107 protein-coding genes and 1 pseudogene (2 of these 108 running past the window's edge) are annotated in these 113602 nt (G+C 70.9%); 62 read left to right on the top strand and 46 right to left on the bottom strand.

Annotated elements, in window-relative coordinates; translation table 11 throughout:
* From CGQ25_RS08215 to nusB, 7 genes are all read left to right on the top strand, one after another.
* Positions 1 to 861, top strand: partial view of a shikimate dehydrogenase gene (locus tag CGQ25_RS08215; RefSeq protein WP_255405678.1) — the 3' portion only. Its footprint begins 21 nt before the window's first position; 861 of the gene's 882 nt are visible here — the last part of the coding sequence; its start codon lies off the left edge, out of view; the stop codon is at positions 859 to 861.
* A gap of 26 nt (positions 862 to 887) precedes the next feature.
* A complete protein-coding gene (gene aroC, locus CGQ25_RS08210; RefSeq protein ID WP_208712634.1) occupies positions 888 to 2087 on the top strand; it encodes a chorismate synthase in 1200 nt (399 codons plus the stop codon).
* Between the two features lie 50 nt (positions 2088 to 2137).
* Positions 2138 to 2680, top strand: coding sequence for a shikimate kinase (locus CGQ25_RS08205; RefSeq protein WP_208712633.1), 543 nt, complete (start codon positions 2138 to 2140; stop codon positions 2678 to 2680).
* Positions 2677 to 3780, top strand: coding sequence for a 3-dehydroquinate synthase (gene aroB, locus CGQ25_RS08200; protein WP_208712632.1), 1104 nt, complete (start codon positions 2677 to 2679; stop codon positions 3778 to 3780). Before CGQ25_RS08205 ends, aroB begins: the two co-directional genes overlap by 4 nt.
* Complete coding sequence (locus CGQ25_RS08195) at positions 3777 to 4286, top strand: lipopolysaccharide assembly protein LapB (protein ID WP_208712631.1); 510 nt, start codon at positions 3777 to 3779, stop codon at positions 4284 to 4286. Before aroB ends, CGQ25_RS08195 begins: the two co-directional genes overlap by 4 nt.
* An 88-nt stretch (positions 4287 to 4374) precedes the next feature.
* Positions 4375 to 4938: an elongation factor P gene (gene efp, locus CGQ25_RS08190; protein WP_208712630.1), complete on the top strand. Its 564-nt coding sequence runs from the start codon at positions 4375 to 4377 to the stop codon at positions 4936 to 4938.
* Positions 4938 to 5348, top strand: coding sequence for a transcription antitermination factor NusB (nusB, locus tag CGQ25_RS08185; RefSeq protein ID WP_208712629.1), 411 nt, complete (start codon positions 4938 to 4940; stop codon positions 5346 to 5348). The genes efp and nusB overlap by 1 nt, the downstream gene beginning before the upstream one ends.
* An 83-nt stretch (positions 5349 to 5431) precedes the next feature.
* Here nusB and CGQ25_RS08180 read toward each other — a convergent pair whose 3' ends face one another.
* Positions 5432 to 6601, bottom strand: coding sequence for a PrsW family intramembrane metalloprotease (locus CGQ25_RS08180; protein ID WP_208712628.1), 1170 nt, complete (start codon positions 6599 to 6601; stop codon positions 5432 to 5434).
* A gap of 179 nt (positions 6602 to 6780) precedes the next feature.
* Between CGQ25_RS08180 and pyrR the strand changes: the two genes are divergently transcribed.
* From pyrR to CGQ25_RS08115, 13 genes are all read left to right on the top strand, one after another.
* The gene (gene pyrR / locus CGQ25_RS08175) at positions 6781 to 7407 is read left to right on the top strand and encodes a bifunctional pyr operon transcriptional regulator/uracil phosphoribosyltransferase PyrR (protein WP_208712627.1); all 627 of its coding nucleotides are present in this window, start codon (positions 6781 to 6783) and stop codon (positions 7405 to 7407) included.
* The gene (locus tag CGQ25_RS08170; RefSeq protein ID WP_208712626.1) at positions 7404 to 8429 is read left to right on the top strand and encodes an aspartate carbamoyltransferase catalytic subunit; all 1026 of its coding nucleotides are present in this window, start codon (positions 7404 to 7406) and stop codon (positions 8427 to 8429) included. Before pyrR ends, CGQ25_RS08170 begins: the two co-directional genes overlap by 4 nt.
* Positions 8426 to 9766, top strand: a complete 1341-nt coding sequence (locus CGQ25_RS08165) for a dihydroorotase (RefSeq protein ID WP_208712625.1) — start codon at positions 8426 to 8428, stop codon at positions 9764 to 9766. The genes CGQ25_RS08170 and CGQ25_RS08165 overlap by 4 nt, the downstream gene beginning before the upstream one ends.
* A complete protein-coding gene (locus CGQ25_RS08160; protein WP_208712624.1) occupies positions 9766 to 10293 on the top strand; it encodes a hypothetical protein in 528 nt (175 codons plus the stop codon). Before CGQ25_RS08165 ends, CGQ25_RS08160 begins: the two co-directional genes overlap by 1 nt.
* Complete coding sequence (gene carA / locus CGQ25_RS08155; protein WP_255405677.1) at positions 10290 to 11486, top strand: glutamine-hydrolyzing carbamoyl-phosphate synthase small subunit; 1197 nt, start codon at positions 10290 to 10292, stop codon at positions 11484 to 11486. Before CGQ25_RS08160 ends, carA begins: the two co-directional genes overlap by 4 nt.
* Positions 11486 to 14821, top strand: a complete 3336-nt coding sequence (gene carB / locus CGQ25_RS08150) for a carbamoyl-phosphate synthase large subunit (RefSeq protein WP_208712623.1) — start codon at positions 11486 to 11488, stop codon at positions 14819 to 14821. The genes carA and carB overlap by 1 nt, the downstream gene beginning before the upstream one ends.
* Positions 14814 to 15689 (top strand): orotidine-5'-phosphate decarboxylase, encoded by an 876-nt coding sequence (pyrF, locus tag CGQ25_RS08145; protein WP_208712622.1) that lies wholly within the window; start codon positions 14814 to 14816, stop codon positions 15687 to 15689. Before carB ends, pyrF begins: the two co-directional genes overlap by 8 nt.
* 15 nt (positions 15690 to 15704) lie before the next feature.
* Positions 15705 to 16022 (top strand): integration host factor, actinobacterial type, encoded by a 318-nt coding sequence (mihF, locus tag CGQ25_RS08140; protein WP_208712621.1) that lies wholly within the window; start codon positions 15705 to 15707, stop codon positions 16020 to 16022.
* 73 nt (positions 16023 to 16095) lie between these two features.
* On the top strand, positions 16096 to 16686 hold the full coding sequence (gene gmk, locus CGQ25_RS08135) for a guanylate kinase (RefSeq protein ID WP_208712977.1): 591 nt from the start codon (positions 16096 to 16098) through the stop codon (positions 16684 to 16686).
* Positions 16687 to 16724: 38 nt separating this feature from the next.
* Positions 16725 to 17000: a DNA-directed RNA polymerase subunit omega gene (gene rpoZ / locus CGQ25_RS08130; RefSeq protein ID WP_208712620.1), complete on the top strand. Its 276-nt coding sequence runs from the start codon at positions 16725 to 16727 to the stop codon at positions 16998 to 17000.
* Between the two features lie 17 nt (positions 17001 to 17017).
* A complete protein-coding gene (coaBC, locus tag CGQ25_RS08125; protein WP_208712619.1) occupies positions 17018 to 18283 on the top strand; it encodes a bifunctional phosphopantothenoylcysteine decarboxylase/phosphopantothenate--cysteine ligase CoaBC in 1266 nt (421 codons plus the stop codon).
* Positions 18280 to 19515 carry a methionine adenosyltransferase gene (gene metK / locus CGQ25_RS08120; protein WP_255405676.1) on the top strand — a complete coding sequence of 412 codons (1236 nt, stop codon included), beginning with the start codon at positions 18280 to 18282 and terminating at the stop codon, positions 19513 to 19515. Before coaBC ends, metK begins: the two co-directional genes overlap by 4 nt.
* A gap of 17 nt (positions 19516 to 19532) precedes the next feature.
* Entirely contained in the window at positions 19533 to 21677 is a 2145-nt protein-coding gene (locus CGQ25_RS08115) for a primosomal protein N' (RefSeq protein WP_208712618.1), read from the top strand.
* A gap of 66 nt (positions 21678 to 21743) precedes the next feature.
* Here CGQ25_RS08115 and CGQ25_RS08110 read toward each other — a convergent pair whose 3' ends face one another.
* The 3 genes from CGQ25_RS08110 to CGQ25_RS08100 are packed head-to-tail and all read right to left on the bottom strand — an operon-like array spanning position 21744 to position 24785.
* The gene (locus CGQ25_RS08110; protein WP_208712617.1) at positions 21744 to 22832 is read right to left on the bottom strand and encodes a glycosyltransferase family 1 protein; all 1089 of its coding nucleotides are present in this window, start codon (positions 22830 to 22832) and stop codon (positions 21744 to 21746) included.
* A complete protein-coding gene (locus CGQ25_RS08105) occupies positions 22829 to 23746 on the bottom strand; it encodes an alpha/beta fold hydrolase (protein ID WP_208712616.1) in 918 nt (305 codons plus the stop codon). The genes CGQ25_RS08110 and CGQ25_RS08105 overlap by 4 nt, the downstream gene beginning before the upstream one ends.
* Positions 23747 to 23771: 25 nt before the next feature.
* Positions 23772 to 24785, bottom strand: a complete 1014-nt coding sequence (locus CGQ25_RS08100) for a sugar-binding transcriptional regulator (RefSeq protein WP_369802308.1) — start codon at positions 24783 to 24785, stop codon at positions 23772 to 23774.
* A 105-nt stretch (positions 24786 to 24890) separates the two neighbouring features.
* Here CGQ25_RS08100 and CGQ25_RS08095 point away from each other — a divergent pair, with 105 nt between their 5' ends.
* From CGQ25_RS08095 to holA, 8 genes are all read left to right on the top strand, one after another.
* A complete protein-coding gene (locus CGQ25_RS08095; protein WP_208712614.1) occupies positions 24891 to 26615 on the top strand; it encodes a glycerol-3-phosphate dehydrogenase/oxidase in 1725 nt (574 codons plus the stop codon).
* A gap of 63 nt (positions 26616 to 26678) precedes the next feature.
* Positions 26679 to 27431 carry an MIP/aquaporin family protein gene (locus CGQ25_RS08090; protein WP_208712613.1) on the top strand — a complete coding sequence of 251 codons (753 nt, stop codon included), beginning with the start codon at positions 26679 to 26681 and terminating at the stop codon, positions 27429 to 27431.
* A gap of 55 nt (positions 27432 to 27486) precedes the next feature.
* Entirely contained in the window at positions 27487 to 29019 is a 1533-nt protein-coding gene (glpK, locus tag CGQ25_RS08085) for a glycerol kinase GlpK (RefSeq protein WP_208712612.1), read from the top strand.
* Between the two features lie 214 nt (positions 29020 to 29233).
* Positions 29234 to 31744, top strand: a complete 2511-nt coding sequence (gene leuS, locus CGQ25_RS08080) for a leucine--tRNA ligase (protein ID WP_369802307.1) — start codon at positions 29234 to 29236, stop codon at positions 31742 to 31744.
* Positions 31745 to 31757: 13 nt separating this feature from the next.
* On the top strand, positions 31758 to 32756 hold the full coding sequence (locus CGQ25_RS08075) for a DegV family protein (protein ID WP_208712611.1): 999 nt from the start codon (positions 31758 to 31760) through the stop codon (positions 32754 to 32756).
* 86 nt (positions 32757 to 32842) lie between these two features.
* Entirely contained in the window at positions 32843 to 33715 is an 873-nt protein-coding gene (locus CGQ25_RS08070; protein WP_255405671.1) for a ComEA family DNA-binding protein, read from the top strand.
* A gap of 281 nt (positions 33716 to 33996) precedes the next feature.
* Positions 33997 to 35514: a ComEC/Rec2 family competence protein gene (locus CGQ25_RS08065; RefSeq protein WP_208712610.1), complete on the top strand. Its 1518-nt coding sequence runs from the start codon at positions 33997 to 33999 to the stop codon at positions 35512 to 35514.
* A gap of 52 nt (positions 35515 to 35566) precedes the next feature.
* Complete coding sequence (holA, locus tag CGQ25_RS08060) at positions 35567 to 36604, top strand: DNA polymerase III subunit delta (RefSeq protein WP_208712609.1); 1038 nt, start codon at positions 35567 to 35569, stop codon at positions 36602 to 36604.
* A gap of 119 nt (positions 36605 to 36723) precedes the next feature.
* Here holA and rpsT read toward each other — a convergent pair whose 3' ends face one another.
* Both rpsT and CGQ25_RS08050 read right to left on the bottom strand, forming a co-directional pair.
* On the bottom strand, positions 36724 to 36984 hold the full coding sequence (gene rpsT / locus CGQ25_RS08055; RefSeq protein ID WP_208712608.1) for a 30S ribosomal protein S20: 261 nt from the start codon (positions 36982 to 36984) through the stop codon (positions 36724 to 36726).
* A 165-nt stretch (positions 36985 to 37149) separates the two neighbouring features.
* Entirely contained in the window at positions 37150 to 37617 is a 468-nt protein-coding gene (locus CGQ25_RS08050) for a type II toxin-antitoxin system PemK/MazF family toxin (protein ID WP_369802325.1), read from the bottom strand.
* A gap of 66 nt (positions 37618 to 37683) precedes the next feature.
* On the opposite strand from CGQ25_RS08050, the gene lepA reads away from it, so the two are divergent.
* Positions 37684 to 39546, top strand: a complete 1863-nt coding sequence (gene lepA, locus CGQ25_RS08045; RefSeq protein ID WP_208712606.1) for a translation elongation factor 4 — start codon at positions 37684 to 37686, stop codon at positions 39544 to 39546.
* Positions 39547 to 40785, top strand: a complete 1239-nt coding sequence (gene hemW, locus CGQ25_RS08040; protein ID WP_208712605.1) for a radical SAM family heme chaperone HemW — start codon at positions 39547 to 39549, stop codon at positions 40783 to 40785.
* 37 nt (positions 40786 to 40822) lie between these two features.
* Here hemW and CGQ25_RS08035 read toward each other — a convergent pair whose 3' ends face one another.
* Together CGQ25_RS08035 and CGQ25_RS08030 are read right to left on the bottom strand one after the other, a co-directional pair.
* Positions 40823 to 41227, bottom strand: a complete 405-nt coding sequence (locus tag CGQ25_RS08035) for a DUF4870 domain-containing protein (RefSeq protein WP_208712604.1) — start codon at positions 41225 to 41227, stop codon at positions 40823 to 40825.
* Positions 41228 to 41316: 89 nt separating this feature from the next.
* A complete protein-coding gene (locus tag CGQ25_RS08030) occupies positions 41317 to 42168 on the bottom strand; it encodes a DUF3097 domain-containing protein (protein ID WP_255405669.1) in 852 nt (283 codons plus the stop codon).
* A gap of 154 nt (positions 42169 to 42322) precedes the next feature.
* Here CGQ25_RS08030 and hrcA point away from each other — a divergent pair, with 154 nt between their 5' ends.
* Genes hrcA through CGQ25_RS08015 form a run of 3 tightly spaced genes read left to right on the top strand, consistent with a single transcriptional unit; the run spans position 42323 to position 45270 of the window.
* On the top strand, positions 42323 to 43339 hold the full coding sequence (hrcA, locus tag CGQ25_RS08025; protein ID WP_208712602.1) for a heat-inducible transcriptional repressor HrcA: 1017 nt from the start codon (positions 42323 to 42325) through the stop codon (positions 43337 to 43339).
* 12 nt (positions 43340 to 43351) lie between these two features.
* Positions 43352 to 44479 carry a molecular chaperone DnaJ gene (gene dnaJ, locus CGQ25_RS08020; RefSeq protein ID WP_208712601.1) on the top strand — a complete coding sequence of 376 codons (1128 nt, stop codon included), beginning with the start codon at positions 43352 to 43354 and terminating at the stop codon, positions 44477 to 44479.
* A gap of 2 nt (positions 44480 to 44481) precedes the next feature.
* Complete coding sequence (locus CGQ25_RS08015) at positions 44482 to 45270, top strand: 16S rRNA (uracil(1498)-N(3))-methyltransferase (RefSeq protein ID WP_208712600.1); 789 nt, start codon at positions 44482 to 44484, stop codon at positions 45268 to 45270.
* A gap of 55 nt (positions 45271 to 45325) precedes the next feature.
* On the opposite strand, the gene CGQ25_RS08010 is transcribed toward CGQ25_RS08015, so the two are convergent.
* Positions 45326 to 46270 (bottom strand): GerMN domain-containing protein, encoded by a 945-nt coding sequence (locus tag CGQ25_RS08010; RefSeq protein WP_208712599.1) that lies wholly within the window; start codon positions 46268 to 46270, stop codon positions 45326 to 45328.
* Positions 46271 to 46481: 211 nt separating this feature from the next.
* Between CGQ25_RS08010 and CGQ25_RS08005 the strand changes: the two genes are divergently transcribed.
* The 5 genes from CGQ25_RS08005 (at position 46482) to CGQ25_RS07985 (ending at position 51990) form a co-directional block, all read left to right on the top strand.
* The gene (locus tag CGQ25_RS08005) at positions 46482 to 47630 is read left to right on the top strand and encodes a PhoH family protein (protein WP_208712598.1); all 1149 of its coding nucleotides are present in this window, start codon (positions 46482 to 46484) and stop codon (positions 47628 to 47630) included.
* Positions 47627 to 48100, top strand: a complete 474-nt coding sequence (ybeY, locus tag CGQ25_RS08000) for an rRNA maturation RNase YbeY (RefSeq protein ID WP_208712597.1) — start codon at positions 47627 to 47629, stop codon at positions 48098 to 48100. Before CGQ25_RS08005 ends, ybeY begins: the two co-directional genes overlap by 4 nt.
* Complete coding sequence (locus CGQ25_RS07995) at positions 48097 to 49395, top strand: hemolysin family protein (RefSeq protein WP_208712596.1); 1299 nt, start codon at positions 48097 to 48099, stop codon at positions 49393 to 49395. Before ybeY ends, CGQ25_RS07995 begins: the two co-directional genes overlap by 4 nt.
* Positions 49388 to 50341, top strand: a complete 954-nt coding sequence (gene era / locus CGQ25_RS07990) for a GTPase Era (RefSeq protein WP_208712595.1) — start codon at positions 49388 to 49390, stop codon at positions 50339 to 50341. The genes CGQ25_RS07995 and era overlap by 8 nt, the downstream gene beginning before the upstream one ends.
* 236 nt (positions 50342 to 50577) lie before the next feature.
* Positions 50578 to 51990 carry an LCP family protein gene (locus CGQ25_RS07985; protein ID WP_255405668.1) on the top strand — a complete coding sequence of 471 codons (1413 nt, stop codon included), beginning with the start codon at positions 50578 to 50580 and terminating at the stop codon, positions 51988 to 51990.
* Between the two features lie 30 nt (positions 51991 to 52020).
* Here the strand turns inward: CGQ25_RS07985 and CGQ25_RS07980 are convergent, their stop codons facing one another.
* Positions 52021 to 53985 (bottom strand): M13 family metallopeptidase, encoded by a 1965-nt coding sequence (locus CGQ25_RS07980; RefSeq protein ID WP_208712594.1) that lies wholly within the window; start codon positions 53983 to 53985, stop codon positions 52021 to 52023.
* Positions 53986 to 54202: 217 nt separating this feature from the next.
* On the opposite strand from CGQ25_RS07980, the gene leuA reads away from it, so the two are divergent.
* From leuA to CGQ25_RS07965, 3 genes are all read left to right on the top strand, one after another.
* Positions 54203 to 55951, top strand: a complete 1749-nt coding sequence (gene leuA / locus CGQ25_RS07975) for a 2-isopropylmalate synthase (RefSeq protein ID WP_208712593.1) — start codon at positions 54203 to 54205, stop codon at positions 55949 to 55951.
* An 88-nt stretch (positions 55952 to 56039) separates the two neighbouring features.
* Positions 56040 to 56804: a DNA repair protein RecO gene (gene recO, locus CGQ25_RS07970; protein ID WP_208712592.1), complete on the top strand. Its 765-nt coding sequence runs from the start codon at positions 56040 to 56042 to the stop codon at positions 56802 to 56804.
* 71 nt (positions 56805 to 56875) lie between these two features.
* On the top strand, positions 56876 to 57694 hold the full coding sequence (locus CGQ25_RS07965; RefSeq protein ID WP_208712591.1) for an isoprenyl transferase: 819 nt from the start codon (positions 56876 to 56878) through the stop codon (positions 57692 to 57694).
* Here CGQ25_RS07965 and CGQ25_RS07960 read toward each other — a convergent pair.
* The gene (locus CGQ25_RS07960; RefSeq protein ID WP_208712590.1) at positions 57691 to 58695 is read right to left on the bottom strand and encodes an alpha/beta hydrolase; all 1005 of its coding nucleotides are present in this window, start codon (positions 58693 to 58695) and stop codon (positions 57691 to 57693) included. The two genes, CGQ25_RS07965 and CGQ25_RS07960, sit on opposite strands and share 4 nt — an antisense overlap.
* Before the next feature lie 64 nt (positions 58696 to 58759).
* Here CGQ25_RS07960 and CGQ25_RS07955 point away from each other — a divergent pair, with 64 nt between their 5' ends.
* Positions 58760 to 59842 (top strand): quinone-dependent dihydroorotate dehydrogenase, encoded by a 1083-nt coding sequence (locus CGQ25_RS07955; RefSeq protein ID WP_208712589.1) that lies wholly within the window; start codon positions 58760 to 58762, stop codon positions 59840 to 59842.
* Between the two features lie 74 nt (positions 59843 to 59916).
* Here CGQ25_RS07955 and CGQ25_RS07950 read toward each other — a convergent pair whose 3' ends face one another.
* Positions 59917 to 60504 (bottom strand): DUF3043 domain-containing protein, encoded by a 588-nt coding sequence (locus CGQ25_RS07950; RefSeq protein WP_208712588.1) that lies wholly within the window; start codon positions 60502 to 60504, stop codon positions 59917 to 59919.
* 63 nt (positions 60505 to 60567) lie between these two features.
* On the opposite strand from CGQ25_RS07950, the gene CGQ25_RS07945 reads away from it, so the two are divergent.
* From CGQ25_RS07945 to CGQ25_RS07920, 6 genes are all read left to right on the top strand, one after another.
* Positions 60568 to 61974, top strand: coding sequence for a dipeptidase (locus CGQ25_RS07945; protein ID WP_208712587.1), 1407 nt, complete (start codon positions 60568 to 60570; stop codon positions 61972 to 61974).
* A gap of 109 nt (positions 61975 to 62083) precedes the next feature.
* Positions 62084 to 62449: an iron-sulfur cluster assembly accessory protein gene (locus CGQ25_RS07940; protein WP_208712586.1), complete on the top strand. Its 366-nt coding sequence runs from the start codon at positions 62084 to 62086 to the stop codon at positions 62447 to 62449.
* A 213-nt stretch (positions 62450 to 62662) separates the two neighbouring features.
* The gene (coxB, locus tag CGQ25_RS07935) at positions 62663 to 63520 is read left to right on the top strand and encodes a cytochrome c oxidase subunit II (protein ID WP_208712585.1); all 858 of its coding nucleotides are present in this window, start codon (positions 62663 to 62665) and stop codon (positions 63518 to 63520) included.
* 6 nt (positions 63521 to 63526) lie between these two features.
* A complete protein-coding gene (ctaD, locus tag CGQ25_RS07930; protein ID WP_208712584.1) occupies positions 63527 to 65254 on the top strand; it encodes a cytochrome c oxidase subunit I in 1728 nt (575 codons plus the stop codon).
* Positions 65251 to 65652 carry a cytochrome c oxidase subunit 4 gene (locus CGQ25_RS07925; protein ID WP_208712583.1) on the top strand — a complete coding sequence of 134 codons (402 nt, stop codon included), beginning with the start codon at positions 65251 to 65253 and terminating at the stop codon, positions 65650 to 65652. Before ctaD ends, CGQ25_RS07925 begins: the two co-directional genes overlap by 4 nt.
* A gap of 227 nt (positions 65653 to 65879) precedes the next feature.
* Positions 65880 to 66617 (top strand): GntR family transcriptional regulator, encoded by a 738-nt coding sequence (locus CGQ25_RS07920; RefSeq protein ID WP_369802324.1) that lies wholly within the window; start codon positions 65880 to 65882, stop codon positions 66615 to 66617.
* A gap of 122 nt (positions 66618 to 66739) precedes the next feature.
* Here the strand turns inward: CGQ25_RS07920 and CGQ25_RS07915 are convergent, their stop codons facing one another.
* The 4 genes from CGQ25_RS07915 to CGQ25_RS07900 form a co-directional block, all read right to left on the bottom strand.
* On the bottom strand, positions 66740 to 68425 hold the full coding sequence (locus CGQ25_RS07915) for a cytochrome bc complex cytochrome b subunit (RefSeq protein ID WP_208712581.1): 1686 nt from the start codon (positions 68423 to 68425) through the stop codon (positions 66740 to 66742).
* Positions 68422 to 69471, bottom strand: a complete 1050-nt coding sequence (locus tag CGQ25_RS07910) for a ubiquinol-cytochrome c reductase iron-sulfur subunit (protein ID WP_208712580.1) — start codon at positions 69469 to 69471, stop codon at positions 68422 to 68424. The genes CGQ25_RS07915 and CGQ25_RS07910 overlap by 4 nt, the downstream gene beginning before the upstream one ends.
* A 99-nt stretch (positions 69472 to 69570) precedes the next feature.
* Positions 69571 to 70356, bottom strand: coding sequence for a c-type cytochrome (locus tag CGQ25_RS07905; protein WP_208712579.1), 786 nt, complete (start codon positions 70354 to 70356; stop codon positions 69571 to 69573).
* Between the two features lie 73 nt (positions 70357 to 70429).
* Positions 70430 to 71068, bottom strand: coding sequence for a heme-copper oxidase subunit III (locus tag CGQ25_RS07900; protein WP_208712578.1), 639 nt, complete (start codon positions 71066 to 71068; stop codon positions 70430 to 70432).
* A 171-nt stretch (positions 71069 to 71239) separates the two neighbouring features.
* Between CGQ25_RS07900 and trpD the strand changes: the two genes are divergently transcribed.
* The gene (gene trpD / locus CGQ25_RS07895; RefSeq protein WP_255405665.1) at positions 71240 to 72310 is read left to right on the top strand and encodes an anthranilate phosphoribosyltransferase; all 1071 of its coding nucleotides are present in this window, start codon (positions 71240 to 71242) and stop codon (positions 72308 to 72310) included.
* A 59-nt stretch (positions 72311 to 72369) separates the two neighbouring features.
* On the opposite strand, the gene CGQ25_RS07890 is transcribed toward trpD, so the two are convergent.
* Both CGQ25_RS07890 and CGQ25_RS07885 read right to left on the bottom strand, forming a co-directional pair.
* On the bottom strand, positions 72370 to 72648 hold the full coding sequence (locus CGQ25_RS07890; protein WP_208712576.1) for an Lrp/AsnC family transcriptional regulator: 279 nt from the start codon (positions 72646 to 72648) through the stop codon (positions 72370 to 72372).
* 38 nt (positions 72649 to 72686) lie between these two features.
* Complete coding sequence (locus CGQ25_RS07885; protein WP_208712575.1) at positions 72687 to 73145, bottom strand: DUF3054 domain-containing protein; 459 nt, start codon at positions 73143 to 73145, stop codon at positions 72687 to 72689.
* 106 nt (positions 73146 to 73251) lie between these two features.
* Here CGQ25_RS07885 and CGQ25_RS07880 point away from each other — a divergent pair, with 106 nt between their 5' ends.
* Together CGQ25_RS07880 and CGQ25_RS07875 are read left to right on the top strand one after the other, a co-directional pair.
* Positions 73252 to 73728 carry a VOC family protein gene (locus CGQ25_RS07880; protein ID WP_208712574.1) on the top strand — a complete coding sequence of 159 codons (477 nt, stop codon included), beginning with the start codon at positions 73252 to 73254 and terminating at the stop codon, positions 73726 to 73728.
* 7 nt (positions 73729 to 73735) lie between these two features.
* Positions 73736 to 74089, top strand: coding sequence for a YciI family protein (locus CGQ25_RS07875; protein WP_208712573.1), 354 nt, complete (start codon positions 73736 to 73738; stop codon positions 74087 to 74089).
* A gap of 44 nt (positions 74090 to 74133) precedes the next feature.
* Here the strand turns inward: CGQ25_RS07875 and CGQ25_RS07870 are convergent, their stop codons facing one another.
* Together CGQ25_RS07870 and CGQ25_RS07865 are read right to left on the bottom strand one after the other, a co-directional pair.
* The gene (locus CGQ25_RS07870) at positions 74134 to 74709 is read right to left on the bottom strand and encodes a hypothetical protein (protein WP_208712572.1); all 576 of its coding nucleotides are present in this window, start codon (positions 74707 to 74709) and stop codon (positions 74134 to 74136) included.
* Positions 74706 to 75365, bottom strand: coding sequence for a hypothetical protein (locus CGQ25_RS07865; protein ID WP_255405663.1), 660 nt, complete (start codon positions 75363 to 75365; stop codon positions 74706 to 74708). Before CGQ25_RS07865 ends, CGQ25_RS07870 begins: the two co-directional genes overlap by 4 nt.
* Before the next feature lie 559 nt (positions 75366 to 75924).
* Between CGQ25_RS07865 and CGQ25_RS07860 the strand changes: the two genes are divergently transcribed.
* The 3 genes from CGQ25_RS07860 to CGQ25_RS07850 are packed head-to-tail and all read left to right on the top strand — an operon-like array spanning position 75925 to position 78876.
* Complete coding sequence (locus tag CGQ25_RS07860) at positions 75925 to 77049, top strand: site-specific integrase (RefSeq protein WP_208712571.1); 1125 nt, start codon at positions 75925 to 75927, stop codon at positions 77047 to 77049.
* Between the two features lie 2 nt (positions 77050 to 77051).
* Positions 77052 to 77405, top strand: coding sequence for a helix-turn-helix transcriptional regulator (locus CGQ25_RS07855; protein ID WP_208712570.1), 354 nt, complete (start codon positions 77052 to 77054; stop codon positions 77403 to 77405).
* Positions 77398 to 78876 carry a Fis family transcriptional regulator gene (locus tag CGQ25_RS07850; RefSeq protein WP_208712569.1) on the top strand — a complete coding sequence of 493 codons (1479 nt, stop codon included), beginning with the start codon at positions 77398 to 77400 and terminating at the stop codon, positions 78874 to 78876. Before CGQ25_RS07855 ends, CGQ25_RS07850 begins: the two co-directional genes overlap by 8 nt.
* Here CGQ25_RS07850 and CGQ25_RS07845 read toward each other — a convergent pair.
* The 10 genes from CGQ25_RS07845 to CGQ25_RS07800 form a co-directional block, all read right to left on the bottom strand.
* On the bottom strand, positions 78864 to 79466 hold the full coding sequence (locus CGQ25_RS07845) for a hypothetical protein (protein ID WP_208712568.1): 603 nt from the start codon (positions 79464 to 79466) through the stop codon (positions 78864 to 78866). The two genes, CGQ25_RS07850 and CGQ25_RS07845, sit on opposite strands and share 13 nt — an antisense overlap.
* A 140-nt stretch (positions 79467 to 79606) precedes the next feature.
* On the bottom strand, positions 79607 to 80341 hold the full coding sequence (locus CGQ25_RS07840) for an alpha/beta hydrolase (RefSeq protein WP_208712567.1): 735 nt from the start codon (positions 80339 to 80341) through the stop codon (positions 79607 to 79609).
* Positions 80342 to 80371: 30 nt separating this feature from the next.
* Entirely contained in the window at positions 80372 to 82720 is a 2349-nt protein-coding gene (locus CGQ25_RS07835; RefSeq protein ID WP_208712566.1) for an excinuclease ABC subunit UvrA, read from the bottom strand.
* 34 nt (positions 82721 to 82754) lie between these two features.
* Complete coding sequence (locus CGQ25_RS07830) at positions 82755 to 83801, bottom strand: LCP family protein (protein WP_208712565.1); 1047 nt, start codon at positions 83799 to 83801, stop codon at positions 82755 to 82757.
* Positions 83802 to 83933: 132 nt separating this feature from the next.
* Complete coding sequence (locus CGQ25_RS07825; protein ID WP_208712564.1) at positions 83934 to 84113, bottom strand: hypothetical protein; 180 nt, start codon at positions 84111 to 84113, stop codon at positions 83934 to 83936.
* Between the two features lie 134 nt (positions 84114 to 84247).
* Complete coding sequence (locus CGQ25_RS07820; protein WP_208712563.1) at positions 84248 to 85045, bottom strand: SDR family oxidoreductase; 798 nt, start codon at positions 85043 to 85045, stop codon at positions 84248 to 84250.
* 73 nt (positions 85046 to 85118) lie between these two features.
* A complete protein-coding gene (locus CGQ25_RS07815) occupies positions 85119 to 86141 on the bottom strand; it encodes a PHP domain-containing protein (RefSeq protein ID WP_208712562.1) in 1023 nt (340 codons plus the stop codon).
* Between the two features lie 2 nt (positions 86142 to 86143).
* On the bottom strand, positions 86144 to 87103 hold the full coding sequence (locus CGQ25_RS07810; protein ID WP_208712561.1) for a DMT family transporter: 960 nt from the start codon (positions 87101 to 87103) through the stop codon (positions 86144 to 86146).
* A 42-nt stretch (positions 87104 to 87145) separates the two neighbouring features.
* Positions 87146 to 88438, bottom strand: a complete 1293-nt coding sequence (locus CGQ25_RS07805) for an arylsulfotransferase family protein (RefSeq protein WP_208712560.1) — start codon at positions 88436 to 88438, stop codon at positions 87146 to 87148.
* 313 nt (positions 88439 to 88751) lie between these two features.
* On the bottom strand, positions 88752 to 89789 hold the full coding sequence (locus CGQ25_RS07800; protein ID WP_208712559.1) for a YeiH family protein: 1038 nt from the start codon (positions 89787 to 89789) through the stop codon (positions 88752 to 88754).
* Positions 89790 to 89859: 70 nt separating this feature from the next.
* On the opposite strand from CGQ25_RS07800, the gene CGQ25_RS07795 reads away from it, so the two are divergent.
* The 4 genes from CGQ25_RS07795 to CGQ25_RS07780 are packed head-to-tail and all read left to right on the top strand — an operon-like array spanning position 89860 to position 93171.
* Positions 89860 to 90747 carry a LysR family transcriptional regulator gene (locus CGQ25_RS07795; protein WP_208712558.1) on the top strand — a complete coding sequence of 296 codons (888 nt, stop codon included), beginning with the start codon at positions 89860 to 89862 and terminating at the stop codon, positions 90745 to 90747.
* An 18-nt stretch (positions 90748 to 90765) separates the two neighbouring features.
* Positions 90766 to 91641 carry a hypothetical protein gene (locus CGQ25_RS07790; protein WP_208712557.1) on the top strand — a complete coding sequence of 292 codons (876 nt, stop codon included), beginning with the start codon at positions 90766 to 90768 and terminating at the stop codon, positions 91639 to 91641.
* Positions 91638 to 92300, top strand: coding sequence for a peptide deformylase (locus CGQ25_RS07785; protein WP_208712556.1), 663 nt, complete (start codon positions 91638 to 91640; stop codon positions 92298 to 92300). The genes CGQ25_RS07790 and CGQ25_RS07785 overlap by 4 nt, the downstream gene beginning before the upstream one ends.
* Before the next feature lie 22 nt (positions 92301 to 92322).
* Positions 92323 to 93171, top strand: coding sequence for a methyltransferase domain-containing protein (locus tag CGQ25_RS07780; RefSeq protein WP_208712555.1), 849 nt, complete (start codon positions 92323 to 92325; stop codon positions 93169 to 93171).
* On the opposite strand, the gene CGQ25_RS07775 is transcribed toward CGQ25_RS07780, so the two are convergent.
* Entirely contained in the window at positions 93149 to 93832 is a 684-nt protein-coding gene (locus tag CGQ25_RS07775) for a YitT family protein (protein WP_208712554.1), read from the bottom strand. The two genes, CGQ25_RS07780 and CGQ25_RS07775, sit on opposite strands and share 23 nt — an antisense overlap.
* A gap of 62 nt (positions 93833 to 93894) precedes the next feature.
* Here CGQ25_RS07775 and CGQ25_RS07770 point away from each other — a divergent pair, with 62 nt between their 5' ends.
* From CGQ25_RS07770 to CGQ25_RS07755, 4 genes and pseudogenes are all read left to right on the top strand, one after another.
* On the top strand, positions 93895 to 95292 hold the full coding sequence (locus CGQ25_RS07770) for a PLP-dependent aminotransferase family protein (RefSeq protein ID WP_208712553.1): 1398 nt from the start codon (positions 93895 to 93897) through the stop codon (positions 95290 to 95292).
* Positions 95293 to 95382: 90 nt separating this feature from the next.
* Positions 95383 to 95847, top strand: coding sequence for an NfeD family protein (locus tag CGQ25_RS07765; RefSeq protein WP_208712552.1), 465 nt, complete (start codon positions 95383 to 95385; stop codon positions 95845 to 95847).
* Between the two features lie 27 nt (positions 95848 to 95874).
* Positions 95875 to 96798, top strand: a pseudogene (locus CGQ25_RS07760) (SPFH domain-containing protein); the annotation flags it as partial.
* A gap of 356 nt (positions 96799 to 97154) precedes the next feature.
* Positions 97155 to 97499 (top strand): RNA polymerase-binding protein RbpA, encoded by a 345-nt coding sequence (locus tag CGQ25_RS07755; RefSeq protein WP_208712551.1) that lies wholly within the window; start codon positions 97155 to 97157, stop codon positions 97497 to 97499.
* A 108-nt stretch (positions 97500 to 97607) separates the two neighbouring features.
* Here CGQ25_RS07755 and CGQ25_RS07750 read toward each other — a convergent pair whose 3' ends face one another.
* The 15 genes from CGQ25_RS07750 to arc form a co-directional block, all read right to left on the bottom strand.
* On the bottom strand, positions 97608 to 98342 hold the full coding sequence (locus CGQ25_RS07750; protein ID WP_208712550.1) for a polyprenol monophosphomannose synthase: 735 nt from the start codon (positions 98340 to 98342) through the stop codon (positions 97608 to 97610).
* A gap of 279 nt (positions 98343 to 98621) precedes the next feature.
* Positions 98622 to 100283 carry an amidohydrolase gene (locus tag CGQ25_RS07745; protein WP_208712549.1) on the bottom strand — a complete coding sequence of 554 codons (1662 nt, stop codon included), beginning with the start codon at positions 100281 to 100283 and terminating at the stop codon, positions 98622 to 98624.
* Between the two features lie 40 nt (positions 100284 to 100323).
* Positions 100324 to 103302, bottom strand: coding sequence for an RNA helicase (locus CGQ25_RS07740; RefSeq protein WP_208712548.1), 2979 nt, complete (start codon positions 103300 to 103302; stop codon positions 100324 to 100326).
* A gap of 27 nt (positions 103303 to 103329) precedes the next feature.
* Complete coding sequence (gene tatC, locus CGQ25_RS07735) at positions 103330 to 104124, bottom strand: twin-arginine translocase subunit TatC (protein ID WP_208712547.1); 795 nt, start codon at positions 104122 to 104124, stop codon at positions 103330 to 103332.
* Between the two features lie 43 nt (positions 104125 to 104167).
* Positions 104168 to 104431, bottom strand: coding sequence for a Sec-independent protein translocase subunit TatA (gene tatA / locus CGQ25_RS07730; protein WP_208712546.1), 264 nt, complete (start codon positions 104429 to 104431; stop codon positions 104168 to 104170).
* Positions 104432 to 104455: 24 nt separating this feature from the next.
* On the bottom strand, positions 104456 to 104812 hold the full coding sequence (locus tag CGQ25_RS07725) for a hypothetical protein (RefSeq protein WP_208712545.1): 357 nt from the start codon (positions 104810 to 104812) through the stop codon (positions 104456 to 104458).
* Positions 104813 to 104822: 10 nt separating this feature from the next.
* Positions 104823 to 106817 (bottom strand): YafY family protein, encoded by a 1995-nt coding sequence (locus tag CGQ25_RS07720; protein ID WP_208712544.1) that lies wholly within the window; start codon positions 106815 to 106817, stop codon positions 104823 to 104825.
* A 74-nt stretch (positions 106818 to 106891) separates the two neighbouring features.
* Entirely contained in the window at positions 106892 to 107287 is a 396-nt protein-coding gene (locus tag CGQ25_RS07715) for an FKBP-type peptidyl-prolyl cis-trans isomerase (protein WP_208712543.1), read from the bottom strand.
* Between the two features lie 45 nt (positions 107288 to 107332).
* Positions 107333 to 108283, bottom strand: coding sequence for an FKBP-type peptidyl-prolyl cis-trans isomerase (locus CGQ25_RS07710; protein ID WP_208712542.1), 951 nt, complete (start codon positions 108281 to 108283; stop codon positions 107333 to 107335).
* Between the two features lie 79 nt (positions 108284 to 108362).
* The gene (pafA, locus tag CGQ25_RS07705; RefSeq protein WP_208712541.1) at positions 108363 to 109739 is read right to left on the bottom strand and encodes a Pup--protein ligase; all 1377 of its coding nucleotides are present in this window, start codon (positions 109737 to 109739) and stop codon (positions 108363 to 108365) included.
* A 3-nt stretch (positions 109740 to 109742) separates the two neighbouring features.
* Positions 109743 to 110462, bottom strand: coding sequence for a proteasome subunit alpha (gene prcA, locus CGQ25_RS07700; protein ID WP_208712540.1), 720 nt, complete (start codon positions 110460 to 110462; stop codon positions 109743 to 109745).
* 1 nt (position 110463) lies between these two features.
* Complete coding sequence (gene prcB / locus CGQ25_RS07695) at positions 110464 to 111273, bottom strand: proteasome subunit beta (protein ID WP_208712539.1); 810 nt, start codon at positions 111271 to 111273, stop codon at positions 110464 to 110466.
* Between the two features lie 8 nt (positions 111274 to 111281).
* Positions 111282 to 111488: a ubiquitin-like protein Pup gene (locus tag CGQ25_RS07690; protein ID WP_208712538.1), complete on the bottom strand. Its 207-nt coding sequence runs from the start codon at positions 111486 to 111488 to the stop codon at positions 111282 to 111284.
* A gap of 125 nt (positions 111489 to 111613) precedes the next feature.
* Positions 111614 to 113260: a depupylase/deamidase Dop gene (dop, locus tag CGQ25_RS07685; protein ID WP_208712537.1), complete on the bottom strand. Its 1647-nt coding sequence runs from the start codon at positions 113258 to 113260 to the stop codon at positions 111614 to 111616.
* 8 nt (positions 113261 to 113268) lie between these two features.
* Positions 113269 to 113602 carry the end of a proteasome ATPase gene (gene arc, locus CGQ25_RS07680; RefSeq protein ID WP_208712536.1) on the bottom strand. 1418 nt of this gene lie beyond the right edge of the window, so 334 of the gene's 1752 nt are visible here — the last part of the coding sequence; its start codon lies off the right edge, out of view; it ends in the stop codon at positions 113269 to 113271.

Genomic DNA, 113602 nt, shown 5'->3' with positions numbered 1-113602 from the left:
CGCGCCGCGGTGCTCGGGCATCCGATCGGCCACTCGAAGTCCCCGGCGCTGCACGGTGCCGCCTACGCGGCCCTCGGCATCGACATGGAGTACGGATCCTTCGACCTCACGGAGGCCCAGCTGCCTGCGTTCGCCTCGCGCGTGCGGAGCGAGCCCGGCTGGCGGGGGCTCTCGGTGACCATGCCCCTGAAGGCTGCCTTCGTCCCACTCGTCGACCGGCTGGACGGCCTCGCTGCTGAGCTCGGCGTCCTGAACACGGTTGTCGTCGAGGACGGCCAGGCCAATCCAGTGCTCGTCGGGCACAACACGGATGTCGCCGGGATCGTCGAGTCGTTCCGCCATGCGGGCCTGGGGCGCGTTAGCCGTCCTGTCGTCGTCGGGGCCGGCAACACCGCCCTCGCGGCCGTCGCGGCGCTCTCGCAGCTCGGCGCCGAGCGCGTCGGGTTCCTCGTCCGGGATGCGGCGCGCGCGGGCGAGGCCGCAGCCCTCGCCGAGCGGCTCGGCCTCGCGGTCTCCCTCGCGCCGATCGACGGGGGAGCGGCCCGCCTCGCAGCGGCAGACGCCGTCGTGAGCACGCTGCCCCCGCGCGCCGGCAACTCGCTGGCCGCAGAGCTGGCAGGGCTGCCTGCCACGCACGACGGCGCCCCCCGGGTCCTCCTCGACGTCGCCTACGATCCGTGGCCCAGCAGGCTCGGTCAGGCATGGGCCGAACGCGGCGGGGTCGTGCTCCACGGCCTCGAGATGCTCGTCTACCAGGCCGTCGAGCAGATCGTGCTGTTCACCAGCCGCGAGGACGCGAGGGAACCGCGCGTCATAGATGTGATGTGCGACTCAGTGGGAGTACCGCGGCGCACGGCCTAGTGCGCGCGCGTGGCAGGATGGAATACATGTTGCGTTGGTTGACCGCCGGTGAGTCCCATGGCCCGGCACTCGTTGGAATCGTCGAGGGCCTCCCGGCCGGCGTCGGCCTGACAAGCGAGGACATCAAGGCGGCGCTCGCCCGCCGCCGTCTCGGCTACGGCCGCGGCGCCCGCATGAAGTTCGAGGCCGACGAGGTGACGATCGTCGGCGGTGTGCGCCACGGGCTGACCCAGGGCGGTCCCGTCGCGATCCAGGTGGCCAACACCGAGTGGCCCAAGTGGGAGCAGATCATGGCGGCCGACCCCGTCGATGCCGCCGAGCTCGAGGGACAGGCGCGCAACGCACCGCTCACCCGGCCCCGCCCGGGCCACGCCGACTTCACCGGGATGCAGAAGTACGGCTTCGACGAGGCCAGGCCGGTCCTCGAGCGCGCGTCAGCCCGTGAGACCGCTGCCCGGGTCGCACTCGGCACCGCGGCCGCCGCGTTCCTGCGCGAGCTCGGCATCGAGCTCGTGAGCCACACCACCCAGATCGCCTCAGTGGCCGCCCCCGAGGACGCTCCGCTGCCGCTGCCGGCGGATGTCGAGGCGCTCGACGCCGACCCCCTGCGCTGCTTCCACGCCGCCACCTCGGAGGCGATGGTCGCGGAGGTGGACGCCGCGCACAAGGAGGGCGAGACCCTCGGCGGTGTCGTGGAGGTCCTCGCCTATGGGCTCCCGCCGGGCCTCGGAAGCTACGTCCACTGGGACCGCCGGCTCGACGCGCGCCTCGCCGGGGCGCTCATGGGCATCCAGGCCATCAAGGGCGTCGAGGTGGGTGACGGCTTCCGCACGGCCGCCCGCCGCGGCTCCGCCGCCCACGACGAGATCGTCCGGGACGCCGCGGGCAAGATCGTCCGCTCGACCAACCGTGCCGGTGGCATCGAGGGCGGCATGAGCATCGGCGACGTCCTGCGCGTCCGCGCGGCCATGAAGCCCATCGCCACGGTGCCGCGCGCCCTGCGCACGATCGACGTCTCCACCGGGGAGGCGGCCAAGGCCCACCACCAGCGTTCGGACGTCTGCGCCGTCCCCGCCGCCGGCGTCGTCGCCGAGGCGATGGTCGCGCTCGTCCTGGCCCAGGCCGTGCTCGAGAAGTTCGGCGGCGACTCGGTCGCCGAGACCCGGCGCAACCTCGAAGCGTACGTCGCCGCCATCCCCGCGAACCTCGACTCGGTGGTTGGATGACCGCGTCGGCTCCATGCCGGCTGGACCGACCGGTAGTCCTTTTCGGTCCCATGGCCGCGGGGAAGAGCTCCGTCGGCGTCGCCCTCGCCGAGCTCGTGGGGGCCGAGTTCCTCGACTCCGATGCGCTCGTCGTAGCCGAGCACGGCCCGATCCCCGAGATCTTCGCCGCCCACGGGGAGGAGGCGTTCCGCGCCGCCGAGGCCGAGGCCATCGCGCGTGCCCTCACCGGAGTCCACTCCCAAGGCCTTGTCCTCGCACTCGGCGGCGGATCCGTCCTGCGTGAGGAGACTCGCACACGGCTTACGGACGCCCATCGCGTCTACCTGCGCGCCTCTTGGGACGACGTCGCCCCCCGGCTCGCCGGCAGCGCGGACCGGCCCCTCCTCCACGGGGATGCCGAAGGCAGCTGGAAGGCGCTCATGGACCGGCGCAGGCCAGTCTTCGAGCAGCTCGCGTCGCTGACGGTGGACACGGGGACGAGCACGGCCCTGGAAGTGGCGGAACTCATCGCGCGACGGATCTGCTCGGGGAGCGACACGGGCGCGCACACGCAGGCGGCGGCACACCGGATCGACGAGGGAGTCCAGGCATGAGCAGCGACGCTGCAGTCATCAAGGTCACGGGAGCCACCCCCGCGGAGAACTACGACGTGGTGGTGGGCCACGGCCTGCTCGACCGGCTCGCGCCCATCCTCGGGGAGCGCGTGCGCCGCGTGCTCGTCATCCACCCCCGCGCCCTGCGGGCAACCGGCGATGCCGTGCGCGACTCCCTCGCAGCCGATGGATTCACGGCGGTCACCGCCGAGATCCCGGACGCGGAGGAGGGCAAGCACATCCAGGTCGCGGCGTTCTGCTGGCAGGTCCTGGGACAGAACGACTTCACCCGGTCGGACGCGATCGTCGCGGTGGGCGGCGGAGCCGTGACCGACCTCGCGGGCTTCGTGGCCGCGACCTGGCTCCGCGGCGTCCGGGTCGTCCACCTGCCCACGAGCCTGCTCGCGATGGTGGACGCGTCGGTCGGCGGCAAGACCGGGATCAACACGGCGGAGGGCAAGAACCTCGTCGGCGCCTTCCATCCGCCGGCCGCCGTGCTCGCCGACCTCGACGCGCTCGCGACGCTTCCCCGCAACGAGCTCATCTCGGGCATGGCCGAGGTCGTGAAGTGCGGCTTCATCGCCGACCCCGCCATCCTCGAGCTCATCGAACGCGACCCGGCCGCCGTGGCCGACCCGTCGTCGTCGACCGTGCGGGAGCTGATCGAGCGCGCCATCGCCGTCAAGGCGAAGGTCGTCTCCGCGGACCTCAAGGAGTCCGGCCTGCGCGAGATCCTCAACTACGGCCATACCCTCGGCCACGCCATCGAGCTCGCGGAGCGCTACTCGTGGCGGCACGGCGCCGCCGTGAGCGTCGGGATGATGTTCGCCGCGGAGCTCTCCCGCAGCGTGGGACGGCTCTCGGACGAGGTCGCCGACCGCCACCGCAGCATCCTCACGTCCCTCGGGCTGCCCACCTCCTACAGGCCGGACCGGTGGCAGGCGCTCCTCGACGGGATGCGCCGGGACAAGAAGGCGCGCGGCGACCTGCTGCGCTTCGTCGTCCTGGACGACGTCGCGAAGCCCGGGATCCTCGAGGTCCCGGACACATCGCTCCTCTTCGCCGCGTACCAGGAGATCGCGGAGGGAATCCCGGCATGATGCTCGATCGCCGCGAATGGCCGGACGCCGGCTTCCCCGGGATCGCCCTCAACCCTGACACCCTGACCCCTGAGATCGTCGACGAGGAGCGCTGCGAGTCCGCGTTGGCAGCCACGGCAGAGCCGGCCGACCACGCGATGGTTGAACTGGCGCGCGGACACGTGAACGAGGCGGCCGAGATCCTCATGGAGGCCCGCTACCAGGATCCCGAATCGTTCAAACTCAAGGTCCTCGAGCTCGACGTCATGCGTGCCGGCCACCGCAACGACCGCGCGGTCGAGCGCGCCCAGAAGCTGCTGGCCGAGGTCAAGGGCACGCCGCGGGAAGCGGTGGTCTACCACTATCTGGGGAAGATCCAGTTCTCCCGCGGGAAGTATTCCGCCGCCGAGAGCGCCTTCTCCAAAGCCCTCGACCTGCGGGTCGCCGCCTCGGCGGACGCGAGCCTCATCTACACCTCGACAGTGGCCCTGGGGCGGGTCCGCGAAGTCCTCAGCGCCCAGTCCTGACGCTCCGGAGCCTCCGCGTCGGGGCGGAGGCGTCCCGTACGGGTAGAATGGTCTGCGGATTTCTCACAGCAGACCAGAGAGGCTTTTCGTGGCAACCACCAACGACATCAAGAACGGCACCGTACTGAACCTGGACGGCCAGCTGTGGAACGTCATCGAGTTCCAGCACGTCAAGCCGGGCAAGGGCGGGGCGTTCGTGCGCACCAAGCTGCGCAATGTCCTCTCGGGCAAGGTCGTCGACAAGACGTTCAACGCCGGAACCAAGATCGACACGGCCACGGTGGACCGCCGCGACTACCAGTACCTCTACAAGGACGGCGCCGACTTCGTGTTCATGGACACGGACACCTACGACCAGATCACCGTTCCGGGCGAGACCGTGGGCGACGCGGCGAACTTCATGCTGGAGAGCCAGACGATCCTCATCGCCCTCCACGACGGCTCCCCGCTCTACGTCGAGCTCCCGCCGAGCGTGGTCCTCGAGATCACCTACACCGAGCCGGGCCTCCAGGGGGACCGCTCCTCCGCCGGCACGAAGCCCGCGACCGTCGAGACGGGCTACGAGATCCAGGTGCCGCTCTTCCTCGAGACCGGGACCAAGGTCAAGGTCGACACCCGTGACGGCAGCTACCTGGGACGTGTCAACGACTAGTGAGCGCCCGTGGAAAGGCCCGTTCGCGGGCCCTCGACATCCTCTTCGAAGCCGAGCAGCGCTCGGTGACGCCGTCCGAGGTCATCCAGCGGCGCCGCGACTCGACCGAGCAGACCATCAACCCCTACACGGTCGAGATCGTCGACGGCGTGACGGCCAAGCAGGCGCAGATCGACGAGATCCTGCGCACGTACGCGCAGGGCTGGACCCTCGAACGGATGCCTGCCGTCGACCGGATCGTCCTGCGGATCGGCGCGTGGGAGCTGCTCTTCAACGACGACGTCCCGGACGGTGTTGCCGTGAGCGAGGCCGTCGCCCTCGCCCGGACGATGTCCACCGACGAGTCGCCGCAGTTCGTCAACGGCCTTCTGGGGCGCCTGCAGCAGCTCAAGCCGACCCTGCTGGCCTGAGCTCCGGTGTCCGCGTGAAGTGAGGGGTCCCGCCGCTGGCGGGGCCCCTCCTTGCGTGGTCCCGGCACGCGGCGTCCTGAGCTTCACAGCTGCGGGCGGTCGTGGGGGATGCCCGTGATCTCGGCCCTCAGGCGGACCACGCGGTCGAGGAGGTCGCGCTCGGCGCCCTCGTAGCCGTCCAAGTCCCGCCCGCTGAGGACGCGCTGCCTCCTCGAGGCCAGCTGCGTCGCCGTGCGGATGAGCGCCTGCATCGGCGCACGCCGTCCTGCGGACGTGGCCCACCGGAGGCCGGCGGAGCGGCCGCGGGGGGTCGCGAGCATCTCGACTTCGAGCGGGGTGAACCAGCCGGCCTGGGCATACTCGACCAGGCGGGCGTACGTGATCCGCGCCTCGGCGCGCCTCAGGACGTAGACGCCGGCCACCGACGCGGCGAAGAGCGGGACCTGCACGAGGGCATAGAGCATGAAGAAGTCCTCGCCCGCGCCGTTCCACACGTTGTGCAGGAGCATGGCGGGGACGAGGCCCACGACGAACGCCACCGCAATCCCTCCAGGGCCGGAACGCCGCGCGGCGAATCCCATCGCGAGGCCGATGGCACCGGTGAACATCGCGTGGGCGAAGGGCGACAGGATCCCGCGAAGGGTGAAGATGACCGCGAGCGACGCCGGGGAGCCCGAGCTGTCGTCATAGAGGCGCCCGAAGTACAGGACGTTCTCGGTGAAGGCGAATCCCGCGCCCACGGTCATGCCGTAGACGATCCCGTCCACCGGTCCGCCCACGTGCCTGCGCGCCACGAGCATGAGGATGAGAAGTCCGACGCCCTTGGCCGTCTCCTCGACGATGGGGGCCTGGACGGTGGCGAGGAACTCCATGGTGCGGGCTTCGGTGGCCCCCCGCGGGGCGAACGCTGCCATGAACAGGGGCTGGACGAGGGTCGTCGCTGCCACGGCGACCGCCCCGCCCCACGCCAGGGCGAAGGCGAGCAGGCGCTTCGGCTCCGGTTCCCACCGGTCCACGGCATACACCGCCAGGAGCACGACGGCGAGCGGGAACAGCGAGAGGACGAATCCGATCGCGAACCCGGCGCTGCCGGTCGAGCGCAGGAGGAAGGGGACGACGAGCAGGAGGCTCGCGACCACGAGCACTCCGCCCGCGACGAAGAGGGCGAGGAGCCCGGCGCCCCTGCGGGCGGGCGGCGGCTGGGGAGCCTGACTGGGAAAGGCAGGCGGCCAGCCGGCGTCGTACCTGGTCATGGCTCAAGGCTAGCGCCGGCGCGCTCTCCCGCGGGGAGCGTGAGGACCCTGCAGCCTGCCTGCGCCGGGTGCCGGTGACGGGAGCCACAGGGGCCCCGAGGGCCCCCCGGCGCTGTGGTAGCGTGGATCGACCGTTGTCCTTTTAATTCCGTCCTGCGAGGCGGGGAAAGGGGTCTGCCGTGGCATCATCCCAGGCAGAGAAATCCGGCGGCGAGGACCTCTCTTCAGGGGCGGAGCGCATCGTCCTGAGCGCGGGCGACATCGACCGCGCCCTCACGCGCATCGCGCACGAGATCCTCGAAGCCAACAAGGGCCCTGAAGGGCTCGTCCTCCTCGGCATCCCGCGGCGGGGCTACCCCCTCGCCGTCCGGCTTGCGGCCAAGCTCGCAACCGCCGACCCGAGCGTCGACGCGGCCGCGATCGTCGGCCAGCTCGACATCACGATGTTCCGGGACGACCTCGCACGCCAGCCCACGCGTTCGCCCGCCCGGACCATCCTCCCCGCGAGCGGCATCGACGACCGCGTCGTCGTGCTCGTCGACGATGTCCTTTACTCGGGCCGCACCATCAGGGCCGCACTCGACGCCCTCACCGACCTCGGGCGCCCCCGCTCGGTGCGCCTTGCCGTCCTCGTGGACCGCGGCCACCGCGAACTCCCGATCAGGGCCGACCACGTGGGCAAGAACCTCCCGACGTCGCGCGCCGAGAAGGTCCGCGTGCGCCTCACCGAAGTGGACGCCGCGGGCGGCTACGACGAGGACCTGGTCTCGATCGAGGCCCCGGCCGGCGAGGGAGCGGCCCGGTGAGGCACCTCCTGAGCACCAAGGACCTCTCCGCCCACGACGCCATCCGCATCCTCGACACCGCCGAGGAGATGAGCGCCGTCAACGACCGCGAGGTCAAGAAGCTCCCCGCGCTGCGCGGCCGCACCGTGGTCAACCTCTTCTTCGAGGACTCGACCCGCACGCGGATCTCCTTCGAAGCCGCGGCCAAGCGGCTCTCGGCGGACGTGATCAACTTCGCCGCACGCGGCTCGTCCGTCTCCAAGGGGGAGTCGCTCAAGGACACCGCCCAGACGCTCGAGGCGATCGGCGCGGACGCCGTGGTGATCCGTCACAGCGCCTCCGGCGCCGCGCACCGTCTGGCGACGACGGACTGGATCAGCGCCGCCGTCGTCAACGCGGGCGACGGAACGCACGAGCACCCGACCCAGGCACTCCTGGACGCGTTCACGCTCCGCCGCCACTGGGCCCGGCTCGCGGGAACCGCGTCGACCGGCACCGCGCTCTCGGGAGCAAAGGTCATCATCGTCGGCGACATCCTCCACTCGCGCGTCGCGCGCTCCAACGTGTGGCTCCTGACCGCCCTGGGCGCCTCCGTGACGCTCGTGGCGCCCCCCACGCTCCTGCCGGTGGGCATCGAGCAGTGGCCGTGCGCGGTCTCCTACGACCTCGACACTGCCCTCGCCTCGCGCCCCGACGCGGTCATGATGCTGCGCGTCCAGGCAGAGCGCATGAACGCCTCGTACTTCCCGTCCACCGGCGAGTACTCGCGGCGCTGGGGGCTCGGGGACGAGCGCTTCGCCCGCCTGGACGAGCTCGGGCTCAAGGACACGATCATCCTCCACCCCGGCCCGATGGTGCGCGGCCTGGAGATCTCCTCGACCGCCGCCGACTCGGAGCGGTCACAGGTCCTGGCCCAGGTGGCCAACGGCGTGTCGGTGCGCATGGCCGTGCTCTACCTGCTCATGTCCGGGGGCCTGGACGGTCCGCCCACGCCTGAACGACAGGCCCTGCCCGCACACCTCGCCAAGGAGACTGCCTCATGACCGCTTCAGAGACGTACCTCGTCCGGGGCGCCTCGCTCTACGGCGGGCAGCGGGCCGACCTGCTCATCGCCGACGGGCGGATCGCCCGCATCGGCTCGGGCCTCGACGCCGAGGGCGCCACCGTGGTCGACGCCGACGGCCTCGTCGCGCTCCCGGGCCTCGTCGACGTCCACACCCACCTCCGCGAGCCCGGCCGCGAGGATGCGGAGACCGTCGAGACCGGGTCCCGCGCAGCGGCTCTCGGCGGCTACACCGCCGTGCACGCGATGGCCAACTCCAATCCGGTCGCGGACACCGCCGGCGTCGTCGAACAAGTCGCGACGCTCGGCCGGCGCGCCGGGTGGGTCGACGTCCGTCCGGTCGGCGCCGTGACCGTGGGACTCGCCGGGGAGCAGCTCGCCGAGCTCGGCGCGATGGCCGAGTCGGCAGCGCACGTGCGGATGTTCTCGGACGACGGCATGTGCGTGCACGACCCCGTCCTGATGCGCCGCGCGCTCGAGTATGTCAAGGCGTTCGACGGCGTCGTGGCCCAGCACGCGCAGGAGCCGCGCCTCACCGCGGGCGCGCAGATGAACGAGGGCGCCGTGTCCGCGGTCCTCGGCCTGCCCGGCTGGCCCGCGGTGGCGGAGGAGAGCATCATCGCCCGCGACGTCCTGCTCGCGCAGCACGTCGGGTCGCGCCTGCACGTCTGCCACGTCTCCACCGCCGGGTCGGTCGAGATCATCCGGTGGGCCAAGGCCCGCGGCATCGGCGTCACGGCGGAGGTGACCCCTCACCACCTCTGGCTCACGGACGAGCTCGTCCGCACGTACGACCCGGTGTACAAGGTCAACCCGCCGCTGCGCACGCCCAGCGACGTCGAGGCCCTCCGGCAGGCCCTCGCCGACGGCACGATCGACGTCGTCGGCACCGACCACGCGCCGCATCCGAGCGAGCACAAGGAGTGCGAGTGGGCCCAGGCTGCGATGGGCATGACGGGGCTCGAGACGGCCCTCTCCGTCGTCCAGCACTCCATGGTGGAGACGGGCCTCCTGGACTGGCGCGGCGTCGCCCGCGCGATGTCCGAGGTGCCGGCGCGGATCGGCGGGCTCGCGGACCAGGGCCGGCCGCTTGCCGAGGGCGAGCCCGCGAACGTGACGCTCGTGGACCCGGCCGCGCGCTGGACCGTGGACCCTGCCGTGCAGGCGACCAAGGGCCGCAACTCGCCCTTCGCCGGACGCGAGCTCCCCGGCCGCGTGGTGGCCACGTTCTTCCGCGGCCACGCGACGGTGCTCGACGGCGCCCTCAACACGCCGCACCCCGCGCTCGTGGGGGACCACGCGGCCGAGGCCCGTTGATGGAGCGACTCGGCCCGGGCCTGCTCATGCTGGGCATCGCCGTCGTGCTCGTCGCGCTCGTGTGGATCGGCTGGCGCGGACGTCTCCGACGCCAGAGCGGCGTGCCTGCCCCCGCGCCGGTCCCTGAGGACACGGGCGCCGAGAGGCTCCGCTGCCCCGGCCAGTACGTCGTGACGACGAGCGCCGGGGACTGGCTCGACCGGATCGCGGTGCACGGCCTCGGCGTGCGGACCACCGCCGACGCCGTGGTGGCGGACGCCGGCCTGGTCTTCGACCGGTCGGGGGCGGCGCCCCTGTTCGTCCCGGCCGAGGATCTGCGGGATGTCCGGCTCGAGTCCGGGATGGCGGGGAAGTTCGTCGAGAAGGACGGGCTCGTCGTCGTGGGCTGGCAGCTCGGCGGGCAGCCGGTGGACACGGGCTTCCGGCCCCGGTACGCCGAAGAGAAGAATGCCCTTGTGGCAGCAATCGAGGATTTGATGGGTTCCGCGCCGGGCGACGGCGCGGGTCAGGGAAAGAGTGAATCGTGACTGAAAAGGCGAAGCAGCGGCAGCCGGCCGTCCTGGTGCTCGAGGACGGGAAGATGTTCCGCGGGCACAGCTACGGGGCGGTGGGCACCTCGCTCGGCGAGGCGGTCTTCGCAACCGGAATGACCGGCTACCAGGAGACCATCACCGACCCGTCCTACGCGCGGCAGATCGTCGTGCAGACGGCCCCGCACATCGGGAACACCGGAGTGAACGGCGAGGACGCGGAGTCCCGCCGCATCTGGGTTGCCGGGTACGTCGTGCGGGACCCCGCGCGCCGACCCTCGAACTGGCGCAGCGAGCGCAGCCTCGACGAGGAGCTCGAGGACCAGGGCATCGTCGGCATCCAGGGCGTCGACACGCGCGCCATCACGCGCCACCTGCGCGAGCACAAGACGATGCGCGCCGGCATCTTCTCCGGCGAGGCCGCTCAGCGCTCCGACCGGGAGCTCCTCGACGACGTCCTCGGAAGCGCGCCCATGGAGGGCTCGCGCCTCGCCGAGGAGGTGAGCATCGACGAAGCCTACGTCGTCGAGCCCGCCGACCGCGGCTGGGACGGAGACCCGCGCTTCACGATCGCCGCGATCGACCTCGGCATCAAGTCCATGACGCCGCACCGCTTCGCCGAGCGTGGCGTCCGGGTCCACGTCCTCCCCGCCACCGCCACCATCGAGGACCTGCGCGCCATCAACCCCGACGGCGTCTTCATGTCCAACGGCCCCGGAGACCCAGCCACGGCAGATGCCCAGGTGGGACTGCTCCGGTCGGTCCTGGACGAGAGGATGCCCTACTTCGGCATCTGCTTCGGCAACCAGATCCTAGGCCGCGCGCTCGGCTTCGGAACGTACAAGCTGCGCTACGGCCACCGTGGAATCAACCAGCCCGTCATGGATCGCCGGACCGGCAAGGTCGAGATCACGAGCCAGAACCACGGCTTCGCGGTGGACGCGCCGCTCGACGGCGCGACCGTCGCCCCGGAGGAGCGCTTCGGCCGCGTCGAGGTCTCCCACATCAGCCTCAATGACCAGGTCGTCGAGGGCCTCGCGTGCCTCGACATCCCCGCGTTCTCGGTCCAGTACCACCCCGAGGCCGCCGCCGGCCCGCACGACGCCGCATACCTGTTCGACCGCTTCATCGAGCTGATGGAGTCCTCCAAGAAGTCCACCGCCACCCCCGAGACCGAGGAAGCCAAGTAATGCCGAAGCGTACGGATCTCAAGAGCGTCCTGGTCATCGGCTCGGGCCCGATCGTCATCGGCCAGGCCGCGGAGTTCGACTACTCCGGCACCCAGGCCCTGCGCGTGCTCAAGGAGGAGGGCCTCCGCGTCATCCTCGTGAACTCCAACCCGGCGACGATCATGACGGACCCCGAGTTCGCCGACGCGACCTACGTCGAGCCGATCACCCCCGAGGTCGTCGAGAAGATCATCGCCAAGGAGCGCCCCGACGCCGTCCTGCCGACCCTGGGTGGTCAGACCGCGCTCAACACCGCGATCGCGCTCGACAAGAACGGCGTGCTCGCGAAGTACGACGTCGAGCTCATCGGCGCGAACATCGCCGCGATCGAGCTGGGCGAGGACCGCGAGAAGTTCAAGGGCGTCGTCGAGCGGTGCGGCGCCGAGAGCGCCAAGAGCCACATCGTGCACACGATGGACGAGGCCTTCGCCGCTGCCGAGGACCTTGGCTACCCCATGGTCGTCCGCCCGTCCTTCACGATGGGCGGGCTGGGATCCGGCCTCGCCTACAACGAGGAGGACCTGCGCCGGATCGTCGGCCAGGGCCTGCAGTACAGCCCGACCACCGAGGTGCTCCTCGAGGAGAGCATCCTCGGCTGGAAGGAGTACGAGCTCGAGATGATGCGGGACAAGAACGACAACGTCGTGGTCGTGTGCTCGATCGAGAACTTCGACCCGGTCGGCGTGCACACCGGCGACTCCATCACCGTCGCCCCGGCGCTGACGCTCACCGACCGCGAGTACCAGAAGCTGCGCGACGTGGCGATCGCCGTCATCCGCGAGGTGGGCGTCGACACCGGCGGGTGCAACATCCAGTTCGCCGTCGACCCCAAGACGGGGCGCGTCGTGGTGATCGAGATGAACCCGCGCGTCTCCCGTTCGTCGGCGCTCGCGTCGAAGGCCACGGGCTTCGCGATCGCGAAGATCGCCACGAAGCTCTCCCTCGGCTACACGCTCGACGAGATCCCGAACGACATCACGCAGAAGACGCCGGCGAGCTTCGAGCCGACGCTCGACTACGTCGTCGTGAAGGTCCCGCGCTTCGCGTTCGAGAAGTTCCCTGCCGCGGACCCGACGCTCACGACGACGATGAAGAGCGTCGGCGAGGCGATGGCCCTCGGGCGCAACTTCACCGAGGCGCTCCAGAAGGCGCTGCGCTCCCTCGAGCAGAGGGGCGCGCAGCTCGACTTCTCCTCCGTGCCCGAGTACGAGGTCGCGGAGCTCGTCGAGAAGGCCAAGCGCCCCACCACCCAGCGCCTCGCCCAGGTCCAGCGCGCCCTGCTCGGCGGTGGGAGCGTCGAGGAGCTGCACGAGGCGACGGCCATCGACCCGTGGTTCCTCGACCAGCTGCAGCTGCTCAACGAGGTCGCTGCCGAGATCAAGGCCGCCCCGGCCCTGACCGAGGACGTGCTGCGGCTCGCCAAGCGCCACGGCTTCTCGGACGAGCAGATCGCGGCCCTCACGCACTCGGCCGAGGCCGTTGTCCGCGGCGTCCGCCAGGCGCTCGGCGTCCGCCCGGTCTACAAGACGGTGGACACCTGCGCCGCCGAGTTCGCGGCCTACACGCCCTACCACTACTCGTCCTACGACGAGGAGGACGAGGTCGAGCTGCACAAGAAGCCCTCGATCGTCATCCTCGGCTCCGGCCCCAACCGGATCGGGCAGGGCATCGAGTTCGACTACTCGTGCGTCCATGCCACCATGGCACTGCGCAAGGCCGGCTACGAGACTGTCATGGTCAACTGCAACCCGGAGACCGTCTCGACGGACTACGACATCTCCACGCGCCTGTACTTCGAGCCGCTCACGCTCGAGGACGTGCTCGAGGTCATCGCGGCCGAGGAGCGCACGGGCGGGGTGCTGGGCGTGTTCGTCCAGCTCGGCGGCCAGACCCCGCTCAAGCTCGCCCAGCAGCTGGCCGACGCCGGCGTGCCGATCCTCGGCACGTCGCCGGAGGCGATCGACCTCGCCGAGCACCGCGGCGCCTTCGCGAAGGTGCTCGACGACGCCGGCCTGATCGCCCCCAAGAACGGCACCGCCGTCTCCTTCGAGGAGGCCAAGCGCATCGCCGACGAGATCGGCTACCCGGTGCTCGTCCGCCCGTCCTACGTCCTGGGCGGCCGCGGCATGGAGATCGTGTACGACGAGCCGAACCTGGCCCGCTACATCGCCAACGCCACCGAGATCACTCCGGACCACCCGGTGCTGATCGACCGCTTCCTCGAGGACGCGGTCGAGATCGACGTCGATGCCCTCTACGACGGCACCGACCTCTACGTCGGCGGCATCATGGAGCACATCGAGGAGGCCGGCATCCACTCGGGCGACTCGGCCTGCGTGCTGCCGCCGGTCACGCTCGGAACGGACGTGGCCGAGCGGGTGCGCGCCGCGACCGAGGCGATCGCGCGGGGCGTCGGGGTCCGCGGGCTGATCAACATCCAGTTCGCGATCGCCTCCGACGTCCTGTACGTGCTCGAGGCGAACCCCCGCGCATCCCGCACGGTGCCGTTCGTCTCCAAGGCCACGGGGGTGCAGCTCGCCAAGGCCGCCGCACTCATCGGCACGGGAGTCACAATCAAGCAGCTGCGGAGCGCGTACCACATGCTGCCCGAGACCGGCGACGGCGCGGTGCTGCCCGCCGACGCCCCGGTGGCGGTCAAGGAGGCGGTCCTGCCGTTCAGCCGCTTCCGCACTCCGGAGGGCACCGTGGTGGACAGCCTCCTCGGCCCGGAGATGCGCTCGACCGGCGAGGTCATGGGCATCGACAAGCACTTCGACACGGCCTTTGCCAAGAGCCAGGCCGGGGCGAACAGCTCCCTGCCGACCTCGGGGCGGGTCTTCGTGTCCGTGGCCAACCGGGACAAGCGCTCGGTGATCCTGGGCGTCAAGAAGCTCGCCGACCTCGGCTTCGAGATCGTCTCCACCTCCGGGACCGCGGCGGTCCTCAACCGCAACGGCATCCAGGCGTCCGTGGTCCGCAAGGTCACCGACGGCTCGGCTCCGGCCAGCGCGCAGGACAGCGGCGAGGGCACGATCGTGGACCTCATCAACGACGGCAAGATCGACATGGTGATCAACACGCCGTCCGGCGGGGCCGCGCGCGGCGACGGCTACGAGATCCGCGCCGCCGCCACCTCGAACGGCAAGCCGTGCATCACCACCGTCGCGGAGTTCAACTTCGCGGTCCTTGCGATCGAGGCGATGCGAAGCTTCGAGTGGAGCGTCACGAGCCTCCAGGAGCACGCGGCCGCCCTCCGCGGGGAGCCGCAGGACGTGCCGGAGACCGCCGGTGTCTGAGGCTCCGGCAGGAGCGACTGCCGCGGGGCGTGCGCCGTTCGGCGAGCGCCTCGCGGCGGCCACGGCCGCGCGCGGCCCCCTGTGCGTCGGCGTCGACCCGCACCCGTCGCTCCTGGCAGCGTGGGGGCTCGCGGACGACGCCGACGGGCTGCGGCGCTTCTCCCTCACCGTGCTCGAGGCGGTGGCCGACGTGGCCGCCGCGCTCAAGCCGCAGGTCGCGCTCTACGAGCGCCAAGGCTCGGCCGGCCTGGCGGTGCTCGAGGAGCTCCTGGCCGCGGCCCGCGACGCGGGCGTGCTCACGATCGCCGACGCGAAGCGCGGGGACATCGGCTCGACGATGGCTGCCTACGCGGACGCGTGGCTGCGGGACGGCTCCCCACTGGCGGCAGACTCCGTGACGCTGAGCCCGTACCTCGGCTTCGAGTCCCTGCGCCCGGCCCTCGACCTTGCGGCCGAGACCGGCCGCGGCGTCTTCGTGCTGGCCCTGACCTCCAATCCCGAGGGCGCCTCCGTGCAGCACGTCGGCGGGGACGCCTCCGTGGCGCGCCGCATCGTCGACGCCGCCGCCGCCGAGAACCGGCGCTATGCCGGCTCCGCGGAGGGCCACGGCTCGGTCGGACTCGTCGTCGGGGCGACTGTGGGAGGTGCCGTCGAGGCGCTGGGGCTCGACCTCGCGGCGATGGCCGGCCCCATCCTCGCCCCCGGCCTCGGCGCCCAGGGCGCCACCGCGGCCGACCTGCGCACGACCTTCGGGAAGGCCTACAGGCAGGTCCTCGGCACCTCGAGCAGGGACATCCTCACCGGTGGTCCCACCGCCGCCGGGGTGCGCGGGCGGGCCCAGCGCACCCTCGCCGAGCTCGCCGGCTGAGCGTAGGGTGAGCCCGTGGCCCTGATTCCGCTCAGCCCCGCCCAGCGGCGCGACGCCCTCGAGAAGGCGGTGGCGGCTCGGGTCGCGCGGGCGGAGGCCAAGGCGCTGCTGCGGTCGGGCGAGGCGACGGTGGGAGAGGTGCTCGAGCGCGCCCAGACCGACGAAGCCCTCGCACGGCTCAAGGTGACGGACATGCTCGAGTCGCTCCACGGCGTCGGCCCCGTGCGCGCGCTCGCCATCCTCGAGGGGCTGGGCATCGCGCCGAGCCGCCGGCTCCGGGGCCTCGGGGCGCACCAGCGCCGGGCGCTGGTAGATTTTCTGGGAGCGAACTGACGTGCGGAGCCCGCAGGCGCCGCAGCACGATCGAGAGGACAGAGTGGACCAGGCACACGCCCCAGCCGCCGGCATGCCGGGCGGCACTGACATCGGGCTCACAGTACTGGCCGGTCCGACGGCGGTCGGCAAGGGCACCGTGTCGACGTACATCCGCGACACGTATCCCGAGGTGTGGCTGTCCGTCTCAGCCACCACGCGCCCTGCGCGCGAGGGGGAGCAGGACGGCGTCCACTACTTCTTCGTCGCGCCCGAGGAGTTCGACAGGCTCGTGGAGGAGGGCGCATTCCTCGAGTGGGCGGTGGTCCACGGCAGGAACCGCTACGGCACCCTGCGCCGGACCGTCGAGGAGGCCATTGCCGCCGGGAAGCACGTCCTCCTCGAGATCGACCTCCAGGGCGCCCGCCAGGTGAAGGCCGCGATGCCGGACGCCCGATTCGTGTTCCTCGCCCCTCCGAGCTGGGACGAAATGGTGCGCCGGCTGGTCGGCCGCGGCACCGAGAGCCCGGAGGAGCAGCAGCGCCGCCTCGAAACGGCTAAAATAGAGCTCGCTGCCGAGTCGGAATTCGACGTCACGGTCGTCAACGACGACGTGAAGCGCGCGGCCGACGAGCTTGTGTCCCTCATGGGACTGACCCCGCACGCGCGCCAGACGACGCGCTAGCGCCAGCACACCCTCCCGCAACGAGCATTGGAGCCATCATGTCCTCGAACCCCGAAGGCATCATCAACCCCCCGATCGACGACCTCCTGACGAAGTCCGACTCGAAGTACGGCCTCGTGATCTTCGGCGCGAAGCGGGCACGCCAGATCAACGCCTACTACGCCCAGCTGCACGAGGGCCTCTTCGAGTACGTCGGCCCGCTCGTGGACACCAAGCTCAACGAGAAGCCGCTCTCGATCGCCCTCCGCGAGATCAACGACGGCCTCCTCGTTGCGAACCCGATCGAGCAGCCCGTGGAGTCCGAGGACCAGTAGGGGAGAGGGGGCGCTGAGTGCGCATCGTCCTGGGCATCGGGGGCGGGATCGCGGCCTACAAGGCGGCCCTGCTCCTGCGCCTCTTCACCGAGGCGGGGCATGACGTCACCGCGGTGCCGACCGAGGCCGCCCTGGCGTTCGTCGGGAAGGCTACCTGGGAGGCGCTCTCCGGGAAGCCGGTGCGCACCGACGTCTTCGAGGCCGTCGAGACCGTCAACCACGTCCGCCTCGGCCACGAGGCCGAGCTCGTCGTCGTCGCACCCGCCACGGCAGACCTGCTGGCCCGCGCCGCGGGCGGCCACGCAGACGACCTCCTGACGAACACCCTCCTCATGGCCCGGTGCCCCGTCCTGCTCGCTCCCGCGATGCACACCGAGATGTGGCGCCACCCTGCCACCCAGGCCAACGTGGCACTCCTGCGCGAGCGCGGCGTCACCGTCCTCGACCCCGCCGTCGGCAGGCTCACCGGACCCGACACCGGCCCCGGCCGGCTCCCCGAGCCGGAGGACATCTTCGCCGCCGCGATGGGCCTCGTCCTCCCCGCGGCTCAGGCGCACGACGCCGCCGCCACCCGGAGCGGGCCGCTCGCCGGCCGCCGCGTCCTGGTCTCGGCCGGCGGAACCCGCGAGCCGATCGACCCGGTGCGGTTCCTCGGCAACCGATCGTCCGGGAAGCAGGGCGTCGCCCTCGCCAGGGCGGCCCTCGCCGCGGGAGCAGAGGTGACGTTCGTCGCAGCCCATCTGGACGTCGCGCCCCCGGAGGGAGCCGACGTCGTCCGCGCGGACTCCGCGCTCGAGCTGCGGGACGCCATGGTGGAGCGCGCCCCGGACGCGGACGTGATCGTGATGGCTGCCGCCGTGGCCGACTTCCGCCCCGCCGAGCAGCACGTGAGCAAGATCAAGAAGCGCGACGACACCGCAGACCCCGTCATCACCCTCGTCCGGAATCCCGACATCCTCGCCGAGCTCGTCCAGCGCCGCAACGCGGCCGGGCGCCCGCAGCTCATCGTCGGCTTCGCCGCCGAGACCGGCGACGCCGGCGCGAGCGTCCTCGACTATGCCCGCGACAAGCTCGAGCGCAAGGGCTGCGAGCTGCTCGTCCTGAACGAGGTCGGAACGGACCGGGTGTTCGGGCGCGACGAGAACTCCGTGACCATCCTCGCGCGCGACGGAAGCGAGCCAGAGCACGCCGAAGGGTCGAAGGACGAGGTCGCCGCCGCCGTCATACGGCGCGTGACGCGCGAACTCGAGGCCCAGCAGACACCCAGTAGAGTGGACCAGTGACTCACGCACCCGAAGCCGCTGTCGGACACTCGTCTGACAGCACCGCCCTGCGCCTCTTCACCTCCGAATCCGTGACGGAGGGACACCCCGACAAGATCTGCGACCAGATCAGCGACGCGATCCTCGACGCCCTCCTGGCTGCGGATCCGGAGTCGAAGGTCGCGGTCGAGACGATGGCGACCACGGGCCTCGTGCACGTCGCGGGCGAGGTCACGACGGATGCGTACGTGGAGATCCCGCAGATCGTGCGGAACACGATCCTCGGCATCGGCTACGACTCCTCGGCCAACGGGTTCGACGGCGCGCGCTGCGGCGTCTCGGTCTCGATCGGCCAGCAGTCCTCCGACATCTTCGAGGGCGTCTTCACCTCGCTGGAGGCCCGCGAGGGCACGGACGAGGACGAGTACGACCTCCAGGGCGCCGGCGACCAGGGCATCATGTTCGGCTACGCCTCGGACGAGACCGAGACCTACATGCCGACCCCCATCTGGCTCGCCCACCGGCTCTCGGAGCGTCTCACCGAGGTCCGCAAGAGCGGCGAGCTCGCCTACCTCCGCCCCGACGGCAAGACCCAGGTCACGGTCGGGTACGACGGCGACCGGCCGGTGAGCGTCGAGACGGTCGTCATCTCCAGCCAGCACGCCGAGGGCACCGAGCTGTCCACCCTGCGCGCGGACCTCGCCGACCACGTCATCAAGCCGGTGCTTGCCATGAGCGACCTCGAGTCGGCCCACACGCGGAGCATCCTCAACCCGGCCGGTGCGTTCATCATCGGCGGTCCCGTCGGGGACGCGGGCCTCACTGGACGCAAGATCATCGTGGACACGTACGGCGGATTCGCCCGTCATGGCGGCGGCGCCTTCTCAGGCAAGGACCCCTCGAAGGTGGACCGGTCGGCCGCGTACGCCATGCGGTGGGTCGCCAAGAACGTCGTTGCGGCCGGACTGGCTCGCCGCGCCGAGGTCCAGGTCGCCTACGCGATCGGGCAGGCACGCCCCGTCGGAATCTACGTCGAGACCTTCGGCACCGAGAGCGTCGACCCGCTGCGCATCAGCGCCGCCATCAACGAGGTGTTCGACCTCCGCCCGAGGGCCATCATCGAGGCGCTCGACCTCAAGCGCCCGATCTACGCCAAGACCGCCGCGCACGGCCACTTCGGCCGCGAGGAGCCGGACTTCACGTGGGAGCGCCTCGACCGCGTGCAGGACCTCAGGGACTTCTTCGGCGAGTGAGCACCGGGCAACGAGCGGTGCCCGAGCGCGAACCGGTCCAGCCCTCGCTCCTGAGCGGCTTCCCCGCTGTCCCGCCGCCTCCTTCCGCTCCACGACCGGCCCCTGAGCTTCCCGTCGCGCGGGTGAGCGTCGAGTCGCCGCTGCCGCAGCTGGACCGCCCGTTCGACTACCTCGTCACCGAAGAGCTCCACGACGCGGCGCGCCCCGGCGTGCGCGTGAAGGTCCGCGTCGCGGGGCAGGAGCATGTCGGCTTCATCCTCGAGCGCCGTGAGACCTCCGACGCCGGCGTCCGCCTCACGCCGATCGCCGCGGTCCTCTCGCCCCTCCCCGTGCTCACCCCCGAGGTGGCCGAGCTTGCGTCCGCCGTGGCGGAGCGCTGGGCCGGCGCCCTCGGGGATGTCCTGCGCTTCGCCGTGCCCCCACGGGCGGCGAAGGTCGAGGCCCAGTTCGCCCGCGACCTCGCCGCGGGAGAGGGGCAGGATGAGGCGGACGACGCCGCTGGGGAGCCTCGTGCGGGCACGCGACCGTCGGACCCGGACCCGTCCCGTCACGTGACCGACGCGTCGGTGGCCGCTGGCTGGACCGAGCTCCGCCACGGCGCGGCCTTCCTGCGGCACCTCGCCGCCGGGGGGAGCCCTCGTGCGGTGCTGTCCGCGGTGCATGGCTTCGGCCCCGCGGCGTGGCCCCAGCTCGTGGCCGGAGCGGTCGCCGCGGCGAGGTCGTCCGGGCGGGGAGCCCTCGTCGTCGTGCCCGACCGCAGGGACCTCGCGCGCGCCCACGCCGCCCTGGAAGCTGCGCTGCCTGGCGAGCGCGTCGTCCGCCTCGCTGCCGAGGACGGCCCGAGCACACGGTCGCGGGGCTTCCTCGAGCTGCTCACCGGACGCGCCCACGTCGCCGTCGGAACGCGCGGCGCGGCGTTCGCACCCGTTCCCAGCCTGGGGCTGGTGGTGTGCTGGGACGACGGGGACGACCTCCACGCCGAGCCCCGCGCGCCGTACTTCCACACCCGCGAGGTCCTGCTCCTGCGCGCTGAGCAGACCGGCTGCGCGGTGCTCATCGCGGGCCACACGGTCAGCGCCGAGTCGGAGCGGCTCGCGGCCACCGGATGGCTCCAGCGCATCGCCGCGGAGCGGTCGGTCCTGCGCCGCTCGCTGCCGCGCGTGACGAGCACTGCCGACAGCGTCGAATCGGCGCGGGACCCGCTCGCCCGGATAGCCCGGCTCCCGCACGCTGCGTGGCAGCTCGCCCGCGATGCCCTCGCAGACGGCCCCGTGCTCGTCCAGGTCGCTCGGGCCGGCTACGCGCCGTCGCTCGCCTGCACGCGCTGCCGGGAACCCGCGCGCTGCCGGCACTGCGCCGGCCCTCTGGCCGAGCGAGCGGCCGGGCGCGAGCGGACCGTCGAGTGCCGCTGGTGCGCGACGCCCGAGCGGGACTTCACGTGCCGGGTGTGCGGCGGACACGGGCTGCGGCGCACCGCTGTGGGCGCCCTCCGGACCGCCGAGGAGCTCGGGCGGGCCTTCCCCGGGGCCGTCGTGGTCACCTCGTCCGGGGACGCCGTCAAGGCCGAGGTGCCGGATGCGCCCGCCCTCGTCGTCGCCACCGTAGGCGCCGAGCCTGTCGCGCCGTCCGGATACGCGGCAGCGGTCCTCCTCGACGGCGAGACGCTGTTGAGGCGCGAGAGCCTGCGCGCGCCCGAGGAGGCCCTGCGCCGGTGGCTCAATGCCGCGGCCCTGGTCCGGGCAGCCGGCGACGGCGGGCGCGTGGTCATCACCGCGGGCGAGAGCGAGGCGGTCGCGGCGCTGGTCCGGTGGGACCCTGCGGGCTTCGCCGCGCGCGAGCTCGACCTCCGGCGCGAGCTCGGGCTGCCGCCGGCGGTCCGCGTCGCGGCGCTCACCGGGGCGGCCCCCGACGTGGAGGCATTCCTCGCCGCGGCACGGCCTCTTCTCGACGTCCCGGGGGTCCGGGTGGCCGGACCGGTCGAGAGGGAACCCGAGGGGCCCGGACCCCACGAGCAGGCCGCCGCCGTCAGGGCACTGGTCTTCTTCCCCATCGCGTCCGGGGCGGCCCTCACCCGCGGACTGCGGCACGTGCGGACGTCGCTCGCCGCCCGCCGCGAGACCGGCCCTGTGCAGGTGCGGGTCGACTCGCCCGACGTGCTCTGACGCGGATCCGGTGAGGTGCAGACGTCCGGCGGGGCTGCGCCGTCGTCCGTCAGCGCCGGTGCCGCCTCAGCCCCGCCTGCGCGCGGCGAACGCCGCGACGGCCTCCTCGGCGGCTGCGAGCAGGGCGTCCGCGGAGGCATCCCAGCTGAACGTTCCCGCCTGGGCGAGCGCTGCGGCCGATGCCGCCTCCCACGCTCCCGGCGCCTCGAGGGCCCGGACCGCCCGGGCAAACTCCGCGGGGGAGTCCGGATCGACGAAGGACGCTCCAGCGCCGCCCACCTCGCGGAAGATCGGGATGTCGCTCGCGATGACCGGGGTGCCGAGGCTCATGGCCTCCACGAGGGGCAGGCCGTAGCCCTCGGAGCGCGAGAGGCTCACGAGCGCAGTGGTGCGGCGCAGCAGCGCCTCGTACTCCGACTCGCTCACGCCGCCGTGGAAGACGACCCTGGCCCCGGGCGGGACGGCCGCTTCGAGCTCTGCCCGGCGGGCGGGGGAGATGCGCGAGAGGAGATGAAGCTCGTAGTCGCCCAGCTCCGCCATCCCCGCCACCACCGTCTCGACGTTCTTGTACGGCATGAAGGAGCCCATGTAGAGCAGCGTCCTGTCCGCGCCGTCCTCGGGGCGCCGGGGAGTGCGCCCTCCCTGGGGCGCGTTGCCGACGATGCGCACCGGCCGCCGCGTGAGCCGTTTCTCCGACATGAGCCAGCGCGTCGTGTGGCTCCCGGTGGCGACGACGTCGGCGCGGTTGAGCAGGAGCCGCTGCGGCCAGTACGCCTTGTGGTAGAGCCGCCAGAGGAGGCGGACCGGCGCAGGCAGGAAGCCCGGGGGTTCGGGGTGCTCGTAGTAGATGAGGTCGTGCAGCGTCAGGATCAGTGGGTACCGCCGCCCCCAGGTCCCCATCGTCTGCATCGGGCAGAAGACGACATCCGGCGCGAGCGCGTTGACACGCGCGGCGATGAACAGCTCCGCGGGGGAGAGCGGGCTCGTGACCTTGACGTGGGGAACGTCAGGGAGGAGGGCGAGCTGCCGGTCGTCGTTGATGAGGACGGCCACCTCCGCCTTGCGCGCGACCGCCTCGATCAGGCTCGAGCCGAAGCGGCTGATGCCGTCGTGCTGGTCCGTCCGTGTGAAGCGGGCATCGATGAGGACCCTCATTCGCCTCCCTCCGCCAGGAACTCCTCGATGGCCGCGGCCGCTGGCTCGGGCGTCTCGTAGTGGATGAGATGCCCGACGCCGGGGATCACCGTCAGGCGCGAGTCCGCGCAGCGCTCGTGGAACCTGCGCACGTCCGCGAGGTCGGCCACCTCGTCCTTCTCGCCGGCGATGAGCAGGACGGGGAGGTCCAGCCTGTCCGCCGTCTCCGCGGCATGGTGCGAGATCGATGCCTTGAACGACTCGAGCAGCGAGGCCCGGTTGGCGAACTCGCTGAAGTGCGCGTGATGCTGGGCATGGATGAATGCGCGCAGGTCGGGGTCCTTCGTCTTGGCCATGATCCCGCTCATCACGCGCACGACCGCGGGGCTCCGCAGCAGCGCCGCTCCGGCGCTCTCGGGCAGCTTGGCCGCGCTCCAGTAGTAGAGCTCGGCAAGCCGGCTCGCGATGCCGGCAGGGCCCTCGAGCGCCGGTGCCGAGATGGGGTTCACCAGGATGAGCCGGCGGAAGCGGCCGGGATGCGCGGCCGCGAAGTGCGCCGCCACGATCGACCCGAACGAGTGGCCGAGGAGTACGGTTTCGGGGCCGAGCCCGAGCTCGTCGGCGAGCGACCCGAGCCACCGTCCGTAGCCCGCGACGGAGTGTTCACCCGTCGGCAGGACGCCGGACTCCCCGAACCCGGGAAGGTCCGGCATGACGAACCGCACGCCCGGAAGCTGGTCGACGACCCGGAGCAGGCCGTGGTGGGTGCCGCGGAACCCGTGGACGGCGAGGATGGCGGGCGCGGCGTCGTCGGCAGGGGAGGGCTCGTAGGTGAACACGGCCGTGTCCGCGCCGTCGGCAGGCACCAGCACGCGGCGTTCCCGCAGGGCGAGCTGGTCGGAGAGGAAGTCGGGCGCCGTGGGGGAGGCGGTCATGCGACCACCCTACCGGCCGGCGGCATCAGACCTGCTCGGCAAGCAGGTCCCGCGCGGTGGGCTCGTCGACGATGAGGTCCGTTGCGAGGCGGGCGTTGAGGGCGCCGCGGAGCGCCGCGGACTTCGAGATGCCCGAGACGATGCACAGCCTGCGCGGCACGCGACGCAGTCCCGCAAGGTCTGGCCCTGTGCCGCGGAGGTTGAGGTCGATCCCTTCCGAGGAGCCGTCGGCCCGGTAGAACACCGTCGCGACGTCGCCCACCACTCCTTCGGCCTCGAGCGACTCGAGGTCGGCCCTGTCGAGGTACCCGCCGGAGTACACGTGGCTGGGCACGTCGGCCTTCGCCGACCCGATGCCGAAGACGGCCAGCGTCATGCGGTCCTGGACGTCGAGCACGCGCCGCACGCTGCGCTCGCGCCACATCCACTCCTTGGTCTCGGGCCGGTCGAAGAACGCCGGCACCGGGAACTCCTCGACGTCCGCGTCGAAGGCGTCGGCGAAACGGCGCATGATCTCGCTCGCGTAGCCCAGACCCATCGTCTGGGTGTTGGCAGCGCCGTTGAGCTGGACGACCGTCGTCCCGTGGGTGGGCCGCCGCGTGAGGTGGCGGCTCATGGCGCTGAGCGTCGACCCCCAGGCAATGCCGATCACAGCGCCGGACTGGACCAGGGGCGTCAGCGTCCTGGCGGCGTACATGGCCACACGGTCCAGTGTCTCCGCCTCCGTGAGGTGGTCGACCTGGGGGACCACGTGGGACTGCACCCCGAACCGCCGCGACACGGCCGTCTCGAGCTCGGCTGCAGAGTCGATGGGACTGTGGATCTGGATCTGCACCAGCCCCTCGTCCCGGGCGAAGGCCAGCAGGCGCGAGACGGTGGACCGCGAGGTGCGCAGCTGGCGCGCGATTCCCTCCATGGTCAGGTCCTGGAGGTAGTAGAGCCGGGCGGCCAGCAGCGCGTCCCGGTGCTTGCGGGTGACGGGATTCTGTGCGCGCGGGCCTGCCTCGGGGGCGGCGGAGCCGCTTTCGTTCGGGTCCATCTGAGCCTCTTCTGCACGTATGTGCATAGTTGTTGATCTTTTCGTGCACCTCCTCAAACCATAGATGGCATACCCCACAGCACGCCACAGCCAAGGAAGGCAACCATGGACGAGCAGACCACCAACCCCCGCCCCCCGACGTCGGCGAGGGCTTCTCTCAAGGCCGCGCCGCGGGCGAGCGTCCTCATCATCGGGGGCGGGATCAACGGCGTCGGGACCTTCCGGGACCTCGCGCTGCAGGGCGTGGACGTCGCCCTCGTCGAGCGCGCGGACTACTGCCACGGCGCCTCCGGAGCGTCGTCCCACATGATCCACGGAGGCATCCGCTACCTCGAGAACGGCGAGTTCCGCCTGGTCCGGGAATCAGTGGTCGAACGAAACCGGCTGCTCCGCATCGCCCCCCACTACGTGAAGCCGCTGGAGACCACCATCCCGGTCTTCTCCGTGTTCTCGGGCGTCCTCAATGCACCCCTGCGGTTCCTCACGCATCGCTCTGGCAAGCCACGTGCCCGGGGCGCCGTCCTGATCAAGCTCGGGCTGAGCCTCTACGACGCTTTCTCCCGGGGCGGACGGGCAGTCCCGCGGCACCGTTTCCTGGGGCGCAAGAGGGCCCTTGCCGAGCTTCCCGGCCTGCGTGGCGACGTGAAGTACACCGCGACCTACTTCGACGCCTCGGTGCACAACCCCGAGCGGCTCACCCTGGACGTCCTCGGCGACGGCCTCGCCGCCGGCCCGCACGCGAGGGCCGCGAACTACACCTCGGCGGTGGGCGTGTCCGACGGCGCGGTCCTGCTCCGCGACGAGCTGACCGGTGAGGAGTTCCCGTTCTCCGCCGACGTGGTGGTCAACACCACCGGCGCCTGGGTCGACCGCACCAACAGCGCCTTCGGCGCCTCGACGCGCTTCATGGGCGGGACGAAGGGCTCGCACATCGTCCTGGACCACCCCGGACTGATCGCCGCCTGCGCCGGCCGGGAGATCTTCTTCGAGCACAGCGACGGGCGGATCGTGCTCATCTACCCCATGGGCGATCGGGTGCTCGTCGGCACCACCGACATCGACGCCGGCGAAGACCTCGACCCGACCTGCACGGACGCCGAGATCGACTACTTCTTCGACCTCATCCGCCACGTGTTCCCGGCGGTCACCGTGGGCCGGTCAGACATCGTCTACACCTTCTCCGGCGTTCGCCCCCTGCCCCGCCACGACGACACGGCACCGGGATTCGTCTCGCGGGACTACCGCATCGAACGGTCGAAGCTGCCCGGCGGAACCCAGCCTGTGCTGAGCCTCGTGGGCGGGAAGTGGACCACCTTCCGGGCCCTCTCCGCGCACCTCGCCGACGAGGTGATGGGCCTGCTCGGCACCGCCCGCAGGACCACCACCGAGGACCTCCCGATCGGTGGCGGCCGGGACTACCCGTCCACGCCGGAGGGGGTCGAGCGCTGGCTCGCTGCCCAGATGGCACGGGGGCTGGACCGTGCGCGGGCTGACGTCCTGCTGACCCGCTACGGAACCCGGGCCGCTGAGGTCATCGACTTCCTCCGGGCCGGTGCCGACCAGGCCCTGCACAGCACGCGCGAGCTCAGCGCGCGCGAGCTGCTGTGGATGGCGGAGCGCGAGCAGGTCGCCCACGTCGAGGACGTCCTCATCCGCCGGACGTCCCTGGCCTTCCGCGGTCTTGTCACCGCCGAGCTGGTCGAGGAGGTCGCCACCCACCTCGCAGGGCCGCTGGGCTGGGACGCACAGCAGAGCCGCCGCGAAGCCCAGCGCGCCCTCGCCACGCTCGCGGAGCGGCACCGGGTCGATGTCGCCCACCTTCTTGTCTGACTTGTCTGACTTGTCTGGCTTGTCTGGACACCCCATCCGAACCACCACCTCAAGGAGTCAATGATGTCTCTAGGACTGGTCTTCCTGTCCGAAGTCCTGGGCACCGGCATGCTCACGCTGCTCGGCTGCGGCGTGGTCGCCAACGTGGCGCTCAAGGGCACCAAAGGCAACGCCGGCGGCTTCCTCATGGTCACGTGGGGCTGGGGCATCGCCGTGTTCGCCGGTGTCTACGTCGCCGCACGCTCGGGTGCCCACCTCAACCCAGCCGTCACCCTCGGCCTCCTGCTCACCGGCAAGTCCGAATACGCGCCCGGCGTCCCCGTCGACGTCGCCTCGACGCTCACCTACATCGCCGGGGAGCTGGTCGGCGCATTCCTCGGGGCTGTTGTGTGCTGGCTCGCCTACAAGCCACACTTCGACCATGAGGACGACCCCGCCAACAAGCTCGGAACCTTCTCCACCGTCCCGGCTGTCCGCAGCAGCGGCTGGAACCTCGTCAGCGAGGTGATCGGAACCTTTGTGCTGGTCGAGGTGATCCTCGCCTTCGGGGGCACCCCCTCGGGCCTGGGGCCGCTCGCCGTCGCCCTCCTGGTCGTCGGCATCGGAGCCTCCCTCGGCGGCCCGACCGGCTACGCGATCAACCCTGCCCGCGACCTCGGCCCGCGCATCGCCCATGCCGTGCTGCCCATCCGCGGCAAGGGGAGCAGCGACTGGGCGTACGCGTGGATCCCCGTCGTCGGCCCCCTCCTCGGCGGCGCGCTCGCTGGCCTCTTCGCACGCGCCGTGCCCGACCTCTTCACCTCGATTGCCTCCTGAGGCAGCCGGAACACCCTCACCCTCCACGTCAGACCCTCATCCAAAGGAGCAATGAATGTCTGAGCAGACCGACACCCCGCAGTACGTCATCTCGATCGACCAGGGGACCACGAGCACGCGGGCCATCGTGTTCGACCACTCCGGGTCGATCGTCTCCACCGGCCAGCTCGAGCACGAGCAGATCTTCCCCCAGGCCGGCTGGGTCGAACACGATCCCACCGAGATCTGGGACAACACCCGCGAGGTCATCGGGCAGGCCCTCTCCAAGGCCAACCTCACCCGGCACGATATCGCTGCGGTGGGCATCACCAACCAGCGCGAGACCGCGGTCGTCTGGGACAGGCACACGGGCAAGCCCGTCTACAACGCCATCGTCTGGCAGGACACCCGCACGCAGGCCATCGTCGACGAGCTCGCGGCCGAGGGCGGCGTCGACCGCTTCAAGGCGACCGTGGGACTCCCGCTCGCCACGTACTTCTCCGGCACGAAGATCAAGTGGATCCTCGACAACGTCGCCGGCGCCCGCGAGCGTGCCGAGAGGGGAGACCTCCTCTTCGGCAACACCGACGCCTGGGTGCTGTGGAACCTCACGGGCGGCGTGCACGGCGGGGTGCACGCGACAGATGTCACGAACGCCTCCCGCACCCTCTTCATGGACCTCGAGAAGCTCTCCTGGGACAAGGAGATCCTCGACATCTTCGGGGTGCCCGCGTCCATGATGCCGGAGATCAAGTCCTCCTCCGAGGTCTACGGGACGGTCCACAGCTCCCAGCTGCTGCGCGAAGTCCCCATCGCCGGCATCCTGGGCGACCAGCAGGCCGCGACGTTCGGGCAGGCAGCGTTCGCCGCCGGCGAGGCCAAGAGCACCTACGGCACGGGCAGCTTCCTCATCTTCAACACGGGTGAGGAGATCGTCCATTCGAAGAACGGCCTCCTCACCACCGTCGGCTACAGGCTCGGCGACGCGGCCCCCCACTACGCGCTCGAGGGGTCGATCGCCGTGACAGGCTCCCTCGTGCAGTGGCTGCGCGACAACCTGGGCATGATCCGCACTGCACCGGAGGTCGAGAGCCTCGCCAGGAGCGTCCAGGACAACGGCGGGGTGTACATCGTGCCTGCGTTCTCGGGGCTCTTCGCGCCCTACTGGCGCCCGGACGCCCGCGGCACCATCGTCGGCCTCACACGGTTCGCCAACAAGGGCCACATCGCGCGCGCCGCGCTGGAGGCGACCGCGTTCCAGACCCGCGGGGTGCTCGACGCCGTCAACGCGGACGCCGGCGTGCCGCTGTCGGAGCTCAAGGTCGACGGCGGCATGGTCGCCAACGACGCGCTCATGCAGTTCCAGGCGGACATCCTCGGCGTGGACGTGGTGCGGCCCAAGGTCATCGAGACGACGGCGCTCGGGGCGGCCTACGCTGCCGGGCTCGCCGTGGGCTTCTGGAAGGACCTCGACGAGTGCGCCGCGAACTGGGGCGAGGACAAGCGCTGGAGCCCGCAGATGGATCCGGCGGAGCGAGACCGCCAGCTGCGGCTCTGGAAGAAGGCCGTCACCAAGTCGATGGACTGGGTCGACGAGGACGTGAAGTAGTCCAGCAGGCCCGCACCCGCGCACGACGGCGAGCGCTCGCCGTCGTGCGCGCCCGGCCCGGGGGAGGTGCTGGGGTAGCATATTCGCATGCGTGGCATCCTCCTCCTTCGCTAGCCGCTTGCGCCCCGGGGCCTCCGGGACAGCGAGCGGCCGCCCCTCCGTGCGAGGGGCTTTTGTGTGTGTGGAGCCGAGCGGTGCAGGAAGTGGACGACAAGTGGAGAGAAGCACGGTGAGCGAAGAGCGGGTCGCGGAGCAGTCGGAGAGTACGTACAGCTTCGCCGCGATGGAGGCCAAGTGGCCGGCGGTGTGGGACAGGCTGGGCGTGTTCACGCCCAAGGACGACGGCAGCCGCGAGCGCCGCTACGTGCTCGACATGTTCCCCTACCCCTCGGGCGACCTCCACATGGGCCACGCCGAGGCCTTCGCCATGGGCGACGTCGTGGCGCGCTACTGGCGGCTCAAGGGCTACGACGTCCTGCACCCGATCGGCTGGGACTCCTTCGGCCTGCCGGCTGAGAATGCGGCCATCAAGCGCAACGCGCACCCGTCCGAGTGGACGTATGCGAACATCGACACCCAGGCGGCCTCGTTCAAGCGGTACGGCCTGAGCCTGGACTGGTCCCGCCGCCTCCACACCTCGGACCCCGAGTACTACCGCTGGACCCAGTGGCTGTTCCTGCGGTTCTACGAGCGCGGCCTCGCGTACCGCAAGAACCATCCCGTGAACTGGTGCCCGAAGGACCAGACCGTGCTCGCCAACGAGCAGGTGGTCAACGGGGCCTGCGAGCGCTGCGGCACCCCCGTGACCAAGAAGGCCCTGAACCAGTGGTACTTCAAGATCACCGACTATGCCGACCGCCTGCTCGACGACATGGCCGAGCTCGAGGGCCACTGGCCCGAGCGCGTCCTGGCGATGCAGCGCAACTGGATCGGCCGCTCTGAAGGGGCTCACGTCGACTTCACCGTCGAGGCTACGGACAGCCGTCCCGAGCGCACGGTCACGGTCTTCACGACCCGGCCCGACACGCTCTACGGGGCGACCTTCTTCGTGGTCGCCGCCGACGCCGAGCTCGCCGGGGACCTCGTCGCGCCCGAACAGGCCCAGGCTCTGGGCGAGTACCAGGACCGCGTGAAGAACCTGTCCGAGATCGAGCGGCAGAACACCGACCGGGAGAAGACCGGCGTGTTCCTGGGCCGCTACGCCGTGAATCCGCTCAGCGGCGAGAAGCTTCCCGTGTGGGCAGCGGACTACGTCCTGGCCGAGTACGGCACGGGCGCCATCATGGCGGTGCCGGCCCACGACCAGCGCGACCTCGACTTCGCCAAGGCCTTCGACCTGCCCGTCCGGCCCGTCCTCGACACCGGCGAGGACGACCCTGCGGTCACCGGAGTGGCCACCGTCGGCGAAGGCACGATCATCAACTCGGGACCCCTCGATGGCCTCAGCAAGGCCGAGGGCATCGCCAAGGCGATCGAGATCGTGAAGGACGCCGGCACGGGCGAGGGCACCGTCAACTACCGCCTCCGGGACTGGCTGCTGTCCCGGCAGCGCTTCTGGGGCGCGCCGATCCCGATCATCCACTGTGCCGAATGCGGTGAAGTGCCTGTCCCGGACGACCAGCTGCCGGTCCGGCTGCCGGACGACCTCCGCGGCGAGCAGCTCGCGCCCAAGGGCACGTCCCCTCTCGCGGCCGCCGAGGGCTGGGTGAACGTGACGTGCCCGTCCTGCGGCGGGGCCGCCAAGCGGGACACGGACACGATGGACACGTTCGTCGACTCGTCCTGGTACTACCTCCGGTACCTCTCGCCCCAGTACACCGAGGGCCCGTTCGACCCCGAGGCCGCGAAGAACTGGATGCCGGTCGCCCAGTACGTGGGCGGCGTCGAGCACGCGATCCTGCACCTGCTGTACAGCCGGTTCTTCACCAAGGTCATCAAGGACATGGGACTCATCGAGTTCGACGAGCCCTTCGCCGCGCTCATGAACCAGGGCCAGGTCCTCAACGGCGGCAAGGCCATGAGCAAGTCCCTCGGTAACGGCGTCGACCTCGGAGAGCAGCTCGACCAGTTCGGGGTGGACGCCGTCCGCCTCACCATGGTCTTCGCCTCGCCGCCGGAGGACGACGTCGACTGGGCGGACGTCTCGCCGTCGGGCTCCGCCAAGTTCCTCGCCCGTGCGTGGCGGCTCGGCCAGGACGTCACGAGCGCTCCCGGAACCGATCCGGCCGCGGGTGACCGCGCGCTCCGCGCGGTGACACACCGGACCCTCGCCGAGGCGACAGACCTGCTCGAGTCGCGGAAGTTCAACGTTGTAGTCGCCAAGGCCATGGAGCTGGTCAACGCGACCCGCAAGGCCATCGACTCGGGCCCCGGCGGTGCGGATCCGGCCGTGCGCGAGGCTGTCGAGGCGATCGCGATCATGCTCAGCCTCTTCGCCCCGTACACCGCGGAGGACCTGTGGGCCGCGCTCGGCCGCGAGCCCTCCGTCGCGAACGCCGCGTGGCCCCAGCACGACCCGGCGCTGACCGTCGAGGAGACCGTCACCGCCGTCGTGCAGGTCCAGGGCAAGGTGCGCGACCGGCTCGAGGTGGCACCGGGGATCTCCGAGGACGAGCTGCGGGAGCTCGCGCTCGCGTCGCCGAACGTCGAGCGCATCCTGGACGGCCGCGGCATCCGCACGGTGATCGTGCGCGCGCCGAAGCTGGTCAACATCGTCCCGGCCTGATCTGCGGCGCCGAGTGGCTGACGGACAGGGGCCCGACGCCCTCGGCTGGCTGAGGCGGCGCTGGGAACGGCTGCGGCCCGGGCCCGCACCGGCGCCGACCCCGGCACCGCGGGTCGCAGTCGTCACCGACTCCGCGGCCGCGCTGCCGCCGGAGTGGACCGACGCGTTCCTCCAGCTCGGGTGCTTCGCCGTCGTGGACCTGCCCGTGATGGCGGGGGACGAGATCTTCACGGAGGGGGCCGACGTAGACACCGCGCTCAGCCTCGCCCTCGCGGCCGGGCGGCCCGTGCGCACCTCGAGGCCCGCTCCGGGCCAGTTCGAGCGGGTGTACCGCGGGTTCGAGGACGCCGGATTCGAGGCCGTCGTGTCGCTGCACCTGTCAGGGAAGCTCTCCGGCACCGCCGACGCCGCGCGGCTCGCCGCCCAGCGGGTCGGCATCCCGGTGGAGGTCGTCGATTCCCGTTCCGCAGCCATGGCACTCGGATTCGCCGTCCGGGATGCAGTCCGTGCCGCTGAGGCGGGAGCCGACGCCGACGGGGTGAAGTCGGCCGCCATGGCCCGCCTCAGCGGATCGGAGGTGCTCTTCTACGTCCCAAGCCTCGAGCAGCTGCGCAGGGGCGGACGCATCGGCGCAGCTGCGTCGCTCGTGGGAACGATGCTGTCGATCAAGCCCCTCCTGACCCTCCGCGAGGGCCTCATCGTCCCCCTCGAGAGGGTGCGCACCGCGACCCGTGCCGTCCAGCGGCTGCAGGAGCTCGCGGCGTCCGCCTTCTCGGCCCTGGATCCCGCCGAGGTCGCGGTGCACTACTTCGGCAACCGCCCCGAGGCCGAGGAGTTCGCGCGGACCCTCGCCCGCTCGGTCGGGAAGGAGGCGGACGACGTCGTGCTGTCGCCGCTGCCGGCCGTCCTCGCCGCCCACACGGGGCTGGGGGTCCTGGCCGTGGTCATCGCCCGGGCGGCGGTGGGCGGGCAGGACCTGCCGGCGGAGGCGCCCGCGGCCGGGGGCAACTAGTCCTCCACAGCCCCTGTTCGCGGGGGCCTGTCCACATAGGCGGCCGCAGGGACGCCGCCGGGGGCCGACCGTGCAACCGTAGCGCCATGGCTCGGGCGGGGAGGGATCGTCGGGCGGCGCGGGGCGGAGCCCGGCACCGCTGGGACGAGCTGTTCCCGGTCCCCCTGCCTGCCACGCCCGGGCTCCTCGAGCCGATGGACCCCGATCCTCCCACGGGCGGCGCGGAGGACGCCCCGCCGCAGCGCGACATCCCGCCCGCGGACAGCGAAGGCGCTCTTCCCCGGCGCCGCCTCCTCCTCTCGGCGCGCCTCGTCGTGCTGCTGTGCGCGATCGGGGCGGCGGCCGGGGGCGCCTGGTGGTGGAGCTCCCGGACGGCGGAACCCTTCGTCCACGCTGTCGGCTCGGGCACGGCGGAGGCAGCGGAGGCCGGCGGCGCGGTCCCCGCGGACAGCACGGCTCCGGGACTGCCGACCGCCGGGGCCGCGGCGACGGGCTCCGATCTTGTCGTGCACGTGGCCGGCGCGGTGGCATCACCGGGCGTGATCAGGCTGCCCGGTGGCTCGCGGATCCACGAGGCCATTGCGGCGGCCGGCGGTGCGCTCCCGGAGGCCGACGTGCACCGGCTCAATCTCGCAGCGCCCGTCGAGGACGGATCGCGGCTCCACGTGCCGCGCCTGGGCGAGGAACCCGACCCGGCGGCCGCCTCGGAAACCGGCACGGCAGCGGGCACGCATACAGGCTCCGGGGCCGCGAGCGCCCCTGCCGCGAAGGTGAACATCAACCAGGCCACCGCACAGGAGCTCGGCACGCTCCCGCGAGTCGGCCCCGTCCTCGCCCAGCGCATCATCGACTACCGGACCGCCCACGGCCGCTTCCGCTCGCCGGAGGACCTCGACGCGGTGGACGGAGTGGGCCCCAAGATGCTCGAGTCCCTCCTGCCCCTGGTGACCGTCGGATGAGCGGGGCAGAGAGAAGCGCGGCGTGGGATCGCTACCGGACTGCGGCGGCCCGAGGCGTCGCAGCGCAGAACCTGCCCGCCGAGCGCGCCGCCGGCGTCGGCCGCCTCCGGGAGTGGACGGCCCGGTTATGGGCGTCCTCGGACGAACCGGCGCCTGTGCAGTCCAGGAGCCGGTTCCGCGACCTGAGGCTCGTGCCGGTGGGGGGTTCGGCCTGGGCGGGCGCGGCGGCGGCACCCTTCCTCGGACATCATCTGGACGGCGCCCCTGGGTGGGGAGGAGGGATGGCGTGCGTCGTCATCGTCCTGCTCGTCTTCGGCGCCGGCGTCGCCGGGACTGGGCTGTTCGGTGCGCGGCGGGCGGCCCGCGCCCTCGTCCTGCCCGGCTGCGCAGCACTCGCCCTGGCCGCGGGACTTGCGGCGGCGGCCTCCCACGCGGCGGCCGAGCGTGCGGGCCCCGCAGGCGAGCTCCTGGCTGTGGGAGGGCAGACCAGGGCGGTGGTCCTGGTCTCGGCGGAACCGCGCCAGCAGGCGCAGGGCGCGCGGTTCGGTTCAGCAGACCGCTTCCTCGCCGGCGCGCGCCTTGAGCGGGCCACCGGGCAGGGTGTCGAATTCGCCTCCTCGGCTCGCATCCTGCTGGCAGGCGGCAAGGACCTCTCAGGCCTCCGTCCCGGGCAGCGGGTGAGTGTGGCGGGAACCGTCACACCTGCCCGCGAGCCGTCGGGGACTGCGCTCCTGAGCATCAGCAACCGCCCCCGAGTCCTGGGCACGGATCCAGCGCTCGGTGCCGCTGCGGAGGCGCGGGCGGCCCTGCGCGCTTCCTCGGACTGGCTGTCGCCCGAGGCGGCAGGGCTCCTGAGCGGGATCACCGTCGGGGACACGAGCGTGCTTCCGCCCGAGCTCGAGGCAGCGATGCGCGAGGTCGGCCTCGGGCACCTCACGGCGGTGAGCGGTGCCAACTTCACGATCCTGCTCGGCGCCGCCCTCCTGACCCTCCGGGCGCTGAGGGCGCCGCGCTGGGGCGCGCTGACCGGGTGCGCCGCAGTCCTCCTCGCCTTCGCCCTCGTGGTCGGGCCGGAGCCGAGCGTCCTCCGGGCGGCCGTGATGGGCGCCGTGGGGCTCGTCGCGCTCGCCACAGGGCGCGCGGGGCGCAGTTGCTCGGCGCTCTCGGCGGCGGTCCTCGTCCTCGTCCTCGCGGACCCGCCGCTCGGGGCGAGCCTCGGATTCCTGCTCTCGGTCATGGCCACGCTCGGCATCGTCCTGCTCGGGCCACCGCTCTCCGCTGTGCTGGCCGCGCGCCTGCCGCTGTGGATGGCGCTGTCGATCTCGGTTCCGCTCTCGGCCCAGCTCCTGTGCGGGCCGATCATGGTCCTGATCCAGCCCGCGTTCCTGAGCCTGTCCCTGATCGCGAACATCGTGGTCGCCCCGCTCGTGCCGGTGATCACGGTGGCTGGCACGGTGGCACTGGCGCTGGGCGCTGCCCAGCCACTGGCGGTCGCAGCGGCCGCCGTCGGCGGGGCCGCCGCCCAGCTGCTCGCCCTCATTGCCTCGGGGCTCGCCGCTGTCCCGGGCGCAGCCCTGCCGTGGCCGGAGGGCGTCGCCGGTGCGGCCGCGATGGCAGCGTTCTCGGGGCTGAACATCCTGCTGCTGTGGGCTTTCATGGTGCCCGCGGGACGCGCGCGGGCAGCTGGACTGGTGCGGTGGGCGGTGGAGCTGCTCCTGGTGCAGTGGGCCCATGCCCGCCGCGTGGCCGGAATCCTCGGATTGGGTCTACGGCCGGGTCGTGGCAGAGTTGACGGGTGACGAGGACGGGTGCAGTGATCATGGCGACAGCGAGCTCGCGGAGGCGGCGGTGATGGCCGCCTCCCGAACGCAACGGCCAACTGGACGAGGGCCCGCCGCAGGCCCGGGCCGCGGGGGGACCGTCGGCTGGCGTGAAGCCGCCCCCGCCCCGATCGTCCTGCTGACAGGTCCGGAGGACTACCTCGCCGCGCGGGCCATGGACGCCATCCGGTCCACCGCCCGGGCCGCCGCTCCCGATCTGGAGGTGACCAGACTGGATGCCGGTTCCTACGCGGGGGGCGAGCTGCTGCTTGCTGCCTCGCCCTCGCTCTTCGGCGAGAGGAAGCTCGTGGAGGTGCACGGGCTCGAGTCGATGTCGGAGGAGTTCCTCAAAGACGGCCTCGCGTATGCCGCCTCACCGGACCAGGACGTCGTCCTCGTCCTGCGCCACGCGGGCGGAACCCGCGGGAAGAAGCTCCTCGACGCCGTCCGCGCCTCGGGAGCGCCTGTCATCGACTGCCAGCCCCTGAAGAAGGACAGCGACAAGGCATCCTTTGTCGCGGCCGAGTTCAAGGGCTCCGGGCGCAGGATCGAGCGCGATGCGATCGAGGCGCTCGTTGCCGCAGTGGGCAGCAGCCTCGCCGAGCTTGCCGCGGCCTGCGCCCAGCTGACGCTGGATGCCTCGGCTGCCATCGACGTCGCGACCGTCGAGAAGTACTACGGGGGCCGCGTCGAGGCGACAGCCTTCAAGGTCGCAGACGCCGCCCTCGCGGGCGACCGGGCGAGGGCCCTGTCGGCGTTCCGGCACGCGCTCGAGACCGGCGTCGACCCCGTTCCCATGGTCGCGGCCATCGCCTCCAAGCTCCGCACCCTCGCCCGCGTTGCGGGTGCGCGCGGCTCGGCCCAGGCCGTCGCGCGCGACCTCGGCATGCAGCCGTGGCTCGTCGAGCAGGCCCAGCGCGACATCCGCGGCTGGACGCCGCAGAGCCTCGCGACAGCCATCAGGGCGATCGCCGAGGCCGACGCCGAGGTCAAGGGGCTCGCCCGGGACCCGGCCTATGCCGTCGAACGGGCGCTCGGGATCGTTGCCTCGGCCGCTCGGGCCCGCTGAGCGCGGGCGGTGCTGGCCGGGCCACGCCCGCTTCCGCCTCCGTCTTTCGGATACGGAAAAAGCCGGGGGCCGGCATCCTTCGTCAGGATGCCGGCCCCCGGCCGGAAGCGAACCTCAGCTCAGAGCGAGCCGACCTTCTTGGCGATGCCCGACTTGCGGTTGGCCGCCTGGTTCTTGTGGATGACGCCCTTGCTCACGGCCTTGTCGAGCTTCTTGCTCGCGTGGGCCAGAGCAGCAACGGCGGTGTCCTTGTCGGCAGCCGAGACGGCGGTGTTGACGGCGCGGATGGCCGTCTTCAGCTCGGACTTGACCGCCACGTTGCGCTGACGCGCCTTCTCGTTGGTGAGAATGCGCTTCTTCTGGGACTTGATGTTTGCCACTTATGAAAACTCTCTTGTTGATGCCAACACGGGTCTAGAGGGCTTCAGACCGGCCATCGACTGAGCGGCGTGGGGATGCCTATGGCAGCCGGTCTTCAGTGCCCGCCGACCTGCACGGACACACAGCAGACAATGCTACCAGACGGGCAGGCGGCCGAGCACCGGTCAACGCCAGCCGCGGCGGCGCAGCCCCTCCGCGACGCGGTCGAACCGGGCGCGGTCCAGGATCGCTCCTTCGCGCCGCACCGTCCGGGGATCGATCTGCAGGACGCGGTCGAGCCGGACCTCGCTGGGACGCCGCAGTGGATCCCAGCGGCCTGCCCCGATGTCGACATAGTCTGGATCGCCACCCCGGCCGTCGCCGGGCACGCGGTCCCTGCTCGTGAGCATGAGCGAAAGCAGCAGTCCTCGCCGCTTGGCAACGATGAGCACCGGCCGGTCCTTGCCCTGTCCGTGGTCCTCCTCATAGGGCACCCACGTCCAGACGATCTCGCCGGGATCCGGCGCGCCATCGGCGCTGGGGCGGTAGTCGACCGTCGCCGTCCCGGTGAAGTCGCCGGCATAGCCGGTCGGGCTGCCGCCACGGGCGACGGCGCGGACCGCGGACAGGGCACGGTGGAGAAGGCTGCGCAGCACAGGCACAGCCTATGGGACACTGGGAAGTGAGCAACTCCCCGCCCGAAGTGAGGACCGTTCACAGTGTCTCCCATGGCCCGCACCGCCCCGGTGCCTGCCGCGACGGATCCGTCGATCATCCGCAACTTCTGCATCATTGCGCACATCGACCACGGCAAGTCGACCCTTGCCGACCGCATGCTGCAGTTCACGGGCGTCGTCCAGCCCCGGGACATGAAGGCCCAGTATCTGGACCGTATGGACATCGAGCGCGAGCGCGGCATCACCATCAAGTCCCAGGCCGTGCGCATGCCCTGGGAGGTCGACGGCACCGCCTACGCGCTGAACATGATCGACACGCCCGGGCACGTCGACTTCACGTATGAGGTTTCCCGCTCGCTCGCTGCCTGCGAGGGAGCGGTCCTCCTGGTCGACGCGGCGCAGGGGATCGAGGCGCAGACGCTGGCAAACCTCTACCTCGCGATGGAGAACGACCTCACGATCATCCCGGTCCTTAACAAGATCGACCTCCCCGCAGCCCAGCCCGAGAAGTACGCGGAGGAACTCGCGAACCTCATCGGCGGGGATCCGGCAGACGTGCTGAAGGTGTCGGGGAAGACCGGCGTCGGAGTCGAGGGGCTCCTGGACCGCATCGTGGCGTCCATCCCTGCACCGGTCGGCGATGCGACGGCGCCCGCCCGGGCCATGATCTTCGACTCGGTGTACGACACGTACCGCGGCGTCGTGACCTACGTCCGCGTCGTGGACGGCTCGCTCAATCCGCGCGAGCGCATCCAGATGATGTCCACCAAGGCCAGCCACGAGCTGCTCGAGATCGGCGTGATCTCCCCGGAGCCCATCCCGTCGAAGGGTCTGGGCGTGGGCGAGGTCGGCTATCTCATCACGGGCGTGAAGGATGTGCGCCAGTCCAAGGTCGGCGACACCATCACCAACCTGTCCAAGCCCGCCGCGGAATCGCTCGGCGGCTACCAGGACCCCAAGCCGATGGTCTTCTCGGGCCTGTACCCCCTCGATGGGTCGGACTACCCGGACCTGCGCGACGCGCTGGACAAGCTCAAGCTGAACGACGCCGCGCTCGTCTACGAGCCGGAGACCTCGGCCGCGCTCGGCTTCGGCTTCCGCGTCGGCTTCCTCGGCCTCCTGCACCTCGAGATCGTGCGGGAGCGCCTCGAGCGCGAGTTCAACCTCGACCTGATCTCCACCGCCCCCAACGTCATCTACGAGGTCACGCTCGAGGACAAGTCGGTCGTCACGGTCACGAACCCGAGCGAGTTCCCCACCGGCAAGGTCAAAGAGGTGCGGGAGCCGATGGTCTCCGCGACGATCCTCGCCCCGAACGAGTTCGTCGGCGCGATCATGGAGCTGTGCCAGAGCCGCCGCGGCCAGATGAAGGCCATGGACTACCTGTCCGAGGACCGCGTGGAGCTGCGCTACTGGATCCCTCTCGCCGAGATCGTCTTCGACTTCTTCGACCAGCTCAAGTCCAAGACCCGCGGCTACGCGTCGCTCGACTGGAAGGCCGACGGCGAGCAGGCCGCCGACCTGGTCAAGGTCGACATCCTCCTCCAGGGCGAGCAGGTGGACGCCTTCAGCGCCATCACCCACCGCGACAAGGCCTACTCGTACGGCACGATGATGACGGCGAAACTCCGGGAGCTCATCCCGCGCCAGCAGTTCGAGGTCCCCATCCAGGCCGCGATCGGCTCGCGCATCATCGCCCGCGAGAACATCAGGGCGATCCGGAAGGACGTCCTCGCCAAGTGCTACGGCGGCGACATCACCCGCAAGCGCAAGCTGCTCGAGAAGCAGAAGGAAGGCAAGAAGCGCATGAAGATGGTCGGGCGCGTGGAGGTCCCGCAGGAGGCCTTCATCGCCGCGCTCACCACGGACGAGTCGAAAGACTCGAAGGATCGAGCGAAGAAGTAAGTGCCCAGCACACTGCCGCTCGGGGACCCCGCGCCGGCCGACGGCGCCCTGCCGCCGCAGGCTGCGGCCGGTGCCGGGGAGCGGGGCTTCTCGCTCTACGCGCACATCCCGTTCTGCGCCGTCCGCTGCGGGTACTGCGACTTCAACACGTACACGGCGAAGGAGCTCGGCGGCGGAGCCTCGCAGGACGCGTACGCCGCTACCGCGGCATCCGAGGTGCGCTTCGCGGCCTCGGCCCTCGACGCCTCCGGCGTGCCGCGCCGTCCCCTGTCGACCGTCTTCTTCGGCGGAGGAACGCCCACGCTCCTGCCGGCGGAGGACCTCGCCACGATCCTCACGGCGGCCGTGGAGGAGTGGGGCCTCGAGCCCGGCGCCGAGGTGACGACCGAGGCCAACCCGGACTCGGTCACGCCGGAATCGCTCGTGACGCTCGCGGCGGCCGGTTTCACGCGGGTGTCCTTCGGGATGCAGTCCGCCGTCCCGCACGTGCTGCGGGTCCTCGACCGCACCCACACGCCGTCGCGCGTGCCCGAGGCGGTGCGCTGGGCGCGGGAGGCAGGCCTCGATGTGAGCCTGGACCTCATCTACGGCACGCCGGGGGAGAGCCTCGATGACTGGCGCGCGTCACTCGACGCGGCCCTTGCCTGCGAACCCGACCACGTGAGCGCCTATGCGCTCATCGTCGAGGAGGGGACGAAGCTCGCCGCGCAGATCCGCCGCGGCCAGGTCCCCGACGTCGACGACGACGACCACGCCGAGAAGTACGAGCTCGCCGACGCCGTGCTCGCCGCCGCCGGCTTCAGCTGGTACGAGGTGAGCAACTGGGCCCGTGGAGACGCTGGATCGGTGCAGTACGCCTGCCGGCACAACCTCGCCTACTGGAACGGCGGCGACTGGTGGGGGATCGGCCCGGGAGCCCACTCCCACGTCGGCGGAGTCCGCTGGTGGAACGTCAAGCATCCCACCGCCTACGCCGGGCGGCTGGGCGAGGGGACCTCCCCTGCGGCCGGCCGGGAGACGCTCGACGACGAGACGCGCCACGTCGAGCGGGTCCTCCTGCAGATCCGGCTCGCCTCAGGACTGCCTGTGGCGGAGCTCGGGCCGGAGGGCCGCTCCGAGGTCGCGGGCCTGATCGCCGAGGGGCTCGTCGAGGGTGCAGCGGCCCTCCGCGGGCGGCTTGTGCTCACGCTTCGCGGGCGCCTGCTCGCCGACGCCGTGGTGCGCCGGCTCCTCGCCTGAACCAGGCCATGCCCCCGGCGTTCCGTGCCCGCGGTTCCTAGGAGATGAGCCGGAGGTTGTAGCGGTAGCGGTACGGCTGGCCGCGGTTGACCTGGATGCCGGCGATCACGGAGAAGACCGTGAGCGCGATCCACACGAGCGTCGCCAGGACCGCGAACACGTTGCCGACCACCGGGATGAGCGCCAGGATGTTGCAGACCACGGCGGCGGCGGTCGGCGGGAGCGTGAAGTTGAGCGCCTCCTTGGACTCCTGGGCCGTGAAGGGCCCCCGGTCCCTGAAGACCAGGTAGATCAGCAGCGACGGCAGGCACCCGAGGATCCCGCCGAAGTGAGCGAGCGTCGCCCACTGGCGGTCCTCAGCCGCCGTGAGCGGCATGGCACGGGCTGGCGCGCCGTGGTATTCGCTCTCTCCGTCGCGTCGGTCCTGCGGGTACTCGGCCACTGGATGTCCTTGCCTGTTGGTGTCGTCGTGCGGTGGCCGCACCAGACGGCCTGCCCGAGGGCATTCCAAGGATATCCAAGGTTGTGCGCTCAGGCGGTCAGGAAGTCGATCACCTCTTCGACGCGTCCCAGCAGGGAGGGCTCGAGGTCCGCGTAGGTGCGCACGGTGCCCAGCAGCTTCTGCCATGCGAGCCCGAAGTCCTCGGGTGTGCTGCGGGCCCAGCCGAAGGCGGCAAGGATGCCGGTCTTCCAATCGGTGCCCCGCGGTACCGCCGGCCAGGCCGGGATCCCCAGCGTGGACGGCTTGATGGCCTGCCACACGTCCACGTACGGGTGGCCGACGATGAGGACGTTTCCTGCCGCCCCGGGGCTCCGCATGGCCTCCGCTGCGATCCTGGATTCCTTCGATCCCTCCACCAGATGGTCCACGAGGATGCCCAGCCGGCGTTCCGGGCCGGGTCCGAAGTCCGCGATGGCGGCGGCGAGGTCGTCCACACCGTGCAGCGGCTCGACGACGATTCCCTCCACGCGCAGGTCGTCTCCCCAGACCTTCTCGACGAGCTCGGCGTCGTGCTTGCCCTCGACCCAGATGCGGCTGGCCTTGGCAACCTGTGCGCGCATGCCCTCGACCCGGACCGAGCCCGAGGCCGTACGGGCGGGCGGGGCCGCGGTCCGCTGGGGTGCCGGCGGCCCGACCCGGACGGGGCGGCCGTCCACGAGGAAGCCGTACCCCAGCTGGAAGGACCGTGAGCGGCCCCGCCGGTCCTCGAGGGTCATGAGGTGCATCCCGCCGGACTTCTCGATGCGTGTGACGGCGCCCACCCATCCGCTCTCGGCGTCCTCGAGGACGAGGCCGACCGAGGCAGGGACCGTGGGCAGCTCGCGTCGGGAGGGGGTGCTCAGGTCTGCAGGGCCCCAGCTGTCATAGGAGAGTCGGTCCACCCGTCGGATCCTACGGCCCCGCCGCTCGGACGGTGCGCTCATCCATGCGTGGCGCGGGGCACAGACCGTGCGGAACGGCGCGTGGGCATAATAGACTTGGCACTTGCTCTGAGAGAGTGCTAACGCAACCGGCCATGCGAGCAGGAGGTGGGATGTGAGCGAGCCGCGCAAGCTCGAGGTGCTGCGGGCCATCGTGGAGGACTATGTGCACTTCAGGGAGCCGGTCGGCTCCAAGGCACTCGTCGACCGCCACAGGCTCGGCGTCTCGAGTGCCACGATCCGCAACGACATGGCCGCACTCGAGGACGACGGACTCATCACGGCTCCCCACACGAGCGCAGGACGCGTCCCGACGGACAAGGGCTACCGCGTCTTCGTCGACCACCTCGCCGCCGTGCGCCCCCTGTCCCCGGCGGAGAAGCACGCGATCCAGAGCCTCCTCGACGGCGCCGACGACCTCGACGACGTGCTCGAGCGCACCGTTCGCCTCCTGTCACAGCTGACGAACCAGGTCGCCGTCGTGCAGTACCCCCAGCTCGGCCGGGCCCGGGTGCGACACGTGGAGGCGGTGCTCATGGCACCGCATCAGATCCTCCTCGTGCTCATCGCGGACACCGGGACCGTGGAGCAGCGCGTCCACACGGTCTCCGAGGAGGTGGACCGCGACCGGCTCGCGGCCCTGCGGGAGAAGCTCCTCGCGGGGCTGGTCGGCGCCCCGGTCGTGAAACTCGGCGAGGCCCTCGGCCGCGTCGTCGGGTCACTGCCTCCCGCGGACCAGTCGCTCGCGGCGGAGCTCGGGCGGGGCTTGTCCCTCCTGGCCGAGTCGAGCCGCGAAGACCGCATGGTCATGGCGGGCACGGCCTATCTGGCCAGGTCGAACAGCGACTTCCTCCAGAGCATCTCGCCGGTGCTCGAAGCCCTCGAGGAGCAGGTCGTCCTGCTCCGCCTGCTGTCCGAGATGGCGAATGACTCCCGGGGAGTCGCCGTCACCATCGGGCGCGAAAACGCCTACGACGGCCTTGCCGAGACCTCTGTCGTGGCCACCGGGTACGGCGGGGACGACGGCCCCAAGCTGGGCATCCTCGGCCCGACGCGCATGGACTATCCGGCCAGCATGGCCGCGGTCCGCGCCGTCGCCCGGTACCTCTCCAAGATTCTCGCTGGAAGCTAGAGAAAGAAGACCGTGAGCAGCCATTACGAAACCCTCGGCGTTCCGACCGACGCGACCACCGAGGAGATCAAGAAGGCCTACAAGAAGCTGGCCCGCAGGCTCCACCCGGACATCAACCCGGGCGAGGAGGCCTCAGAGCAGTTCAAGGCGGTGACCCACGCCTACGAGGTCCTCTCGGACCCGCAGAAGCGGCGCGTCTACGACACCACCGGCAATGAGAACGGCACCGACAACGGCTTCGGCGGCGCCTACAACGGCTCCGGCTTCGCGTTCCAGGACATCTTCGAGACGTTCTTCGGCGGGGGCGGCGCGCAGGCCGGCCCGGCTTCGCGGGTGCGGCGCGGCCAGGACGCCCTCATCGCGGTGCGGATCGAGCTCAAGGACGCTGTCTTCGGGGTCAACAAGAAGCTCGAGGTGGACACGGCCGTGACCTGCGAGCGCTGCGACGGCTCGTGCTGCGAGCCGGGCACGGAACCCGTGCGCTGCACCGTGTGCGGCGGCAGCGGCCACATCCAGCGGCCCGTCCGCTCGATCCTGGGCCAGGTCATGACGCTGGCCACGTGCCCCACCTGCCAGGGCTTCGGCACCGAGATCCCGAGCCCGTGCAACGAGTGCGGCGGCGAAGGCCGCGTGCGCAGCCGCCGCTCGCTCACCGTCAAGATCCCGGCGGGCGTGTCGACCGGTACCCGCATCCAGCTTGCAGGCCAGGGCGAGGCGGGGACAGCTGGCGGCCCCTCGGGAGACCTGTACGTCGAGATCCGCGTGGCCTCGCACTCGACGTTCACGCGCGATGGCGACCAGCTCAACGCGACCGTCAGCGTCCCGATGACCGCTGCAGCTCTGGGCTCCGAGCTGAGCCTCGAGACCTTCGACGGCGAGCAGACCATAACCCTGCGCCCGGGCACGCAGTCCGGTGACGTCGTCACCCTCCACGGGCTGGGCGTCGCCCGGCTCCGCGGCTCGGGCCGAGGCGACCTGCTCGTGCACATCCGGGTCGAGACGCCGACCAAGCTCGACGCCGAGCAGGAGGAGCTCCTGCGCCAGTTCGCGAAGCTGCGGGGCGAGCACGTCGGCGACGGCAAGCTCGTCGCCAGCGGCGGGGTCTTCGCCAAGCTGCGCGACAAGCTGGGCAACCTCTAGAGATGTCCCGGCCCCTCTTCTACGTCCCAGCCGGGGAGCTCGACGGGATCCAGCCCGGGGACCTCATCCAGGTGGGAGGGCCTGAGGGCCGCCACGCCGTCGCGGCGAAGCGTCTCGCCAGGGGCGAGGGGGTCGACCTTGCCGACGGCGCAGGCGTCCGGGCTGTCGGCACCGTCGCCGGGGCGGAAGGCCAGACGCTGACCGTGGGCGTCGAGAGGATCGCCCGTGAGCCGCGCCCGCCGTTCCGGTTCGTGCTCGTCCAGGCCCTCGCCAAGGGCGACCGCGACGAGCTCGCGGCCGAGGCCGCGACGGAGCTCGGCGTCGACGCCGTCATCCCGTGGCAGGCTGAGCGCTCGATCGTGCGGTGGAAGGGCGAGCGCGGAGAGAAGGCCCTCGCCAAGTGGCGCTCCGTCGTGGTGGCGGCGGCCAAGCAGGCGCGCCGCGCCGTGGTGCCGGCCGTCGAGGCGGCGCACGACGGCGCGCGGCTGGCCGAGCGGATCGCCTCGGCGAGGCTCGCCGTCGTCCTCCACGAAGATGCGGTCGAGCCGCTGTCTGCGGTCCTCGAGACGCTTGCGGCCCAGGACGGTGACGAGGGCGAGGTGCTCTTCGTCGTCGGGCCCGAGGGCGGGATCACCCCAGACGAGCTGGCCCGGTTCACTGCCGCGGGCGCGCGGCTCGCGCTCCTCGGTCCCCATGTCCTGCGCTCGTCCACGGCGGGCCCGGCGGCGCTGGCCCTCGCTGGCGACCGGCTCGGCCGCTGGCGGGCGCGGGACGGCCGCGCCGACTCCTAGCCGCACAGGGCTGCGTGCGCAGCTGCGGACTGTTGCCGGGGGAGGGGCCGATGGGTCAGGCGCCGACGTGCACGTCCTTTGAATCCCAGGCGGTGTTGCCGGTGTTGGGAGCGGCCGAGGCCTCCTCCTTGGGCAGCACGCGGACCTCGTAGTCGCCCGGGGGCAGGTTGACGGTGAAGGTGAACTCGCCGGGACGCGAGCTCTGGGTGCCCGGGACCACGGTCCCGCTGAGGTAGACGGAGGACTTGCCAGGCGAATCCCTGCGGAGCACCTGCCAGCCGAGCTCCTGGTCCGCTCGGGTCGACCTGCCGAACACCTTCACCGGCCCGTCGAGCCCCACGCCTTCCTGCGGGTCGATGATCCAGGCCGGGGCCAGCATCGAGGGGTCGCGCTGCATGAGCTGGCCGAGCTGCACCCGCTCGAAGGCGAGCTGGGAGGTATGCCCATCGACGAGGAGCATGACCGAGATCGGCTGGTCCGAGTCGATGAGGCCGGCACTCGCGGCGGCCGCTGTCGCGGTGTAGACGAGCTGCTGCACCGCGAGCTGGGCTGTCGGCTCGTCGACGCCGGTGTTGAACGCGTCCGCCGACACGTCCACGGTGATCACGTTCCGGCCCGAAACCGACGCGGCGAGCTTCTTCGGCGTCTGCCAGGGACTGAAGTAGTCAGGGTCGAGCGGCTTCTGGGACATCATGATGCGCAGCGCGGTCGCGATGGGATTGTCCTGGCCGCCCGCGTCCCGGAACTCGCGGTACAGGTACACGCCGTCCTTGGCGCGCCCCAGCCAGTACACCGGGGCCTTCGCCGAGGTCTGGGATGTCTCGAGGGGTGCCGAGGGCTGGGTGTTGCCGGGAACCTGGCTCGCCGTGGCTCCGGCGGCGATGCTCGGCTGGGGCGACCCGACGGCCGTGCAGCCTGCGAGCGAGACCACGGCAGCCGCGAGCACCGCAGGCACGGCCGGCCACAGCCGGCAGCGCGCGCGCAGCGCCGTGGGTCCCATGCATCCTCCGCTGGTCGTCGCCGCCTCGAGGGCGTCGCTTGTGTCCGGGGCCGCCGGGACGCCGTCGGGGTGCCCGGGCCACATTCCAGCTTGGCACAGCACCGGCGCGCGGAAGCCCCCGTGGACGCGCCCGTGTCCCAAGTGATGCGCGATTGAGACGTTGGCGCCCTCCGGCTCCTTTCGGGTCGCAGCACGGCACAGCGGCAGTAGGATGGGCGCCACGGGCGGCACGCGAGCGGCCCGGCGTAGGGCCGACGCGAGGGTTCGGCCCGGACGAGGAGAGAGACGGCCTGTGACAGCGGACTTCCCGCACACGACCCCGGCAGCACGCACTGAGGTGCTCCGATTCGGCTCGAGCGAGGAGATGGTCCAGATCCTCGGCCCGCACGATGAAGCGCTGCGCTTCATCGAGGAGCAGTTCCCAGCAGTCTCCTTCCATGCGCGCGGCAACGAGCTCACGATCGTCGGGCCTCCTGAGGAGGTGCCGCATATCCGTCGGCTCTTCGAGGAGGTCTCCGCGATGGCCGGCCAGGGCACGGCTGTGACCACCGCCTCGCTGGCCCAGCTCGTGTCGATGCTGCGCACCCAGACGGTGTCGAGCCCGTCTGAGGTGCTCACCCACAACATCCTCTCCAGCCGGGGCCGCACGATCCGCCCGAAGACGGCCAACCAGAAGAACTACGTCGACGCGATCGACGAGCACACGGTCATCTTCGGCATCGGGCCCGCCGGCACCGGCAAGACCTACCTGGCGATGGCCAAGGCCGTCCAGGCACTCCAGCACAAGGACGTCAGCCGGATCATCCTCACGCGGCCGGCGGTCGAGGCGGGGGAGAGGCTGGGCTTCCTGCCGGGTACGCTGAGCGACAAGATCGACCCCTACCTCCGCCCGCTGTACGACGCGCTGCACGACATGATGGACCCCGAGTCCATCCCGCGGCTGATGGCTGCTGGGACCATCGAGGTCGCGCCGCTGGCGTACATGCGCGGCCGTACCCTCAACGACGCGTTCATCATCCTCGACGAGGCGCAGAACACGACCCCGGAGCAGATGAAGATGTTCCTGACCCGTCTCGGGTTCGGCTCCAAGATGGTGGTCACGGGGGACGTGACGCAGGTCGACCTCCCGTCGGGGACGGCTTCCGGGCTGCGCGTGGTCCAGCAGATCCTGGCCGGCGTCGAGGACGTCAGCTTCTCCGTCCTCGAGGCGTCCGACGTCGTCCGGCACCGGCTCGTGAGCGACATCGTCGATGCGTACGGGCGCTGGGACGACGAGCAGCGCGCCGCGCAGGAGCGGCGTCGTGCCCGGGCCCGCGCGCAGGCGCCCGACGGTCCGACGCCGACTAAGCTGGAGCAGTGAGCATCGAAGTCAACAACGAGTCCGGCGTGGCCGTCGACGCGGAGGCACTCGTCCGTCTGGCCCGTTTCGTGTTCGAGCGCCTGTGGCTCCATCCCCAGACCGAGCTCTCGGTCCTCCTCGTGGACGAGGAGGCGATGGAGCGCCTGCACGTCGAGCTCATGGACGAGCCCGGGCCGACCGACGTGCTCTCAGTCCCGATGGACGAGCTGACCCCGGGGACCCCCGGCCGCCAGACCCCGCAGGGGATGCTGGGCGACATCGCCATCTGTCCCCAGGTCGCCGCGCAGCAGGCGAAGCGCGGGGGGCACTCGACCGACGACGAGATGCTCCTCCTCGCCACCCACGGCATCCTGCACCTCCTGGGCTTCGACCACGCGGAGCCGGAGGAAAGGGACGAGATGTTCACGCTCCAGAGGGAGCTGCTCACCGAGTTCCTCGGCCGCCCTGCCCCGAGCGAGACGGTGGCGTGACCCCGGTCCTCCTCTCTGTCCTGGCGCTGGTCTTCATAGCCCTCGCGGGGCTCCTCACGGCCGCGGAGGCCGCGCTCGCCTTCCTCCCGCGGCACGACGCCGAGGAGCGGATCGAAGCGGGCCAGGCGGCCGCCCTCGCAAGGATCCTCGGGGACCCCGTCCCGCACCTGCACGCCCTGCGGTTCTGGCGCATCTGGTTCGAGACTGCGGCGGCTGTTGCGGTGGCGGTCCTCGCCTTCAGCCTGCTCGACAACGTGTGGCTGGCGGGCCTGGCCGCCACCGCCGTCATGGCGCTTGTCGGGTTCCTCCTCGTCGGCGTCTCGCCGCGCCAGCTCGGCCGCCAGCACGCGCTGCCGGTGGCGGTCGCCTCGGCCCCCCTCGTGAGCGGGCTGCGCATCGCGCTGGGGCCGGTCCCGGGCTGGCTGGTCTCCCTCGGGAGCCGGGCCACCGGAACCGATCCGGGCAGCGAGGAAGCCACCTACAGCTCGACCGAGCTCCGCGAGTTCGTCGAGCGTGCGAGCGATGCCGAGGACTTCGAGGAGGAGCAGGCGGAGCTGCTCCAGTCCGTGTTCGAGCTGGGGGAGACGCTCGTGCGAGCCGTGATGGTGCCGCGCACCGACATCATCTCGATCGAGGCCGGCTCCACCTTCGCGCAGGCGATGAGCCTCTTCCTCCGCTCCGGATGCTCCCGCGTGCCCGTGTTCCGCGAGAGCCTCGACGACGTCGTGGGCATCCTCTACCTGAAGGATGTCGCTGCGCGCCTGCACCAGGACCCGGCTGCGGCCGCCGGGCGCGTCGAGGACCTGGCCCGCGAACCCCGATTCGTCCCCGAGTCCAAGCCGGTGGACGAGCTGCTCAAGGAACTCCAGAGGGAGTCGATCCACCTTGCGATCGTGGTCGACGAGTACGGCGGGACCGCGGGCCTCGTGACCCTCGAGGACCTCATCGAGGAGATCGTGGGCGAGATCGTCGACGAGTACGACGACGACGCGGCCGAATCAGTCCCTCTCGGGGACGGGCGGTTCCGGGTTGCCGCCCGGATGAGCCTCGATGACCTCGGGGAGCTGTTCGACCTCGACATCGAGGACGACGAGGTCGAGACCGTGGGCGGCCTCCTGGCGAAGGCCCTCGGGCGGGTCCCGATCGTGGGGAGCTCCGCCGAGATCCACGGGGTGCAGCTCACCGCCGAGCGCATTGAAGGCCGGCGGAACCGGGTGAGCCACATCCTGGCAGAACGAGTGCACGAACCAACCACCACCGACGAGAACGAAGAAGCAGGGACCAACCATGGCTGAGACTTCCGCAGGACACGGCACCGCGCCGGACTACCGGGCCGGATTCGCGGTGCTGGTCGGGCGGCCGAACGCGGGCAAGTCGACCCTGACCAATGCGCTCGTCGGCCAGAAGGTCGCCATCACCTCGGCCAAGCCCCAGACGACGCGGCACACGATCCGCGGGATCGTGCACCGCTCCGACGGCCAGCTGATCCTCGTCGACACGCCGGGCCTGCACCGGCCGCGCACCCTCCTGGGCCAGCGTCTGAACGACCTCGTGGCCGAGACCCTCTCGGAGGTGGACGCCATCGGGTTCTGCATTCCGGCGAACGAACGGATCGGCCCCGGGGACAGGTACATCGCGAACCAGCTGGCAGGGGTTCCCCGGAAGCCGATCGTGGCGCTCGTGACGAAGGCCGATCTCGTGGACCGTGCCGCACTGGCCGAGCAGCTCCTCGACGTCGAGGCTCTGGGCCGGGAGGTTGTCGGCGGAGAGGGCTGGAGCGACCTCGTGCCGGTCTCGGCCCAGGACGGCTACCAAGTCAAGACCGTCGAAGACGTCCTCATCGGCCACATGCCCTCCTCGCCACCGCTGTACCCGGACGGCGAGCTCACGGACGAGCCCGAGGCGGTCATGGTCGCGGAGCTCATCCGCGAGGCGGCGCTCGAGGGCGTGCGCGACGAGCTCCCGCACTCGCTCGCCGTCGTGGTCGAGGAGATCGTGCCCCGTGAGGGCCGCAGCGAGGACAACCCCCTGCTCGACGTCCGGGTGAACCTGTTCGTGGAGCGGCCGTCGCAGAAGGCCATCATCATCGGTCGGGGAGGCTCGCGGCTCCGCGAGGTCGGGACTGCCGCGCGGCGCGGGATCGAGGCGCTGCTCGGCACGCGCATCTATCTGGACCTCCACGTCAAGGTCGCCAAGGACTGGCAGAGGGATCCCAAGCAGCTGGGCAGGCTCGGTTTCTAGACGGCCCCACTCGGGTAGGCCACACTGTGACGCTGCTGCTGCCGCGTCTCCCAGCGGCCGTACAGGGCTACCGAGTAATATGGAGTGACTCAGGACCCTGACGGAAGGCCCCCTCCTTGGCTCGACGAGCTGATGACGCCGCGCCGCGGCTCGGCGGCGTGCACCATGCGCGTCGGGACGGTTCCCCCACGCCGCGGCATGCCCGCACCCCCGGAAAGAAACGCCTCTGGCTCCGCGTGACGGCAGCCGTTGCGGCCTTCGTGCTGCTCGGGGTCATCGTGTTCGCCGGCTACTGGGTGCTCAGGCTGCAGTCGAACCTCAAGCAGGCGCCGCTCTCGGCGGGCAGCGCCACCGCCGACGCGTCAAGCGACGCGAACGACCGCCTGCAGATCCTGATCATGGGCTCGGACACGCGCGACGGCGCGAACAAGGAATACGGCTCCCAGGCGGACAGTGCCGGCTACGGCAACTCCGACGTCATGATCCTCATGGACATCTCGGCGGACAACCGCCAGATCTCCATGACGAGCTTCCCCCGGGACCTCATGGTCCCCATTCCTGCGTGCACGGATCCCAAGACCAAGCAGACGTACCCCGCCCAGAGCGCAGGCCAGCTCAACTCCGCCATGAGCGAGGCCGGCCCGGGCTGCCTGCTGGATACGATCAACAAGATCACCGGCCTCACGGTCGACCATTTCCTGCTCGCGGACTTCAATGCCGTGAAAGAACTTTCGAACACGATCGGCGGCGTGCAGGTGTGCGTCAACGCCGCCGTCGACGACCCGGCCTCAGGCCTGAAGCTGAACGCCGGGACGAACACGATCCAGGGCGAACAGGCCCTCGCGTTCCTGCGCAGCCGCCACGGGGTGGGGGACGGGAGCGACCTGTCGCGGATCAAGTCGCAGCAGGCCTTCCTCGCCTCGCTCGCCCGCAAGGTGAAGTCCGACGGGACGCTGACCGACGTGCCGAAGATGCTCTCCATCGCGGACACGATCACGCGCAACCTCACCGTCGACAGCGGGCTCGCGAACCCGAAGTCCCTCCTGACCATCGGGAGCAGGCTCAAGGACGTTGACCTGTCCAAGGTCGCGTTCGTGACCGTGCCCTGGGAGCCGTACGTCAACGACCCGAACCGGGTCCAGATCAAGGAGCCCGACGCCGAGGGGCTGTTCCAGGCGATGCGCGAGGGCCGCGACCTCACGGCGCCCAAGGGGACGGCGTCGCCGTCGGACTCGGCGTCCGCAGCGCCCACGGAGACCGGCGCGGCGCCGACGAGCGCACCTCCGGCCTACAACAAGGCGATCCAGCCGGTCAGCGTGGCCAACGGCTCGGGTGTCCAAGGCCGGGCCCAGCAGATCCTCGGCTACCTCAAAGCGGACGGGTTCGCCCAGCTGCAGACGTTCGCCGCCGCTCCCAGTGCCACCACCGTCGTCTACTACAGCACCGGATTCGAAGACGTCGCCACAGACATCGCCGCGCGCTTCGGGCTCCCGGCCGCCCAGGTGCAGCCCTCCACGGCCATCCACGGCGTCCAGTTCTACGTCGGCTCGGACTTCACGGCCGGGGAGAAGTACAGTGCCCCCGTCCCGGAGAACGTCGTGGCGCAGACCGCGGCGGACGCCACGTGCCAGGCGGCCTTCGGCCACTGACACCTGGCGTCCGCCGCGGCGGGGCAGCACTCACCAGATGGTGACGCGCTCCTCGGGGTCCAGCCACATCGCGTCGCCGTCGGCCACGTCGAAGGCCTCGTGGAAGGCGTCGAGGTTCTTCACGATCGCATTCGTACGGAATTCGTTCGGCGAGTGCGGGTCGATCGAGAGGCGGCGCTGCGTCTCCTCCGGGCGGCACACCTGGCGCCAGACTGTCGCCCACGAGACGAAGAAGCGCTGCGGACCGGTGAGGCCGTCGATCACCGGGGGCTCCTGCCCGTCGAGGCTCAGCTGGTAGGCCTTGTAGGCGATGCCGAGGCCGCCGAGGTCGCCGATGTTCTCACCGAGCGTGAGCCGCCCGTTGACGGTGCTGCCCGGGGTCTCCGCGGGGGAGAGGACCTCGAACTGCTCCACGAGCTTGCCCGTGAGCGCTTCGAAGGCCGCCCGGTCCTCGTCGGACCACCAGTTCCGCAGCGCGCCGTCGCCGTCGAACTGGGAGCCCTGGTCGTCGAACCCGTGGCCGATCTCATGCCCGATCACGGCCGCGATGCCGCCGTAGTTGACCGCAGGGTCCGCCTCGGGGTGGAAGAACGGCTCCTGGAGGATGGCGGCCGGGAAGACGATCTCGTTCATCAGCGGGTGGTAGTAGGCGTTGACCGTCTGCGGGGTCATGAGCCACTTGACGCGGTCCACCGGCTTGCCGATCTCGTCGAGCAGGCGGTCCAGCTCCGCGGCGTGGGCGCGGCGGACGTTGCCGAGCAGGTCGGCCTCGTCCACCACCACCGGCGAGAAGTCGATCCACTCGTCCGGGTAGCCGATCTTGGGACGGAAGGCTGCCAGCTTGGCGAGCGCGCGCTCGCGCGTCTCGGCGCCCATCCACGGCAGCACTGAGATGCTGCGCCGATAGGCCTCGACGACGTTGTCCACGAGGGCCCGCATCGACTCCTTGTGCTCCTCGGGGAAGTGGCGGGCGACGTACAGGCGGCCCACCGCCATCCCGAGACCGGCCTCGACGGCCCCGACACCGCGCTTCCAGCGCTCCTTGTTCTCCGGTGTCCCGGACAGCACGGTGCCGTAGAAGGCGAAGTGCCGGTCGACGAAGGCAGAGGACAGGTAGGGCGCAGTCGAGCCGAGGAGGTGGCCGGTGAGCCAGAGCCTCCAGGTGCGCAGGGGGACGTCGTCCAGCAGCGCGGTGATCCCGGCGAGGTACTCGGGGTTGCCGACGACGAGCTCGGCCCGCGCGTCGGCCGTCACCCCGGTCTCCTCGGCCCAGAGGGCGAAGTGGGGGAACGCCTCGACGGCCTGGGCCTCGGTCCGGAGGTTGTACGTCTTCTGCGGGTCGCGCAGTGTGACCCGGTCCCAGTGGAGGGCCGCGATCCGCCGCTCGAGGCCCAGCACGTCCGCCGCGTCCTGGGCGGCGGTGGCCGAGCCCAGGAGGGCGAACATGTCGGCCAGATATGCCTCGTAGGCCTCGACGATCGCGGCGAACTTCTCGTCCCGGTAGTACGACTCGTCGGGGAGGCCGAGCCCGCTCTGGGAGACGTAGAGCACCACACGGTCGGGCTGGCCGGCATCGGGAGCCGCGTAGTAGCCGAGCAGGCCGTCGGCGCCCCCGCGGCCGAGGCGTGCGGAGGCCGCCACGAGCGAGGAGATGTCCTCGACGGCGTCGATCTCGGCCAGGAGGGGGGCGAGCGGCTGCGCGCCGAGCCGCTCGACGGCGTCGGCGTCCATGAAGGACCGGTAGAACGCGCCGATCTTCTCCTCGTCCGAGCCCGCGGGGTGCTCGGCGGAGGCGAGGTCCTCGATGAGCGCGCGCACGTTCTCCTCGGACAGGTCGCGCAGCTGGACGAACGTGCCCACGAGGGCGCGGTCCGCCGGGATCTCGGTGGAGCGGAGCCATCCGCCGTTGACGTGGCGGTAGAGGTCGTCCTGAGGACGGACGGTGTCGTCGAAGTACTGGCGGTCGACGCCGGACGGCGCGGCTTGGCTTGTCATCGTGCCTCCTGTATGGGGTTGCTTCATCTTAGGGATGCTATGGTGACGATGTGCCAACCGCGCTGCTTCTTCTTAGCTGCCGTGGCGGGGCCTCACGTCGCTGATCGCCGAGGGTGATCGCGCAGCGCTGATCCAGCGCAGGCCGCCCCCGCCGCGGAGTGTTCACGTGCCCGGCCGCCGTGGATCCCAGCAGCGAAGAAAGGCCTACAGTAAAACCATGCGCAACGCTCAGAAGCCCTCGGGCATGCCGGTCCACCGCTACCTCCCGTTCCACGAGCAGATCACCGTTGAACTGCCGGACCGGACGTGGCCCGACAAGCGGATCGAGAAGGCCCCGCGCTGGTGCGCGGTCGACCTCCGGGACGGCAACCAGGCGCTCATCGACCCCATGAGCCCCGCCCGCAAGCTCAAGATGTTCAAGCTCCTCGTCGACATGGGCTACAAGGAGATCGAGGTCGGGTTCCCCTCCGCCTCCCAGACCGACTTCGACTTCGTGCGCCAGCTCATCGACGGCAACCACATCCCGGACGACGTCACGATCCAGGTGCTCACCCAGGCCCGGGAACACCTGATCGAGCGCACCTACGAGGCTCTGGCCGGCTCAAAGCAGGCGATCGTGCACCTCTACAACTCGACGTCGATCCTGCAGCGGCGCGTCGTGTTCAACCAGGACGAGGACGGGATCCTGGACATCGCCGTCCAGGGCGCGCTCCTGTGCAAGAAGTACGAGGAGACCATCCCCGACACGCACATCACGTACGAGTACTCGCCCGAGTCGTTCACCGGCACCGAGCTCGAGTACGCGGCCCGCGTGTGCAATGCGGTCGCCGAGGTCTTCGAGGCGAGCGCCGACAACCAGGTGATCGTCAACCTCCCGGCGACGGTCGAGATGGCCACGCCGAACGTCTACGCCGACTCGATCGAGTGGATGAGCCGGAACCTGCACCCGCGGGAGGGCATCATCCTGTCCCTGCACCCGCACAACGACCGCGGCACGGGCGTGGCCGCCGCCGAGCTCGGATACATGGCGGGCGCCGACCGCATCGAGGGGTGCCTGTTCGGCAACGGCGAGCGCACCGGCAACGTGGACCTCGTGACCCTGGGTCTGAACATGTTCGTCCAGGGCGTGGATCCGATGATCGACTTCTCGGACATCGACGAGATCCGCCGGACGGTCGAGTACTGCAACCAGCTGCCGGTCGGCGAGCGAGTGCCCTACGGCGGGGACCTGGTCTTCACCGCGTTCTCCGGCTCGCACCAGGACGCCATCAAGAAGGGCTTCGAGGCCCTCGAGCGGGACGCCGCGGCCGCGGGCAAGGATGTGCGCGACTTCCCCTGGCAGGTGCCCTACCTGCCCATCGACCCGAAGGACCTGGGCCGCAGCTACGAGGCGGTCATCCGCGTCAACTCGCAGTCGGGCAAGGGCGGCGTCGCCTACCTCCTGAAGAACGAGCACCACCTCGACCTGCCGCGCCGCGCGCAGATCGAGTTCTCCGGCGTGATCCAGCGCCGCACCGACACGGTCGGCGGCGAGGTGAGTGCCGCGGAGCTGTGGAACATCTTCAGCGACGAGTACCTGCCCGCAGCGTCGGTCGACGGCGGGAAGCAGTGGGGCCGGTACGGCGTCGTCTCGTTCAACACCGAGACGACCGAGGACGGGACGATGACGCTGCACGCCACGCTGCGCGTCGACGGCACCCAGGTCCGCCGCATGGGCACCGGCAACGGCCCGATCGCCGCGCTCCTGGACATCTTCGCCCAGGAGGGCGTCGACGTGCGCGTCCTCGACTACAGCGAGCACGCCCTGTCCGAGGGCGGGAACGCGCGGGCCGCAGCGTACGTCGAGTGCGCAGTCGGCGAGCGCGTGCTGTGGGGCGTGGGGATCGACGCGAACACGTCGATGTCCTCGCTCAAGGCTGTCGTCTCCGCAGTCAACCGCGCCCTGCGGGACGCCGAGGCTGCCTGAGCGGCCACCTGCGCAGCGTGCGACGGCGGCGGGTGCATCCCGCCGCCGTCGCACGTTCCAAGGCCCTCGCCGTGGGAGAATGGCACCCATGGCCGAGTCGACGTTCGCATCCCGGAGCTACCGGGACGACGGCGTCGTGCTGCGCACGTACAAGCTCGGCGAGGCCGACAGGATCGTCGTGTTCCTGACCCGCCAGCATGGCCAGGTCCGGGCCGTCGCGCGCGGTGCACGGCGGACCAGGAGCCGCTTCGGGGCCCGGCTCGAGCCGTTCATGGTCGCCGACCTGCAGCTCGTCCACGGCCGTTCCCTCGACATCGTCGGACAGGCGGCCGCCCGGGCCAGCTACGGCACCACGATCGCAGCGGACTACCCGCGCTACACGGTGGCCGCCGCGATGGCGGAGATCGCCGAGCGCCTCACCGCCTCCGACTCGGACGCCTCGGCCTCCCAGTACATGCTCCTGGTCGGTGCATTGGCCGCGCTGAGCAGGGGGGCCCACGCGCCGGGGCTCATCCTCGACTCGTACCTCCTGCGGGCGCTCGCCACGGCCGGCTGGGCACCGAGCTTCACAGACTGTGCGCGGTGCGGCGAACCCGGCCCGCACGGAGCCTTCAGCGCGGCCCTGGGCGGCATCGTCTGCTCAGACTGCCGCCCTCCCGGCTCCCCGGCCCCCGCCCCTGACACCGTGCGGCTCCTCGCCGCGCTGCTCGCGGGCGACTGGCCCACGGCAGACGCCTCCGAGCCGGGCGCGCGGCGCGAGGCGGCCGGACTGGTCGCGGCCTACGCCCAGTGGCACCTCGAACGTGCCGTCGGCGCGCTCCGGCTCGTCGAACGGGAGCCGACAGTCCCCTGACGGCGAGGCGCCGCCGTCGAGCGCGAACCCGTTGCAACCCACCCGCCCCCGAGCCCGAAGGTGACCATCCCTTGAGCCCCGCCGTCCCCCGCCGAGCACGCTCGGAACGCACCGCTCCGGTCGCGCCCTACCCGCACCCGAGCGGTGCGAAGGCGCCGGACATCCCGCGCGAGTTCGTCCCACGGCATGTCGCGATTGTCATGGACGGCAATGGCCGCTGGGCCAACCAGCGCGGCCTGCCGCGCATCGAAGGGCACAAGGCGGGGGAGCCCGCGCTCCTTGACGTCATGGCCGGCGCCATCGAGCTCGGCATCGAGTACGTGTCCGTGTACGCGTTCTCCACCGAGAACTGGAAGCGCTCCCCGGAGGAGGTGCGCTTCCTCATGGGCTTCAACAAGGACGTGCTCCGGCGCCAGCGGAACACGCTGGACTCATGGGGTGTCCGCATCCGCTGGGCCGGGCGGCGGCCGAAGCTCTGGGGCTCGGTGATCAAGGAGCTCGAGGAGGCCGAGGCGTACACGCGTGGGAACTCCGTGTGCCACCTGACGATGTGCGTGAACTACGGTGGCCGGGCCGAGATCGCCGACGCCGTGGCGGCCATTGCGCGCGAGGTCGAGGCCGGACGTCTCAGCGCCCGCTCGGTGACCGAGAAGACCGTCCAGCGCTACCTCGACGAGCCGGACCTCCCGGACGTGGACCTCTTCCTCCGCAGCTCCGGCGAGCAGCGGCTGAGCAACTTCCTCCTGTGGCAGTCCGCCTACGCCGAGATGGTGTTCCTCGACACTCTCTGGCCGGACGTGGACCGCCGCACCCTGTGGGAGGCCGTGGAGATCTACGCCCGCCGCGACCGGCGCTACGGCGGCGCCGTCGACCGCGCACCCGTCGGCTAGGACTGCGGCGGCGTCGCTCCCGCCGGGGCCCGGAGCCCGTCGAGCCAGCGCCCGAGCCGAGCGTACGCTTCCGCCCGCACGGCACCGCTGGAGAGCAGGACATCGTGGAGGCCGCCCTCGACCAGCGCTTCGTCGAGATCGTCGCAGAGCCCCGCGGCGGCGCGCCGCATGGGCGCGATGGACAGCACTGCGTCCCGTTCCCGCATGTGCTCGCGCCAGACGAGCCCGGTGTCCGAGGTGGTTGAGGCGAGCAGGAGCACGGGCAGGCGGAGGCGCGGCCCCGTGCGCAGCATCCGCTGGCCCTCGAGCACGCCGTGGAGCCACCCGAGCCGCACCGGGAAGGCGTTGCGGGGGCGGAGGTCCTCCCGCAGCTCCCATTCGCCGCCCGCCTCCTTCGCCACAGCCCGCCAGAAGTAGCCCCGTGCCGGCAGCGGCAGCCGCCCGCGCGGCCACCTCATGGCGGCCGGGCGCAGCGCCGCCTCGAGGAGGCGGCCGGTGGCAGCGCCGCCATGCGCCACGAGCCACGGGCTGCTGAGCACGACGCCGGCGAGCCGCTGCTCGTGGCGCTGGGCGTAGAGCGCCGCGGCAAGCCCACCGGTCGAGTGCCCCATGAGCACGGGGGGCGCGCCGCTGTCCTGGCGCACCGCCTCGACTGCTGCGCCGACGCTCTCGAGGTAGTGTTCGGCCGACCCCACGAAGCCTGGCATCTCGCCCGCCGTGAGGCTCCGCCCGTGCTCGGGGAGGTCGAGGGCGTAGAAGCGATAGCCCCGGGCCGTGGCGAAGTGCATGAGCTCCTGGTTGAAGAAGTAGTCGCTCCAGCCGTGCACGTACAGGAGCGCGCCGGGCGGGTGGGTGCCGACGCCGTTCGCGTCGGGCGCGCTCCCGGCTGCCGGGCGGCGGGGGGCGAACCGGATCAGGGTGCCCGAGTCGCCGTGATGCCCCCGCCCGAGCGGCGCCGCCTCGACGCCGGGGCCGAGGAAGTCGTCAGTCCAGTCGAGCATCGTGTTCCTTCCGGCGGCTCCTCGATCCGAGGGTAGGCCGGTCCCGCCGTGGGAGACTAGATCCATGCGCTTCTACCCCCTCTTCTTCCGTGCTGCCTTCTCCTGGATGGACGCCGAGCGCGCGCACCGGATCGGCTTCGGCGCGATCCGTGCCGTGCACGCGTGCGGCCTGGGCCGCGTGCTCGAGCGGTTCACCGCGCCGGCGCCCTCGCTCGCCACGGAGGCCTTCGGCGTCTCCTTCCCGTCGCCGTTCGGCCTCGCGGCTGGCTTCGACAAGGAGGGCCGGGGGATCGCGGCCCTCGCAGAGCTGGGCTTCGGCCACATCGAGGTGGGGACGATCACCGGCCAGGCGCAGCCGGGAAACCCCAAGCCCCGCCTGTTCCGCCTCATCGAGGACCGCGCTGTCATCAACCGCATGGGGTTCAACAACGACGGCGCCGCTGCCGTCGCGCCCCGGATCGCGGCCGCGCGCGCCGCGCTCGAGGCCCGCTACGGCGCGCGGAGGCCGGTGATCGGGGTCAACATCGGCAAGACGAAGGCGGTCGAGCTCGAGCACGCGGTGGACGACTACCGCGCGAGCGCGCGCGAGCTCGCCCCCCTCGCGGACTATCTGGTGGTGAACGTCAGCTCGCCCAACACCCCGGGCCTGCGGCTCCTGCAGAGCGCCGAGTCCCTGCGCCCGCTGCTGGCGGCAGTGCGCGAGGAATCCGAGTGGGCCGCCGGTCGGCGCGTGCCCCTCCTGGTCAAGATCGCCCCAGACCTCTCCGATGAGGATGTCGACGACGTCGCGCGCCTCGCCCTGGACCTGGGCCTCGAGGGGATCATCGCCACCAACACGACCATCGGGCGTGAGAACCTGGCCAGCCCTGCCGAGACGGTCGAGGCCGCCGGGGCGGGCGGCCTCTCGGGGGCGCCGCTCAAGGCACGCTCGCTCGAGGTGCTCAGGCGCCTCAAGGCCGCGGTGGGGGACCGGCTCGCACTCGTCGCGGTCGGCGGGGTCGAGACCGCAGACGACGTCCGCGAGCGCCTCGACGCGGGGGCCACCCTCGTGCAGGGCTACACGGCGTTCCTCTACGAGGGCCCGTTCTGGGCCGCACAGGTCAACCGCGGCCTCGCCCGGCGCAGCGCCCCGGCGGTCCGCGCCTGAGGCACCCCACGCACGACGACGGCGCGGCACCCGGGTGGGTGCCGCGCCGTCGTGCGCTCAGCGTTGGGCGATGCCTAGGAGGGGTACTGCCCGCGCTTCACCTGCGGCTTGGGCAGCCGGAGCGGACGGAATTGGAGCGCCCGCATGCTCCCGTACCAGACCGTCCCGCGCTCGACCGCGCCGAACTTGGCGGTGAGCCGCTTCTTGAGCTGGCGCGACAGCCAGAACGTGTCCGCGAAGACGAGGAGGAACACGACCCAGAACGAGCTCAGGATGTAGATCTGCATCTGGCTGTCCTGGGGAATGATGAAGGACGCGACGACGAAGGCGAGCGCGGCGAACATGAGGTACTCGCCGAGGTTGAACCTTGCGTCGACCGTGTCGCGGGCGAAGCGCTTCTGCGGGCCGCGGTCGCGCCAGGGCATGTGGCGCTCGTCCCCGGTCTCGAGGGCGCGCCGCACGCGGACGCGCTCGTCCGCGGCGGCCTGCCGTTCGGCGGCTTTCGAGGCCTTCCTGTCAGTCGGGACGAGGGGGCGCCTGCGGGCCGCCTCCTGGTCTTTGCGACGGGGGGTCGGCGTGCCTTTGCCCGTCAGGGGCTGGGCGGGGTCCTCTTCGGGCTGCCCGGGGCTCTCGGCGGCGGGCTCGTTCTTGCGTCCAAACACCTCCCTAGAATACCGGCCGGGCGGAGCGTTGATGGGGGACGGCGCCCCTTGTACTGTCAAGCCATGCCTTCAGATGCGATCGAGCCGCCCCTGTCCGAAGACGAAGTCGCGGCGCTGCGCGACGCCGTCGCCCGTCGTTTCGGCGAAACCGTCGCCGAGCTGTCCGCGCTTGTCGCGGTTCCCGGCATCGCATGGCCGGCTTTCCCTTCGGCAGAGCTGGAACGCAGCGCCCAGGAGGTGCTCCGCCTCGTGCGCGCGGCCGGGTTCGAGGACGCCGAGATCCTCCGTGCGCCCTTGGCGGACGGAACGCTGGGCGGTCCGGCCGTGGTGGCCAGCCGCCCAGCGCACCCAGGCCAGCCGACCGTCCTGCTCTACGCCCACCACGATGTCCAGCCCCCGGGTGACCTCGAACTGTGGGACTCCGAGCCGTTCATTGCCACCGAGCGCGGCGACAGGCTCTACGGACGGGGCGCCGCGGACGACAAGGCCGGCCTGCTCGTGCACCTCGGCGCATGCCGGGCGGTCCAGGAGGTCCTCGGCGAGCGCAGCGGTGTCGGGGTCACGCTCTTCATCGAGGGGGAGGAGGAGGCCGGCTCGCCGAGCTTCCGGTCGTTCCTGGACACCTACCGCGACCGGCTTGCCGCTGATGTCATCGTCGTCGCGGACTCGAGCAACTGGTCCGTCGGGCAGCCGGCACTCACCACGAGCCTCCGAGGACTCGTCGACGGCACCTTCGAGGTCTCGGTCCTCGAGCACGCGGTGCACTCGGGTGTGTTCGGCGGCCCCGTCCTCGACGCGCCCACGCTCCTGGCCAGGCTCATCGCGACCCTCCACGACGAGGAGGGGAACGTCGCGGTGGCGGGCCTCGCCGCCGGGGACGATCCGGATGTCGACTATCCCGAGGACCAGTACCGCCGCGATGCCGGCGTGCTGGACGGCGTCCGTCTCGCCGGCAGTGGGAGCGTCGCGGCGCGCCTGTGGGCCCGACCCGCACTGTCCATCATCGGAATCGACGTCCCGAGCGTCGCCGTCGCCTCCAACACGATCCAGCCGCGTGCCCGGGCGAAGTTCAGCCTCCGCCTCGCGCCCGGCCAGGACCCCGCGGCGGCGATGGACGCCCTGCGGCGGCACGTCGAGCACCACGCGCCTTTTGGAGCGCGCGTGACATTCACTCCGGGCGAGCAGGGGAGCGCCTACCTCGCCGACACGGACTCGGCAGCGGCGCGCACCGTGCTGTGGGCGCTTGCCGCGGCGTGGGGGGTGCCCGCGGTCCGCACCGGCATGGGCGGATCCATCCCCTTCATCGCCGACCTGAAGGAGGTCTTCCCGGAGGCGGATGTCCTCATCACCGGCGTCGAGGATCCGGATTCCCGCGCGCACAGCGCCAACGAGTCCCTCCATCTGGGCGATTTCGAGAAGTGCATCGCCGCTGAGGCGCTGCTCCTGGCAGGGCTCGGACGCGCCGTGTGATCTGCGCCCAGAGGGTTGGCGATCGGCGAGAGGGGAGTCGTAGCATGGATGGAAGGCCCCGTGACGCCGGCGGCCCCGCCGCCACCGTGGCACCGAGAGAAGGTAGGGAATGAGCACTGCAACCAACGAGACCTCCGAGGCCCTCGCCTCGCACGAGGTGACCCTGACCGAGGTGGCCGCAGGCAAGGTCCGCAGCCTCCTGGAGCAGGAAGGCCGCACCGACCTCCGACTGCGCGTCTCCGTCCAGCCCGGCGGGTGCTCGGGCCTCATCTACCAGCTCTACTTCGACGAGCGCCTCCTCGACGGCGATGCCGTCCGAGACTTCGACGGCGTCGAGGTCGTCGTGGACAAGATGAGCGTGCCGTACCTCGCGGGCGCCACCATCGACTTCGAGGACACGATCTCGAAGCAGGGCTTCACCATCGACAACCCCAATGCGCAGGGCTCGTGCGCATGCGGTGATTCCTTCCACTGACGCCGCACTCCGCACGATGCATTCGGCCGTGCGCACCGGGACCTCAGGGCCTCCGGGGCGCACGGCCGACGCGTGTCCCGGACATGTGGGATATTCGCCGGGGATGGTTGTAAGCTCTACACCGAGTAGTAAAACTATGTCACCCGGTCTCGCGCGCGCTGGCTCGCCTGCCGCGCCGTCACCGGAGAGAAGCACCAAGAGGAAGGGCCGTCTGTGAGGTCGCAGAACCGAACCAGCAGCCAGCGCACTCGCATCATCACGGTCTCGGCGGTCGCCGTGACCGGTGCGCTCGCACTGTCTGGATGTTCATCCGAGGTCCAGCGTGGCTGGCTACCCACTGAGCGGGATACCACGAGCAACACGGGGATCCTGACCGACCTCTGGGTGAACTCGTGGATCGCGGCCATGGTGATCGGCCTCATCACGTGGGGCCTCATGCTCTGGTGCGTCGTCGCCTACCGCCGCCGCAAGGGCGCGACCGGCTTCCCCCGCCAGATCAGCTACAACCTGCCGCTCGAGATCTTCTACACGGCGATCCCGCTGTTCCTCATCGTGACGTTCTTCTACTTCACCGACCGTGACCAGCGCGCAGTCGACACCCCGCAGCAGAACCCCGACGTGACCGTCAATGTGGTCGGCAAGCAGTGGTCCTGGGACTTCAACTACAAGCAGGGCGGCGTCATCAAGGAGGACGTCCACGAGGGCGGCGTCCAGGCCCACCTCACCGGCCAGCCGTACAACCTCGACAGCCTGCCGACGCTGTACCTGCCGGTCAACAAGTCGGTCACCGTCGAGCTCACCTCGCGCGATGTCATCCATTCCTTCTGGGTGCCCGCGTTCCTGCAGAAGCGCGACATGATCCCCGGCAAGCCCAACACCATGTACTTCACCCCGCAGAAGGAGGGCACCTACGACGGCAAGTGTGCCGAGCTCTGCGGTGAGTATCATTCGGAGATGCTGTTCCGCGTGAAGGTCGTCTCCGAGGCGGAGTTCCAGTCACACCTGGCCGGCCTCGACAAGGGCCTGCTGGATGAGAAGTACGACCGCAACCCGAACCTGAACGAGAAGTAAGGGACCATGGCTACCTATACACAGTCGCCTTCAGCCGGCGCCCTGAGCGCGCCGGTGGTGCCGAAGTCCAAGGGACGCATCGTCGTCAACTGGATCACCTCCACGGACCACAAGACCATCGGGTACATGTACCTGATCGCCTCGTTCGTGTTCTTCTGCCTCGGTGGCGTCATGGCCCTGCTCATCCGCGCTGAGCTCTTCGAGCCGGGTATGCAGATCCTCCAGACCAAGGAGCAGTACAACCAGCTGTTCACCATGCACGGCACGGTGATGCTGCTGATGTTCGCCACTCCGCTCTTCGCCGGCTTCGCGAATGTCATCATGCCGCTCCAGATCGGTGCCCCCGACGTGGCGTTCCCGCGTCTGAACGCCCTGGCCTTCTGGTTCTTCCTCTTCGGCTCCACCATCGCGGTCGCCGGCTTCATCACCCCTCAGGGCGCCGCCTCGTTCGGCTGGTTCGCCTACGCGCCGCTGTCGAACACGACGTTCACCCCGGGCGTCGGAGGCGACCTGTGGGTCTTCGGCCTCGCGCTTTCGGGCTTCGGCACGATCATGGGCGCGGTCAACTTCATCACCACGATCATCTGCATGCGCGCTCCGGGCATGACCATGTGGCGCATGCCGATCTTCACCTGGAACACGCTCATCACCGGCATCCTGGTCCTCATGGCGTTCCCGCCGCTCGCGGCGGCCCTGTTCGGCCTCGGCGCCGACCGCCGGTTCGGCGCGCACATCTTCGATCCTGAGAACGGCGGTGCCGTCCTCTGGCAGCACCTGTTCTGGTTCTTCGGCCACCCGGAGGTGTACATCATCGCCCTGCCGTTCTTCGGCATCGTCTCCGAGATCTTCCCGGTCTTCAGCCGCAAGCCGATCTTCGGCTACAAGGGCCTCGTGTTCGCCACCATTGCGATTGCCGCCCTCTCGGTCACGGTGTGGGCGCACCACATGTACGTCACGGGCGCCGTCCTGCTGCCGTTCTTCTCATTCATGACGATGCTGATCGCCGTTCCGACCGGCGTGAAGTTCTTCAACTGGATCGGCACCATGTGGCGCGGTTCGATCACGTTCGAGACCCCGATGCTGTGGAGCCTCGGCTTCCTCATCACCTTCCTCTTCGGTGGCCTGACCGGCATCATCCTGGCCTCCCCGCCGCTGGACTTCCACGTCTCCGACACCTACTTCGTGGTGGCCCACTTCCACTACGTCGTGTTCGGCACGGTGGTGTTCGCGATGTTCGCAGGGTTCTACTTCTGGTGGCCCAAGTGGACGGGCAAGATGCTCAACGAGCGGCTCGGCAAGATCCACTTTTGGCTCCTGCTCATCGGGTTCCACGGCACGTTCCTCATCCAGCACTGGCTCGGCGTCATGGGCATGCCCCGTCGCTACGCCGACTACCTGATCGAGGACAACTTCACGGCGATGAACCAGTTCTCGACGATCGCCTCGTTCGTCCTGGGCGCCTCGCTGATCCCGTTCTTCTGGAACGTGTACATCACGGCGCGCAGCGGCAAGAAGGTCACCGTGGATGATCCGTGGGGCTTCGGCGCCTCGCTCGAGTGGGCCACCTCGTGCCCGCCGCCGCGCCACAACTTCACGTCCCTGCCGCGCATCCGCTCGGAGCGCCCCGCGCTGGACCTGCACCACCCGGAGCTCTCGATGGCCGGTGCGATCCAGCACGCGGGAACTGCCGCGGCAGCTGTGACCTCCGCCGACCGGAAGGACCGCACCAAGTGAAAATTGAATCCTGGCTCTTCGGCACGGGTGTGTTCTTCTTCGTCCCGGTGGCCCTCATCTACGGGTGGCTGGTCAACTGGACCGAATGGGTCGGCATCCTCGGCATGCTCCTCCTCGGCGGTCTCGCCGGGATGATCGGCAGCTACCTCGGAGTGACCGCGAAGCGCGTCGGCATGCGTCCCGAGGACCGCGAGGACGCCGAGATCCACGAGGGTGCCGGCGAGCAGGGGCACTTCAGCCCCTGGAGCTGGTGGCCGCTGGTCCTCGGTGCCGCGTGCGCGATCGCGTTCCTCGGCGTGGCTGTCGGCTGGTGGATCCTCTTCATCGGCGCCGGGCTCGGTCTCGTGGCGCTGGTCGGCTGGGTCTTCGAGTACAGCCGCGGCGACCACGCCCACTGAGCACCGCTCACCAACACCGCTCTGACGAGGCCTGGGGCCGGCATCCTTCGGGAGGCCGGCCCCAGGCCTTGTCTGCGTGCGCGCACTGTGCGGGCGACCTCACCACCGGCGGCGTTCCCGCCGATTCCGGGCCCTGTGGCACGATGGAGACGGAACCAGAAATGAGGAGTCCTGTGGACAACGCAGAGGCCATTGAGGGCCAGCTGGACCGCGCCTCCAAGACGGCGATGTATGTCCAGCTCCGTGAGATCCTCCGATCGCACATCAGCACCCGGTTGGCTCCGGGTGCCGCCCTGCCCTCGGAACGAGACCTCTCCCTGCGCTTCGGCGTGGCGCGCATGACGGTGCGGCAGGCCATCGACGCCCTCGTGGCCGAGGGAGTGCTCGACAGGATCGTCGGCCTCGGCACGTTCGTCAGCCGCCCGAAGCTCGACCTGCAGATGAAGCTGACCTCGTACAGCGAGGAGATGCAGCGCCGCGGGATGGTGCCCGACGCGCGGGTCCTGAGCTTCGAGCAGATCGGTGCGTCCGCGTACCTGGCCCGTGAGCTGCAGGTCGACGAGGGCACACCGGTCGTGCGGTTCCGTCGCCTCCTGCTTGCGGACAAGGAGCCCATGAGCGTCGACGAGAACTACATCGTCGCCAGCCGTGTCCCCGGCTTCGTCGACGGTCCGCCGCCCACGTCCCTGTACCAGGTGCTGAGCGAGCAGTACGGACTCGTCATGGAGTGGGGCGAGGACACCATCGAGGCGACGGCTGCCTCGCCGTCGACGGCCCGCTTGCTGAACGTCGACATGGGAGCGCCGCTGCTGAAGATCCAGCGGCATGCCTACGTCTCGAAGTCCGTCGTGGACTACTCGGTCTCCTACTACCGAGCCGACCGCTACAAGCTCTGGGTGCCCCTCCAACGGCCTGGGGCGCGCTCGCCCCGCAGCTACTCCTCCAAGAGGTTCACGGGCCTCTGACGCCCCTTCTGTGGCCTGTCAGGGCTTCTCACCACGCGCCCGCACACTACCCCAGCAGACAAGTCAGAGGGCCCCGCAGCTGCTGCTGCGGGGCCCTCTGACTGTGACGGTGTTTCTGTCGCCTAGCGGCGACCGAGGCTCTTCGCCTCTTCGGCGGGCTCGATGGCCTCGTGGTGCCCATGCGCATGGGCGGCCTCGAGCTCGGCCGGAGTGGCCGGCGCGACGCGGTCCTCGAAGAACCACCGCGAGAGTTTGGCGCGGCGGCGCTCCTTCCGATCGACGACGCCCTTGGCGTTCGGCTGGGCGGGGAGCACCTCGGGCGACTCGAAGCCCACCAGCCGGTAGCGCTTGTACTCGTCCAGCGGCGCGTGGACCTCGATGAACTCGCCGTGCGGGAGGCGTACGATGCGTCCGGTCTCCCGGCCGTGCAGCGCGATCTCGCGGTCCTTGCGCTGGAGCGCCAGGGCCACACGCTTCGTCACCACGAAGGCGATGATCGGGCCGAGGAAGAACAGCGTGCGCAGCCAGTACGTCACGTCATTGAGCGAGACATGGAAATGCGTCGCGATCAGGTCCGAGCTGGCCGCGGCCCACATGACGCAGTAGAACGTGAATCCGGCCATGCCGATCGCGGTACGCGTGGGGGCGTTGCGGGGGCGGTCGAGAACGTGGTGCTCGCGCTCGTCCTTCGTGATCCACCGCTCGATCCACGGGTACGTGAACAGGACAGTGAAGACGATGCCCGCGGGCACCAGGGCCGGGAGGAGGACGTTGAGCGTCAGCGTCTGCCCGAAGATCACGAACTCGAAGTGCTGGCGGTAGCCGTCGAGCGAGCCGAGCACGCCCGGCATCAGGCGAAGCGCGCCGTCGACCCATCCGATGTACCAGTCGGGCTGCGTGCCTGCGGACACCGGGGAGGGGTCGTACGGGCCGTAGTTCCAGATCGGGTTGATGGTGAAGAAGGCAGCCATTGCGGCGATCACGCCGAACACGATGAAGAAGAAGCCGCCGGCCTTCGCCGCGTAGACCGGGCCCAGCGGGTAGCCGACGACGTTGCCGTCATTGCGACCCGGGCCAGGGTACTGCGTGTGCTTGTGGACGACCACGAAGAGCAGGTGCAGCGCGACGAACAGCAGGATCATTGCCGGCACCAGCAGGATGTGGAGCACGTAGAGGCGGCCGATGATCGCGGTTCCCGGGAACTCTCCGCCGAACAGGAAGAACGAGATCCAGGTGCCGATGATCGGGATCGACTTGATCACGCCGTCGATGATGCGCAGGCCGTTGCCCGAAAGCAGGTCATCCGGCAGGGAGTAGCCGGTGAAACCGGCCGCCATGCCCAGGATGAGGAGCACGCCGCCGATGACCCAGTTCATCTCGCGCGGCTTGCGGAATGCGCCCGTGAAGAACACGCGCAGCATGTGCACGGCCATAGCAGCCACGAAGAGCAGAGCGGCCCAGTGGTGCACCTGGCGCATGAACAGCCCGCCGCGCACCTCGAACGAGATATGCAGCGAGGACTGATACGCGACGGACATCTCCATGCCGCGCAGCGGCACGTACGCGCCGTCGTAGTGCGTCTCCGCCATCGACGGGTCGAAGAAGAAGGTCAGGAAGGTTCCCGACATCAGCAGGATGACGAAGCTGTAGAGGGCAACCTCGCCGAACATGAACGACCAGTGGTCGGGGAAGACCTTCCGGCCGAATTCGCGGACCGCGGCCGAAGCACCGGTCCGCTGGTCGACGAAGTCGGCGATGCGGCCGACCTTCGTCGGCGGCTGGTAGGTGGAGGCGGTAGCGCCGCTCACGAGTACTCACGCTCCCAGTAGCTAGGTCCAACAGGTTCGTGGAAGTCCGACGACGCCACGAGATAGCCATCGGCGTCCACCTCGATCGGCAGCTGCGGCAGCGGACGGCTGGCCGGGCCGAAGATCACCTGGCACTCGTGCGTGAGGTCGAAGGTCGACTGGTGGCACGGGCACAGGAGGTGGTGCGTCTGCTGCTCGTAGAGAGCCACGGGGCAGCCGACGTGCGTGCAGATCTTCGAGTAGGCGACGATGCCGTTGTAGCTCCAGTTCTCGCGGCCGGCGGAGATGTGCAGGTCAGCCGGGTTGAGACGCATGAGCAGGACGACGGCCTTGGCCTTCTCGTTGAGCTTGCCCTCGGCAAGGTCATTCAGGCCCTCGGGGATGACGTGGAAGGCGGAGCCGATCGTGACGTCGGAGGCCTTGATCGGCGTTCCGTCGGGATCACGCGTGAGGCGGACCTTCTTGCCGTCCTTGGGGGCCCACATGGTGTGGCGCAGCTTGTCGTTGGCGTTGGGGCCGAGGTCACCGAACACCGCGAGGGCGGGGAGCGGGGCCAGAGCCACAGCACCGATCAGGGTGTTGCGGATGAGGGGGCGGCGCTTGATGCCGGTCTCCTCGATGATGTCATCGACGATCTTGACGGCCGCGACGCGGTCGTCTTCCTCGCGGACGGGGTGACGGGCCTCGGAGACCTCGTGGTCCGGCATGAGCGCCTTGGCCCAGTGCACGATGCCCGTCCCGATGCCCAGCATCGCGAAGGCCGTCCCGATGCCCAGCAGGATGTTCTGCGTGCGGACGGTCGCGATGTCGGAGTTGTGCCCAAGATCGATGGCGAAGTACGCCACGAGGAACACGATCGTGCCGATCACCGAGATGATGAACAGCGCCGTGACCTGGCGCTCAGCGCGCTTCGCAGCCTTGGGGTCGGTGTCAGCCAGACGGAGGCGGTGCGGCGGGAGACCCGGGTCCGCGAACTTCTGCTCCGTCTGACCAGCCGTAGCTACGGCGCCCCCGTGCTGGGGAGAGCCGTCACTATGGTTGCCCATATTTCCCCTCATCCTTCCTGGCCCCCGATGTGTCGCGGGGACGGTGTTCAAATCTTCGCCGCCACGGGGGCGGCCCATATTGCGGTGCGCGCTGTCGCGTCAGGAGGTGCGCGACGTCAGCCAGATCGTGAAGGCGATGATGACGCCGAGGCCGGCGACCCACACGAACAGGCCCTCAGAGACCGGGCCGAGGGACCCGAGGTCGGCGCCGCCGGGGGAGCCCTGGGTCTCGATGGTCTTGAGGAAGGTGATGATGTCGCGCTTGCCTTCCGGCGAGATGTTCGCGTCAGAGAAGACCGGCATGTTCTGCGGGCCCGTGGCCATCGCCTCGTAGATGTGCTTCTCCGACACACCCGCGAGCGACGGGGCGAACTTGCCGCGCGTCAGAGCGCCGCCTGCTGCCGCGGCGTTGTGGCACATGGCGCAGTTGACGCGGAAGAGCTCGCCGCCGTGCGTGGCGTCGCCGCCCTTGTCGAGCATGGATTCGTCCGGGAGGGCCGGACCGGCGCCGAGCGAGGCTACGTAGGCCGAGAGCTGCTTGGTCTGCTCCTCGGTGAACTGCACGGGCTTCTTGTAGGCCTGCGGGCCCTGCATCTGCATGGGCATGCGGCCGGTGCCGACCTGGAAGTCGACGGCAGCGGCGCCGACGCCCACGAGGGACGGCCCGGAGGCCGTGCCGGAGGCGCCCATGCCGTGGCATGTGGCGCAGTTTGCCACGAAGAGCTTCTCGCCCTCGCTGACGTCCGACGCCGAGTACGTGGTTTCCGCCTTCGCCGAATTGGCCGCGTTGGCCACGTAGTAGAGACCGCCTGTCAGCAGCAGTCCCATGACCAGCAGCGCTAGGACTGCCAGCGGGTGACGCCGCTTCTGCGAGAGTGCCTTCACGAAATCGTTCCTATCCGTTTCCTGCCGCCGCCATGGGGGCGCGGGTGCGAGATGTGCTGCTGTGCTCCGGGTGCTACTTGAGGACGTAGATGACCAGGAAGAGGCCGATCCACACCACGTCCACGAAGTGCCAGTAGTACGACGTGACGATGGCCGAGGTCGCCTCGTAGTGCCCGAAGCGCTTGGCTGCGAACGCACGTCCGATGATGAAGAGGAAGGCGACGAGGCCGCCGATCACGTGGAGGCCGTGGAAGCCGGTGGTGATGTAGAACGCGGAGCCGTAGGCGTTCGAGGAGAGCGAGACGTGCTCGGAGACGAGCATCGTGTACTCGGTGGCCTGGCCGGCAACGAAGAACGCGCCCATGAGGAACGTCAGCAGGAACCACTCGGTCATGCCCCAGCGTCCGAACGCGAAGACGCCGCCGCTGCGGCGGGGCTGGAGCCGCTCGGCGGCGAAGACGCCCATCTGGCAGGTGAACGAGCTCGCCACGAGGACGATGGTGTTCACCAGCGCGAAGGGGAAGTTGAGCTTGGCCGTCTCCTCCGCCCACAGCTCGCCGGAGGCGGCGCGCAGGGAGAAGTACATGGCAAAGAGGCCGGCGAAGAACATCAGCTCGCTGGACAGCCACACCACGGTCCCGACCGAGACCATGTTGGGGCGATTCAGCGTGGGATGTGCCGGGGTTGTCGGGGCATGAGTCGCTGTCGTCACAAGGACATTATGTCTACAAACCTCAGGTTCGCCCAACGCGAACCGCCCCTTCCGGGAACTTTTTCTACAAACCCTCGAAATCATGCGGATCCGCGGGGATCCGCGGCGGAAGCCCTGTGGCCGGGGTCATGCTTTGCACCCTCGCTGGCGTGGGTCGATACCATCAGGGGCGTGACTACCGACGCTGCCGGCACCCCGGGTGCCACTTCGACCCCGCCCACGTGGCGTTCGCTCATCGGATCCCTCGTGGCACGCCATGACCTGACCCAGGCCGAGACGGCGTGGGCGATGGACACGATCATGGGCGGCAATGCGTCGGACGTGCAGATCGCCGGGTTCCTCGTCGGGCTCAGGTCCAAGGGGGAGACGGTCGAGGAGCTCGCCGGGCTCGTCGAGGCCATGGTCGAGCGCGCCACTCCGATCGAGATCGGCGGCGAGAAGCTCGACATCGTGGGCACGGGCGGCGATCAGCAGAACACCGTGAACATCTCGAGCACGGCAGCCCTGGTGATCGCCGGCGCAGGTGCCAAGGTGGTCAAGCACGGGAACCGGGCGGCGTCGTCGAAGTCGGGCTCCGCCGACGTCCTCGAGGCTCTCGGCGTCCGCTTGGACATGGGGGTCGCCCGGGTGGCCGAGTGCGCCGACGAGTGCGGCATCACCTTCTGCTTCGCGCAGGTCTTCCACCCGTCGTTCCGGTACACGGCGACGCCGCGGAAGGAGCTCGCCATCCCCACGGCGTTCAACATCCTGGGCCCCCTGACCAACCCGGCGCACGTCCAGGCGTCCGCGGTGGGGGCAGCGGATCCGCGCACGGCCCCGCTCATTGCCGGCGTGCTCGCCGCGCGCGGGAGCCGCGGGCTCGTGTTCAGGGGCGACGACGGCCTCGATGAGCTCACCATCACCACGACGTCCCGCGTATGGGAGGTCCGCGGCGGAGAGGTGTCCGAGTCGGTCCTCGACCCGGCAGACCTCGGCATTGCCCGCGCAGCCCTCGACGACCTCCGCGGGGGGGATGCTGCGCACAACGCCGCCGTCGTGCGCAGCGTCCTGGCCGGCGAGCGCGGTCCCGTGCGGGACGCCGTCGTGCTCAACGCGGCCGCGGGTCTCGTGTCCTACGACACGAGCGCGGACGGTCCGCTCCTCGAACGGCTCGCGGCGGCGAAGGAGCGCGCCGAGGAGTCGATCGATTCGGGTGCCGCCGCCACGACCCTCCAGAAATGGGTGGACTTCACCCGGGCATGAGCCGGTGGCGCGCAGCAGAGGGCCGGGCCGCGGCGATGCGGCCCGGCCCTCGGCCGTCGTCAGGAGAGCCCGAGTGAGAAGGCCGCCTCGAGGTCATGCCGGGAGTAGGCGCGGAATGCGATGTGCGTGGTCGTCTCGCGGACGCCGTCGACCTTCGAAAGCCTGTCTGCAACGACATCAGCAAGCTGCTCGTGCTCCCGGACCCGGGCGATGGCAATGAGGTCCCACTCTCCCGTGACCGAGTACACCTCGCTGATGCCCGGGATCGCGGAGATCTTCTCGGCCACCTCCGGAATCTGCGCTGTGTCCGTCTGGATGAAGACGAATGCCGTGATCATGGTCCTCCGTTCGTGTAGGCGGTGTTCTCCCGGCCAGCCTATCCGCCAGAGACACCGCCGCCACGGCGGGACCGCCGGAGGGCCGCCCCGATGCCCCAGACGACGGCCCTCCAGCCGACGATGAACGCTCCCAGCGTGGCGAACGCCACGAGGAGGAAGGCCGGAGCTGTCCCGCCACCGGTGGCGGCGCGCAGGAGCATGCCGAGGATATACGCACCGAGCCATGCCGCGACGCCCGCCGGCCATACGGGGAGGGGGCGGCGCCAGATCCGGAGGGCGCCCCACGCCACCGCGAGCCCGACGACGAAGGGCCACGCCGTAGCGAGCACACCGACGACCGGGTTCTCGATGCTGTGGAAGCCCCGGCCGACTGCGGCGAACCCGAGGACGACGGCGAGATCCGCGGCTGCGGCAAGGACGGCTGTGCGCGTGGAGGTGCTCGCAGGGCGGCCGAAACCGGCCTCGTCGTGGCGGCTCTGGGCGGGGGAGGACTGCATTCCCCCAGCCTACGCGCGCGCGGCGGCCACTCGGCGTCGTGCGCCTGTCCAGAACCTTTCGGTTTGCCGTGAGGAGGGGAAGAATCCCAGGGGAGAGGAGAGTGCCATGCCAGCGATGACCACGTGCCTCTGGTTCGACGACCAGGCCAAGGAGGCGGCGGACTACTACTCGCGGATCTTCCCCAACTCCAGGATCACTGATGTCGAGTACTACGGAGAGGCTGGACCGAGGCCTGCCGGGAGTGTCCTGACGGTGTCGTTCGAGCTCGACGGGCGACCCTTCATCGCCCTCAACGGGGGACCCGAATTCACCTTCGACGAAGCTGTCTCCATCCAGGTCCACTGCAGGGACCAGGAGGAGGTGGACTACTACTGGAACGCCCTGACGGCCGACGGCGGCCACGAGAGCCAGTGCGGGTGGCTCAAGGACCGCTTCGGCTTCTCATGGCAGATCGTTCCGAACCGGCTCACCGAGCTGCTCAAGGACCCTGACCCGGGACGGGCCCGCCGGGCCATGACCGCGATGCTGCAGATGCGCAGGATCGTCATCGCCGACCTCGAGTCGGCCGCGGACGCGGAATGAGGATGGGATGGCCCAGTACATGATCGGCATGTACCAGCCCGACGGCGTGGTGCCCCCACCGGAGTTCCTTGCTCCGGTCATGGCGCGGCTCGGGGAACTCACGGAGGAGCTCAGGGCCGCTGGCGCCTTCGTGTTCGGCCGCGGGCTCACCGACGCGTCCACGGCCACCGTCGTCACGGCGGGGCCCGGGGGAGAAGTGCACGTCACCAGCGGTCCCTACAGCGAGGGCCCCGAACACCTCGGCGGCTTCGACATCATCGAGGCGCCGGACCTCGACACCGCCCTCGGCTGGGCGCGGCGGCTCGCCGAGATCACGGGCCTGCCCATCGAGGTGCGCGCCTTCGCGGGCTCGTCCGGCTGAGCGCGCACCGGGCGTGCCGTGCAGTGCGCACGTCGCGGAGGGTCTCAGCCCTCGAGTGCAGAGACGAAGGCGGCCCGCAGGAGCGCTGTCGCCGACGCCGGGTCAGAGGCGGCCTGCACGGAGGCCACCACGAGTCCCGGCCGCGCCACGCGCCACCAGTCACCGCATACCAGGACGAACTCCGCGCCCCCACGCATCCGCTCCAGGCCGACGCCCAGGTCGCGGGCGACTCCGGCCGCCACTGCTTGGACGATATCCCAGCGGATGGGACCGGTGGGATCGGCGGAGGCGGCTCCGCGCCGCGCCGCGTTCGACCACAGCACCGCCTCGTCCCAGACGGCGGCGACGAACGGAGCGCGCCTAAGGGACTCGAGCGCGACGAAGGGGGAGTCGGGGCGATCGACCAGCGCATGCCACACGCCCAGCCAGGCGGCAGCGGCGCCGGAGCGGTCCACGGGTGCGAGGCGATCCGAGCGGTCTGGGACGTCCGCGGCGAGCGCCGGCGGTGCGACGTCGTCCGCTGACGTGTCCAGGCCGAGGGCGTCGCGGACGTACAGGGCAGCGTGGGTCGGGAAGCCGAGGGAGCCCCGGAACTCCCATGATTCCTGGCCCGCCCTCATGGTGCCGCGACTTCCGCGGGGATGCGCGCGGGTTCTGCGCGTCTGGCCGCGGCCAGGAGGCCGATATAGGCGAGGTCGACGACGGAACACAGCAGCCCGACGCCGAGCACGAAGCCCGAGGGGGAGAGGAGGCCCCACTGGAGGGTAGGCGCGAGCGTGCCGAGCCACTTGGCCACTGCGATGACGAGGGACTGGCCCCGGGGCCCTCCGCGCGAGAGGAACATCGCGATGAAGAGACCGGACATGAGCAGGTTCTGCAGGAACGCCGAGTAGACGGGGGCGAGGCGGTCGCCGAACTCGGCCCGGAAGAGCAGCTGCACGGCCACCGACGCACCCAGCAGGACCATCGAGCCGGCCCAGAAGGCCGCGCGGCCGAGCAGTGGGGCGAACTCGGCGTACCCGAATCGGAGGAAGGTGACGAGGATCAGGGCGTCGGCCAGGCCCCAGACCACGTTCACGACAGTCTGGACGCCGCCGCCTTCCGAGAGTCCTACCAGCGCGTAGAGCCATTCCCAGGCGATGTTCAGGGTGAGGGCTGCCACCGGCATCGCGTAGGTGCGCTGGGCGAAGCCGATCCTGATCGCCTCTGCGTAGACCGCCGTCCATGCGATGCCGCTCACGAGCGTGAGGCCCAGACTCACAGTGCTGGTGTCCATGGTCAGAGGGTGGGCCCAGGCGGCTCCGAGCACAAGCCGCGCGCAGGGCAGCGCGCGACGGCGGTGCAAGGCCCGGCGCCGCCTATGCGGGGGGACGGTGCCCCGAGTGGGAGATCATGTGAGTTCTCACATCGCGCGCGGAGGGCCCAAGTTGACATAACTGACCTGCGCGCCGCTCGGCCGCTGCATCCCAGAGGGCCAAAAAGGGGTAGAGGTACCTCTCGCCGTTTTCGGCGTTGCGCCGAAGCTGGCGGGCGAGGGCCAGGTGCGCAGAGCAGCGGTGGCGTGCCGGCGCGATCAGCGCGCAGGAAGGGCACCGTGCCGGAGGAGGGGCGCCGTCCGCGTTACTTGACATAATGTGGATTATCGGCCCTTTGAGTAGGACGAGTTGAAACAGGTGCGAGGACTCGTCCCACCGTGCCATGGGGCGTTGTCGCAGGTCAGACGGTGGTTCGTCCTTGTGCCGCAGCTGGCCGGGTCGGTGCCGGCCTGCTGTGTCGGCGCAGGTCAGCAATGGTTTCTCGCATTAGATGAGAGATTTTCGCGTACAGTTCAGGCTGTGGAGCTGCTGCCGGGACGGATTCCAGACTTCCTGACGGACCAGGACGTCGGGCTGCTGCGTGCCGAGGACCGGGTGTTCGAGGCGATGCTGGACCGGTGGCGTGCGCAGATGCTCGCGCGCGGGCTGACGACGGCGTTCATCAGGTCCTCGTGCCGGACCGTGGAGCGCTTCAGGGACCATGCCAATGAGTACCCGTGGCGCTGGTCGGCCCATCACGTGGACGATTTCCTGTCCGACCAGCGCGGTGGCGCGGGGCCGCTGAGCCTGTCGACGCTGCGCTCCTACGCGGGTGCGATCCGGGCGTTCTGCGCGTACCTGACCGACTCCCGCTACGGCTGGGCAGCCCTGTGCGAGCGGGTCTTCGCGGACGTGCCGACACAGGTCGTCTTCGAGTGGAACTCACCCAGGCACACCACCGACGACGCCGTGCCGCCGCGCCGGCGGGCGTTCACGAAGACGGAGCTCCAGGCGTTCTTCGATGCCGCCGACGACGTCGTGGACACCGAGTTCGCCAAGGGCTCCAAGCGCTGGCTGCCGGCGATGCGGGACTCGGTCGCGTTCAAGGTCGCCTACGCCTACGGGCTGCGCCGCCGCGAGCTGGCGATGCTCGAGGACGTCGACTTCGGCCCGAATCCCCATGTCCCTGCGTTCGGGGCCTTCGGCTCGCTCCAGGTCCGCTGGGCCAAGGGAACCAAGGGCTCCGGGCCGCGGCGCCGCACCGTGCTGACCGTCCCGGAGTTCGAGTGGGTCGTCGACCTGCTCCGGTTCTGGCTCTCCCCCGCGGGCCGAGGCAGGTTTGCCACCGCAGACCGCTCCCAGAGCCTGTGGCCGTCGGAGCGCTCGGCCTCTGCAGCGGTACGGAACTTCGACCGGTCCTTCCAGTCCGTCCGGAAGCTGGCCGGCCTGCCCGAGGAGCTGTCCCTGCACGCGCTGCGCCACTCGTACGTCACGCACCTGATCGAGGCCGGATACGACCCGCTGTTCGTCCAGCAGCAGGTCGGCCACAGCTACTCCTCGACCACTGCGCTCTACACTTCCGTCTCGTCCGACTTCAAGCACAGGACCATCCAGCGCATGATCGCGGCCAGGATCGGCAGCCCGGAGAACGAAGGCAGGAACTGAGCATGAGCGAACAGCGCCGCATCGGCTACCACTGGAACCTCCGAAAGCTCATGGCCCAGCGGAACCTCTGGAAGACCACCGAGCTCCTCCCCCTGCTCAGGGCCCGGGGGATCAACCTCTCCAACGCCCAGGTCCACCGGCTCGTCACCGGAACCCCCGAGCGGATCCCCGCGCACACCTTCGCCGCCCTCTGCGACATCCTCGAGTGCACCCCCAACGACCTGTTCGAGCCCTACGTCCAGATGCGCGCGGCCGCCACGGCGAACGCCCCGCGCAGGCCCGAGGACATCGGGGTCAAGCCCGGCGATCCCATCGCCCGCAGGATCCGCCTGATCCCACCCGAGGACGATGCCTAGGCCCCGCAAGGCCGAGGACCCGACCCGCTGGCCCGTCCCCTGCTCCCGCTGCGGCCAGCACCACCAGACCGTCGCGAACTGGCCCGACGGAGGGGTCTGCGGCTACTGCTACCAGCAGGCCAAGCGCACCCGGGGAACCTGTGACTGCGGCCACGAAGGCATCCTGCCCGGACTGGTCGACGGCGCACCCGCCTGCCGGCCCTGCTCCGGGGTCCGCCTCAACGTCGACTGCACCTCCTGCGGGGCCGAGGACGAGCTCCACAGCGGCGGCCGCTGCTGGAGCTGCACCCTTGCCGACACGGTCGACGGCCTCCTCGCCCGCCCGACACGCGGGACCGTCGCCCCGGAGCTCGTCCCGCTCGCGACAGCGCTGAAGTCGATGAAGCGTGCCAACAGCGGCCTGACCTGGATCCGGCAGGAGCACGTCAGCGCGTTCCTCCGCCGCCTCGCCGTCGCCCCTTCGGTCACCCATGAGGCCTTCGACGGTCTGCCGGACTCGCGCACCAGGGAATACGTCCGGGGCCTGCTCGTCGAACACGGCGTCCTCCCACGCCGCGACGAACTCCGCGCCCGCTACGACGACTGGGCGAAGGAAGCCCTCGAACGGGTCGGCGACCCGGAGAACCGCGAGCTCGTCCGCCGCTACATCCGCTGGCACCACCAACGCCGCATGAACCACGCGGACGGAGTCGGCCACGGCACTTTCCTGCGCAGCAAGCAGAGCGTCACCGTAGCCATCGACTTCCTGAACTGGCTCACCCACAGGGGAACCCGTCTCGCCGAACTCCAGCAGGCCCACCTGGATGCATGGCAGGCAGAAGGCCCCACCACTCGGGAGATCGCCGACCGATTCCTCAACTGGGCCATCAAGACCCACACAGCCCCGGCCGGGCTGAGGATGGTCCCGCACAAGAGGGGAACCAGCCCCAGGCTCAGCGCCGCCCAGCAGGAGGAAGCCGTCCAGCAGGTCCTCCACAGCGACCTGCTGCCCCCACGGGACCGCGCCGTCGCCATCCTCGTCATCGTCTTCGGCCAGCAGATCGAACACGTCGCCGCCCTCACCTGGGACGACGTCGCCGTCACCGACGAGCTCGTCAACGTCCGCCTCGGCGGCATCGAGATCGCCCTCCCGGCCCCGCTCGACGCGCCCTGGCGCGAGCTCGCCTCAGCCCCGGGGCACGGCCTCACCGCTGCACACCCGAACAGCAACTGGGTCTTCCGCGGCCTCTCCCCCGGACGGCACATCAGCTCCGCGCACCTGCGGCAGCGCCTCCGAGCTGTCTTCAGGGCCCGTGCCGCCCGACTCGGCACGCTCCACGAGCTGACCAGGCTCGCACCCGTGGCCATCATCGCCGAAACGCTCGGCTACTCACCTGCCACCATCGAACGCCACGCCACCGACTCTGCCGCTGCCTACAGCCAGTACGTCGCGACGAGACGAGGCAAGCGCGCCACACCTCAGAACGGCTGAACACCGTCCAGGGCAGCCACGATCCTGTTCCCGTCCAGAACAATCGACGTCTCGGGCATGCCCGCGTCGTTCCACCTCGCCACGAGACGGAGATCGCCATGCTCGGGCAGCGGCCACAGCCACAGCCTCGAAGAGCTGACCCACTCGTCGCCGGTTCCCATTCCGCCTCCACCGCCTGCCTGCAGCAGCACCGGTTCAGCGACCGCAGGCTCGGTTCCGACCATGGCCGGGCGAGGATGGCCGATCACCGCCTTGCGGCCATCGGCATACTCGATCCCGAAGAGCAGACCCGACTCGGAGGACCAGCGGCCGCCCATCGGCATCCGGAATCCCCTTGAGCCGAGTTCGCCCCACTCATGCTCGGACATGCCATCCCGCCGAAGGACCCAGGCAATCTCGATGCAGCACCCAGTGGAATAGACCTCCAGTGATCGGACGCCCATCACCAATGACGGCCCGCGATGCAGGAACTGCCCCACATGGATAACGACCGGCAGTTCATTGGCCGGAGGACCCGCCCACACAGGCCGCGCCGGAGCCGGGCGAGGACGAGGTTCAGGTGAAGCCGGCAGACCCTCGAAGAACGTCATGGCCCGATACTGCCATCAACAGCCCCCACCGCCACGCCCTAACTCGTCCCCCTTCAACACGTCTCGCTGCCAGTTTGGGAATCGCCCTTTACGCCCTGCCGACGCGGTGTCGCGACGTGGCGACGCTCGGCGTTGGCACGTCACCATCCCAACCAGTCAGCGGCCCGCGCCAACTCCACCGGCGGGACAGTATGGCCGCCGTCGAACTCGTCATAGGCGACGTCGTACCCCTCGCTGCGCAGGGCGGGCACGATCCGTCGGCTGGCGCGGTCGATGGGAAGGAGTTCGTCGTCGACCCCGTGCGTGATGAACACGCGCGGCTTCCCCTGCCGCCCTCCGTCCGGCACGGACCCCGGCGAGAAGGCCATGACCCTGCTGAAGAGGCCTCCGTTGGCGAGGCCGAGGGCCAGGGCGTACGAGGCGCCCGCGGAGAAGCCTGCGATGGCGATGCGGGCGGGATCCACGCGGGCTCGGCGGAAGGCCTCCGCGAGAGAGGCGTCGATGAGTGCGAGATCCGTCCCGAAGTTCCGGTCCCAGACCCTGCCCTGCGATGACGGGGCAAGGATGAGCGCCCCCAGCTGATCTGCCAGCGGCTGCGTGAACAGGCCCCCGTCGCGCGCATCGCTGCCGGCTCCGTGGAGGGAGACGATGAGCGGGCTTGGAGCGTCCGGCGCCACGCTGCTGGGCACGTAGAGGACCGTCTCCCGGCCGGTCGGCGAACCGAGGTTGACTTCCCCCGGCCCCAGCCGACCACTGACCTCCCGCGGCCGGGACCGGAGGGCTGCTGGCCGCCGGTCCGCGACGTCGCACGCGGCCAGGGCGGCCAGCAGCGCACTGCAGGCCGCCAGGCAGACCACCGCACGGCGGCGGATCATCTGCAGCCGCCCGTGTGGGTCGGCACCGACCTAGACCGCACCGACGTACTTCGCGAGGTGCTCGCCGGTCAGCGTTCCCCGCCCGGCCACGAGCTCGGCCGGCGTGCCCTCGAAGACGACGCGCCCGCCGTCGTGCCCCGCGCCCGGCCCGAGGTCGATGATCCAGTCCGCGTGGGCCATGACGGCCTGGTGGTGCTCGATCACGATCACTGACTTCCCAGAGTCCACGAGCCGGTCCAGGAGCCCCAGGAGCTGTTCGACGTCGGCCAGGTGCAGGCCCGTGGTGGGCTCGTCGAGGACGTAGATGCCGCCCTTCTCCCCCATCTGCGTCGCGAGCTTGAGGCGCTGCCGCTCGCCGCCTGACAGGGTCGTGAGGGGCTGGCCGAGCGAGAGGTACCCGAGCCCGACGTCGGCCATCCGGCCCAGGATCCTATGCGCGGCGGGGATCGCCGAGTCGCCGGCGGAGAAGAAGCCCTCGGCGTCCTCCACGGACATCGCGAGCACCTCGGCGATGTCCCGCCCATTGAGCGTGAACTCCAGCACGGCCGGCTGGAACCGCTTGCCTTCGCACTCCTCGCACGGAGTCGAGACGGTGTCCATGAAGCCGAGGTCCGTGTAGATGACGCCGGCGCCGTTGCACACGGGGCACGCGCCCTCGGAATTCGCACTGAACAGGGCGGGCTTGACGCCGTTGGCCTTCGCGAACGCCTTGCGGATCGGCTCGAGCAGGCCGGTGTAGGTGGCCGGGTTGCTGCGACGCGAGCCCTTGATGGCGCTCTGGTCGATGGCCACGACGCCGTCGCGCCGCGCTACCGAGCCGTGGATGAGCGAGCTCTTGCCGGACCCGGCCACGCCGGTAACGACGGTGAGCACGCCCAGCGGGATGTCGACGTCGACCTCCTTGAGGTTGTGCGTCGATGCTCCCCGCACCTCGAGCGATCCCTTCGCCGGGCGCACCGAGTCCTTGAGCCTCGCGCGGTCGTCGAGGTGGCGCCCCGTGAGCGTCCCGCTCCCCCGCAGCTCCTCGACCGTCCCCTCGAAGGTGATCATCCCGCCCCCGGTGCCCGCCCCAGGGCCGAGGTCGACGACGTGGTCTGCGATGGCGATGGCCTCCGGCTTGTGCTCGACCACGAGCACCGTGTTCCCCTTGTCCCGCAGCTGCAGGAGGAGGCCGTTCATGCGCTGGATGTCGTGGGGGTGCAGGCCGATCGTCGGCTCGTCGAAGACATACGTGACATCGGTGAGCGACGAGCCGAGGTGCCGGATCATCTTCGTGCGCTGCGCCTCTCCCCCGGACAGCGTCCCGGACGGCCGGTCCAGGGAGAGGTAGCCGAGGCCGATCTCCGTGAACGAATCGAGGAGATGCTGCAGGCCCCTCAGGAGCGGGGTGACAGACGGCTCGTCGAGCTCCCTCACCCAGCGGGCGAGGTCGGTGATCTGCATCGCGCACACGTCGGCGATGCTCAGGCCCTGGATCTTCGACGACCGGGCCGGCTCGGCGAGCCTCGTGCCCCCGCACTCGGGGCAGGCCTGGAAGGTGATGGCCCGCTCCACGAAGGCGCGGATGTGCGGCTGCATCGCCTCCTTGTCCTTCGAGAGCATGGACTTCTGGATCTTGGGGATGAGCCCCTCGTAGGTGAGGTTGATGCCCTCGACCTTGATCTTCGTGGGCTCCCTGCGGAGCAGGTCGTGCAGTTCCCGCTGGGTGAATTTCTTGACGGGCTTGTCCATGTCGAAGAACCCAGACCCGGCGAAGATGCGCCCGTACCAGCCGTCCATGCTGTACCCCGGGACGGTGATGGCGCCCCCGGCCAGGGACTTCTCCGCGTCGTACAGCGCGGTGAGGTCGAAGTCGCTCACCGCGCCGGTCCCCTCGCACCTCGGGCACATCCCGCCGGTGACGGTGAAGGAGCGCTTCTCCGTCTTCCCCGACGCCGTCTTGATGGCGCCCGCTCCGCTGACGGAGGGCACGTTGAACGAGTAGGCCTGCGGGGAGCCGATGTGCGGCTGCCCGAGCCGGCTGAAGAGCATCCGCAGCATCGCGTTGGCGTCCGTCACCGTCCCGACCGTGGAGCGGATGTTGGCACCCATGCGCTCCTGGTCGACGATGATCGCCGTCGTGAGACCCTCGAGCACGTCGACGTCGGGCCGGGCCATGGTCGGCATGAAGCCCTGCACGAACGTCGAGTACGTCTCGTTGATCATGCGCTGTGACTCGGCGGCGATCGTGGCGAACACGAGGGAGCTCTTGCCCGAGCCCGAGACGCCGGTGAACACGGTGAGCCGCCGCTTCGGCAGCTCGAGGGTCACGTCCTTGAGGTTGTTCTCGCGGGCGCCCTGGACGCGGATGAGGTCGTGGCTGTCGGCAGCGTGCGGCATGGCGCAAGTCTAGGCGCGAAGCGCCGGGCGGGTCCTAGGAGAGGCCGTGGGCCACGGTGTACTGCGCGAGCGTGTCGGACCCGAGCGCCTCCGCGACCGCGGCGATGCCGGGGTAGTCGGGCACCACGATCGACTGGCCGTCGTCGGAGAGGCCGGTTCCCGCGGTCGGCAGCGTGAAGAACGTGCTCGACGCCGGGTCGAGGCCGCGCAGCCCGTACCCGAGGGCGGCGAGCCCAGCGGCGTCCAGTCCCGGGTCCGCGGTCACGTACGGCGAGGCGAGCCCGACGGCGGCGGCCGCCTCGGCGGGGCTGCCCACCCGGCCGGTGGTGACCAGCTGGGCGATGAGTCCGCGGATGAACGCCTGCTGGTCGCGCACCCGCTGGTAGTCGCCGTCGGGGAACGCGTAGCGCTCGCGCACGAATTCGAGGGCGGCCTGGCCGTCCAAGTGGTTGATGCCCGGGCCGAAGGTGTGGTGGGTGTCGAACGTCGCGGTGAACGGGACCGGCACGTCCACGTCCACCCCGCCGAGTGCGTCCGTGATGGCCTTGAAGCCCTCGAAGTCCAGCATGGCGTAGTGGTCGATCCGGACCGACAGGAGGGAGGAGACCGTCTCCGCGACGAGGGGCGGGCCGCCCCAGGACAGGCTCGCATTGATCTTCGACGGGCCGTGCCCGGGGATGGTGACCCAGGAATCCCGCATGATCGAGATTCCGAAGACCCGGCGGTGGTCGGCCTGGACGTGCAGGAGCATGATCATGTCCGCCCGCTGGTCTGCCACGCCACCGCCGGACTCCTGGCTCGCCACCGCGTCCCGGGCGTTCCCGCGGATATCGCTGCCCATCACGAGGATGTTCAGCGGCCCGGGCGGCAGGTCGGCCAACGACGCCGACGGCGTGCCGGACGGGCTGGGGCCGCCGTTCGACGGGCTTCCCGACGGGCCGCCGCGGGGGCCCGAGAGCACGAAGACAGCGAGGCCGACCGCGGCCAGGGGTACCACCGCGATGGCGGCGAGCAGCGCGCGCGAGGCGACCGTGCGCCGTCGTGCGCCCCGTGCCCCCGCTCCCCCACCGGGTCCTGCCATGACCCCACGATCGTGGACTGCGGGAGCCGGCGGAAGTGGCTTTGGTCCGTACAGGTTCGCACTGGCGGCAGCACGAGAAGGGCGCCGCCCCAGCGGTGCTGGAGCGGCGCCCTCATGGACCGTGGCTTCCGGTCAGGCGAGCGTGTCGCCGACGTGGACGGTGAAGACGTCCGGGCCGCTGCGGGTGACCTTGACGTGGTCGCGGTGAGCGTTGGCCTTGGCGGAGACGTGGGAGATGGCCTCTTCGAGCGTGTGGTCGACCGTCGAAGGGTCCCAGATCTTGAGGGTCACGGAGTGAGATTCAAAGGTCATGCGTCGTTGCTTTCTCTGTGATCAGGAGGGTGGCCCCGGCAGCTCCTCGTTGAGCTGCTCGGACCATCCTATCTAGACCGGTACGGCGCTGTGACCATTGTGTGATCGAGTCCACAGGGTGAATGCAGACCGGTCTACCCCTTCCGCCACTCGTCATCGGTCAGGTGCGAGCCCGCCTGGGGCCCCATCTGCAGCATCCCGCCGTCGACCGTCCACGATGCCCCTGTCACGTAGGCCGATGACGGCGAGGCGAGGAACGCGATGACCGCTGCCACCTCGCGCGCGTCCCCGGGACGGCCGAGGGGGACGCCGGGTCGGTGGGTGCCGCGGGGGTCCTGGTCCTCCTGGCCCGTCATCGGCGTCGCGATCTCGCCCGGCGCCACGGAGTTCGCGGTGATCCCGTGGGAGCCGAGCTCGAGCGCGATGGTCTTGACCAGGCCGCCGAGCCCGTGCTTCGCCGCGTCGTACGCCGAGGACCCCACACGCGGCTGGTGCTCGTGGACGCTCGTGACGGCGATCAGCCGGCCGCCGTTCCCGGCGGCCACCATCCGCCGGGCGGCGCGCTGCAGGCACACGAAGGCGCCGTCCAGATCCGTCGCCACAATGCCCCGCCAGCGCTCGTAGTCCATTTCCAGGAACGGCTCGTTGGCGCCGGTGCCGGCGTTGTTGACGAACACGTCGAGGCCGCCGAGCTCGTCCGCGAGCCCGTCCACCACGTCGCCGCAGCCGGGGAGGTCTGTGAGGTCCAGGCGTGCGACCGCGGCGCGCCGCCCCAGGGCGCGGACCTCGCCGGCGGTCTGTTCCGCGCCGTCCCGGTCCCGGTGCCAGGTGATCCCGACATCCAGGCCGGCCTCGGCGAGGGCAACGGCGGTCGCCTTGCCGATGCCGGAGTCGGCTCCGGTGACGATGGCGGTGCGGGGGGTGAACGGCATGGCTTCCTCCTCAGGACGGCTCATCCGGAGCCCGTACCCGAGGCGCGCAAGCGTCAAACGGTTCCGGGGAGCATCACCCGCGGCGCCGGCCCGTCCACTCGAGGAGGCGCTCGAGCGGCCACGTCGTGACGATCCGCTCGGCCGGGACGCCGTTCGCCTCGGCGCGGGCGGCGCCGAGTCTGGGGAAGTCGAGCTGCCCGGGGGCGTGGGCGTCGCTGTCGATCGAGAAGAGGCAGCCGGCGTCGAGCGCCGCCTGGATGAGCCTGTCCGGCGGGTCCTGGCGCTCCGGCCGCGAGTTGATCTCCACGGCCACGCCGTTCTCCGCGCACGCCGCGAACACGCGCGCGGCATCGAACACGGACTCCGGCCGCGTGCCCCGCGACCCCTGGACCAGCCGGCCGGTGCAGTGTCCGAGGACGTCGGTGTGCGGGTCCTCGATTGCCGCGAGCATGCGCCTGGTCATCGGTCCGGATTCGGAGCGCAGCTTGGAGTGGACGCTCGCGACGACGACGTCCAGACGCGCGAGCAGGTCAGGCCGCTGGTCGAGGGAGCCGTCCTCGAGGATGTCCACCTCGATGCCGGTCAGGAGGCGCAGGCCGTCTCCGAGGCCTGCGTTGATCTCCTCGACGAGGCCCAGCTGGCCCTCGAGCCGCTCGGCGGACAGTCCGTTGGCGATCGTGAGGTTGGGCGAGTGATCGGTCAGGGCGAGGTACTCGCGACCCAGCCACTGCGCCGCATGGGCCATCTCCTCCGGGGGCGACCCGCCGTCGGAGAAGTCGCTGTGGCTGTGCAGGTCGCCGCGCAGGAGCGTCGCGAGGCCGCCGCCGGCGTCGGGCTCGGCCGCCGCCCGCTGGCGCAGCACGGCCAGGTACTCGGGCACGTCGCCGTCGACCGCCTGGCGGATCACCTCGAGCGTCCGGTCCCCGATCCCGGCCACGCGCCGGAGCCGGCCGTCGCGCGCGCGGGCGGCGACGTCGTCGGGGGCCATCTGGCCGATCGCCTCGGCCGCGCGGCGGAAGGCCTTGACCTTGAAGCTCGGCGCCAGGTCGCGCTCGAGCCAGAACGCGATCTCCTTGAGGGCCTCGATCGGGTCCACGGCTACCCCCGGGCTTCTGTCGGCTCGGGGAGCGCACGACGGCGTGGGCGGGCTCCGGCGGGAAGCGGCACCGTGAGCACGGCGAGGCACGCGACGATCAGGGCCATCCCCGCCCAGCCGAGGAGGGGCAGCCTCTCCCCCACCACGAGGACGGCGAGGGCGGCGGCGATCATCGGCTCTGCGAGCGAGACCGTCGTCGCAGTGCTGGCCGCGACCCGGGCGAGTCCCCAGCCGAACAGCAGGTAGCCGGCGAACATCGGGACGACCGCGAGGTAGGCGCCTACGGCGAGATGCCGCCACGAGTCGAGGAACGCACCGCCGGTGACCGCCAGGACGGAGAGCAGCCCGATGGCCGCCACGCCGAACGTCGCGCCGACCGCCGCCCTGGACGCGATGCCCCTGTGGATGAGGCGATGGCTTGTGAACGAGTAGAGGGCATAGGAGGCCGCCGCGACCGCCCCGAGCGCCACGCCGGCGGCCGTCTGGGCCGCGCTACCCGACGAGGAGCCATCCACGGTGCCGCCTCTCGCGATGCAGAGGACGGTGGCGCCGGCAGTGCCGAGGGCGGCGCCGAGGATCCAGCGGGCGGAGAGCCGCCGGCCGTCCACGATCCGTTCGAGCAGGGCGGCCGCAACGGGGGCGCCGCCGATGGACACCGCCGTGCCGACGGCCACGCCAGCGAGACGCATCGAGGTGTAGAACGCGAGAGCGTACACGAGCACGGCAGCGCCGCCGAGCACGATCAGTCCCTTGGCGCCTGCGAGCTCTCGGCGCTGGCGCGAGATCTGCCTGGAGGAGGCGGCCGCAAGGAGGATCCCACCGAAGCCCATGGAGGCCGCGCCGATCGCGAGGGGCGTGACCGCGGGCGCGAGTGCCGACGCAGTCCCCGTGGTGCCCCACAGGACCGCGGCACCGAGGACGCAGGCGACCCCGAGCGCGTGGTCTCGACGCGGACGGCCCACCGCCCACCTCCGTTTCCGACGGTGTCTTCTGCGGGTCCTACCCTACGCTGCGATCACGGCCGACGTCGCGAGGAGGCCGGCCTCGCCGTCGAGGGCTTCGACGGCAAGGTACGCCGCCGCTGCGACTGCCGCGTTCGTCTCGAAGCCGCGCTTCTTCACCACCGCTGCCTCGACAAGGCGCTCCGGATCCGGGCCGGTGAGCAGCCTCCAGGCGGCCACCTCGGTGGCACCGTTCCAGCTCACGAACGCCTGCATGGTCGAGCCGTTACCGGGCACGACCGCGATGTCGGGCGACGTCGAGGGCGTGGCCGACCAGACGTGGCGGTAGGCGCGGTAGCACCCGCTGCCGATTCCGGTCGCCTCGGAGATCGCCGTGCCGTCCGCGGCGAACTCGGTGGCGGCAGGGTCGGCGCCCCAGCCCACGAGGTAGTGGCCGTCGTCGAGGAACTGGACGTTGCCCATCGCGTTGCCCCGATGGCCGCCGTGCTCAAGGGCGAGCGCGAGTGCCGCGGTGTGGGCGGACTCGTCGACGGCGAGGAGGAGTCCGTGGGATATCCCGGTGGACCCGTCCCTGTAGTGGTTGTCGAACATGCTGATGATGCCGCCTGGCCGTTGGCGGACGTCGTGCTGCCACGCGAAGGCGGCCTCGGCCGGAATGGCGAAGTCGCTCCTGCGTCCGCCGAGACGCCACACGACGTTCCCCGTACGGTCCACGAGATACGCGGTGTGGGTGTGCCGGGCAGAGACGAGGTAGCCGTCCGGGCGGCGGTCCACGGAGTTGATGTGGAATGGGTCGAAGGCCGTATCCGGTGAGTGGCCGTCCGCTGCGGGGTCGTCCCCCGGTCTGAGGAACGATTCTGCGAACGCAATGTGCTGCGACGCCGTCCAGTCGAAGACGAGGTCCCCCGTGGCGACGTCGACCTCCTGCACGCGGCAGTCGTACATGAACCCGGCTGCGGGTCCGCCGAGTGAGCTGAGGTCGGCCCGAATGGTGGGGTAGGACGTCAGCAGCGCGGTGCCCTCCCCGGTGAGAGTGAACTCGTGCAGGTCCGCCTTGAGCCCATCGGCGGCCGAGACCTGGGCGACCACGGCGTAGGAGGTGTCACGGATGATCCCGGTGCCCTCGCCGTGTCCCCCCACGCTGGTGCCGCTCCAGTAGGTCAGGACTGGCGAGCCGCGGTAGGTCTGGACCCGCAGGTCGGTCACACCGGCCCCCGTGGGCTCCATCCATACCGGCGAGCCGTTGCTGTCCGTGATGAGTCCGTTGGCGCCATGACCCATGGGGCCGGTGAACAGGAGGCCCGGGGCTGTCGCCGCGTCGGTCCACACGCTCACGTGGGGCGCCGTGAGGGCGGTGCTCGTGAAGGTCCGGTCGGGGAGGCCGGCGGCCGCGCCGCTTGACGGCGGCGGGGGCGACGGTGACGGCGCGTGCACCGGTGTCGCGGCGGAGGCACCCGCCGGAAGGGGTAAGGCCCCGGAACGGGCCGCGCCCGCTCCGGCCACTGCACCGACAACCGCGAGTCCGGCGCCCTGAAGGAAGTGGCGGCGACTGACCCTGACCATGCCCCCACGCTAGAAGCGGCGCCTATGTACCCGTGCGCTTCCAGCTGTGGTCCAGCTGAGGATCTGGATCCGGCCGGCTCGTCCCCTAGGCCACGATCAAGGCACCGGCGAGGCCGACCGCCCCCACAGCCAGCGTCGAGCCGAGGGCGAGGGCGAGCGGACGCCCGCCACGCCGGGCGAGCGAACGGATCCGGACGCCGGCTCCCAGGGCGAACATCGCCGTCGCGAGCAGGAACGTCTGGAGCGTCTGCGCCGCGGCACGGACCCCGTCGGGCACCTGCACGACGCTGCCCACGAGCACGAGAGCGACGAAGCCGATGACGAAGAGCGGGACCAGGGGCGGCCGGCGTCGGCCGTCCGCGGCGCCATCACGCCTCATCCGCCACCCGAGGATCGCCGCGACGGGGGCGAGCATCAGGACCCGGGCCAGCTTGACGGTCACAGCGAGTCCGATGGCACCGCCCCCGAGCGCGCCTGACACGGCCACGACCTGGGCGATCTCGTGGACGCTGGCTCCTGCCCACACCGCTGAGACCTCCGCCCTCAGGCCCAGGGCGGCGGCGACGAGCGGCAGGGCCGGGATCATGAGGGTGCCGAACAGGACCACCAGCGCCACCGCCGTGACCGTCTCCTCCTCGTCGGCCTGCACCACGGATTCGACGCCCGCCACTGCGGCCGCTCCGCAGATGGAGAACCCGCACGCGATCAGGAGTGCCTGGCGCGGCGGCACGCGCAGGAGCCGGCCCATCGCCAGGGTCGCGAAGAGCCCCGTCGAGACCACCGCCGCTGCCAGCACGGGGATTCCCCAACCGAGGGCGGCCAGCTGCGGGAGGGAGAGCTGGAGGCCGAGGAGCACGATGCCCAGGCGCAGGGGCACGCGCGCCGCGAGCGCGAGGCCGGGCCCTGCCCAGCCGGGAAGCAGGCCCACGTTCGCGGCGACGACGCCGAGCGCGATCGCCACCAGCAGCGCGCTGGTGCCCGGCAGGACCACGGCCATGCCTGCCGCAAGGGCCGCCCCGGCGAGCGCGGCGCCGGCGCCTGGGGCGAAGCGGCGGAGGGCGGAGCGCAGGGACGAGGCACTGGCCTTCGGGAGTCTCTGCGGAGCACGTTCGGTCAAGGGCATCCTTCCATGGTTCCGTCCTAGCAGGGATCGCAGTAGCCGCCGGTTCCAAATGGACCCATATGCTGGTGATATGACTGTTCGGGACTGGGACCTTCGGCATTTCCGCCTGCTCGCGGCGATCGCGTCGGAGGGGAGCATCGGCGCGGCCGCCCGGCAGACCGGGATGGCGCAGCCCAACGCCTCGCGGCTGCTCGAGCAGATGGAGCGGTCTGCCGGCTTCGCCCTCGCCACGCGCACGCCGAGGGGGACGGGCCTCACCGACCGCGGACGGGTGGTCGCCGGGCTCGCCGCGGAGGTGATCGAGGCGGCGGAGAACGTCGCCCGAGCCGTCGGTGCCCTCGAGCGCGAGCGCGGCGCGCTCCGCCTGTGCGCCTCCCTGACGGTCGCGGAGCACCTCATGCCGGCGTGGCTCGCCGCCGCCCAGGAGCGCCTCCCGGGGCTCGCACCGACCCTCGACGTCGGCAACTCCGACGAGGTCTTCGACCGGCTCCGCACCGGCGCGGCCGACCTCGGCTTCGTCGAGGGTCCGACCGTCCAGACCGGCTTCCGCTACCTGGACGTCGGGCGGGACGAACTGGTCGTCGTCGTGCGCCCCGACCACCCGTGGGTGCACGACGGCGGCCCCTCGCCCGCGCAGGTCGCGGCGGCTGGGCTCGTGGTCCGCGAGCCCGGCTCGGGGACCCGCCAGACGACCGACCGCGCTCTCGCTCCGCACGGCTCGGGCCCTCGGTTCGAGGTGGGCAGCAACGCGGCGCTCGCGGCGAGCGTCGCGGCCGGTCTCGGGCCCGGCGTCGTGAGCCGGCTCGCCGTCCAGCTTGCGCTGCGCAGCGGCCGGCTCGCGGAGGTCCCCGTGGAAGGGCTGCGGCTCAGACGGGTTCTGCGCGCGGTGTGGTCCGGCGCCGTCCCGCTCTCCCGCACGGCCGAGGACTTCCTCCGCATCGTGTCCCCAGAGGGCTAAGGGCCATACGCTGGAGGCATGCGTCTGCCCAGGCTCGCTGCGCTGAGTGCGGTGGTCCTCGCCGCGACCGGCTGCACGTCCCCCGCACAGGCGCCGGCGGCCACGGGAACTGGCCCAGCCGCGGCCCTGGTCGCCGCGGTGGACCAGTTCAGGGACCAGTACGCCGGTGGCGGGATCGTCTTCCAGCTGACGGCCGCCGCTGGAACGGACCCGACCGTCACCCGGGTGGAGCTCATCGATACCCGCTTCGGGCCCGGAACCGTGTGGACCGGGAACACGGTGCTCCCGGGCGGCCAGACGAAGAGCCTGCCCGCCGCTCTCGGGCCCGCGCTCTGTGGCGCAGAGGGAGGCGGATCACCTGCGCTCAGAGTGGCCCTCACGGACGGGACCACCGCACTCCTGCCCGCCCAGGACCAGCACGGCGTGCTCGCCCGGGTGCACGGCGAGCGCTGCTTCGCCGACCGCGCCGGGGCGGCGGTCACGCTTGGCCTCGAGGACGCGCTCGCGCCGGGCCCCTTCCCGGACACCGCCGCGCTGGAGCTTGTGGTGGGCCCACCAGCTGTCGGCGCCGGCGCGGCCGGGTCCTCCCCGGGCACCCTCGGGCCGGCCGTCCTACGCTCCGTCGGGTCCACGACGCTGCTGGCCGAGGACTCCTGCGCGCCCTGGCCACGCGACGTCCCCCTTGTGCCGGGCAGCGGTGTGGCGATCGTCGTGCGGCCCGCCCGCTGCGACCCCCACGCCGTCGCCGAGGACAAGGTGGGCACGCTCATCCCGCTGGCCCTCGACGTCGCCGGGCAGGAGGGGGTCGTCAAAGTCGCGGCCTCCCCCGCGCTCCGCGGGCAGCTGTACGACGCGGTCATCCGCATCTGCCGCGATCTAGGCTTCGGCCCATGACCCTGCACCCGCCGCACGCCGCCCCCGCGAGCACGTGGTCCCCCGGACGGCTGGCGGAGGCGGCCGCGGAAATCGTCGCCGCGGCGTCCCTGCCGGCCATCGTCCAGGCCGGGCACCCGGTCCTGCGCACGCGTGCGCTGCCCTTCGACGGCCAGTTCGACGCCGCCCTCCTGGCCGCGCTCGTGGACATCATGCGCAGGACCATGCATGCCGCACCGGGCGTCGGGCTGGCGGCGCCGCAGATCGGCCTGCCCCTCCGGCTCGCAGTGGTCGAGGACTCGTGGGCGGTGGACCACGAGGTCGCGCAGGCCAGATCGCGAGCGCCACTGCCGTTCTTCGCGGTGCTGAACCCGGTCTGCGTTCCGTCCGGCGACGAGCGCGACGCCTTCTACGAAGGCTGCCTGTCGGTGCGCGGCTATACCGCCGTGGTGCGGCGCCCCCGTCGGGTCGAGGCGCGCTGGACCGCCCCCGACGGCGCGGCGCGGGCCGCCGAGTTCTCGGGCTGGCAGGCGCGGATCATGCAGCACGAGACGGACCACCTCAACGGCACCCTCTACCTTGACAGGGCCGAGCTGCGCTCGCTGTCCTCGAACGGCGAGTACTCGGCCCGCTGGGCGCACCCCACCCCCGAGCGGGCCGCGCGGGAGCTCGGCTTCTAGCGGCGGGCCTACGATGGGCACCATGCTCTCGGACGCCCAGGACCTCCTTCTCTGTCCCCAGTGCGGCTCAGCGTGGGACGGCGGGGAGAGCCGCCCGAGGTCGCTCGTGTGCCTGTCAGGCCACCGGTACGACGCCGCGCGGCAGGGCTACGTCAACTTCCTCACGGGCCGCGGGAGCAGGTTCACCCCGGACACCGCCCAGATGGTCCTGGCCCGCGATCGCTTCCTGGCAGCCGGCCACTACGCGCCCGCCGCCGACGCCCTCGCGCACGCCTGCGCGGCCCTGCCCGACGACGCCGCCATCCTCGATGCCGGTGCGGGGACCGGCTACTACCTCGCCGCGGTGCTCGCCGCACACCGGGCAGACGCACGACGGCGTGCCCGCGCCGTCGCGCTCGACCTCTCCCCCCACGCACTCCGGCGCGCCGCGAAGATCCCGGGCGTCGCCGCCGTCGTGTGGGACCTCTGGAGGCGCCTGCCGCTGGCCGACGCGAGCGTCGACGCCGTCTTGGACGTCTTCGCTCCCCGCAACCTGCCCGAGTTCGCCCGCGTGACGCGCACGGGCGGGCTCCTGTGCGTCGTGACGCCTCTTCCAGGGCACCTGGCCGAGCTGCGCGGCCGGCTGCCGATGCTGGACGTGCCCGAGGGCAAGGCCGAGGCGCTCGAACGGGAGGCCTCCGAGCACTGGGAGCCGGTCTCGCGCACGCGGCTTTCCTTCACCCTGCCGCTCACGCACGAGGCGGCGGTGGATCTGGCGCTCATGGGCCCTGCGGGGCACCACCACTCGCGGGAGGAACTGCTGGCCGTCCTCGGGGACGAGCCGGTGGCCGCGACGGCAGCCATGGAACTCAGCGTGCTGCGGCGCCGCTGACCCGCTCGGGGCGGGGCACCGCCGTCGTGCGGGGCCCGGCGAGGTCCACGCGGAAGAGGCGTACGGCGACCTGGATGAGCGGGCCGATGCCGAACGCGAAGACGGCCGTGCCCACTCCCACCGTCCCGCCCAGCAGCCATCCCAGGGCGACGACACTGAGCTCGATGCCCGATCGCACTGCCCACACAGGCCACCCCGTCCGGCGGACCAGCCCGGTCATGAGCCCGTCACGGGGCCCCGCACCCAGGCCTGCGCCGAGGTAGAGCGCGGAAGCGGCCGCCAGCAGGGCCAGCCCGCCGGCGAAGGCGAGCGACTGGAGCGCGAGCCCGCTGGCCGCCGGAACCCACGAGAGCCCGAGGTCGGCGAAGACCCCGACGAGCGCCGCATTGGAGAGGGTCCCCCACCCGGGCCGCTCGCGCAGCGGCACCCACAGCACCAGGACCGCGGCGCTGATCGCGATGGTCGCGACGCCGAAGCTCATGCCGGTTGCGAGCGCGATTCCCTGGCCGAGGACGTCCCACGGGGATGCCCCGAGGCCCGAGCGCAGCAGGAGGGCGATCGCGAGCCCGTACCCTGCGAGCCCGGCGTAGAGGCGGACAAGCCGGACGGCGAGGCGCGGGCTGGTGAGGAAGGCCGTGGCGAGTGCGCTGGGTCGGTGCATGGTGACGATCCTGCCCGGCGATTGGCCTCCTCGCAAAGGTCCAATTCATCTATCGTGGACTGATGGCCTCCATCACATCGGTCCGCCTCGCCCGCCTGCTGGGCTCGTGGCGGCACGGCGGCCCCGCCTATGCCGAGCTTGCCGAGCGGCTCCGCCTCCTCTCGGTCGACGGTCGCCTGCCCGACCGGACGCGGCTGCCGGCCGAGCGGGACCTTGCGCTCACGCTCGGGCTGTCCCGCACCACGGTGGCGGCAGCCTACGGACGGCTCCGCGACCTCGGTGCCCTCACCAGCGTGCGCGGCTCGGGGAGCTACGTCGTGCTCCCCGGCGGCCCTGCACTGCCTGCCCCGGACGCCTCCGGGATCCTGGACCTCACCAAGGCCGCCATGCCTGCTGCAGGAGTCGTGGAGGAGTGCTACGGGCGTGCCGCAGCGCAGATCGGGGCCGAGCTCGGTGGGTCCGGGTATGAGCTGCTCGGGCTCCCCCGCCTCCGCGTCGCGGTCGCCGAGCACTTCACGCGTCGCGGCGCGGCCACCGACCCCGAGCAGGTCCTCATCACCACCGGCGTCCAGCACGGGCTGTCGCTGATCGCCCGGGCACTCGTGGCGCCGGGGGACCGCGCCGCCGTCGAACAGCCGACCTACCCGCATGCCATGGACACGCTCCTCGCCGCCAAGGCACGGCTCGTGGGGATCCCGGTCAGCCCGGGCGGCTGGGACCTCGAGGCGGCGGAGGAGGCATTCGCCGCCGCGTCGCCCACCGTGGCCTACGTCATGCCCGACTTCCAGAACCCCACCGGCGCGAGCCTGGCGCCCGAGGGCCGGGAGCGGCTCGCGCGCCTCGCCGAACGCCACGGGACCCTCCTCGTGGCCGACGAGACGACTGCCCTGCTCGACATCCGGCGCGGCCCGCTCGCGCCGCTCGCCGCATGGTCGCCGACATCGGTGACCCTCGGCGGCCTGTCCAAGCTCGCGTGGGGCGGCCTCCGGATCGGCTGGATCAGGGCGCCGCGCTCCGTCCTCGCACGGCTCGCGCAGGCCCGCCCGGCCCTCGACCTCGGCACGCCTGTCTTCGAGCAGCTCGTCGCAGCCGAGCTGCTCGCCCGCGAGGACCTCCTGGTGGCGGAGCGGCGCACCCGTCTCGCGGCGGGACTGGATACCCTCACGGGCGCCCTCGCGGAGGGCTTCCCAGAGTGGCGGTTCACGCAGCCCGACGGCGGGATGGCCGTCTGGGCGGACTGCTCGCCCCTGTCCTCGTCCCGGCTCGTCGTGGCCGCGCACGCCCGCGGGGTCGCCCTGACCGCTGGCCCGCGCTTCGGCTTCGACGGAGCGTTCGAGCACCGGCTCAGACTGCCCTTCACCGCTTCGCCGGAGGAGCTCGCCGACGCCGTGGCCGCGCTCCGCGCGGCCTCCACGAGCCGGTCCGCAGGGCCAGCAGACGCCCCTCTGATCACCGTCTGAGCAGGTTCGGAAAGGGCCTCTGCACCGGCCCTGCACGGGCCACCGGACTGGGCTACTGTGAGAGCAGAGGCACTGCACGGGGAGGCAGGAATGGACTGGTTCGAGCAGAACGCATGGATGGTGTGGCTCGTGCTGGCCCTCGTCCTGGGCGGGATCGAGATGCTGAGCCTGAGCCTCGTCTTCATCATGCTCTCCGGTGGCGCCCTCGCCGGGCTCGTGACGGCGCTCCTCGGCGGTCCGGTCTGGCTCCAGGGCGTTGTGTTCGCCGCCGTCTCGGTGGGGATGGTCGCGTTCGTCCGTCCCGTGGCCATGCGGCACATGCGTCCGGGCATCGAGGACGTCCGCACGAACGTCGACCGGCTCGTCGGCTCATCCGCGACGGTGCTCGAGGCCGTCGACTCGGGCCACGGCCTCGTCAAGATCGGCGGCGATGTCTGGACCGCGCGCGCCCAGCGCGGCGAGTTCATCCCGGGCGACGTCGTCACGGTCGTCGCGATCGACGGCGCCACCGCCGTCGTGGCCCCGGGCGAGACCACCTCGCCCTACCGAAGCTAGGCACTCCTACTCATCGAAGGGGGAACCATGGACGCCGGAAGCATCCTTCTCCTCGTCGTCGTCGCGGCGGTCATCCTGTTCGTCCTGACCGTCCTGGTCCGTGCGGTGCGCATCATCCCGCAGGCGAGGGCCGGCGTCGTCGAGCGTCTGGGCAAGTACCAGCGCACGCTGAGCCCGGGGCTGACCCTGCTCATCCCCTTCGTCGACCGGCTCCTGCCGCTGCTGGACCTGCGCGAGCAGGTCGTGTCCTTCCCGCCGCAGCCGGTCATCACCTCGGACAACCTCGTCGTCTCGATCGACACGGTCGTGTACTTCCAGGTCACCGACCCGCGGGCAGCGACGTATGAGATCGCCAACTACATCCAGGCAGTCGAGCAGCTGACGATCACGACGCTCCGCAACGTAGTGGGCGGCCTGAACCTCGAAGAGGCACTCACCTCCCGCGACCAGATCAACGGCCAGCTCCGCGGGGTCCTCGACGAGGCCACCGGCCGCTGGGGGCTGCGGGTGTCGAGGGTCGAGCTCAAGGCGATCGATCCGCCCCACTCGATCCAGGACTCCATGGAGAAGCAGATGCGTGCCGAGCGCGACCGGCGCGCGGCCATCCTCACAGCGGAAGGCACCAAGCAGTCCGCGATCCTCACTGCAGAGGGCGAGCGGCAGTCGCAGATCCTCAAGGCCGAGGGCCAGGCCAAGGCCGCCGTGCTCAAGGCCGACGGCGAGGCCCAGGCGATCCAGAAGGTCTTCGACGCGATCCACCGCGGCAACCCCGACCAGAAGCTGCTCGCGTACCAATACCTGCAGACGCTGCCCAAGATCGCCGAGGGCGGCTCCAACAAGCTCTGGATCATCCCGAGCGAGGTCGGCGACGCGCTCAAAGGAATCGGGAGCGTGCTCGGGAACGTCGCCCGGCCGGCCACCGGGACCGGAGAGGACGAGGCGGCGGGCGAGCCGGCGCCCTCGTACACCCCGGTGGAGGCGGCAGCACCGGCACCGACCGACGGGACTGCGGGCCCGACCGACGGGATCGAGTCGACCGGGTCCCTCGAGGAGGACGCGCGCGCCTTCGTCGCCGAAGCCTCGAAGCCCTCCGAGCTCGACGCCGAGGCGGAGGGCATCCTGCGCCACCACGCGGCGCGCCAGCTCGACGAGCGCGACGGCGGCACGGACGAGCCGTAGCCGGGCCCGCCGGCGTCGGCCGCCTATAATGGAACGTCCGCCGGGCCGCTGGGAACATGCCGGCCCCGGAAGACGTTGGGATCTGAGTCGGGCGGAGGCCGTGCCCGGCAGAACGTGAGGGAGAAGACATGAGCGACCGCAGCCTGCGCGGCATGCGCCTGGGTGCACAGTCCATGGAGACGGAGGCGGGCGTCGAGCCTGCCCCGCGGCAGCGCGTCGAGTACCGCTGCGAGGACGGCGAGCAGGTGTTCGTCACGTTCTCCTCCGAGGCAGAGATCCCGCCGGTCTGGACGTCCAAGACCGGCAAGGAAGCCTTCCTCGTGGATGGGGAGCGTCCGACCGACACCAACGAGAAGGCCGTCCGCACGCACTGGGACATGCTCCTCGAGCGCCGTTCCATCCCCGAGCTCGAGCAGATCCTCGCCGACCGGCTCACGCTGCTCCGCAGCAGGCGGGGCGAGCGCGTCGGCTGACGCAGCAGACGCTGACGCGCTGCAGGCAGACAGAGCAGACACGGAGAGGGCGGGAACCGCATGGTTCCCGCCCTCTCCGTGTCTGCTGGAGTGGCTCGGCCCAGCCCGTCAGCGCTGGCCGCGGCGCATGATCTGGCGCCAGCGCTCGGCCAGGCCCCACCTGGTGACGTTGACCATGGCCTCGACGACGATGTTCCCGCTCATCTTCGAGGAGCCGAGCTCGCGCTCGACGAAGGTCACCGGGACCTCCACGACCTTGAGGCCCATCTTCGCCACCCGGTTCGCGAGGTCCACCTGGAATCCGTAGCCGCGGGACTCGATGGTGTCGAAGTCGAGCTTCTCGAGCGTGGTGCGCCGGAACGCGCGGTAGCCGGCGGTGATGTCCCGGAGCTTCAGCCCCAGCATGAGCCGGGCGTAGGTGCTTCCGGTGCGGGAGATGAGCTGGCGGTAGAACGGCCAGTTGACCACGGAGCCGCCCGCGACCCAGCGGGAGCCGATCACGAGGTCGGCGCCGTCGTCCACGGCCTTCAGGAGGGAGGGAAGCTGCTCGGGCTGGTGGGAGCCGTCGGCGTCCATCTCCACCACGATGTCGTATCCCCGCTCGAGCGCCCAGCGGAACCCGGCGATGTAGGCGGCTCCGAGGCCCTCCTTGCCCTTGCGGTGCAGGACGTGGACCTGCGAGTCCTCCGCTGCGATCGTGTCCGCGAGTGCGCCCGTCCCGTCGGGGCTGTTGTCATCCGCCACCAGAACGTCCGAGGCCGGGACGGCCGACCGGAGCCGGCCCAACGTCTTCGGAAGCGACTCGAGCTCGTTGTAGGTCGGGATGATCGTCAGGATGCGCACGCAGTCGGCCTTTCGGGGGCTGGAAGAAGCAGGCGCCCCGGGGGGCACAAGTGCCCATTATAGCCAGCGCGGCAGGGGGTATGACCCAGAGGGCCCGGCGATGGCCCGGGCAGGCCCACGCGTCTTCGGGCCAGTGCGCGGGGCTGGCAGCTGGTCAGTCCCCCGACTGTTTTCTACGGACGCACAGGCCTGCCCTCGTGCCTCGTCCCCCACAGAGCACTGGCGGGACCGGGCCAGCCGCGGGCCCTGAAAGACCCGATGAACAACGATCCTACGGGGTCACCGGGCTGTGTCAACCACCCGTCCGAAGCCCGGGACGCGGAACAGCTCCCGGCCCTCGTGGACGGTCTGGAGGCATTCCGGCAGGCGATCGCTGTCAAGGGCGGGCAGCAGCGGGGTGCGGGCCCTGGGGTCGGTGCTCCAGGCCGCGACGCGCTCGTCGGCGACCTGCACCATGAGCTCGTCCGCCTCCCACACGGCGAAGCTCGCGGGCGCGCCGGGCACCAGCTGGCCCATGAGGGGGTTCCTGTGCCGTGCGGCGCGCCATGCGGCCCGCGTGTGGCCGATGAAGGCCGCCCGGGCGGAGATCCGCTGCGCGGGGTCTGAGTGGGTGAGGCACGCGCGCACGCTCTCCCAGGGGGAGAGGGCGCACACGGGGGAATCCGAGCCGAAGGCGATCGGCACCCCTGCGGAGTAGAACCGGGCGAAGGGATTCATCCCCGCTCTCCGCTCCCCCAGCCGCGCCTCGTACAGGCCGCCGGGATGCCCCCACGTCGCGTCGAAGAGGGGCTGCGCGCTCACGGTGACCGCATACTCGGCGAGCGCGGCCGCGTCCGCTTCGGACGCCATCTCCACGTGCTCGAGGCGGTGCCCGGCGGAGCGCACGCTCGCGGCGCCGACGCGGCCGGCGGCGATGCCGAGCCCGGCGAGCACGAGCTGCAGGGCGCCGTCGCCGATCACGTGGAAGCCGCCCTGGATGCCGAGCCCGGAGCACGCCGCGAGGTGGTCGCCGATCTGGTCGGCGGAGAGGTAGCCGACCCCACGGTTCCCCGGAGCGTCACTGTAGTCCTCGGCCAGGAGGGCCGTTCGGCTGCCGATCGAGCCATCCACGGTGAGGTCTCCCGCGAGTCCCAGCACCTCTACTCCCAGGCCGTCGAGGATGCCCCGGGCTTCCTCGGCAGAGCCCGCGAGCTGGCCCCAGTAGGCCATGACCTGCGGGGCGGGCCCGTCGTGGCCGTCCTGGCGGTCGAGCAGGAGCTGGAGGTCCCGCAGGCCGGACAGGCGCGGCGAGGCCTGCTCGACGAGGCCCACGTAGCCCCGGGAGGCGGCATAGGCCAGGGCCCGGTCCTGCAGGGAGCGCACCTCCGCATCGTCGGCAGGGCGCGCGGCCGCGCGGACGGCGGGGAGTGCGTCGCGGCTGACGAGGGCGCCGTCGAGCCCCTCGGCGCTCCCGGCACCGGCGATCCCGGCCGCCTCGACGAGATCAGGCGTCACGAGGGCGGAGTGGACGTCGACCCGGGCGAGGAACGCCGGGCCCCCCGCAGCGCGGGCGAGCTCCTCGGCGGTGGGGAGCGCGGGATCGGACCACGTGGACTCGTCCCAGCCGTAGCCGCGGACGACGCCGCGCTGGTCGCCGGCCCGACGCGCCGCCGCCACGGCTTCGAGCAGCTCGCGGGCCGATCGGACGCCGGAGAGGTCCAAGGAGCCGAGCGCCAGGCCGGTGTCGGTGATGTGGACGTGGGAGTCGACGAACCCGGGCGCCACGAGGGCGCCGTCGAGGTCGACCACCTCCATCGTCGAGTCCTGGAGGGAGGTGGCGGCCTGCTCCGAGCCCAGCCAGGCGACCGTCCCCCCGTCCACGAGCATCGCGGAGGCGAACGGGTCGGCCGCGGAGTAGACGGAGCCGTTGCGGTAGAGGGTGAGCCTGCGCTCATCGGACATGGTGGTGTTCCTGCTTCCGGTGTGTGGGTACGTGCTGGGCCTACTCCGAGACGGCCGAGTACGCGACGACGCCGTGCCGCAGGAGGCCGATCGCCTCGTTGCACAGTCGGCGCAGCCGAGGCTCGATGCCCGGGACGTCGGCGAGCTGGTCGAGGAGGTCGATGACCTGGCGGACCCACCGCACGAAGTCGCCGGCGGCCAGGTCCGTGCCCGAGAGCACGTTCTGCAGGTCCCGGCCGCGTGCCCATTTGTAGATCGGCCAGACGAGGCCGAAGTCGGGCTCCGCGGTGCGCTGGAGGCTGTGCTGCTCCTCGGCGTCCTCGAGCTGGGACCATTCGCGCAGCACGACGTCGACGGCGACGTCGAGCGAGACGCTCGGCATCTTGGGGGTCAGGCCGCGTTCCTCACGCTTGGCCTGGTAGACGAGGATGCTGGCCAGCGCCGCGATCTCGGCGGCGTCCACGTCGTCGAACGCACCCCCGCGCAGGGAGAGTGCGGTGAGCATGTCCTTGTCCCCATAGATCCGCCGCAGCTGCTGGCCGGCTGCCGAGACCTCGAGGCCCGCGTCGCCCTTCACCAGGCACCCGTACGACTCGAGGACCTCGCACACGCGGTCGAACGTCTTGGCGATCGTGTTGGTGCGGCCCTGGATCTGCGACACGAGGCGGTCCGTCTCCCGCCGCAGGCGGAACCAGCGTTCCGCCCATCGCGCATGGTCCTCACGCTCGGCGCAGCCGTGGCAGGGATGGGACCGGAGCTGCCGCCGCAGCTCGGTGATCCGGCGCTCGGTGTCCTGGTAGCCGCCCGCAAAGGCGAAGTCCCGCCGAGAGCGCCTCCCCCGCCCGGCCGTGCGGGCATCGGTCCCATCGATCCGCGCGCGTTCGACGGCGTGGCGCAGCGAGGCGGCGAGGTCCCGGCGGTCCTTCGGGCGCTTGGCGTCGAAGCTCTTGGGGATGCGGATCCGCGTGACGGGCTCGACCGGGCCGTCGATGTCATGCAGGCCGATCCGGCGGACGTTCCGGTCGAATGTGAGCACCTGCGGGCGGGGCTCACGCGCGTTCGTGTCGGAGGTGAGGACCACCGCACTCCCGGAAAGGCGTCCCTCGCCGATCTCCACGACGTCGCCGGGGACGAGCCGCGCGAGCGAGTCCACGGTCATGGAGCGGCGGGCACGCCCTGCCTCCCGGGAGGCGAATTTCTCCACGTCGGAAAGCTCCTGCCGGATCCGCGAGTACTCGGCGAAGTCGCCCAGATGGCACGTCATGGCCTTCTCGTAGCCCGCGAGGGACTCCTCGCGGCTGCGCACCTGCCGGGCGAGGCCCACGACCGAGCGGTCCGCCTGGAACTGGGCGAACGAGCTCTCGAGGATGCTCCGGGCCCGCTCCCGGCCGAACTGCGCGACGAGGTTGATGCTCATGTTGTAGGTGGGCCGGAAGCTCGAGTTGAGCGGGTAGGTGCGCCGCGAGGCCAGGCCGGCAAGCGCCGCCGGGTCGAGGCCGGGCCGCCACTGCACCACGGCGTGGCCCTCGACGTCGATCCCGCGCCGTCCCGCGCGTCCCGTCAGCTGGGTGTACTCCCCCGCCGTGATGTCGACGTGGGCCTCGCCGTTGAACTTCTCGAGCTTCTCGATCAGGACGCTGCGCGCGGGCATGTTGATGCCGAGGGCGAGCGTCTCCGTCGCGAACACGACCTTGACCAGTCCAGCGGCGAAGAGCTTCTCGACGGTCTCCTTGAAGGTCGGCAGCAGCCCGGCGTGGTGTGCTGCCAAGCCTCGCTGGAGGCCGTCGCGCCAGCTCCAGAACCCGAGGACAGCGAGGTCGGCCGGAGGGATGTCCGTCGCGGACTCGTCGACGGCGGTGGTGATCTGGGCCTTCTCCTCGGGCGACGTCAGGTCGAGGCCGGCGTCGAGGCACTGCTGGACGGCCGCGTCGCAGCCGGCCCGCGAGAAGATGAAGTCGATGGCCGGGAGGAGCCCCCGGCGTTCGAGGGACTGGACCATCTGAGGGCGGCTCGCCCGCGTTCCCGGCAGCTGCCCGCCCTCGCCCGGACGCCCCGGCCGCGCCGACTGCTTCTCGCCGCGCTGGCGCTCCTCCCGCCTGCGGGCGCGCCCGCCGTGGCCGAAGCGGCCGCGGTACAGCTGCTGGGTCTCCCGCCGGCCGAGCTCGACCAGCTCCGGGTTGACTGCGGTCAGCTCGTTGACAGATGCCTCGCCCGACGGCGCCGCGTCGGCATGGGCCAGTGGCTCGCCGTCGTCAGCGCCCTCGGTGCCGCCCGCTTCGCGGTCGTGGTCGTGCGCGTCGGCAAGGTCCTCGAAGGACTGCCGGGTCGCGAAGAGGTCCACGAGCTCGCGTCCCACGAGGACGTGCTGCCACAGCGGCACCGGACGGTGCTCGGAGACGATGATCTCTGTCTCGCCCCGCACGGTGTCGAGCCAGGCGCCGAACTCCTCGGCGTTGGAGACGGTGGCGCTCAGCGAGACGAGCCGGACGTCGCGCGGGAGGTGGATGATGACCTCTTCCCAGACGGCGCCGCGGAAGCGGTCGGCAAGGTAGTGGACCTCGTCCATCACCACGTAGCCCAGTCCGCTGAGCGTGTCCGAGTCTGCGTAGAGCATGTTGCGCAGCACCTCGGTGGTCATCACCACGACCGGCGCCTCGCCGTTGATCGTCGTGTCTCCGGTCAGGAGGCCGACCTTCTCTGCACCATGGACCGCGGCGAGCTCTGCGAACTTCTGGTTCGAGAGGGCCTTGATCGGCGTCGTGTAGAAGGCCTTGAGGCCCTGCCGGAGGGCAAGATGGACGGCGAACTCGCCGACGATGGTCTTCCCGGCACCCGTCGGGGCGGCGACGAGCACCCCCTTCCCGGCCTCCAGAGCTCGGCAGGCATCCTTCTGGAAGGGGTCGAGCGGGAAGTCGACTGTCGCGGAGAAGGCTCCGAGTTCCGTCTTGGCGAACGCCCTCCGCTGGGCCGCTGCCGCGTAGCGTTCGGCGGGTGACATGCTCTCGGCGGCCTCTGACATGCCTCAAGCCTAGACCCCTGCCGGAGCTCAGAACTTCTCGAGGTCCTCGCGGGAGGTCGGGGTGTCCGCGATGGCGTCGGTCTCCTCCTGGTGCTTGAGCTGGCGCCGCTCGCGGCGACGGTCGTTCAGGATGCAGATGCCGATCGCGGCGAAGAAGAGGATGAGGAGAGGGCCGGCCAGCATGAACATCGACAGCGCGTCCGCGCCCGGCGCGGCGATCGCCGCGAGGACGAAGACCAGGAACACGGTCACGCGCCACGCCTTGAGGATGGTCTTGCCGGGCAGGATGCCTGCGGCGTTGACGCCCACCAGCAGCACGGGGACAAGGAAGGCCAGGCCCAGGAAGAGCAGCATGCGCGTGACGAAGTCCACGTAGTCGCGGCCGTCGATGATGTTCGAGAAGCCCTCGGGGGTGAACTGGGTCAGTGCGCGGACAACCTGCGGCGTGACGAGCCAGCCGACCCACACGCCTGCGAGGAAGAGGGGCACGCCGGCAGCCATGTAGCCGAGCGTGTAGCGGCGCTCCTTCTTCGTCAGGCCTGGCATGACGAAGGCCCACACCTGGTAGATCCACACCGGGCTGGAGATCACGACGCCGATAAGGATGGCGAGCTGGAGCTTGAAGTCGAACGGCGACGCGATCGAGCTGAAGTTGACCGAGGAGACGCCGCCGGTGTGCTCCTGGATCTTCCGGACGGGTTCCTGGAGCGCCTCGAGCACCGGGTCGTACAGGAACCAGCCCGCGACAGCGCCGACGAGGACACCGATCGCGGACTTGATCAGCCTGTTCTTGAGCTCCTTGAGATGATCGAGCAGCGGCATCCGGCCTTCGGGATTGGCCTTCCGCCCCTTGGCAGAGGCCACGTCAGACGCGCGGAGCTGAGCCGTTGCCCTGGTCATTGCCCTTCGGCGGAATGACCTTGCCTTCGACCGGCTGCTCACTTGCCGCGGAGGAGGACTCCGGCGTCTGCTTGCCGTCGTTCTTCATCTCCTTGACCTCGGACTTGAGGATCCGCATCGACTGGCCCAGGCTGCGGGCCATCCCCGGGAGCTTCGGAGCGGCGAAGAGGAGCAGCGCCACGATGATGATGATGAGGATGGGCCAAGGGCTTTCAAACAGGCGTCCCACAAGAATCCTTTCGTTGCTTAAAGTCTAGATGAGGCCGAGGTCGTGCAGCGACTGCGGCTGTCCCCGCCGGCGGCGGCGCGCAACCCTCCTGTCGCGGCGCGAGAGGCGGCGCAGTTCGCGGCCCTCCTCGTACTCGCGGCGCATGAGGTCCGGGTCGGCGAACACGGCGCTGCCGGGCGCACGGCGGGATGGCGAGGCCTCGTCGTCGTGGGCGAGCCCCTCCGCCGCGGGTGGCCGCTCCGCGATCTCGCCCAGCGCCGCGCTCGCGTCGCGCATGAGGGCAAGGCTCTTGCGCACGAGGTAGACCCCGGCGAGCACGAGGAACGTGACGGTGCACGCGCTCAGCGCCACCCAGATGAGGACCCACGACCACCACGGCACGGGATCCAGACTATCGGGTCGGCGTCGCACCGCCGTACCGCGCGAGGGCGCTGACCAGCCAGGCCCGCGCCGCTTCGACCGCATCCGGGGGGCCCTCGAGGGCGGCGGCACCTCCGAACGGGGCGAGGAATGCGGGGAGCCAGGCCAGGTCGGCGACGTGCAGGCGCACACGGCGGCTCCCGTCGACGAGATCCCGGCCGTCCTCGGTCTCGTAGCTGGACTCGACCCAGCGTGCCTGCGGGGCGAGCCGGAGGGTCACCTCGACGTCGTCGGGACCCCGCATGAAGACGGAGCCTGTGCCCGGTTCGAAGCCGTCGGGCAGCGGCAGGGGCTCGGCCGGCTCGACCGACTCGATCCGGTCCACGCGGAAGACCCGCCGTGCCTGCGCCCGATGGCAGTAGCTGTTGACGTACCAGCGGTCGCCGTCCGAGAAGAGGCCGAGGGGGTTGATGCGGCGTTCAGTCACCTCATCCTTGGTCGGGTTGATGTACCTCAGCAGGAGCGTTGCACCTGCCCGGGCTGCGGATGAGAGGAGCGGGATGAGCTCTGCGTTGCGCTGCGGCTCGGAGCGGACGTCCACCTGGGGCAGGCCCTGCCCGCCGGCGACGGCGACCGCACCCACCCGGTCCGCCAGGCGGAGCAGCGCGTCGGTCGCCTCGCGTCCTGCCAGAGGCAGGAGTGCCTTGAGCCCGAGCTGGAGCGCGACCGCCTCCCCCGGGCTGAGACGGCGTGGCCGGGCCAGCTCGTCCGCGTTGGCGACCGTGACGACTCCGTCCTCGACGAGGATCTCGATGTAGCTCTGGAAGCCCGCCGAGTCGATGGGGCCGGCTTCCTGCAGCAGGTCGAGCGCCTGGGTGACCTGCCGCTGCGTCATGCCGAAGCGCTCCGCGATGTCCTCCACCGTCACGGGGCCGCCGAGGAGGAAGGGCACGAGGTCCATGAGCCGCTCAAGGCGTTCCTGCCCGCTCGTGATCTTCCGGGTTGGCTTGATCTGGACGACCTCGTCAGCGCCACGGGAACCGAGCGCGTCGAGGGCGCCCCTCAGGCGCGCCACGACCTCTGCGGCGAGTTCGGGCGGGTCCTCGACCACGACGGCGTCGCCGAAGCCCGAGATCCGTTCCGCCGTGAAGGACACGTCGCGGTACGCGAGGTCCCCGACGTCCCACCCGGCCGGTCCGGGACCGCGGGGCTCCCAGTGCCGGCGCAGCTCGAGGGCCCGGTCTTCGGCGATGCGGAGGCGCGCCCTGCGCTCGGGAACGGCATCGAGGCCGTCGAGGGCGCGCTGGAGCGCGCCCTCCTCGGGCGGGGCGAACGCGCCCGGCTCCCCCACGGCGACGTTGCCTCGGATGCGCGAGAGGCGGAACACCCGCTGTCCGCCCCGGTCGACGTCGAGCCCGGCGAGGTACCACTGCCCGAAGCGCTGGCCCAGGCCCCACGGCTGCACGCGGCGGCGCCGCGTCTCGCCCGTGCTCGTCGCGTGGTAGTCGAACGTGACCTCGGCTCCGCGCGCTGCGGCGTCGGTGAGGGCGAGCCAGTGGGGATCGAGCCGGACGCGAGGCTGCACCTGCGACGGAGGGGTCTCGGGAAGCGCCCCGGCAGCCTCGAGGCGCCGCAGGGCTCGCTGCGCGTCGGCGCCGGCCACGGCGTCGTCGCAGGCGAGGGCCGCCAGGGCCAGCCACGTGGACTCCTCGGCGGTGAACTGCTGTGGAGGGAGGCGGAAGCCCTTCGGGTCGATCCGGTACTTCGGGACCTCCTCGGTGCTGTCCCAGCGTTCGAAACCCTGTTCCTCGAGGATGACGGCGCCCATCGCACGCAGGTCGTTCTTGTCCCGTTCGAACTTGCGCAGCACGGCGACCTTCTCGGGGTCCTCATCGTCCGGCTCCTCCCCGAAAGCAGGGTCATACCCGTAGATGTCGCGCAGGATGCGGTCGCGCGAGAGGCCCAGCTCAGTGTGCAGCAGCGCGATGAGCAGGTTCAGGAGGCGTGATGTCTTCGCTTCGGACACTTCAGCAGGCTATAGCGAAACGGGCGGCGGGCAGCACACGCTGCCCGCCGCCCGCCGTCGTGCGGTGCCGCGCCTCAGCGCACGCCGACGAGGTCCACGACGAAGATGAGCGCCTCGTTCGGCTTGATCGCGCCGCCGGCCCCACGGGAGCCGTAGGCGAGCTCGGAGGGGATCTCGAGGCGGCGGCGTCCGCCGACCTTCATCCCGAGGAGGCCCTGGTCCCAGCCCTGGATGACCTGGCCGACGCCGACGCGGAAGTCGAGCGGGGTGCCGCGGTTCCAGGACGAGTCGAACTCCTCGCCGGTGGACCAGGCGACGCCCACGTAGTGGGTCGAGACGGTGTCGCCCGCGGTGGCCTCGCGGCCGTCGCCCTCGATGAGGTCGACGATCTTGAGCTCGGTCGGGACGTCGCCCTCCGGGAACTCGATCTCGGGCTTCTGGCGGTCGTACTGGCGCTGTCCGAAGGACATGGTGCCTCCCTGGTGTAGGTGCTGGGTCGGGTGATGCGCTGAAGGCTACTTGATGCCCAGGATGTCCACGACGAACACGAGGTCACCCTTGGCCTGGCCCTGTCCCTGATCACCATAGGCGAGGGCGGCCGGGATGACGAGGAGCACGCGGGAGCCGACGGTCTTGCCGGCGAGGCCCTTCGTCCAGCCCTGGATGACTCCCTGGAGGCTGAAGGTCGCGCTCTGGCCGCGGTCGTAGCTGGAGTCGAACTTGGTGCCGTCGGAGAGGTTCACGCCGACGTAGTTCGCGACGATCGAGTCGGTCTCCTTGACGGTGTCGCCGTGGCCCTTGATGAGGTCCTGCGAGACGAGCGCGGTCGGCTTCGCTGCGCCGGCGACGTCGATCTGCGGGACGCCCTTGTCGTCCTGGGTGACCTTGGGGAGGCCGGCGGGGAGGTCGGTGACCGTGTCGCCCTCGGGCTTGGACAGCGGCTGGGGCGTGTCCTTCGCGGAGATGACCTTGATGACCAGCAGCGTCGACGACGGCGCGGCGGACGGGGAGGCCGACGGCGACGCCCCGGCCTGCGCCTGGCTCGCCTGGGCGGGGGTCGCGTAGGCGAGGTAGGAGCCCACCTTGGCCCCGACGAACCCGTTGTACACGGCTGCGTTGCCGGACTTGAGCTCGTCTGAGAGCTCGAGCTTCTCCGTGTTCCCGGAGGAGAACGTGTCCTCGAGCACCGACCCGTCCGCGCCGCTGAGCGCCACGTAGCCGATCTCGACCGTCTGGCCCGCCTTGACGGCGTCGCCGTCGCCCTGCTGGACGACCTTGATCGTCTCCTCGTTGACGGCGAGCGGCTTGGCGAAGTCCACGGCCGGGGCCTTGTCCCCGGGGGTGACCTTGAGCGAGTCGAGGGCTGCGACCTGCCCGGCGCTGGACGGCGTGGGGGCGGACGGGGTACTCGCGCAGCCGGCCACGAGCAGGGCAAGCGGCAGCAGCAGGGCGATGATTCGGCGCACTGATCAACTTCCTGTGGGGGTTCCCGCCACGCCACGGTGGCGGCGGACAGGCCGATATGGCCGGTCCAAGCCTACCGTTTCAGCCTGTGAAGGGCCTGAGCGTGTCCAGGAGCTCGTCGACCCGGGGGTCCTCGTTGGCGAACGGGTCCTTGCAGAGGATCGTGTGGTGGGCCCTGTCGTTGAGCTTGAGGTGGACCCAGTCGACGGTGTAGTCGACGCCGGCGGCCTGCGCCGCCTTGACGAACCTGCCCCGCAGCCGGGCCCTCGTTGACTGGGGCGGGTTCTGGACCGCGTTGGCGATCGCCGCCTCGTCGACCACGCGCGCCGCGGCCCCACGCCTCTGCAGGAGGAAGAACAGCCCGCGGTCCGGGCTGATGTCGTGGTAGGTCAGGTCCAGCTGAGCGACCCGCGCCGAGTCGAGGTCCACGCCGTGGCTCTCGCAGTACCGGTCGATGAGCTTCTTCTTGATGGCCCAGTCCACTTCGGTGTCGATGCCCCGCGTGTCCTGGCTCTCGATCGCGTCGAGCGTGCGCTCCCAGAGTCCGAGGATGCGCTCGACGTGCGGGGTGTGCGCCCCGTTCTCGACGACGAACTTCTGGGCCTTCTCCAGATAGGTCCGCTGCATCGCGAGGGCCGTGGTCTGCTGCCCGTTCGCGAGGCGGATCGGGGCTGCCCCGGTGACGTCGTGGGAGATCTCGCGGATGCTGCGGATGGGGTTCTCCATGCGCATGTCCCGCATGATGGTGCCCGCCTCGATCATGCGGAGCACGAGGTCCACGGTGCCGAGCTTCATCATGGTCGTGGTCTCGGACATCGTCGAGTCCCCGACAATCACGTGGAGCCTGCGGTAGTGCTCTGCGTCGGCGTGCGGCTCGTCCCGGGTGTTGATAATCGGGCGAGACCGGGTGGTGGCGGACGACAGGCCTTCCCAGATGTGGTCTGCGCGCTGGGAGAACGCGTACACAGGCCCCTGGGCGGTGCGCAGGACCTTGCCGGCGCCGCACAGCAGCTGCCGGGTGACGAGGAACGGGATGAGCACCTCGGCGAGGCGCGAGAACTCGGTGCGCCGCGGGATGAGGTAGTTCTCGTGGCTCCCGTAGGAGTTCCCGGCAGTGTCCGTGTTGTTCTTGAAGAGGTAGACGTGGCCGTCGAAGCCCTCCTCGGCCAGCCGCGACTCAGCCTCCTGGATCAGGTCGACCAGGATGCGCTCCCCGGCGCGGTCGTGCGCGATGAGCTGCGCGACGTCGTCGCACTCGGCGGTGGCGTACTCCGGGTGCGAGCCCACGTCGAGGTACAGCCGGGAACCGTTGCCGAGGAAGACGTTGGAGGACCTGCCCCAGCTCACGACCTTGCGGAACAGGTACCGTGCCACCTCCTCCGGCGCGAGCGGCCGGCCCTGGGGGCTCGAGTAGGCGATCCCGAACTCTGTCTCGACTCCGTAGATCCTGCGGTCCACGGCTCAGGCCCGTCCCGGCGCGCCGAGCGCGTCGTCGCCGTCGAGGATCCCGGCCAGCTCGTCCGGGAAGACCCGGCGGAAGGCGCGCCGCGAGCCGCGGGCGGTCTCGGAGTCGCGGTCCAGCACCGCCACCTCGAAGGCCAGCGGCTCGGTGCGGTCCTCGCGGAGCGCGCGGGCTGCGAGCCTGATCGCCTCCCCGAAGGAGGCCTCGGAGGTCCACCCGTCGATCACAGCCTCGGCGACCCGCTCGGCGGCGCCGCCCATGACGACGAAGCGGCGCTCGTCGGCAATCGAGCCGTCGAACGTGAGCCTGAAGAGGTGGTCGTGGTCGACGTCGCTGCCGACCTCGGCAACGGTGAGCTCGACCTCGAAGGGCTTCTGCTCCGCCGTGAAGACGGCGCCGAGGCTCTGCGCGTACACGCTCGCGAGCCCGCGTCCGGTGACGTCCTCGCGGTCGTAGGAGTACCCGCGGACGTCCGCGTACCGCACGCCGGCCTGGCGCAGGCTCTCGAACTCGTTGTACTTGCCGACTGCCGCGAAGGCGATCTTGTCGTAGATCTCGCCGATCTTGTGCAGGGACGGCGACGGGTTCTCGGCGACGAGGGCTATGCCGTCGTGGCAGCTGACGACGACGACGGAGCGTCCCCGGGCGATGCCCTTGCGGGCGAAGTCTGCCCGGTCCTTCATGAGCTGCTCGGGCGAGACGTAGAACGGCTGGGTCATGTCAGGCCTCCCGTCCTGCGGTGCTCCGCTGGGCAATGACGTCTGCCGCGATGGTCGCGAGCTCCCGTTCGCTCACACGCCGGCTTCCCGAGCGCGTCACCGTGTAGACCACGGGCCACAGCTGGCGGACGGGGTCGGGGCCGCCGGTGGCGGAGTCGTCGTCCGCCGCATCGTAGAGCGACTCGACGGCCACGTGGACGGCGTCCTCCTCGGACAGCCCGGGGCGCCAGAGCTTCTTGAGAGCGCCGCGGGCGAACATCGAGCCGGAGCCCACCGAGTGGTGCTCGATCTCCTCGTACCGTCCGCCCGTGACGTCGTAGGAGAAGAGGCGCCCCACACCGCTCTCGAGGTCGAAGCCGGCGAAGAGCGGGACGGCGGCGAGGCCCTGAAGCGCGAGCGGGAGGTTTCCGCGGACCATCGCCCCGAGGCGGGTGGCCTTGCCCTCAAGGCTCAGGAGCGTGCCCTCGATCTTCTCGTAGTGCTCGAGTTCGACCTGGAAGAGGCGGGCGATGTCGATGGCGATCCCGGCAGTCCCCGCGATGCCGAGCACTGAGAACCGGTCGGCGGGGAAGACCTTCTCGATGTGCCGGCTCGCGATGATGTTGCCCATCGTCGCACGCCGGTCACCGCCCATCAGGACTCCCCCGGCGAACGCGAGCGCCACGATCGTGGTGGCATGGGGGGCCACCGCCGAGGCGTCGACGGGCAGGCTGCGGGTGAATGGAAGGAGATCTGGTCTTGTTGCCGCCAGATGCTCGGTGAATGACGAGGTCGCGCCTGCAACAACGCGTTCAGCGAGGAAGTCGTTCATACCGGGGCCTACTGGCCGCCCTTCTGGACGAAGCCGCGGACGAACTCTTCGGCGTTGGTCTCGAGGACGTTGTCGATCTCGTCCAGAAGGTCATCCACGCCCTGGGTGCTCGCGGTGTCCTGCGCGCCAGCGGGAGCGGCGGGTGCGGGCGCGTCGGTGTCGACAGCCTCTTCCTCGCCGCGCGGCTGCGTGCTCTTCTGCTCCTGACCGGCCATGGCCGCCTCCTTGCGTTGTGGCGCTGCCGGGGCGGCGGCGCCTCGGTCCCGAAAGACCCCTTCTGCTCCCTATACTGTCACTTTTCCGGCGCGTGTCACGGAGCGGCGCGGACCGGGTCAGCGCCCTACGTCCGGCGGTCCCCGAGCAGCGCCGCGAGGAAGTCCTCGATGCTCTCGTGCTCGTCGAAGAGCCGATGCGTGAGGGCCTTCGTTCCCCGCAGCGGCTCGCGCGTGGGCACCCTCTGGAGCCGGTAGCTGCCGGGCGGGGCGAACACCACGGAGTCCCAGCTCGCGCTCACGACGCTGCGGGGGAACCTCTTGATGCTCGTGCCGCGGAACCATGCGCGCGTGTCGACGGGGGGTTCGACGACGGCGGCAGCTACGGCAGCGGCGTCCGCCATCGTCTCGAGGGAGCCGCGCGCGGCGAGCCTCAGGGCGATGCCGCGTTCGGGCCGCACATCCGACCACTGGATGTCGACGAGCCCGAGCCGGGCGTCCCCCCATTCGAGGCCGTCGCGGTTCCGGTAGCCCTCGAGGACGCGGAGCTTGGCGAGCCATTCGACGTACCGCGATGCGGCGTCCTGGTTGCCGCCAAGATCGGTCAGTGCCCGCTCCCAGTGCCTGAGGACTTCCGCAGTGTGACCGTCGCCGCCCTCCTCGGAGGCCACGCCCTGGTCCGCGGCCAGCTTCGCTGCCGCTTCGAAGTAGGCCCACTGGAGTTCGAGGCCGGTCAGGCGGCGCCCGTCGATGAGCCGGACGGTCTCGGTCAGGGACGTGTCGTGGCTGAGGCGGTGCATGGCGTCCACCGGCTCGTGCACGTCGATCTTCGGCGCGCGGCCCGCCTCGATGAGGCTGAGTACGAGGGCCGTCGTCCCGAATTTGAGGTAGTTCGCCACATGGCTCACGTTCGCGTCGCCGACGATGACGTGGAGGCGCCGGTACTTGTCCGCGACGGCGTGCGGCTCGTCGCGGGTGTTGATGATGGGCCGGCGCATTGTCGTCTCGAGGCCGACTTCAGCCTCGAAGTAGTCCGCTCGCTGGGACACCTGGTAACCGCGTCCGGTCCCGTCCTGCCCGAGCCCCACACGTCCTGTGCCGCAGATGAGCTGGCGCGAGACGAAGAAGGGTGTCAGGCCCGCGACGAGGTCCGCGAAGGGCACAGACCGGGGCACGAGGTAGTTCTCGTGGGACCCGTACGAGGCGCCCTTCCCGTCGGTGTTGTTCTTGTACAGGTTCACGGGAGGAACCCGCTCCCCGCCCGAGGCGAGCGCGCGCACGGCCGCGAGGGCCACGGCGTCGCCCGCGAGGTCCCACACGAGGGCGTCCCTCGGGTTGGTCACCTCCGGGCTCGAGTACTCGGGGTGGGCGTGGTCGACGTAGAGCCTCGCCCCGTTGCCGAGGACGAGGTTCATGAGCGCCGGCTCCTGGTCGCCGTCGAGCTCGATCTCCGCCGGGCCGTGGGCCAGGGCAACCGCCTCGGCGGTGAGGATCGGCTCGGCGTCGGTGAGCTGGTCGGGCGTCGCCTCGGCCCGGGGCACCGTGAACCCGCGCGCATCGCGCAGAGGCGTCTCATCCGTGTAGTCCCAGCGGGTGCCCGAGTCGGCCGCGTTGGCCTGCCGGGTCAGCCGCGCATACGCCGCGATGACCTGGGAGGACAGGTAGGTCGCGTTCGCGGCCGGAGTGCTGGGCGCGTGGATGCCGAACTCCGTCTCCGAGCCCATGACCCGCAGGGCTCCCCCCGCGGGGAGGGCCGGAGTGGTCTCGCTGCTCATGCGGCTCCCTACAGGTACTGGCCGGTGCTCGGCGTGGTCTCGATGGTCCGGCCGGGCTCGCTGCCGCCCTTGCCCTGGACGATCGTGCGGATGTACGTGATCCGTTCGCCCTTCTTGCCAGAGATCCGTGCCCAGTCGTCAGGGTTCGTCGTATTGGGCATGTCCTCATGCTCACGGAACTCGTCTGCCACAGCCCGCAGCAGGTGGTCCATGCGCAGGCCCTTGGAACCCGTCGTGAGGAGGTCCTTGATCGCGGCCTTCTTCGCGCGGTCCACGACGTTCTGGATGACCGCCCCGGAGTTGAAGTCCTTGAAGTACAGGATCTCCGTGTCCCCGTTGGCG

The organism is Sinomonas sp. R1AF57 (assembly GCF_002224485.1).
GTDB lineage: Bacteria > Actinomycetota > Actinomycetes > Actinomycetales > Micrococcaceae > Sinomonas > Sinomonas flava.
This window is presented reverse-complemented; position numbering and strand designations above follow the sequence as displayed.

Coding starts and splice junctions, on each gene's coding strand:
- holA (WP_208712609.1), top strand. CDS start 35,567: ATGGCCGCCTCCCGAACGCAACGGCCAACTGGACGAGGGCCCGCCGCA.
- CGQ25_RS08095 (WP_208712614.1), top strand. CDS start 24,891: ATGGACGAGCAGACCACCAACCCCCGCCCCCCGACGTCGGCGAGGGCT.
- CGQ25_RS07850 (WP_208712569.1), top strand. CDS start 77,398: ATGCCTAGGCCCCGCAAGGCCGAGGACCCGACCCGCTGGCCCGTCCCC.
- tatC (WP_208712547.1), bottom strand. CDS start 104,124: ATGCCGCTGCTCGATCATCTCAAGGAGCTCAAGAACAGGCTGATCAAG.
- CGQ25_RS08010 (WP_208712599.1), bottom strand. CDS start 46,270: ATGGGACCCACGGCGCTGCGCGCGCGCTGCCGGCTGTGGCCGGCCGTG.
- aroC (WP_208712634.1), top strand. CDS start 888: ATGTTGCGTTGGTTGACCGCCGGTGAGTCCCATGGCCCGGCACTCGTT.
- CGQ25_RS08070 (WP_255405671.1), top strand. CDS start 32,843: ATGGCTCGGGCGGGGAGGGATCGTCGGGCGGCGCGGGGCGGAGCCCGG.
- CGQ25_RS08205 (WP_208712633.1), top strand. CDS start 2,138: ATGGCCGCGGGGAAGAGCTCCGTCGGCGTCGCCCTCGCCGAGCTCGTG.
- dop (WP_208712537.1), bottom strand. CDS start 113,260: ATGAGCAGCGAGACCACTCCGGCCCTCCCCGCGGGGGGAGCCCTGCGG.
- CGQ25_RS07960 (WP_208712590.1), bottom strand. CDS start 58,695: ATGCTCGACTGGACTGACGACTTCCTCGGCCCCGGCGTCGAGGCGGCG.
- CGQ25_RS07890 (WP_208712576.1), bottom strand. CDS start 72,648: ATGATCACGGCATTCGTCTTCATCCAGACGGACACAGCGCAGATTCCG.
- CGQ25_RS07830 (WP_208712565.1), bottom strand. CDS start 83,801: ATGGCAGGACCCGGTGGGGGAGCGGGGGCACGGGGCGCACGACGGCGC.
- CGQ25_RS07755 (WP_208712551.1), top strand. CDS start 97,155: ATGAGCGACCGCAGCCTGCGCGGCATGCGCCTGGGTGCACAGTCCATG.
- CGQ25_RS07795 (WP_208712558.1), top strand. CDS start 89,860: ATGACTGTTCGGGACTGGGACCTTCGGCATTTCCGCCTGCTCGCGGCG.
- CGQ25_RS07780 (WP_208712555.1), top strand. CDS start 92,323: ATGCTCTCGGACGCCCAGGACCTCCTTCTCTGTCCCCAGTGCGGCTCA.
- CGQ25_RS08015 (WP_208712600.1), top strand. CDS start 44,482: ATGTCCCGGCCCCTCTTCTACGTCCCAGCCGGGGAGCTCGACGGGATC.
- CGQ25_RS07820 (WP_208712563.1), bottom strand. CDS start 85,045: ATGCCGTTCACCCCCCGCACCGCCATCGTCACCGGAGCCGACTCCGGC.
- CGQ25_RS07840 (WP_208712567.1), bottom strand. CDS start 80,341: ATGATCCGCCGCCGTGCGGTGGTCTGCCTGGCGGCCTGCAGTGCGCTG.
- CGQ25_RS07790 (WP_208712557.1), top strand. CDS start 90,766: ATGCGTCTGCCCAGGCTCGCTGCGCTGAGTGCGGTGGTCCTCGCCGCG.
- CGQ25_RS07855 (WP_208712570.1), top strand. CDS start 77,052: ATGAGCGAACAGCGCCGCATCGGCTACCACTGGAACCTCCGAAAGCTC.
- CGQ25_RS07835 (WP_208712566.1), bottom strand. CDS start 82,720: ATGCCGCACGCTGCCGACAGCCACGACCTCATCCGCGTCCAGGGCGCC.
- glpK (WP_208712612.1), top strand. CDS start 27,487: ATGTCTGAGCAGACCGACACCCCGCAGTACGTCATCTCGATCGACCAG.
- gmk (WP_208712977.1), top strand. CDS start 16,096: ATGCCGGGCGGCACTGACATCGGGCTCACAGTACTGGCCGGTCCGACG.
- CGQ25_RS07845 (WP_208712568.1), bottom strand. CDS start 79,466: ATGACGTTCTTCGAGGGTCTGCCGGCTTCACCTGAACCTCGTCCTCGC.
- CGQ25_RS07910 (WP_208712580.1), bottom strand. CDS start 69,471: ATGGGCAACCATAGTGACGGCTCTCCCCAGCACGGGGGCGCCGTAGCT.
- CGQ25_RS08105 (WP_208712616.1), bottom strand. CDS start 23,746: ATGACCGCCTCCCCCACGGCGCCCGACTTCCTCTCCGACCAGCTCGCC.
- CGQ25_RS07825 (WP_208712564.1), bottom strand. CDS start 84,113: ATGACCTTTGAATCTCACTCCGTGACCCTCAAGATCTGGGACCCTTCG.
- CGQ25_RS08165 (WP_208712625.1), top strand. CDS start 8,426: ATGACCGCTTCAGAGACGTACCTCGTCCGGGGCGCCTCGCTCTACGGC.
- CGQ25_RS07865 (WP_255405663.1), bottom strand. CDS start 75,365: ATGGACACCAGCACTGTGAGTCTGGGCCTCACGCTCGTGAGCGGCATC.
- CGQ25_RS07745 (WP_208712549.1), bottom strand. CDS start 100,283: ATGTCCGATGAGCGCAGGCTCACCCTCTACCGCAACGGCTCCGTCTAC.
- CGQ25_RS07920 (WP_369802324.1), top strand. CDS start 65,880: ATGTATGTCCAGCTCCGTGAGATCCTCCGATCGCACATCAGCACCCGG.
- leuA (WP_208712593.1), top strand. CDS start 54,203: ATGCGCAACGCTCAGAAGCCCTCGGGCATGCCGGTCCACCGCTACCTC.
- era (WP_208712595.1), top strand. CDS start 49,388: ATGGCTGAGACTTCCGCAGGACACGGCACCGCGCCGGACTACCGGGCC.
- CGQ25_RS07800 (WP_208712559.1), bottom strand. CDS start 89,789: ATGCCCTTGACCGAACGTGCTCCGCAGAGACTCCCGAAGGCCAGTGCC.
- CGQ25_RS07740 (WP_208712548.1), bottom strand. CDS start 103,302: ATGTCAGAGGCCGCCGAGAGCATGTCACCCGCCGAACGCTACGCGGCA.
- CGQ25_RS08100 (WP_369802308.1), bottom strand. CDS start 24,785: ATGGACCCGAACGAAAGCGGCTCCGCCGCCCCCGAGGCAGGCCCGCGC.
- CGQ25_RS07980 (WP_208712594.1), bottom strand. CDS start 53,985: ATGACAAGCCAAGCCGCGCCGTCCGGCGTCGACCGCCAGTACTTCGAC.
- ctaD (WP_208712584.1), top strand. CDS start 63,527: ATGGCTACCTATACACAGTCGCCTTCAGCCGGCGCCCTGAGCGCGCCG.
- carB (WP_208712623.1), top strand. CDS start 11,486: ATGCCGAAGCGTACGGATCTCAAGAGCGTCCTGGTCATCGGCTCGGGC.
- CGQ25_RS08065 (WP_208712610.1), top strand. CDS start 33,997: ATGGCGTGCGTCGTCATCGTCCTGCTCGTCTTCGGCGCCGGCGTCGCC.
- CGQ25_RS08195 (WP_208712631.1), top strand. CDS start 3,777: ATGATGCTCGATCGCCGCGAATGGCCGGACGCCGGCTTCCCCGGGATC.
- CGQ25_RS07870 (WP_208712572.1), bottom strand. CDS start 74,709: ATGAGGGCGGGCCAGGAATCATGGGAGTTCCGGGGCTCCCTCGGCTTC.
- CGQ25_RS07940 (WP_208712586.1), top strand. CDS start 62,084: ATGAGCACTGCAACCAACGAGACCTCCGAGGCCCTCGCCTCGCACGAG.
- CGQ25_RS07770 (WP_208712553.1), top strand. CDS start 93,895: ATGGCCTCCATCACATCGGTCCGCCTCGCCCGCCTGCTGGGCTCGTGG.
- prcA (WP_208712540.1), bottom strand. CDS start 110,462: ATGACCCAGCCGTTCTACGTCTCGCCCGAGCAGCTCATGAAGGACCGG.
- CGQ25_RS07945 (WP_208712587.1), top strand. CDS start 60,568: ATGCCTTCAGATGCGATCGAGCCGCCCCTGTCCGAAGACGAAGTCGCG.
- CGQ25_RS08005 (WP_208712598.1), top strand. CDS start 46,482: ATGGGCGCCACGGGCGGCACGCGAGCGGCCCGGCGTAGGGCCGACGCG.
- CGQ25_RS07880 (WP_208712574.1), top strand. CDS start 73,252: ATGCCAGCGATGACCACGTGCCTCTGGTTCGACGACCAGGCCAAGGAG.
- CGQ25_RS08090 (WP_208712613.1), top strand. CDS start 26,679: ATGTCTCTAGGACTGGTCTTCCTGTCCGAAGTCCTGGGCACCGGCATG.
- CGQ25_RS07765 (WP_208712552.1), top strand. CDS start 95,383: ATGGACTGGTTCGAGCAGAACGCATGGATGGTGTGGCTCGTGCTGGCC.
- CGQ25_RS08180 (WP_208712628.1), bottom strand. CDS start 6,601: ATGACCAGGTACGACGCCGGCTGGCCGCCTGCCTTTCCCAGTCAGGCT.
- CGQ25_RS07955 (WP_208712589.1), top strand. CDS start 58,760: ATGCGCTTCTACCCCCTCTTCTTCCGTGCTGCCTTCTCCTGGATGGAC.
- prcB (WP_208712539.1), bottom strand. CDS start 111,273: ATGAACGACTTCCTCGCTGAACGCGTTGTTGCAGGCGCGACCTCGTCA.
- CGQ25_RS07775 (WP_208712554.1), bottom strand. CDS start 93,832: ATGCACCGACCCAGCGCACTCGCCACGGCCTTCCTCACCAGCCCGCGC.
- CGQ25_RS07875 (WP_208712573.1), top strand. CDS start 73,736: ATGGCCCAGTACATGATCGGCATGTACCAGCCCGACGGCGTGGTGCCC.
- CGQ25_RS07785 (WP_208712556.1), top strand. CDS start 91,638: ATGACCCTGCACCCGCCGCACGCCGCCCCCGCGAGCACGTGGTCCCCC.
- rpoZ (WP_208712620.1), top strand. CDS start 16,725: ATGTCCTCGAACCCCGAAGGCATCATCAACCCCCCGATCGACGACCTC.
- CGQ25_RS07885 (WP_208712575.1), bottom strand. CDS start 73,145: ATGCAGTCCTCCCCCGCCCAGAGCCGCCACGACGAGGCCGGTTTCGGC.
- CGQ25_RS08110 (WP_208712617.1), bottom strand. CDS start 22,832: ATGAGGGTCCTCATCGATGCCCGCTTCACACGGACGGACCAGCACGAC.
- recO (WP_208712592.1), top strand. CDS start 56,040: ATGGCCGAGTCGACGTTCGCATCCCGGAGCTACCGGGACGACGGCGTC.
- CGQ25_RS08160 (WP_208712624.1), top strand. CDS start 9,766: ATGGAGCGACTCGGCCCGGGCCTGCTCATGCTGGGCATCGCCGTCGTG.
- CGQ25_RS07715 (WP_208712543.1), bottom strand. CDS start 107,287: ATGTCCTTCGGACAGCGCCAGTACGACCGCCAGAAGCCCGAGATCGAG.
- CGQ25_RS07690 (WP_208712538.1), bottom strand. CDS start 111,488: ATGGCCGGTCAGGAGCAGAAGAGCACGCAGCCGCGCGGCGAGGAAGAG.
- aroB (WP_208712632.1), top strand. CDS start 2,677: ATGAGCAGCGACGCTGCAGTCATCAAGGTCACGGGAGCCACCCCCGCG.